The organism is Lysinibacillus sp. RS10 (assembly GCF_041956855.1).
In the GTDB taxonomy this organism is placed as follows: domain Bacteria; phylum Bacillota; class Bacilli; order Bacillales_A; family Planococcaceae; genus Lysinibacillus; species Lysinibacillus xylanilyticus_A.
Genome location: NZ_CP167122.1, coordinates 1725544 through 1840886, shown reverse-complemented (window position 1 = coordinate 1840886; position 115343 = coordinate 1725544). Strand labels below are relative to the sequence as shown.

Genomic DNA, 115343 nt, shown 5'->3' with positions numbered 1-115343 from the left:
TCTTCAGCAGCAACGATATAGAATGCAAGAACTGGTAATACCGCTCCATTCATCGTCATAGAAACCGACATTTGATCTAAAGGAATTTGATCGAATAGGATTTTCATATCTTCTACAGAGTCAATCGCTACCCCAGCTTTACCAACATCCCCTGTTACACGTGGATGATCTGAGTCATAACCACGGTGGGTTGCTAAGTCAAAGGCAACAGAAAGACCTTTTTGACCCATTGCTAAGTTACGCTTGTAGAATGCATTTGATTCTTCAGCTGTTGAGAAACCAGCATATTGGCGAACAGTCCAAGGACGAGCTACATACATCGTAGGGTATGGGCCACGTGTATTTGGTGCAATACCTGCAACATCATTTAAATGTTTTGCATCTTTAACATCTTCTTTTGAATATATATCTTTAATTTCAATACCTTCATTTGTCATGAATTTTTCATCTGACGCTTGAGGTGCTTCAGCTACTAAAACTTTTTCGATTTCAACTGCACTAAAATTTGGCTTGCTCATCGTTGGACCTCCTTCATGCTAGCGAACACTGAATTTAATTTTTCAATGATGTTCTGTCCTGCGAAAATAAAGCCGTTTAAGCCATTTGCTAACCAAGCTTCTTCTTCGTCTCTAAACTTACCTGCAACGTCAACAATTACGTTAGCTGGATTACCTGCTAAAATTGCTGGTACTAACTCTTTAGTATCATCATCGTTACCAGTAATCACCACATACGTTGCTTCTGTTGCGTTTAGCCAAGCTAATGCTTCTTCAGCTGTTGCTACTGGTTCACTTTTTTCTGGTACTAGACCTACCGTGTTTAAGAAACCTGACACAAAATCAGCACGTGGTTTTGAACTTTTCAGTGTACCTAATGCTAAAATTCCTGTTTTCACATTTGCAGCTGTCATTTTCATACGTAATTGCTCGAAAGGTACAGCAACTCGTTTAACTTCTGCAAATTGAGGATTTATTTCGCTTTCAAGCACATCTGCTGGGTTAGCATATATATTTGTACCGATTAATGATTGCTTACGCGTTTGTGCCGCCTTGATACGAGCTAGATAAGATTTTTCTAGTTCCTCCGTAAGCTTTCCTGATGCAGTGTAAGCGTCAATGCCTCCAGCTGCTTCTATTTCTATAAATAAAGCCCAAGCTTCTTTAACAAAATCTGCCGTTAATGACTCAATAAAGTATGAGCCACCAGCTGGGTCTGTAACTTTTAAAACGTTTGTTTCTTCTTTTAAAATTAATGATACATTTCGTGCAATACGAATAGATTGATCTGTTGGTTTCGTTAATGCATCGTGAGGGTGAACTGTAAAGACATCCGCACCACCAATTAAGCCAGAAAGCGCTTCATTTGCTGCACGTAATAAGTTTACATAAACATCCAGCTTAGAGAAGCTTCTTAAAGATGTTTCTGCAACAGTAGGGATTTTTACGTTTTCTGTTACACCGTATGCCGATGAGAACGCTTTCCAAAGTACTTTAAAAGCACGAAGTTTAGCAATTTCTGTAAAGAATTGCGTATCAACAGCAAAGGATACATAAAATTTCTTCGCGAATGCTTCAAAGCTTTCTTCTTGATTTGCGTATTTTGCCGCTAATGCAAGTGCATATGCTAATTCCTGCACAGCGTTAGCTCCTTCATTATGATAAACCGTTGTGTCCGCGCCGATCGAGCGCACGCTCGGGAAATCATTTAAAGTGATAGGGTTTTTCGATACGATGAAACCTTTTACAGTTTCTCGCTGATCAACTGTTATTTTGTCGAATACTGCTAATAATGGGTCATTTGAATTCTCAACCGAAATTTTAAACGAATATTCTGAGAAATAATTCGCTAATTGTGCCAATACTTCTTCAGTCCATTCAAAATTTACACGGCTATCAATTGTTACTACTTCATTGCCTCGAGCTAAACTATCATCAAGCTTTGCAAAAAATGCCTCGCTTGAATCAGCATATATTTGTTGAGCCACTCGAAATGCTTGATTATTTTGTAGGGAACGGATTGTGGAAACTTGTTTATCTAGTTCTTCACCAAGTTTTGCTACTAAACTTTCTTGAGTGTAAAGTGGTTCTAATGTAACACCTTCACTTGTTTTCGTTAAAAGAGACTCGAATGGTTTCCCTTTTAAAGCCTTGATTGCTGCATCTTGCCATTCTGAATAGGACGGCTTTTCAAATTCAATATTTTTCATGTTGTTTGACATGCGGACGCTTAATCAGCTTCCCCCCTTAGTAGTTTCTATTTGTTATTCTACATGACAAATTGCGACTGGAAAAGCAAAAAAAATTCGGAAACCGTTATACAACAGGTTTCCGACAAGTCATCAGTAGACTGACGTTGAAGATTTATTTGTATTTTCGAGTATTTCTTTCACTCTATTTAGGAATTTACCACAAACAAGTCCATCGAGAACTCGATGATCTAAAGATAAACATAAATTCACAATATCTCGTGCAGCGAACATGCCACCAGGTAAAACAACTGGTTTTTTTACAATACTTTCCACCTGAAGAATTGCTGCTTGTGGATAATTAATGATGCCCATCGACTGAACAGAGCCGAATGCACCCGTATTATTTACCGTAAATGTACCACCTTGTATATCATCCATCGTCAGTTTTCCAGCACGCACTTTCGCTGCAAGCTCATGAATTTCCTTCGCAATACCTTTAATCGATTTTTCATCAGCGTGTTTTATAACAGGAACAAATAATGCATCATCTGTCGCGACTGCAATGGAAATATTTATGTCATGCTTTTGAATAATTTTGTCCTCTGCCCACATAGAATTCATCATTGGGAATTCCTTTAGAGCTTGCGCGACAGCTTTTACAAAGAAAGCAAAATACGTAATATTAAAGCCTTCTCTTTGCTTAAACTCCGTCTTCATGCTATCGCGATATGCGACTAAATCAGTAACATCTACTTCCATCATCATCCATGCATGCGGCACTTCATGAACACTTCGCACCATATTATTCGCAATGGCACGGCGCACCTTTGTTACTGGAATTTCAATATCACCTGCTTGAAGAGGCTGTGCCGGTGTGGCTGGTTTAGTATTCTCCAGTGATGCAGGTACAGCAACTGGTGTAGGCTGTTCAACAGCTGTATGGACCGTAGTCAATGTTTCAACTTGAGAAGTTGGTACAGTTCCTGCTTCAATCAGTTTCATGAGGTCTTTTCTTGTAATACGACCTCCTTCACCTGTTCCTGTGACTTGATCAAGTGCAATATCATGCTCTTGTGCAAGTCGAAGAACCGCTGGTGAATAGCGAACTTTATCCTGTCGAACTGTTTTTTGCGATACTACCGTAGCTGTTGTTGGTGGCTGAACCTCTTGTTTCTTTTGTACACCAGCATTTAAAATTGCTGTGCTTACTGCTGATTTTTTCGGTGGAGGCGGAGGAGGTAGCTCGCTGTCACCTGCTATTTCAACGCAACAAACGACTGCTCCAACGGGTAATGTTTGCCCTTCCTCTGCAAGTAGTTCTGTAATAACTCCTTCAAAAGAAGACGGAATTTCAGCATTTACTTTATCAGTTACAACTTCTGCTAGTGGATCATATTTTTTTACTGTATCACCTGGCTTTACAAGCCATTTTTCAATCGTACCTTCTGTTACGCTTTCGCCAAGCTGAGGCATTGTAATATTTTGAATCGCCATCATCTATTCCTCCCATCAATTATGCCTAGGCGTAATTGCACCTGACGCACCGCTATAGCATTGACAACGACACTGTTTCACTTACGCGTAGATAAACAATTGTGCAGATTATGACTTATCATAAACAGCTACTAGTTTCATCTCCTATCGCAATTGCTTAGGTAGGTCATCACAGAAACTAGTGAGCAACTTTCATTCCAGTCAAAATCTATTTATCCGTCCGAGGCTTTAACTGTTTCAATAAGTATCCCTGCCACTAAGTGAATAAAAGTACCTATATACAGAAGTTTGCCCTCTGTATTAAAAAGCAGCTAGTTCTCGCATCGCGCGTTCTACTTTTTCAGGGTTGATCATAAAATACTTTTCCATTGTTGGTGCATACGGCATCGCCGGAACATCTGGTCCTGCTAGGCGTTGAATTGGTGCATCAAGCTCAAATAAACAATGCTCTGCAATGATTGCTGCAACCTCACTCATAATACTGCCCTCTTTATTATCCTCCGTAACTAGTAAAACTTTACCTGTTTTACTTGCCGCCTCAATGATTGCTTCTTTATCGAGTGGATATACCGTACGTAGGTCAAGAATATGCGCGGAAATCCCGTCTGCTGCTAAACGCTCCGCTGCTTGTAATGCAAAATGGACAGCTAAACCATACGTAATGACAGTAACATCTTCCCCTTCACGCTTAACATCTGCCTTACCAATCGGTAATGTGTAATCGTCCACTGGCACTTCACCTTTTATGAGTCGATAAGCACGTTTATGTTCGAAAAATAGTACTGGATCCTCATCACGGATTGCTGCTTTTAACAAGCCTTTTGCATCATACGGTGTGGACGGAATAACAATTTTCAATCCAGGTGTTCCTGCAAAAAGTGCTTCTACAGATTGCGAATGATAGAGTGCTCCGTGAATACCTCCGCCAAATGGTGCACGAATAACCATTGGGCAAGACCAATCATTATTCGAACGATAGCGGATTTTTGCTGCCTCAGAAACGATTTGGTTAACGGCAGGCATGATGAAATCAGCGAATTGCATCTCGGCAATCGGGCGCATACCATACATCGCAGCACCAATACCAACACCTGCAATGGCACTCTCTGCAAGAGGTGTGTCAAGCACACGATATTCACCAAATTGCTCGTAAAGACCTGTTGTTGCTTTGAAAACCCCGCCTTTGCGACCAACGTCCTCTCCTAAAATGAAAACACGCTCATCACGTTCCATCTCTTCCTTCATCGCTAATGTAATCGCATCAATATAAGACATCACTGCCATTACACGTCACCTCCGTCCACTGGTGCATATACGTACTTCAAAGTGTGCTCTGGCATTGCATACGGAGCAGCTTCTGCATAATCTGTAGCTTCATTCACCTCTGCCATGATCCGCTCTTCTATTTCAGCACGTATTTTTTCTGTCATAACTCCAGCATCCATTAGATACTTTTCGAATAACAGTACGGGATCCTTTGCCTTTCCTTCTGCTATATCCTCCGCAGTTCGGTATTGACGATCATCATCATCCGAAGAATGTGCCGTTAAACGATAAGTCACTGTTTCTATTAGACTTGGCCCTTCACCGTTACGTGCACGATCTGCCGCTTCTTTGACAACCTTATACACTTGTAACGGACATTTTCCATCAACAGTAACACCTGGCATCCCATAGCCAATACCACGATCTGACACTTTCGCACAGCCTAATTGACGTTCAACTGGCACAGAAATTGCATATTGATTATTTTCTACCATGATAATTACTGGAAGCTTATGAACCCCTGCGAAATTCGCACCTTCATGAAAATCACCTTGGTTAGAAGAACCTTCACCGAGTGTAACAAAAGTAATAAAATCTTCTTTTTGTAGACGTCCCGCAAGAGCTACCCCCACCGCGTGTGGAACTTGTGTAGTAACTGGCGAAGAGCCTGTTAAAATACGATTTTTCTTTTGTCCGAAATGTCCTGGCATTTGACGGCCACCGGAGTTAGGATCCTCTGCTTTGGCAAACGCTGATAACATCAATTCTCTTGGAGTCATTCCAAAATGTAACACAACACCCATATCACGATAGTATGGTGCAATATAATCTTTGTTATTATCGAGTGCAAAGGCCGCTCCTACTTGTGCTGCCTCCTGTCCCTGACAAGAAATAACAAACGGAATTTTTCCCGAACGGTTTAATAACCACATACGTTCATCTAGTCTTCTTGCCATTAACATCGTTTCGAACATTGCAAGTACATCTTCATTTGATAAACCTAGATCCTCATGCTTGATTTGAACATCTTGCATACGAACACCCCTTTCGTATTAAAAAAATACCTAAAGCATTTAAGATTCCTCATGATAATACTTTAGTGATGAAATGTAGAATTTTAAAAATGAATGGCACGATGATCAACTGCTAAAGCTGATTCTCCTAACACCTCATTAAGTGACGGATGCGGATGAATGGCCTGACTAACTTCCCACGGCGTTGCATCAAGTAATTTGGCAAGTGATGCTTCTCCAATTAACTCTGTCACATGTGGTCCTACCATATGAATACCCAAAATATCATTCGTTTCTTCATCAGCAACAATTTTTACAAAGCCATCTGTCTCTCCATTAACTAACGCTTTTCCAATCGCCTTGAATGGAACCTTACCAACCTTCAATGCATAACCTTGCGCTCGTGCAGCACTTTCTGTTAAGCCAATACTTGCAACCTCAGGGTACGAATAAACGCATTTTGGTACCTTTAGAACATCAAGTGGCTCTGTTTTACCCGTTGCAATATGCTCAATTGCAGATAACCCTTCGTGTGAAGCAACATGTGCTAATTGTAAGCCACCGATCACATCCCCTATGGCATACATATGTGATTCCTTTGTTTGATACGAATCTTTGACTTTAATAAACCCATTTTCAACTTCTATCTCTGTATTTTCTAATCCAATACCTTGTGTATTTGCTTCACGCCCTACACAAAGCAATAATTTGTCTGCTTCAAATAATTCTTCCTTATCATTGACTTTTGCAGAAATGAAAACGTTATCATTTTCGATTTTCAAGGTACTCGTATCTAAGCGAGCATTGGTCACGATGCGAACCCCTCTTTTTTCCAGCTGCTTCGTCACTTCTTTTACAATATCTGTATCCTCCGCAGGTAAAATGGATGGTCCATATTCTATGACCGTTACGTAAACCCCAAAATCACAAAGCATCGAAGCCCACTCAATTCCAATAACTCCTCCGCCCACAATTAACAGTGACTTTGGCAGTTCTTCCATTTGCAGTGCATGATCAGAGTTCATCACATATTGACCGTCAACTGTTAGCCCTGCCATTCCTCTTGGTTTAGAACCTGTTGCAACGACAACATTTGTTGGTACAAGCATTTCATTTTCATCACCATTCGCCATTTCAACTGAAATAGTACCAGGCATCGGTGAGAAAATGGACGGTCCTAAAATTCGCCCTGTTCCCTGATAAACGTCTATCTTGCCTTTTTTCATCAGTGTATTCACACCTTGGCTCAATTGCTCAACAATCGCTTGTTTCCTAGCCTGCACTTTGTCGAATTGCAATGTAACCCCTTCAATATTCACGCCATATTCAGCGGCTGTTTTAGTTGCCGTTCGATACACTTCTGCACTTCGAAGTAAGGCCTTACTCGGTATACAACCTTTATGCAAGCATGTTCCACCTAGACGTTCACGTTCAACAATGGCTGTTTTCAAGCCCAACTGTGCAGCTCGAATCGCTGCAACATAGCCTCCTGTACCTCCGCCTAAAATGACAACATCATAATTTTGAGCCATATTGATTCCCCCTTATGAGAAAAATGCTAAAGCATCCTATTCGCTTCAATCACATTGGACTTCCAGATGTGGTCGAGCTTTAGCTTATCTTCAGTGAAGCTATTCATTTACCATTTTAAAGGTAGAAGAAGTCGACAATGCGACTTCTTTCAACTGATATGCGGTTCTTAACGACCGTTTAAAATATTTTTTTCATTTTTTAGGAATTGGCTACGAGACTTTGATACTCGAGCAATACGTTCTTCTGCTAAACGATTAGCCGCTACATATGTCGGGATGCCGTCACGTTTAGAAATAGTGAAGATCTTTTCGATACTATCATAAATGCCTTCAACACGCTTCATCGCACGCTCACTATTATATCCATATAATTCATCAGCTACATTAATTACACCACCTGCATTGATCACATAATCAGGTGCATAAACTATTCCTAATTCATGTAAATAATCGCCATGACGAGAATCTTGTAATTGGTTATTGGCAGAACCAGCGACAACCTTTGCTTTTAGTTGCGGAATCGTTTCATCATTTAAAATTGCACCTAATGCACAAGGTGAGAAAATATCAACTTCCTGTGAATAGATTTCCTCTGGTGCCACAGCAGTCGCACCAAAATCATTCACAACTCGGTCAATTGCCGCTTGATTTATATCTGTAACAACAAGTTTTGCACCCTCATTATGTAAATACTCGCAAAGCTTGTAGGCAACATTTCCTAGCCCTTGTACAGAAATTGTACGTCCCTCTAGTGAATCAAATCCAAATGCTTCTTTTGCCGCTGCTTTCATACCACGGTAAACTCCATAAGCTGTTACTGGAGATGGGTTTCCTGATGAACCAAATGCCGGAGAAATTCCCGTTACATAATTTGTTTCCTCATGAATTAAATCCATATCTGTCACTGTTGTACCAACGTCTTCTGCTGTAATATAGCGACCATTAAGCCCTTGAATGAAACGTCCTAGTGCACGGAACATTTCTTCATTTTTATCTTTAAATGGGTCACCGATAATGACCGTTTTTCCACCGCCAAGGTTTAAACCAGCTGCAGCATTTTTATAGGTCATCCCTCGTGCTAAACGCAACGCATCCTCAATTGCATTTTCTTCTGATGCATATGTCCACATACGTGCCCCGCCTAGTGCTGGTCCAAGTGTTGTGTCATGGATCGCGATAATCGCTTTTAACCCTGATGCTTCATCTTGGCAAAATACCAATTGTTCATAATCATACTTTTCCATATACTTGAAGATTTCCATGAAAACTCGCCCCTTTGCTTTGGAAAGTGCATCCCCAAATGCCCATTCCATTTAAGTAATTATTAATAATCAAAATTGTTTAACAATGGATAATATTGCTCCATTTAATTTTACAATACTGACAATTTCACAATTTCGCAACTATTATTACACTTTCTTGTTTAAGTAAGAATTTTCTAAACATTCAGTTACAGTTACTAGGTTTATATTTTACTTGCAGTAAGGTTCATCCATTACATAGATTTACTAGCTTCCTTGACATTCCAATATCCACAGGTACAATTAAAGTTAGGTATAAGGAGGGACATGCATGGCTCGTTTTGCTGCATTTATTGTAATGCTTATTCCAGGCCTTATGGCTGCAGGTGGCATTAAATTCATGCGTGATACATTATTTGGTAAGCTCATCTCACCTTTCCCATTTTTATGGCTGCAATTCGTCGTTGGCATTATTTTCTTTGTTATTGGCTTTGGCTTTTTCGCAGGATTTTTACTTCATCGCGATCGAAAAAATGGAAAAGTGGCTCCGCGCTTCCAAAAAAAATAAAAATAGCTATCCAAATAAGTCACGACAGACTTACTGGATAGCTATTTTTTTCTTACATATTTTTTTGTAACGAAAGCACAGCGGCAGCTACAAATGTTTTCTGTGCGAAAGCGTAGTGGCAGCAACAATTACGTCGAGATGAAATGGATTAGCGTTGCTGTTTCACAATTACTTTATCTGGATAATCAGTAATCCAACCTATTACCGCTGGATGCGGATTCGTTAAAAATGCTTCATTACCATCAATCGCATAAAAACGACATGCTTTATTACTTGCTACACACGCCTCTAGAAATCTAGGTTTATAATATCTTTTATGCATATGCACGCTATCAATAGCTTTATAATCACTGAGCAAATCCCATTTTAATTTCTTTGTTGCGATAAGTGCTGTTTCATATTCTGGCTTATATTGCTTCACAATCTCCAGTAGCTCGTAGTGAAACGATGAAAAATGGCTGCCTACAGGCAAAGTAAGATCATGAAGCATTTGAATGAGTGCGCTTTTATTATCAAGGACTGTCGATTTTAATTCGATATTTAGGGGTAGCTGTTGCGAATTTGCCCATGCTAAAACTACTTCAAACGTTGGAATTTTATACGTTGAAAATAATCGCCTCCACGGCTTCCCAAGTTTAAAGCTTAGTAGCTCCTCTATCGTACATTCATTCACAAGCTTATTGATGCCAACCAATCTTGACAGCTGTGGATCATGATACACAACCGGAATGCCTTCTTTCGAAAGCTGGATATCTAATTCAATGCCATCTGCCCCTAGCTCTAATGCCTTTTCAAATGCCTTAAAGCTATTTTCAAGTGCATACGCTGAAGCCCCACGGTGTGCAAATACTGGAATGAACGATTCTTTAGACATTCAACTCACCAAATTCAATTAAGAATTTACCATTTGTCATTTTACTTAAAAAAGATGATTTTTTACCAATTTGAATATAGGTACCAGGATGAGCTTCCTTTTTCACAATAATTTCCTCTTTCCCAGCATGACGCATTTCATCCATCGCTAGTTTAATCTCACGATCATTTGTCGCTGCTTCCGCCTTCAGTTTGGCTAAGCCTTGTTTTGTTTCCTCAAATGTAGCTATCTGTTCCTTAGACATTTGGTTAAGGAATGGTAGTAAGCTTTTAATTTTCGCCTCGTGCTCTGAAATTTCTAATTGCAGTTGCTTAAGATGCGTTGCCTTCCCTTGTATAACGGAATAGCTTTCCTGTTTATTGACGCTTTCGATGATTAATTCAGTTCGACGCTCTAAACGATTCCCAGAGATGGCAGTGACGATTGTATTCTTGGCTACTGCACGACCACCAATTATTTTCCCTTTTCGTTCGTCCACATAGATAGAATGTGCAGAGAGCTGTGATCCCAATGCATAAGATCCTATATGAATACTGTCAGCCGCAACTAAATTCGCCTCATTAACATGCTTGACGAAAATATTGCCGCCTGCCTCTACAAGAGTTGATCCTAGGCCAAAAATTCCTCCTCGAATGTAGACATCACCTTCAATGGATTTAATTAGTTTGGCACCGCTTACACCTTCAGCACCCTCAATGGAAATATCTCCAGTAGCAATGACTGTATAGCCTGATATAACTGTTCCTTTTATGCTAAGAGAGCCATTAAATTCGAGATTCCCTGTTTCAACGCCAACATCTCCATGAATTGGCAAATGTCTATTAACACCAATCATGCCCTTAACATCATCTAATACACCAGCTATTTTCGAACGGATGACAACTTTTCCATCCTCTTCCACTTCATAAGCTGATTTATTATCGTACCGTATAGGAAAATCTCGACCTGGTACAGCATCCATAATTTGGCCTAGTACATTTTGTCCTGGTTTACCTAATGTCGCTGGGATTTTCTCGCCTAGCCATGAACCCTCGGAAATTTCAGAAATAAAGTTCATGTCATAATAATCAGCTTTCCCATCTTCGCTAATTACCGGCTTTCTCTCGGGTTTAGGTAAATATGTAATTTGTGCATCGGTTCCTGTTACAGGATGTGTTCCTTGAGCAATTAAAAATGCTTTTCCTGGCTCAACCTTTGAAATATCGAAATCTAAAATTCCGTGGACAATTCCTTCGTTTTCGAGAGTTTCCAAAATTTGCTGAGTCAAATTTTCTTTATTCTTTAAAATAAAATCATGTGTTTCATTTATAAATATAGAGGCAGACATTTTATCTCGTGCAATTTCTGCTTCTACATTAGGAAGCCAGCGACCAATTTCAACAGCGCATGTATTTGCTGTTGCTAAAACATTCTTTAATATTGAAAAATTAGACAATTTAAGTCGGGGATGACTTCGTAAAACACTATCAAATTCTTTTAATGGGAAACCAGCACTGTATGTAAGTATAAATACCTTGCCATTTTCTTCAGATAATTCGAAGTTATCATTTCGAACTAGTATCAAGCTACCTCCTCCTTCCTTCTAACTGTAAGTATATACAATCTATTTACATTTGTTTAGAGACAATTGTCACTACTGATAAAGAAAATATGCCTACTTTATCAATAAAACACCTACTTACCCATTCCATTTTCCCTACCATTATTAGTCAATATAAACTATAACGAAGGTATATTTTTACTTTTTATTCAAAATTTCACCTTTATCGCTACAGGGAATCATTGTGAATAATAGGGAGATTTACTAAATCATACATTAATTCATACGATATATAATCTTTCTATCATAATTTTTATAACCCTGCATACGTCTTCAATACTAGAAATACACATTATAAACAGACGTTTTAAATGAAAAAACATTAAGGCTACGGGTTATTCCCTCTTGTCGTAGATGTAGTAAGTTTTCACCATCAGTACTCGATGATTCATTATAAACCTGGAGGAAAAAAAGTCTCAATTCGAATATGACCGCCTAGTTGTTCCACATCTAGAAGTTGATCTCGCGTCATATAGTAAATGCTCATGCTTCCGTTAATTCCTAGTCGAACTTCAAATAAATTATTCTCTACCTGCGTTATCTCTAACGAATTGTTTTCGTCAAGTTGAAAGTTTACGCTTTTCATATATTATCACCTCGTTCAATTATAACGGATTACTAATCAATAAAAAGGATCAACAGCTTATATGCAAACTGTTGACCGTTAAAATTTATAACTAACCTAATACATATTCTGCTAATACACTTTGAACTTTATAGATGTTAGTCGATTTATTAAAGTGTTTCTGTATGGGTATCTGACTACTTGAAACCCAAATTTTTAATTCAGCATCTAAATCGAATGTTCCCGCAGTTTCCACTGAAAAATGAAGAATATTCTTATATGGGATTGAATGATATTCCGTTTTCTTGCCTGTTACTCCTTGTTTATCGATTAAAATAAGTCTTTTATCCGTAAAAATAAAGGTATCCCTTATAATTTTATATGCATTTTTAATTGTCTCATTCGGTATTAATAAATCTTTCACTTCTTCCTGTAATTTTTCAAAATTTACTTCGCTTGCATTACCTATTAATCCATCAAATAACCCCATTTCAATTCCCCCTTCAAATGTTCATTCTTTATTTAAAATATGAGATTAATTTCCCATAAATTCAATACGCTACAGATAATCTCCAAATGTTTAAAACTTGATCATAAGCAGGAAACATCGATAAGGAAAATTGAAAGTTCCTTAATACGCTTATTCCTGTAAGTATATTTAAATCGCTGTGATAATAAGTATAAAAGGATTGTATTATTTACGAGGGGGTATTGGAATGAGGGGAGATGAATCCTTTTTACATGCTGATACTGGTGTTACTTCCGAATTATTTGTTGAGCGATCTTTAAATGAAATTCGTTTTTGGTCTAGAATTATGAAAGAGCATTCACTTTTTCTAAAATTAGGATTTAGAGCAGAAGATACTCAACTAATTCAAGAAGCTAATCAATTTTATAAATTATTTGAACAAATTGAGCAAACTGCACATGTATTCACCAATCAAACTGATCCTGAACGAATTAGAAGATTTAACACAGAAGTCCAGCAAGCTACAACTAGTATTTATATGTTTAAACGAAAAGTGCTAGGTCTAATTTTGACTTGTAAAATGCCAGGAGCAAATAATTTTCCGCTACTAGTTGATCATGTAAGTAGGGAAGCTAATTATTTTAGAAAACGATTACTCGAATTAAATGAAGGTAAATTGAACGCACTGCCAGACGCTATTATTAAAGAAAATGTATTCTTCTTAAGGATTATGACAGATCATGCTAAATTTATTGGTCATTTACTGGATCCATCCGAAAGAAAATTAGTTGATATCGCTCGAAATTTTAGTAATGATTTTGATCAATTATTGTTTCAAGCTAAAGATTTAGAATCTATGAGACCACAATCTCAAACAGTTCCTCTTTTGGATCAATTTCTGGATCAAAATCGTGTATCGGTCTCATCTCTTAGAGACTTTAAGAAGACAGCACGTGATTTAATTGAACAATGTAGAATAAAAAGTATCATACATCCCCTATTAGCAGACCATGTTTTTAGAGAAGCTGATAGGTTCCTTGAAATAATTGATATGTTTGATGCACATCTTACTAGTAGTACACCACAACCCGGTAATAGTAATTAAGAATACTATAAAACGTTCACTAATATTGTCAATAAGTTTAGTGACAGGTGGTTGGTGACAAAACTTAATATAGATTAACAGGCGTGTTGTTTTTAGCTTAGTCTCCTTTCTATTCTTTTTTCTTGGTATAGGATGTAAGTTAAAGGATCTATTTTAACCTTTTCGACAATCTGACAATAATCCATCTCACCAACTATAGGACTTGTGCATAAAATTTCACACAAGTCCTTTTGTTATGCTCTCACTTTGACCCGAGAGCAGTCCTGCCATCAAGTATCCTTCAATCCCCTACTCGAATCATCTGAACGCTGATCTGCGGGACTTAACAAAGCACACCAACTCTGACGGAACAATGTCTAACAGCTCACCAATCTGAGAACCCGTATCAAAAATCAAACGTGCTACTATCCAATCTCTGTACTGGTCAAACTTTGTCACATCAAACGATTTAAAGAATTGCTTTTGCTGGTTATCCTCTAGCATGACTTTCATTTTCCGCTCAGGCTTCACATTCTTAATGTTCTTCATTGGATTAGTACGAATCACTTGCTCTTGATACAAGTAAGAAAAAAACACTTTGATATTTTGAGTATAATTCGAAATCGTACTATTCGATATTTTCTTACCAAAATCTTCTCAAGCCTTTGGATTGTTATTTGCTTTGTCATTGCCCGTCATTTCATATTTGCCACGCTCAGATAAACTTCGCAAATAACTTCTCTAATGCTCTGCCTCTACATGCGTAGGTGAATCAATTTCAAATTCATCAAACATCCATTTTGTATATAACTTTAAGGTTTGCTCATATGACTTCATTGTTTTTACATCTTAGCTCTTTTGCCGCAACACAATCAAGCATAAAACGGTCTATTCAATATCGAAATCAGTCATAAAAAAAACACCTCCATGAACGGGATTTTCCCCATAAATGAATGTGTTTCATAGTTTAATTCAATTAATTAACATTAGTTATATAAATTCAGTAGTTAGTTGGTATAAATTCAATGAATTCTCTCTAAATAAGTCCTGTAATCCCTTGTGGCTCTAACGTTTAACTAGCCATCATGTCGATACGAATCTTGTCCGCAATCATGGCGATAAATTCACTATTTGTCGGCTTCGACTTTAAATGATGTACTGTATAACCAAACATCGACGAAATCGATTCATAATTGCCACGATTCCATGCGACCTCAATGGCATGACGTTTTAGATAACTCTTATATAGCGAAAATTTACCGGTCATTCTACCGGAAGCCTTCGCAGTTTTACACGACTTATATTTACCGATTATTTTACGCTAACACTCTGCAATTGTAAACTACTTACTTACGATTTAAATACTCATATTTACCTAACGCCTTGAATAAGGAGACGATACCCTTTTTAACTCTTCCTGTCGCCTCAATAGTACGTAGCATTTCCATATAAGCAGCGGATTCATGGCAAGAAAATATAGTTGTACCATCGTCCCCAAACGCGAATCCATCGTCCAAAAGTCTAATTTCATGTAAATGTTCGTATATTCTAGAAATAGAATAACCCGAAAATGATGACATTTCTTTTACATCCATCTTCAATTTAACTCCTTGTTCTATTACCGGTAAATATTATTTTTAGCGCTGAACCAAACTATACATTTCCCGCGGATAAATTGCAACCCCTAAATTTCACTCAAACCCTTGATACGACTGCGTTGAAAGCGCGTCACCTATCATATGAGTAGTTCCTGTTGCGTTAGTTTTACGTCAGACGATTCGAGACGACCAACTATACGATTCAACGATTCTCGATACGTTTGACAGCGCTGAATATTAACCACCCGAGTTTAAAAAATTATAGCGAAAATTTCTGAAGTCAAAAAATAGCTCGAATATTAAACTAAAGCACCCCGTTAGTTGAAACATCTAAATTTCTGTTCCATTTGAGAGTCTCTTTTTAATAACAAAATAAGTTACTACTCCTAAGCTAATATAGATTATTAACATACTACTACCCAATATCGCAGAGTATTTATATACATCATAAAGACTGTATATACTTAGTAAAATATAGATTGTTAAAAACACAAGTCCTTTCTTTCTGCTTTTCAAAAAAACTGAGGTAAAAATAGCCAAAACTATACTAACGACTGCCAACTGAAATAAAATGAGTATTGTGAACATCAAAATATTATTATCCATTACACCAATCCCCCTACATGACTTCTACAAATGAAAGCAATTTTCCTTGTTCCGCTAAACTGCTCCGTTAGTTGAATAGTAACAATCTTTTAGAAAATTATCCATTATTTTTCCAAAACGAAAAAAAGTTGTATATAATGTCAGAGCAGCAGAAAGCGCCATTCAGAATTAAGGCCTTTGGGGGTCACGCAATTTCGACGCAAAAAAAAACGATCAAGCGCGTTTGCTCAATCGTTAATTAATTCGTTTTCTTTTCGTTTTCTTTTTTCTCTCGCTAAAGTTGCGACTGAAATTCCCGTCCTTGCTTCGACTTCTTTATAACTATTCGATTCCAATAGCTGCATAGCATTGTCTAAGTGTTTCTTGTCGAATTTCTTTGGTCTGCCTTCGCGGAAATCATCGCGCTGCTTTGCGATTGCTTTGCCTTCTTGCGTTCGTTCAATGATTAAATTGCGTTCCATCTCTGCCACCGCTAGTAAGGTAGTGAGGAAGAAGCGCCCCATAGTCGTATTCTCCAGGAGTCCTACGTTAAGTACATGTACGCGCACACCGCGCTCGAATAACGCCTCGACAACATCGATACCTTCTCTAGTGTTACGTGCTAATCGGTCTAGTTTCGTTACTACTAACGTATCACCTTCTGCTAACAACGCCATAACTTCATTAAATACCGGTCGATCCGTCTTAGTACCCGTAAACTTCTCTTTATAGATTTGCGTACAGCCTTCCGATTCTAACAACTGAATTTGCGACTCTAAATCTTGTGCTACCGTTGATACCCGAGCATATCCGTATTTAGCCATTATACCGCCCCTAACTTTTGATAATAAGTTTTGATAACGTTTATAAGGCTATCTTATCGCATCGGTAAAACGTTGTCAATACTGTTAAGTTTTGATAATGCGAGAGTGTCTAGAATCTTTGCGTTAAAATAGCGTCATACTCGACCCCCTCGAGTTTCAGACCGCCCCGTCCAATCCGACTGCCTGCCCGCTGTAATCTGCGTTAACATTACGTCATCTCACTTATGTAAATCGTAATCATTCCGACTTTCTTCTATTATATGCAACGCAAAACTAACGCGCCTTTATAAAGTAATGTGACGGATTATGCCGATTACAAAACGGTGATAATCGTCGAGAATCAAAGTGTTTTAAGAGCGCGTGCATTTCCGTCATCTGCCCGATAAACTAGCGTCGAAAATGCGTTAAAATCGGAACTAATGGGAACTACGAAATTTGAGTTTCTTCTATATAGTGCGTCGATTTTGCGTTACTTCCCATCGCTATCATTTGTAATCGGACATATTCGGCAATGCTAATTTCGAGTTCCTTCTATATAATGCGTCAATTTTGCGTTATGTCCGATTGCGATTATTTGAAATCGGAGTTATTACGCACAATTAGGCATAAAAAAAGACGGCAAGCAACGCTGTATAAGCCGATGCCTGCCAGTTTGTTTATTCGTCTGATAAAGATAATAAAAAGAGTAGCTGTTGACTTTCTACCTCGTAGATTAGCACTCGAGCCCCTACTTTTAGCTTATTGTCATGCTCGATTGTCACACGCTGACCGTTTATAGTGACGGTTTCACTGTACGGCTTTAGTTGCGGGTTGCATATGATAATTTCGTCACCGACGTCGATGGTATCGGCATCAATACGGATTTTAAAGTTAGGGTGTTCGCTAACAACCGTCGCTTGGTGAATAGTGCCTCCTCGGTTATAGCCCATAAATTGAATGACACTTAATAAGCGACTAATTCCATCACCTTCTCTGACTAATTCTGGCTTAAATCCATTCATCAGGACACACCTCGTTTCTGTAAAATACCTGATACTAATTGGTCAGCAATTTTACGAATGTCAGCTTCTTCGCGGATCGTTACTCCGTTCATCGAAATATTAATATCTCCGAAACCACCGTTTCCGCCGTTGCTGTCCGAATACTCTCGGTTCTCCTTCGCAGTCATAACGCGCTCGCCTTTGTGTAGTCGGGCAGAATAACCGTCATATGGCACTGAATCTAACCCGCTGTAATGCGATTTCTTTCCACCTTTTTTGCCCTTTCCTCCACCAGCACCTATAGCGTCGCCTATGAATGAAACTGTCGAGCTGATTCCGTTCGTTATCCAGTCAGGTAGTTTTACGGAACCGATAAATCCGATAAAATCCTTTACATACCCGTAAGCTGTCGAAATCCATCCGCTCAATGTTTCGAACCATCCTTGCACGATAGCTAGCGCGCCAGAGAATCCATCTAACGCATTTTTAACGCCAGTTAGGATAAACTCGACAAATGGCGCTAAAACGTTGTCCCACATCCATTTGATTACTGCAGATACCGTCTCGAATAATATCGCTATTCCGGCTAAAATTGGCTGAGCAATCGACCATAAAGTCGAAAATAGCTGTATCAAAAACGAAATAGCTGGCGATATGATGTTGTTGAATACCATAACCGCGATGTCACCGAGGATTTGTAGCCAGCTCCACAATCCGCTCAGTACCGGGCCTATAATCGTCCAAGCGCTCGTTAGGATGTTCGAAATTGTGGACCACGCTGTAGTAAACGCTGAGACTAGAGTTTCAAACGTCGGCTGTAATTGTGTTACCTTTTCGGAAATCCACGTAAAAACTTCCATTATTTTCGTTTTTACTGCATCAAACGAGCCGTCTCCGAAGATATTATCGAATACCCCACCAACGCCACCAGTTTTAAATGCGTTCATTAGTTCGGAAACTTTCGCTTTAATTCCGTCAACAACTGCATTTATTTTAGTTGCGATATCTGGAGGAAAAAGCGCATTTATTAGTCCAGTTGAACCGCCTGATTTAAATGCGTTCCATAGCTCGGATACTTTCGATACTATGCCATCGATAGCTCCTCGGAAAGCTTCACTATTATCATAGAGCGCCTTGAATCCGACTACTGCTGCGGCTATTCCTGCGGCGATTAGCGATATTGGATTCGCAAGTGCAGAGATAACGCCAACGACTGCTAACGCAGCTACAAAGGTGGCGAGTGCTCCTGCCGCATACATGATCGGTTCTCGCCATTTTACGAATAGATCAAACAGTGCGATTGCTTTGTCGGTCAGTTTGCCGAGCATTCCACCCAACTTGTTACTGAGCGCTTCGGTATCAATTCCATCAAACATCTTATTAAGTCGCCGCAAGAAGTCTCCTAATTTCGTGTTACTTTCCATCCCCATATTTTTGAAGAACGTTTGCGATTTTTCTTGGAGTTGTGACCACAATCCTTTGGTTGTATTCCCCATCTTATTAACCATTTCATCTGTTACACCCATTTTGGTTAATAATTTATCTAAACCAGCTATCTTGGTAGACAAACCGTCCATCTTAGTAATCTTTTGTAATTCTTTTTTATCTAACCCTACTGCCTCATACATCGAGGTATAGTCCCCTTGCATAAGCTCTTTGGTTGAGAATGAGGCTTGCTGTGTATCCACGCCAGAAAAGGCTTGAATACGTTCAACTAGACCCCAAACTTGTTTGAGTTCATCAACATTTTTACTAAGTCCTAAGAATGCCTTTGAGTTTGATAGCATATCTGTGCTGTTTAATACTGGACTTTCTACAGCAGCCTTCTGAACCATTTCGAGATACTTTTTAGCCTGCTTATCATCACCGATCATTCCGCTAATTGCCATTGCGTTTTGCTCATAGTTTGCTGCGGCACCAATCGTTGATTCGAATAGTTTAGCTGCCCCATTTGCTCCAACGTAAGCCCCCGCGATACCAACTAATGCGCCTTGCATACCTCGCAGAGATGCGCTCAATCCGTCTGAGCTTACGCGCAACGACGAAACACGCGTTGAAAAACCTCCCATTTGGTTAGATGCCGAAGATGCCGCGCTTCCTAGTCGTCTAGTAGCCGATTGTGCCTTCGACATACTTTCGCTTGCCGTTCGTCCTGCGCCAGTCATACGATTCATCGCGTTGAGTATTCGGCGCAATTGCGAACTTCCCTGGTCTTTGACGCGGAATATTGCGGTCAAGTTTACTGCCATGTCAGATGCCCCCAAGCGTATTGGAGACTTTTATGATCTCTGCAAACACATCGTCACTTTGTCTAAGAGCCTGTTTTCTGAATCTATCTTTATTTGTCCTTAAATATTTAACTACTATTTCAATGGATTCTTTAACATCGCTTGATAACTCAGTTAGTTCGGCATCTACTACTCCATTAAGTTGTAATTTTAATGATTCAAGCTCCCGAATCCTATCTTTGTGTCCACCGTTTTCTCTGAAAAAGTTTGGTGGCAACGAGTTAATCGCAAGTAAGCCTGCATCTTTTATGATTTCTAGTTGTTGTTCAATTGTGTATTCCATCCCTTATATCCCCCTTGCGGTTTTATATAAAAAAGAGGCGACGCAGCCAGAAGAAGCCACGACGCCCAAATGTTCGGAGTTTGGACACCAGGTTTTCCACGCCTAGTGCCCTATGACAATTTACAGCCTCGTAGGTAAGACACGACTCGCGCCGTATCAAAGGCTTGGTGGCGGAATAAAAAAGAGGCTGCGAAATTAATCGCTAACCTCTTGGAAATTGTTACGCTAAATTCTTGATACGTCCGTGCGCTGATTCTTGTTTGAACTCTAATGTATATTCACCAACGATAAAACCACGACGGTTGTCGCCAGTGATTGCAGTGTCCTGGTGATGGAAACCACGGCTACCTAACGGCTTGATTTTCGTACGGTTAATATCGATGAAGAATAATTCCGTCGGTTTTACGTTATCATTCATGATTACCGGGAACTGACCGAACTCTGTGACGATATGATCCACTACTTGACCTCGGCTCGTTTCAGCTTGAACGATTCGGATTTTATCACTTTGAAGGTCGCTGATTGCACGTTTTTGATTAGTCGAAACAATAAACGCGTATTGGCCGCCGCTCGCTAGTCCGCCTTTTTCAAATACGGCTTGCACCAAGTCTCCTAGCATTTTAACTGTCACTGATGCGCCAGCTGCGTCCGTCACGTTTGTCTTAATTAACTGACGTAAGCCAGCCATATGTCGTACCATTCCGTTATCTAGCTTGATACCGTTGATTAACGCTTTTTCAAGCTGCAGTGCTACCTCTAACTGTTTCTTCGCTTTTTCGTAGTTATAAAGGTCATCTACTCCGTACTGCTCAACCTCTTGCGCTGAACCTGTTACTTCTACTGATTCCATAAAGATTTGCGTTACGTTATTTTGTGGAGTACGTGCCTTGTATCGTGATTTCGGTGCGTCTGCTCCCTCCGGCGTCATATCGTATTGGAACTCGATTTCAGCATCTTTAACGATTGCAGCCGCAGTAGTATCCGCATAGCCGCGCTCAACTGTCAGCTTTTTAGCCGCCACATCAATCGCAGTAACAAGGACTAACTCCTCGTCAATCTGTGCAACTGAATGAATTACGAACGGCTCCACGCTTGCTACTGTTAATTCCGTTGCTGCTGCAGTTGCTGCAGCTGTCACCTTCGTTTTTGTATCAAACATTTTATCTTCGTACCACTGGTGGATTGTGTTTGTTACTGGATTGCTGAAACCAAGCAAACTAATTAAAGGTGTTTGGTTTGGATTAAGTAAAAGTACCTCATCTACTACAGATTCTTTCTTACCTACTAAGTTTGTTGTATTGATTGCGTTTGTCATTATTATCGTCCTCCAAATTGTTTAAATTTATGTTTTAATCCACTGAATGCAGCGATATCTTCTGCTGAGCCCGTTCGTTTGGCTTTAGCTTTCGCTTGATCGAGTACAATCTGTTGAGACGTTTTATCTCCACTGCCAGCGTTGATAGTACGCCCACCGATTGCTCGCGGCTTTGACTTCATGCCTTGCAAGATGCCGAACAGTTCGTCTAGTGCATCGCCTTCTAGCTTTGTAGGATCCAAGAACGGTTGTAATCTATCAAAATCTTTAATACCCGAACGCTCGACTTTCAATGCGAATATCTCGGCTTTCTGAGTTTCCTCTTGCTCTGCTAATTGCGCTTTCAGCGCTTCAAACTCGGCTACCTGTGCTCGTAACTCGTCAATTTCCGTTTGCTCTGTCGGTTGATCGGTTACTTGTTCCTCGATTACTTCTTGTTCCGGCTGTACAGTTGTTTCATTTGTCATAGTCCTTTTCCTCCTAAGTTTTGATGTGAGATACTACGGTGTGTTTATGGAACAATCACCGCCCTTCCAGTCTCGGCGGTCGTGAGTAACGATTTCCGCTGATTCTTTATTTCTAACGCTTTAAAATAAGTTGGTTGATAGTTTATACGTAGGAATCGTCCTCGAGCCGTTTTAGTACGGATTTCAAGCCCCTCCGCAGTCTGACTGGAATTTTGAATTGTATTGCGTGTAATTTACCTTCGCGAGTGTGGTATGTTGCCATGACCGCGTAATCCTTCCTGGCTTTGATACGCTTGATTGCGATAGGGTATCCCGCGCCAACATATAAGGCGTAGAAATCGTCATCCAATCTCCACGCCTCAAATTCTCTATTTATTTTCGTCATACTGCTTCCTGCTTCTGCTTGTCCATAAGACGTCTATACCAAGCATTGCACTCTTCTCGTTGGAACTCATATAACTCGTCATATAGCCCCGCATACTCACGATTACCTCGCGCCGCCAGTAGTTTGACGAGTGGTGCAACATCGTAAGGATTATATTTTGTCTCGATAAATTCGAGGAAACTACGATCATTTTTCATTCGATTCACACTGATATCGACGACAATAATGTTACTTATCGTGTTCGCACCGCCTGCTGACATTGGTATGACATGCTCGAGAGATAAATCGTTGCTAAATCTACCTGTATATGCGCATCGTCCGCCAGCTAACTTAAACAAATACATAACATCGTCGTAAGTTAAATCGTTTGCAACTCCAAATTGCTCAGCTTTTCTGTTTGCATGTCGGAAAGCACCGCGTGCTCTATTTTCAAGCGATGCCATACGATATCGAGCGTCCTTCCGTTCACATTCAATGCAGTGTGGTCGCTTCATGCTGTAAAAATGTTTGGTTTTAGTACCGCATTTTGTGCAAACCTTCATTGTTTTCTTTGTCATAGTCATCATCCTTTTCATCTGTTAATTTTTACTGCACATATTCAACGCTAACGGTCAGACCGTTTCGCGCGATTATCTTGTTTAACTCCATTAATAAGCGAGCATTAGGATTTTGATGTTCGTAGTTGTACTCCCTGGCCAGTGGCTCACTTGTTGTAATGACTGCGATTTCTGTTTTTTTGTAGTGTTGCAAGACCTTACGAAGCGAAACAAATGCAGGGAATACGAGGTTTCCGTTATGATAAACCTCACGGAATATACTTTCGTCAGGCAACTCAATGACAACTTCTACTGTCGCCGGCCCTGTTTCTGTTACTTTTTGTTTAATGGTTAGTGTCATGATCGTTCTCCTTTTCCTTTGTTTAATTGAACTGCACCATAATCGCAGCTAATTGCTCGCCAGTACCCGCAAAGATTGTTCGAGGATTGACTGTAATACGTTTCTCACGTCTGTCTCGCGGATTTTCATAGAAGTTAAATACTACTTGTCCGTCTATCTGAACACGGTTCAATGCGGTTTTTAACTTACCTGCGTTTGCATACCCCAATAGAACCGCGAGTTTCTCTAATCCCATCGGGCGTAGGCGATCTTTGTCCGTTTCGTCTGGATTGAAGCAGATTGTATTTGTTTCGAAATTTAAAAAAGGCATAACTGAGTAGACTAGCGCAAGCTGTCCAACCGTTCTGCCGTTTGTTTTCTCATATAAGTCACGTATCGTTTTCTTGAATAAGCGCGTGTGTTGCATATCTGATACTGCGTGGCTGATTGTCTTTACATTTCCTCGATAAAACACCGTTGGATTCATAAAGATACAATCATCTCGTTCTGCTAAAATCTCCGCCTCTACGTAGCGTTTGAATAGTTCGCGTGAGCGTTTTGTACTTAATCCCATCAACTTTTCAAAGCCTTCACGGTCAATCACTCGACCATTATCGTACTGAATGCGCCCTGTGTTCCATGCGATGTAAGTACCGAGGTACATTAGGCGAGCGATATCGGAATTGTTGAGTGTCGGGAATCGTTCGCTTATCATGCGCGACTGTTTAAAGAAGGTGAATACGAAGCCTCCGTTTTCTACCTCATGCTCTTCCAAGATACGTTTAGATTTGATTACTTTACGTTGACCATCTGTTCGGCGAGGCACTAAATCGTGAACATACTTATCTCCTAAGTATTCGCCAGTTTCTGTAGAGTAAGGCTTTCCGTCAACTACCACGTAATCTAGCTTTTGCGCTACTGCCTTTTGTCTTGCTCCATCGTTTAAACCTCTGTAAACTTCTGCTCCGTAAATTGTCATAGTCATCGTCCTTTTCATCTGTTATTTTTGTAATACGTCGACAAGCGATTGAATTTCTGTGGTTGCTGCCATAACCTTGCGACTTGCTTCGAGCAATGCAGAACCGGCTCTACTTGCTACTGCGTCAGAAAGGCGACGTTCTTCACGTTCTATTGCGCCTAGTGTTGACGACGATATTCCGAGTTTTCTCGATAATTCTCCTTGCGTAATTCCTAGTGCCTCACGGTACTGCTTGATTTGATGTGCGTTTAATTTCACGGTAAGACGCTCCTTTCTGACTTCGTAGTATTTTTAACACCACAATAAAGCCAATTAAAAAAGCCGCCCTGGTGGACGACTGAAAAATACTTCTTCAATATATAAGATACAAACTAAGGTGAAATATACGATAGTTACGACCCTTCCCTTGTATAGGTGTCTAAAACGGTAAAATGCACCCTTGTAAACTGAACTTTTTATTTCCTCACTATATAGGACAGACAATTCGGCAATTATATGGGTTAAGGATAAAATTTTTTACTTCCTCATAAGGTATAGCCATGAAACGGTTAAAAACATGCCATATCTACATAAAATAAAATCGTAAATGCTTATCCATTCCTAACCTTATAGCCAGCTAAACGCTAAAAATATGGCATCAACTCTTAATTATTTAAGAAAGTTTGTTCTCCTCCCAAAAATACCATCCCTTTATGTCCCGAATATCCGGAATTACCATCCCTTTACGTCTACCTTACATTTTAACAAAATACACAATATATAGTTGTTTTTGTATTAAATACACTCGTTTCAGCGTATATCTTGTGTTTCTAAACAAATTTACAGAAGTCTTATCTATCTTATCTTACCGTCCGCATACGAAAAGATTTACGCTAAATATGTATTGATATGCCGATATTGTACGCTAATACCGAAGGTGTCCGAGAAGTTGTTACAACTTCCTTAAACACTTTGCGTCCTCATTTTGCAAAGAACGCAAAATAAGTCCGCGTCTATCTATTACAATGATATTATTACAATCGCTAGATATCATCAATAATGCAATAGCAGATATGGAGCGCTAGCGACATAGAAGATTTATGCGTTAGCATAAAGACTCGTAATATCTTTTATCTTCTTAAACGTTAGTTCTCGTTAGATATAGTTCTTCTTATAGTCAATACGTATGGTGTTGGTAGTTACGGTGTTGATAACCGTTTACATGGCGTAATATTTAAAGATAGTAGTTTAGTTAAAAAGAAAGTAGTATAGTTCGTGTATCCCGTCTGGTACTACTAAAGCGTATCTACTCTGATACCCCTAATAACCGTCAAAATGCCGTTCAGCCTTACTCGCTCTAGTCGCCAAGTCACTTTTGCAATGAACCGTTTTTGTCGTTCAAATATCCGCCTATTAATCTATAATTAAAAAGTCGTCAATTCTCCTTTGTTTTAAGCGTTCTAGCCTCCGCACGATAAATACATCGACTTGCTATTTAAAACCGTTTTTAGCCACGTTTATAAAGGCGAAATGAAGGCGTTATGCTCCACACTTCATTAGTAAAGATTGTTTCAAAAGCCTTGTTAACTAAAATTCCTAATTGCTATTTTTGTTGTTTGGTATAATAAAATAAAAAATTCGTTAGAGGTGATGTAACACGGATACTTTACTATTGTTTTATAAAATATATCAAAATCAGAATGTTAAGGCTGACGATTATATTAATTGGGCTTTCAGTATGTTGGAAAATAATTGTTCATCGTTTTCTTTAAATATCTTATCTTCCCTAAGAGAACCTCTTAATATTTTTGAGGTAGAGGATTACTTTGGAAGAGCGTTAAGTGAGATGGAGTTGCAAGAACCTTCATATGAAGAGTGTGCTAGATATTACATTCTGCATTTATCTGAAAAAATACTGCAAGATAAGAATAACGCTGTTGATATAGTCTATGATATAAATACGGTGATTCGAGATATTGATTACCCAGAAGACCTTGAAGAATGGTTCATCATAAGTGACATGATAGATGAGTTTCATTATGGCGGAAATAATTTTAAATTAACGAAGGATGAGCTAATTGCAACCATTATGAATGAAGCAAAAAGTCAGTTGAAAAATAATAAGAAAAACTAGGCGTTGGCGCACCTAGCTTTCAACGAGCACTGTTGACGCAATGATCTTTCGTATATTTGCTAAAGCCAGTTGGCGCTGACTCTAGCGTGTATATTGCCCGTAATGTTGGCGCAAAACGGACGGCTCAACTCGTTGGCGCGAGAGAGTTTGCTTGTAGTATTTCTCCTCATATATCGTTCAGTCTCAATTAGAAGTCGTTATTACTTCCTCCAATGTTAACGTCATCTTAAAATCTCTTTTCCAGCGGCTGCTGACCTTCTTACGAGTGTTTACTGACGTTTCGATTTCCCCTGTTACATTACGTAATGGATTTAAAACAGCGTCTAATCGAGCCATTTCATCCTTCACTACTCGGCGTTTTTTAAGCGTGTCATGCAATTGCGTAACAAAGCTGAGAGCGAATTCTTCCGACGGATCGATTCCCTCTAAATCGTGATACATACTACTAATATACTTATCTAGACGAGACAGTTCTTTAGTTAATATGCCTCGCTGGTTATTTAATTCCGACAATAATCCGTTAAATTTTGAATGGTACTCGCACATATTAACTCCTCCAATCGTTTATTCAGGTACAAATGATTGTCATCCAAGCAAACTCCGTATAATTTACCGTATCAGATTCCTGTATCGGCAGATGATACCGTAGTTTTCGGCTTGATATTACGTATCACGAAGCTAATCGATCAACTTGCGCCAATGCCAGGAGCAGTTGCTCCGCTGTGTAGTCGTTGAGGTTCCCTATGATACTCGCTAATTCCGTTGTATAAACTAGATTGATATCCTGATCATTAATCATTAACGTAGCCTCACACTCATCTGCGCAAGTAATTAGCTGTACACCTTCCATTAATTGCGTTGTTACCATTGTCACCGAGTAGTTGTCGTCTAATGTTACGTGTTCAATCGTTTGATTCATCTGTAAAACCTCCCGTTAATTTTTAATTTCGGTACGCTTATAAGTACCACTTCTGTTATTATTATATGGTACGCTATTGCGTAACGTCAAGTATAATTTAGGAGGAATTTTATATGGCTAAGCAAGTCGTTGTTAAAATTGATTATCTAATAGAGAAATACGAGGTAAAATCTTTGAGGAAGTTAGCGGAAATGTGCGATATAAGACATGCAGCACTAAGCGAATTGAATAACGGAAAGAGAAGAAATATCAACTTTGGACATATCGAGAGGATCGCTGAGACTTTAGGGATTGATGATATAACGGAGATAATCGATTTTATAGAAGTAGACGAAGAAAAAGACGCCTAGCCTTAGTTGGGCGAGCGTCTTTTCTTGCGTAATAACAGTAAACATCATTCTATTTTAAAACAGTTATTATATAATTGTAGCTTTCTCTTTAATCTTTTTTGATACCAGCTTAAATTCATCTATCAATCTATCTTCATGTTCCGATCCAACAACTGATGTAAACGAATCCAAAAGTGGTTCTAATTCCTCCATAGTTATTCCTTCATCGTAAGTTTCTCTAACTTTATCAACAAATACTTTAGTATCTTCAAACATAATATCATCAACATATATCGACAACTCTAACATTTTATTCAAATTACTTATCACATAACCTATTCTGTCTATTTGGAGTTCATCTGGCTTATATTTGTTATCTGTAAGTCTCATACCTTCATATGCTATATATTTAAGTTCATAAAACTTTGTCATTCTAAAACCCATATTATTTTTATAATTTTCTAGGCTTTGTAGTTCAAAAGATTCCTTAATGTTTTTATTGTTTGATATTATTGTATAACTAACACCTATTAGAGTTAGCATCCCCGAAATAATCCCACCAAAATATGATCCCCAAAAACTTAACCAACCGTTTGCATCTCCTGAAAAAACTTTAAAAATAACCAACTTCATCAATATTGCTATCACTAATGGTAAAAACAAAATTAACAAAATAACTTTATAATACTTCTTAATGAATTCAATCAAATTAAAATCTTCTTTTTCCATATTAAACCTACCTTTGTAACTTTTATCGAAATAATATAACACATTATACCAGATTCCGTAAGAATTTTTATTTGACAACTGCACCCAATTTCAGCAGAATGGCTGCTCGCTCCAGGAAATCGGCGCAAAGTGGTTACCTATTATCGCTAGATACGTAGAAATACGTAAATAGCAACAATAAGTAACAACCGCATATTTCAGCGTCATGGTGACGTCCGAGGTTTTCTCGTATGCTCCTGTTAGATTGGGATATTCCTATCCGTATGTACTCGTCTATTTATCGTCCTAGACGTGCGGTAGTCCTTAATTGAGCGTATTTGTACGCTGATTGTCCGCTTGTACATGCTTACCCTAGCCGTAACTAGCCGATAAACCATGCCCGCGCCCTTAATGGTGGCGCTCACCAATTCGTCGCAACCGTAACAGGAAACGGCTTGACCTGCGATATAGTCGCTTTTCTGCATCGGTACGACAAACCTTTCCAGTGTCTTTAACGTCTGTTATTGGGCCACCAAGACGGAACGAACCTATTTTTGACAATAGGAAACTAGACCTTTGCATTTTACGCTTTTTTCGAGTAAAATGAAGGCATATCATCGCTCATATTCAGTTGTGAGTGAAACACTTATGCTGCCAGGCAAATAGTGTAATCGGTTTATGAGTCGTTAGTGCTGCGAACACTAGCGGCTTTTTTCTGTTTAAATGTTCAAGTTTTCAAGCGGACTATGCTGTCGATACTTCTTCATCACTTCTTTATCAGCAAAATCCAAATAAATTTGAGCAGTTATATCAACGTTGGCATGTCCTAACAAACGAGATAACGTTGCCAAATCACCGCCATTAACCAAATACCTTTTGGCAAAATTATTTCTAAGGAGATGAGGAGTAATTTGCAAGCCAATATCTTTACTACGGAGTCTAAATGAACGCTCGACTCCCTCAATCCGTAATTTTGTTCCTCTATTCGTCGGAAAGACATAAGAGCTATCTGAATAACGATCCTTGTACGCTAACCATGACCTAAGATGTTTGCACGTCTTTTCTGAGTAGTAAACGAAACGTTGCTTACCGTTTTTGGTCTTTCGCAATAACAACGCGTTGCCTCGCAAATCTATATCAGCTACTACAACTTCCAACAATTCTCCTATTCTAGCGCCAGTATCAAAGATTAATCGCGCAATTACCCAGTCGCGGTATTGATCGAATTTAGTAACGTCGAACGAGCGGAAAAACTGTTTTAGTTCATTATCTTCGAGCATAACTTTGATTTTTCGCTCCGGTTTAACATTCTTTAAATCCTTCAAAGGATTGCTGCGAATAAGTTGTTCCGAATATAAATGTGAATAAAATGCTTTTATGTTACGTACATAATTCGCTATTGTCGTTTTACTTACTGGCTTACCAAAATCGCCTCGTCGTTCTGGGTAGTTTACAGGCGTTTCATCAGCACTTACCTCGAACTTTCCTCTTTCTTCGATTGAACGGATATAGGCTCGTACATGCTCCGCTTTGACGCTTTTAACGTCATCTATTTCGAAGTTATCTAAGAGATACCTTGCGAAGAGTCTAAGCGTTTGTTCATACGATTTTAGTGTTTTCGGCGAAAGACCTTTTGCTGAACAATCCAGCATATAACGGTCAATTTCGATTAAAAACGGACTTATAGACATAAAAAATACGCCCCCTCAAACAGTCGGCGCAAACTGTCTAAAAAGGCGTTATAATTATCGCTATATAAGCGTTATCTAATTTAGATTTACCGGTCATTCTCCGCTAAGCCACACGCTACAAACCTTGATATAGCGCGTTTAACTAGCCATCATGTCGATGCGAATCTTGTCCGCAATCATGGCGATAAATTCACTATTTGTCGGCTTCGACTTTAAATGATGTACTGTATAACCAAACATCGACGAAATCGATTCATAATTGCCACGATTCCATGCGACCTCAATGGCATGACGAATCGCGCGTTCAACTCGTGATGGAGTTGTATTGAATTTTTTAGCGATTTCTGGATATAAAATTTTCGTCACAGAGCCTAATAACTCGATATCTTCGAACACCATCTGAATAGCCTCTCGCAAATAAGAGTATCCTTTAATATGCGCAGGAACGCCGATTTCCTTAATAATAGCTGTGATCGTGCTATCCAATTGATGTTGATTTAATTTTTGAGGTGCTGCCGGTTGTAAAACACTTGTCTTTTTCGGAAGTGTTGCCTTCTGTCCTGCACAGTTTAAAATCTTTTGAACCAATTGATCAAATTCAAATGGCTTAAGCATAAAATAGGACGCACCTAAGTCTACAGCTTGTTTCATGACATCTTCTTGACCAAAAGCAGTTAACATGATCACTTGAACAGATGACATTTGTTCATTTTGATACATTGACTCCAATACAGCTAACCCGTCAAGATGCGGCATTATAATATCTAGTAGCAAAATATCCGGTTTAAATTCCTCCAACATTTGCAAACAAACTTTACCATTTGAAGCAGTTGCAATTATTTCAATTTCGGGATGTCCTTGAAAATACTGCTCCATCGTTTTTAATAACTCACGATTATCATCTGCAATCGCTACTTTTACTTTTGTCATTTCAATTCCTCCTTCTGAACTTTGCTTTGAATCACCACAAAGCGTCACACTACCCCTTATGCATTTTTTAGCACACTGTGGAAGTTTCGACATTTTTGTTTTAAAAACCTTTTCTATTTCCAAAAATGAGTATGTAGTCCGATAATTTCTTTTTTTATCGACAAGTTATGATAAATATTAACAAATCGTTGATTGCTACTACTAATTATTGTAGTGAAAAAATTGAGATATAACTACAGTTTTTTTAAAGAATCGCTAATCCCTTCATAAATAAACGAAATACATGGAGAACGAAATAATAAATAGCACTTTCATGAAAGAATGGAGCTGCCATATAATATGGTAGCTCCATTCTTTCATGATGATTTTTTTAACATTTCCGCTACTGTGATTGCTGCGCCTTTTTTAGGTTCCTCCACAAACATATGTGTAACTGCACCTACAAAACGACCGTCTTGAATGATAGGACTGCCACTCATTCCCTGCAAAATACCACCTGTTTTTTTAATGAGCTTTTCATCAGATACTATGAATTCAAGGCGTTCATTTTCGACCTTTGTTATTTCAATTGTAAAAGTTTCCACCTTACTGCCCTCGATCGCTGTGTAAATTTCAGCTTTCCCTTTCTTTATATCCTTTTCATGCATAATTTCAATTGCTTTAGGCAAACTTTGTTGATAACCGTCTTCCCAACGGCCAAAAATTCCATAAACTGTATTTTTATCTATACTCCCTAATCGTTCCTGATGTTTTTTAATGGAGGATATTTTATAGCCGGGTTGACCAGGTATGCTTTTACGAATTTGTTGAATCGAAGCTAAGAAAATGGAACCAGCATGAAAAACAGGGGCTTCTTGTAAGGTTGAATCCACAATTTGATGACCTAATGCACCGTAATTTTTTGTCTCTGGATCAATGTATGTCAATGTTCCTACTCCATCTGTTTCATCTTTTAAAAATGAAATAACATGTTTTGCTTCTTTCTCCTGTAAATCCAGCGTTATTTCTTTTCCTTCACTTTTTATCGTCCACTTCTGTTGTCCCTGCTGAGCAACAGCTTTTTTGGCATCTGCAAGTGTTTTTACAGAAATATCATTTATTTTTTCAATAACAGCGCCTCCCTTCATCCATTGATTAGAAGCTAATAGCACATCATGCGCTACGAAAACATGTGATAACTGAAGTTGAATTCCAATTGCTTCGCCCATCGGAATTAGCTTTTTGGCGGCAAAAGCCTGTACGGGCATGAACAATAAAACGATGAGCATAGGCAAAATGACAAATTGACGCCAACGACGATACATACGACACCTCCTTTTCATTTTTGTCTTGTTACTATGTGTTGTTGTGGCATTCTTATAAGCGGTAAATATTTGTGCAAAAAGAAAAAAACCAGAAACAACGGAGCTGTCTCTGATTTTCTTCGCTATCTCATTTGTTTTTTTCGTTCATTAGCCATATTTAACAGCTCTGTAGCGTGCTGCAATGTTAACTCTGTAATTTCTGCTCCAGATATCATCCGGCTTACTTCTTCAATACGTGCATCTGTATCTATTTCCAGCAATGACGTAAATGTTCGATCATGTTCGACTTCTTTTTTAATAAAATAATGGTGATCTGCCATCGCAGCCACTTGTGGTAAATGCGAAATACACAAAACTTGGGAGTTGATGGATATTGCTGCAATTTTTTCTGCAATCGCTTGCGCTACACGACCGCTTACACCTGTATCTACCTCATCAAAAATAATAGACGTTATGCCATTAGAGGAAGAGAAAATCGTCTTTAGTGCAAGCATCATACGCGATAACTCTCCTCCAGAAGCAATTTTCGGTAAAGATTTTGGTGGCTCTCCTACATTCGTAGAAATATAGAAAATTACTTGGTCTTTACCATTCGCATCAAAATAAGGCAATTCATCAAAATTAACAATAAATTTTGCTTTTTCCATATGTAATTCACGTAGTTCAGCCATAATAGCTTCACTTAAATTATGTGCAGCAGCTTTTCGTACAGTCGAAAGTTCTGCAGCAAGCTCATTTAGCACCGCTTCCATTTTCAGTAATTTTTGTTCTTTTACTTGCAAAATTTCATCGCGATTTAAGAGCTCATTTAGCTCTGTTTTAATTTTATCGTAATACGCTAATATCTCTTCGATTGTTGAACCATATTTGCGCTTCAAATTTTGTAATAAGGCTAAACGTTGCTCCACCTCATTTAAACGTGCAGGATCAAATTCTAATTCGTCTAACACATTTTTAACCTGGTAAGCTGCATCCTGTAACGCATAAAATGCAGTGGTGACAGATTCTGAAGCCTCTTTAAATTGCTCATCAACGTTTGCAGCATCCTCTAAGGCACCCATTGCATTGCCAATCCAGTCAAGGCCTTTTGATTCACCTTGAATAGCTTCATACGCTGCATTTGAACGTTCGAAAATCTTATTGAAATTCATAAGACGGCGACGTTCATCAAGAAGCTCATCTTCCTCGCCAAGCTTTAATTTGGCATCCTCTAGCTCTTTCATTTGGAACTGGTACAAATCAATACGCTGCGCCATTAACTGTTCATCAATCGAAATCGAAGCTAATTCTTTTTTTAGTGAACGATATTCATCATACTGGGAACCGTACGAATCTTGAATTGGTGTAAGTTGTTCCTCGGCAAAGTGGTCAAGCAAATAGATATGCTGTTTCTCATCCATGAGTTCTTGATTTTCATGCTGTCCATGAATATCGATGAGGCTAGCTCCAATATCACGTAATACAGACAATGGCACAAGCTTACCGTTTACACGACAAACACTTTTTCCAGAATCATTTAAATCACGGCGCAAAATAATGGTATCTTCTTCAATTTCAATGCCTGCATCTTCAAGTTTCTTATAAACAGGATGCCCAGAACTCGAAATTTGAAATAAACCACCTAATTCAGCCTTTTTAGCTCCATGACGAATAAATTCAGAATTCCCTCGGCCGCCAGCAAGTAAATGCACTGCATCAATAATAATTGATTTTCCTGCACCTGTTTCACCTGTTAAAACAGTTAAACCACCTGAGAAGCTAACTGTTAAATCCTCAATAATGGCAAAGTTTCGAATACTAAGCTCTCTTAACACAAAATGTCACCTCTGTATCAAATTACCTTGCTATTTTATAGCATGTCTAATAAGCGATTTTTTGTATTTTCACGCTCATTTTCATCACGACAAATAATTAAAATAGTATCATCTCCAGAAATAGTACCTAAAATTTCTGGCCAATCTAAATGGTCAAGCAGTGACGCAATCGCATTGGCATTACCAGGAAGAGCCTTCATTACTAAAAAGTGAGATGCACCATCAATGCTGACAAAAGCATCAGCCAACGCACGATGTAATTTTTGTACAGGATTGAAACGTTGATCTGCCGGCAAACTATATTTATAGCGTCCATCTTGTAATGGCACTTTCACAAGATGAAGTTCTTTTATATCTCGTGATACCGTTGCTTGTGTCACATTATAGCCTGCATCCTTTAAAAAATCGACTAAGTCATCTTGTGTTTCAATTTCATGATTGGCAATAATATCCCGAATTCGTATATGTCTTTGTCCTTTATTCATGTTGGTCACCTCTTATAAATAGTTAGTTATTTGTATATTCACACTACCATTTTAAACAGTAAAGCACAAGAAAAAACACGGCTCTGTAGAAGAGCTCGTGTTATTTTAGTGCACTATGCGCTTCTTCAACGAGTGCATTAAAAGCTGTATATGCAGAAATTTCTTCATGATCAATAGGATTCACTAAATGGAATAAAAATTCAATATTCCCCTCTCCTCCTGTAATTGGAGAAAACGAAGCATCCTTAATGACGAAGCCAACATCCGTTGCCATTGCAGCTGTTTTTTCTAAAACTTCTAGATGTACTTTTTTATCGCGAACAATACCTTTTTTACCGACATTCTCTTTTCCAGCTTCAAACTGAGGCTTTACTAGTGCCATTACATCGCCACCTGGCATTAACAGCGTTTTTAAGACAGGTAAAATCAGCGATAATGAAATAAAGCTGACATCGATTGTTGCAAAGTCTGGTAAGCCTTCTGTTAAATCTGGCGCTGTCGTATAACGGAAATTTGTTTTTTCCATTACGGTTACACGTTCATCAGAGCGAATTTTCCAAGCTAATTGGTTGGAACCAACATCTAATGCATAGCAGTGTCTTGCGCCATGCTGTAAAGCACAGTCTGTAAAACCGCCTGTAGAGGAGCCAATATCGAGCATTAGCTTCCCTTCTACAGACATATCAAAAATTTGTAGTGCCTTTTCTAGCTTTAAGCCACCACGACTAACATATTTTAAATCGGAACCTTTTACTTGCAGTGGTGCATCTATTGCTATTTTCTCCCCCGCCTTATCGATGCGAGTTTCATTAGAAAAAACAAGCCCTGCCATAATAGAGCGCTTTGCTTTTTCACGCGTTTCACATAGCCCACGCTCTACAAGTAAAATGTCTACACGTTCTTTCGGATGTTTTGTCATTATTTATTCAAACCTACTTGCTGTTTTTGTTGAAGTAACACTTGCATACGTGCCACTGTATCTTCAGCCGTCATATGAATTTCAGCGAGTAGCTGATCTACATTGCCATGCTCAATAAATTGATCTGGGATACCCATACGATCGATCAGTGCACCTAAATAGCCATGGTCATGGGCGAATTCTAATACTCCGCTACCAAAGCCACCTTGTAGAACTGCTTCTTCAATCGTTAATATTGGCTTACGACTAGATAATAAACGATGGAGCATATCCTCATCCATCGGTTTAATGAAACGAGCATTAACTACTTCTATCTCCACACCTTGCTGTGCTAGCATATTGGCCGCTTCCATTGCCATTGGAATCGTTGTACCAAAGGTTAAAATCGTTGCATCTTTACCTTCACGTAATACTTCCCAGCTGCCAATCGGTAAAGTTATTAGCTCATCATCTAACGGAACACCTACCCCATTACCTCGTGGATAACGTAACGCAATTGGACCGCCATCATAGTCAATAGCTGTTTTTACCATATGCTGACCTTCATTTTCATCCTTTGGCATCATAATTGTCATATTTGGGATATGACGAAGGAAAGCAATATCAAATACACCTTGATGTGTTTCACCATCTGCGCCAACTAAGCCTGCACGGTCAATCCCGATAAAGACATTCATGTTTGGACGAGCGATATCATGCAGTACTTGATCATAGGCACGTTGAAGGAACGTTGAATAAATGGCTAAAAACGGCTTCATTTTTTGTGTTGCTAGTCCTGCCGCCATCGTTGCTGCATGTTGTTCAGCAATCCCTACATCAAAGAAACGTTCTGGGAAATCCTTTTGAATTCCTTGTAATTTCGAGCCTACTGGCATTGCAGGAGTTATTGTAACTACTCGTTTATCCTCATGTGCAATTTTGCGGACAGTCTCAGCAATCAAACTACTCCATGCAGGACCTTTTGCTTCTGACTTTACAAAGGCACCATTGTCAATTTTATAAGGGCCTGTACCATGCCAATTACCAATTGTATCTTCTTCAGCAGGTTTATAACCTTTGCCTTTTTTCGTAATAACATGAACGAGCACTGGGCCTTTTACTTTTTTAGCTTGTGATAATGATGCCTCAAGAGCATCGAAATCATGTCCGTCAATCGGTCCTAGATATTTAAAACCTAACTCCTCAAAGAACACACCTGATACCACTAAATATTTTAAGCTATCTTTTAAGCGCTCAGCAGTTGAAGCAAGCTTCCCACCAAGTAAAGGAATCTTATTAATTAGTGATTCCAGTTCTTCTTTTGCTTTTGAATATTCCTTGGCTGTACGAAGTCGTCCTAGTACACCGTGTAACGCTCCGACGTTTGGAGCGATTGACATTTCATTATCATTTAAAATGACAATCATATTTGTTTTGGCATGGCCAATATGGTTTAATGCCTCAAGCGCCATACCGCCAGTTAACGCTCCATCTCCAATAATTGGTACCACGAAATTCTTTTCATTTTTAATATCACGTGCTGCCGCCATACCCATGGCTCCTGACAAAGATGTCGAGCTATGACCTGTTTCCCACTCATCATGTTCACTCTCCACAAGCTTTGGAAAACCACAAAGCCCTTTAAACTGACGTAATGTGTCAAATTGACTCGCACGACCTGTCAAAATTTTGTGCACGTAAGCTTGGTGGCCTACATCCCATAAAAACTTATCTTGCGGACTGTCAAACATTTTATGGAGCATAATCGTTAACTCCACAACACCTAGGTTCGGCCCGATATGACCTCCTGTGACAGAACATTTTTCGATTAAGAAAGTACGAATTTCTTGTGCAAGTTGCTCAAGACCCTTCTTATCTAAGTTTTTTAAAAAGGATGGACTAGTAATTTTATTTAAATCCACCTTTCTCACACACCTTTTCAATAAATTATTCACCGTAATTGTGTTTCCACCATTATAACAGTGTTATCAATATGCTAAAAGTACGAACACTTTACTGTTTGCAAATCGGCAAACGCCCTCACCTATTCTAGCATATTCTTTGCCCTAAACGCCTTGATTTTCTCCTAGTTTTTACGATGAACAATATAGGCTGCAAACTCACGTAATAAGCTGACATCTACTTGTAATTTCTCTAACGCGTTAATGGCGTGCTGATAATGCTCAGCAAGCTTTTCTTTTGCTCCATCTAAAGATAACAGTGCGGGATATGTGCTTTTATCACTTGCTACATCCTTACCTGCAGTTTTACCTAGTTCTTCTGTAGTTCCCTCAATATCTAAAATATCGTCTTGAATTTGGAAGGCCAGGCCAATATGATGCGCATATTCCTTTAAAATTGTGCGCTCTTCTTGCGTTACATCAGCTAATACAGCTCCAGCTTCAATACTAAATCGTAATAAAGCACCCGTTTTATTAACATGGACATGCTCTAGTTCAGCTAAGTTTAGCTGACGCTTTTCACCTTCCATATCGAGTACTTGACCACCAACCATACCTTCTGCACCCGCTGCTACACTTAAAAGATTGACAAGCTCAATACGTTTTTCAGCTGACACATCCATGCGTGCTAAAATGCCAAATGCAAGTGTATTCAATGCATCCCCTGCAAGTGTCGCTAGTGCTTCACCATATACTTTATGATTTGTCGGCTTACCTCTACGGAAATCATCATTATCCATGCTAGGTAGATCATCATGAATTAACGAATACGTATGAATCATTTCAATAACTGATCCTACCGTTAACCCTTCCTTCAAATTCTTATTATATAGCTCAAGTACAGCCAATACGAAAAGAGGACGAATACGTTTTCCTCCAGCTTTTAATGAATACAGCATCGATTCTTTTAAATCGGCTGGTGCATCAATTTTCTCAACAAGTGCAAACATTTCAGCTTCAACTTGTGGTATGTTGCTTTCAATAAAATGTTTTAATTGCTCGTTCATTTCTTAGTTCTCTCCCTTTAGTGGATCAAATGCTGTAGTCTCACCTGTCTCTTGGACAATTGAAATTAATTGCTCCTCAGCATGTTGCAGCTTGCTATGGCAAAATTGTGATAGCTCCATTCCTTGTTTATATAAATCAATCGCGTTTTCCAATGGCACATCACCTTGCTCTAGCTGGCGGACAATTTCCTCAAGTGCCGTCATGGCTTCTGCGAATGTTTGTTGTTTCTCTGCCACAATTATTCCCCCTCATTATTTGGCAAAATCTTTACCACATCAGCAATAACCTTCCCATCATGGAAGGAAAGTGTTAATTGATCATGCGGCTTTACATCAGCGGATGATTTTAACATTTCATTATCTTTATAAGCTACCGTAAAGCCCCTTGTTAAAATAGCAAGTGGATTCAACGCTTCTAATGTTCTGACAGTTGCTTCAAATTGTTGTTTTTGCTTCGTTACATAATGTGTTGAAGCACGTGTCAATTGTTGGATGCGTGTTTCTAGCTCCCGTTGATAGAAAGTCAGTGCCTTTTTCGGTGAATGCTGCTCCACCGCACTATGTAATTGTTGGAGCTTTGCAGTTTTCTTCATCACATCAACTTGCATCGCTTTTTGTAACCCCGATTCAAGCTGTGCTAGCTTTTCCGTAAACGGTCGATATAGACGTTCTGGCATCGACAACGGATAAGATTGTTGGAGTTTATTTAGACGCTGCCGTTCAGCCATAAGTTGCGCCCTTACTATTTGATGGAGCTGTGATTTTTGTGTAAGTACACGCTGAAATAAATCCTGTTGATCTGGTACAGCCATTTCAGCGGCGGCTGTTGGTGTCGGTGCACGTAAATCAGCTACGTAATCAGCAATAGTTGTATCGGTTTCATGGCCCACCGCACTAATAATAGGTATTCGACTACCAAAAATAGCTCGCGCGACATTTTCCTCGTTAAAAGCCCATAAATCTTCTATCGATCCACCACCTCGCCCAACGATAAGAACATCACAATTTGCATCAATATTTGCTCGTTCAATATTATGAACAATGTTTGGCGCTGCTTGTGCTCCCTGTACAAGTGTTGGATAAATTACTATTTCAGCAAGTGGATAACGACGCTTTAACGTTGTACAAATATCCCGAATGGCTGCTCCTGTTGTTGATGTTAACACACCAATTTTTTCAGGAAACCTAGGAATCGGTTGTTTCCAGTCTGGTTTAAAAAGTCCTTCTTTTTGTAACTGCTCTTTCAGTTGGTTAAAGGCAACGAACAAGCTACCGATTCCATCTGGCTGCATTTCCTGTACATATAACTGATATGTACCATAGCCTTCGTAAACGTTTACATCTCCACGGATAAATACTTGCATACCTTCCTTTGGTTCAAACGCTAATTTCGTAGCTGCTGTTTTAAACATTGTAGCCGCAATTCGCGCTCCATCATCCTTTAAAGTAAAGTAGATATGCCCTGATTGATGAATCTTGACATTCGAAAGTTCTCCCTTTACGTAGACTTCACGTAAATGTGGATCAGCATCAAATTTTCGTTTAATATATTTCGTTAATGCTTTCACTGTTAAATAAGAAGCGGATGTCATTTTTTCGGCTCCTTTACTAAAATCAAGTTTTTCACAAAACTACAACTATCATAACATTTTTTATTGCACCTGACGTGCCAAAATGCAGTTTTTGCTAGAAAAAACGACTGTCTTTCATACTATTGAAAATCTTACTATAACATATCTATTGAATAGAGGCCTGATTAAAACTTCTTTAAGTTAATATGACTGCTTCTGAAACCAATTTAATTTAAAAATTTTTATATTTTTCGAAATAAGGCTCATCACATAACGTGTGGTATGAGCCCGAAATAAAACAAAGATTCACAAAGTTATGAGACCTTCATGTTGTTATTAATACTATTTTGTCAATGAAATTAAGATGTCATATTAAATAATATATAGATATCTCCGGCAAAATGAGGGGTTGATTTTACTTAACATGTATCTCCTGACATGATGCAAAAGTTCACAAATAGACAAATAAAAAAACCATCTCAATAAAAATTGAGATGGCTATTAGCAAACTTATGAGTCTTTCAAATTATTGCTTAACTTTACTCGCAAGCTTATTTTCTGCTGCTTGAACTGTGTTGAAAAGTAACATAGTAATTGTCATTGGTCCCACACCGCCTGGTACAGGTGTAATATGAGACGCAATTCCATCAACCTCACTATAGTTTACGTCACCGCAAAGCTTGTTGTTTTCGTCGCGATTCATGCCGACATCAATAACAACTGCTCCTTCTTTAACATGCTCTTTCGTAATAAATTTTGCACGTCCAATTGCTACAATTAATAGATCCGCTTGTTTTGTGAATGATGGTAAATCTGGTGTTCTCGAATGCGTATATGTAACCGTTGCATCCTTTTGCAGTAGAAGTTGTCCCATTGGTTTGCCAACGATATGACTACGTCCTACAATGACAGCATGTTTTCCCGAGATATCAATCCCTGAATACTCAAGAAGCTTCATCACTCCAAACGGCGTACAAGGTAAAAATGTTTCTTGACCAAGCATCATTTTCCCAACACTTACTGGTGAGAAGCCATCTACATCTTTTTCAACAGCGATTGTAGCAATAACAGTATCCTCATCAATATGTTTTGGGAGTGGTAATTGTACTAAAATACCATGAATATCTTCGCGATTATTTAATAATTCAATTTGTGCTAATAATTCTTCCTGTGTCGTTTCTTCTGCTAGTTTGATCAGCTCTGAAAACATACCAATGGCTTCACAAGATTTTTGTTTATTTCTCACATATGTAGCTGAGGCTTGGTTGTCTCCTACTAAAACAACCGCTAAGCCTGGTGTTAAGCCTTGCTCTTTTAAACGCGCTACTCGCTCTGCTACTGAATTACGAATTTCTTGACCAATTTCTTTACCATTAATAATTGCACTTGACATAAACCTTAGTTACTCCTTCCAATTCCACACATTTTTATTGTTCTGTAAATTTAGAAAGTACGCCATTAACAAATTTTGACGAACTTTCGTCTCCAAATGTTTTGCATAACTCGATTGCTTCATTAAGTACTACTCTTTTTGGTGTTTCTGGCATGTATAATAGCTCGTATACAGCTAGGCGTAAAACCGTTCTTTCAATTTTAGGTAGACGGGCAAGTGACCACTTTTCAAGATGCTGTTCTAAAGTAGCATCGATTTCCTCCAAATGTTCAGCTGTTCCAGTAACAATCTTTTCGTAGAAGACATTTGTCGGTTGACCTTTAATATGCCCCATTGCTTCTTCGACTGTTAGATCGGTATTGTCTAGCTGAAACAAAACTTGCAACGCTTTTTCGCGTGCCTCATGTCGTTTCATGTAAAGCTCTCCTTCTTAAGTGGCATTAAGGTTTATAATAGCATAAATTCGTACAAGAAACACGAATTCAAGCAAGTTTTCAATAATCTGAAACCTTTTTCAAGCAACTTTGTGCTTATTTTAACACCGAACAATCAACTTTATGAGGTTTAATGTTAAAAATGATCATCCACCAATATTGTTTAAATACCAAAAATGTTATAATGAAGGAAATAAAATTTCATCTTCTGAGGTGTTCATGATGCATTTTGAAGTTCAATGCACAAGCTGTAAAAGAGCATTCAAATTATATGAAGGCGAGGAGCAATAAAAGCAATAGAAAGAGCGTAAATCCCGTCTATTTTATTACGAGAATCGTAAACATAAAATACGCTTTGATGCCATACGAAATTTCTTTAGCCATTACTAGTGGAGGCAATTTATGAAAGAACATTATTATACAATTGGTGAAGTTGCCAAGCTCTCTAATTTATCAGTGCAGACCTTGCGATACTATGACCAAATTGATTTATTTAAACCAGCATATATCGATACTTTGACGAATTATCGATATTATCAAGATAACCAAATCTTTTATTTAGATATTATAAAATCTCTTAAGTATATTGGGATAGCCCTTGAAGATATAAAAAAGGCACTCGGATTAACTTCGGGAGAATTGCTAAGTTTTTTAGAGCAACAGGAACAACGTATAGAGGAAAAAATTTCACGTTTAAATGAAGCAAAATATACTTTGCATAAAACAAAAAATCAACTACAAGAGCAGATTGATATCCCTGTCTTCGGAGAGGTTTACGTTCAAGTAGAAGAAGAAATGTCCATTCTACAAGTGACTACTACAGAACTTACACCTATTTCTAACACGAATACTCACTATGCTACACTAATAAAAATCATTGAAAACGAAGGAAGTGTCTTAAATAGTCGTTACGGTTGTATTTATCCAATAGCCCCGTATTCAGATGTTAGTGACATTATTTATGATGCTATCTTTACACCGCTACTAACTGAGCGTACATTTTCTCAGCTTTCTCCAAATGTTAAGCAAACCATTAAACCGGCAGGCAAATATGCATGTATTGCCTTTATCTATCATCCTGATACATATTTTTCATTTTATGAAAAACTAAGAAAACACGTAGAGGTACAACAAAAAACCTTTGAGTCAAAAGTATATGAACTCTACATGCCAGCGACATTAACTTCTGAGCATGAAAAGAAGTTTATTGTTGAATTAAAAGTTAGACAACAAACTCTCTAATCTAACCGTGCCCTCGCATAAAATTAATTGTATTAACTTGTATAACTGTTCATCGAACCTTCCAAACTGATAAAAAACGAATAAAATTAAAACAAATCTTTTGACCCTATAGTTACTATAGGGTTTATTGTATTACGTGGAAATATTCTAGTAGATTTAAGTGAAGTTTGAAGGAGAAATGTATGAGTAAGAAACAAAATTTAACATTATCTATTTTATTATCTAATCTTTTCATTGCTTTTTTAGGTATTGGATTAGTGATCCCTGTGTTACCAACTATTATGAATGAGCTAAATATTTCAGGCTCTGTTGTTGGTTATATGGTTGCAGCATTTGCCATCACACAACTTATTGTATCCCCAATTGCAGGTAAGCTCGTAGATAAAATCGGCCGCAAAATTATGATTGTTGTTGGTCTTTTTATTTTTGGCCTTTCAGAACTGTTATTTGGTTTTGGTGGCTCTGTTGAAGTACTTTTTATTTCACGTATGCTAGGCGGTGTGAGTGCTGCCTTTATCATGCCAGCAGTGACTGCATATATTGCTGATATTACTACTTTGTCACAACGTCCAAAAGCACTGGGCTATATGAGTGCAGCGATTAGTACTGGTTTTATTATCGGCCCTGGAATCGGTGGATTTTTGGCAGAATTCGGAACACGCATACCATTTTACTCCGCTGGTATACTTGGATTTTTTGCAGCTATCTTTTCAATTGTATTGTTAAAAGAACCGACACGTGCTTCAGATGATGAAGAGTCTGCACCATCAATGTTAGGCAGTATGAAGCGTATTTTCAGCCCACTATACCTTATTCCATTCGTACTTATTTTCGTACTGTCGTTTGGTTTAGCTGCATTTGAGTCGTTATTTAGTCTATTTGTAGATCATAAATTTGCCTTTACGCCTTCAGATATCGCAATTATTATTACTGGAAGTGGAATAGTCGGGGCCCTTGCTCAACTATTGCTATTCGATGGGCTTATTAAGAAAATGGGCGAAATCAATCTGATCCGTGTATCTCTCGTCCTATCTGCTGTTCTAACCTTTGCTATGACATTCGTTAGCCACTATTTCGCGATATTATTTGTCACATTCTTTATTTTCGTCGGCTTCGATTTAATACGTCCAGCCGTTACCTCTTATTTATCAAAAATCGCTGGTAATGAACAAGGATTCGTTGGTGGTATGAACTCTATGTTCACAAGTCTAGGTAATATATTTGGACCTATTTTAGGCGGGATATTGTTTGATATTAATTTAAACTATCCTTACTACTTTGCGACAATCGTTTTAGCACTTGGCGTTATACTTGCTTTGTTCTGGAAAAAGCCAAAGCATATTGAAATCTAATAAAGTAGCGATACTGTTCACTACTGATTAAATAAAAAAACAGGGATTGCCTTTCGATGAATACATCATCATACAGGCAACCCCTTTTTTTTATTCTTGTACTGCTACCTCATCTTTTTCAAAGTGAATACCTGTAATGTGGACATTCACCTCTGCTGTTTCAAGAGCTGACATATTAAAAATAGCTTGGCGGATTTGAGTTTGCACTTCCTTCGCTACTTTTGGAATAGCAAAGCCATATTTCACAGAGCAAAATACATCAATCGAAATTTCACCAGTTTCAGTGACACCAGATTTAATGCCTTTATTGTGTACCTTTTTACCGAAGCGTTCTACTACGCCCGTTGCAATATTACCACGAGTTGCAGCAATTCCTTCCACTTCGTTCACTGCGATTCCCGCAACAACTTCAATTACTTCTGCTGCTACTTCAATTTTCCCAAGTTCTTCTTTTCCAGAAGGTGTTGGTTGTACGAAAGATTGTCCTACTTTCTCTGCCATACAAATATCATCCTTTCCCTTACACATCACAAACAAATGCTGTACTTACGCTTATTATACTATAAAAAGGAAAGTTTGGCTTCGTAAAGCCGCTTTAATTTATTTAGGACAGGTTTATGTCGATAAATATAAAAAGTTGGGCGATAAATCCAAAATTTTATTCGTTACATTATCAAAGTTTATCGATAAAAATAAAAAGCGAAAAAAATTGTAGATAAAATAATAAAAATAAACTATGAAGAAAAATCTTCACAGCTTATTTTTATATTAATTATTTTTTATTGTTCACTAGTTTGTGTGGATGGCTTTAAAAAGAACCAAACAATTACTAAAGTTACTAATGCTAATATAAAAGTACCCATATATATGAAATGTACACTTGAAGCTAATGCCTCTTGTGATTTGGTTACAACGTTTGCTGTAGTTGCTTCATGTCCACCAGAAGATACAAGATCAAGGTTTTTAATACCCTGTGCATGAATCATCGTGTTGAAAATCGCCCCGAAAACTGCAGCTCCTAATGTTTGACTAAACGTATTGATAAATGTATTTAAGCCAATTGCTGTCCCGCGCGTATGAGCAGGAACAGCTGCTTGAATTGTTACCATGTAGATAGGTGTAACAAGCCCCATTCCTAAGCCTAATAATCCAACTGCAACATAAATAAGGAATGCTGGTGAATCTATTGACAATGTAAATAATGAAAAGGCAGCAACTGAATTAACACTAGTTCCAAGTAGAATGATTTGTTTCGTATTTAAGTTACCAATTAATTTACCAGAAAAAATAGTGCCAAATGTCCACATAACAGGAAGTGGCATTAAAATGAGTCCGGCGTCTGTCGCATTTTTTCCTAATACACCTTGGCTCCAAATTGGAAGATACATTGTAATACTAATAAGCATTGCACCAGAAATAAGAGTTAGTATATTTATAATAGATAATGTACGGTTAGAGAAAAGTGCTAGCGGAATTAATGGTTCTGGCGATTTTTTCTCAATGAATAAGAAAATAATGAATGAAACAGCTGCAAAGATGAAGAGGCCTATAATTGTCATGTCCCCCCAGTTGTGCTTACTGCTACCTGTTAATAACGCATAAAGTAAAGCGATTGTACTTAATGAGAATACTGTTGCACCAAGATAGTCGATATGATGCTTAGCAGGCTTAATAGATTCTTTATAATAAATTACAATCATTAAACAAGCGATAATTCCAAATGGAATGTTTAAGAAGAAGATGTAGCGCCAAGAAAGAGAATCAACTAAAAATCCGCCAACTAATGGTCCGATAACACCAGAGACGCCCCAAACAGCACTAATCAAGCCCTGTGCTTTTGCACGGTCTTTCACTTCGCTATATAAGTCACCGATGATTGTCATTGTTATTGGCATAATAGCACCAGCACCTAGACCTTGAAGGGCACGAAAGACAATGAGCTGTTCCATCGATGTAACGACACCGCAAAGTGCAGAGCCGACTAAAAATATTGTAGCTCCGATCAGTAAAACTTTTTTACGACCGAATAAATCAGCCAATTTCCCGTATATTGGAGTCGAAACAGCTGCGGCAAGCATATAAATTGCATATACCCAACTAACAAGTTCGACGCCTGACAAATCACTCGTTATACGGGGGATTGCTGTACTGATAATTGTTCCTTCTACAGCAGAAAGAAATGTCATTAACATTAATGATAAAATAACTTTTTTTCTCATATTTTCCCCTTCACTTTTATCTAGTTAAAATTATAATTTATAACTATGTATTTTTTATTATCTAACAACTATTAACTGTGTATCTTCTAAAACGAGGAACAAGCCATCCATCCCCCATTGGAAGTTCATCATGATACGACCGCATATTTACAAAAATAACCCTCTTGATAATAGTTCAATATAGTACTCCACAAGACAAACATAAATTTTAACACAAATATCCATTAAAAAACCACCTCAAAAATAATTAAAGAGGTGATTTTTATCAAACTTTATTACAAATTATCATTCTTTATTATAAACGATCAATCTTTTTTACAAAGGCCACATCACAAATGTTTAGTGACAAAAAGTCTGGTACTACAATTTTTTGAAAACCGCTTTCTTACGTTATGCAAAAACATTCGCGAAAAAGAAGCTAGTGGTTTAACAGTTGTACTAATACTTATTGAACCTTAAGGATAGATATTTATCTCTGCATAAATCTCCATCTTTTGAAAGTCAAGTTCTACACTTCTCCTTTTTTACGTGCTGCCATTTCATCTTTCATTTCTTCTTTTAATCCTTCAATTGACTTTTGACGTCGCTTATTTTTTTCTTTAATCATTTCACTTTGCATAGGGTCTGCAAATTCCAAACTAATTTCCGCTTCATGGAGTTTTTCTTCAGTGTTCTTAACGATATCACGAATTCGTTCAACGTTATTGGATCTATCATCTGGTTTCGAATGTCTTGAATTAGCCATGGTAACCTCCTAAAATTTCGACGTTAAAATTAGTTTGTATTTTTTTTATGTTTATATGTACACTAATTTTTACTAAGAAAAGTGCTTTTGCCCTTTTAAGCATTGGAGAAAGACTTATTTTGCCTCCTACTTTGTATACCCGAACGAAAAACCAGTTTCGGACATGTTTCGGAAAATTTCTTCCTTTACTATACATAGGGGAGTAAAATTAGAAATCGATATCGCTTTTTATAAAATTTTCGTTCTACTATATACTGCACACTAAAACGATAGATTTTGGGACAACTTTTAGGAAAAATTTATTCCTCCTCATTAAATTGCGTTCATTATTAATTCCATTTCAGACACTGCATAAATAACGTTCTGCACCGTTAAGGCGTCTCCCATGAATACGTACAAAGCGCCTTGACCTTCGCTGTAATATACATCAGTTTTACGTCCAGTCTGCTCGAGTATCTTCCGTTGAATATCTAAGATGCCTATTGTGATGTTCACTTCGTTCAATCCTCCTTATAATTCCGTTTGGTTTAGCGTCAAAACGCTTTAGATGGTAATTACACCAACTTATGATTTAAAACCGTTTTTAGCAACGGCTATAGAGGTGAAATGAAGGCGCTATGCTTTACTCTTCCGAAACCCGACGAGAACTTTTGATAAGGAGATAAAGAAAAACGGCTACGCTGCAAAGTAACCGTTTTATAATCGCAGTTGGCGCTACGATTATGATACTAGTCGCTTGTTGGCGCAAGCTCTAGCGACTATTTGCCGATTCTGTTGGCGAAGGATCAGCATTGTATATGACTCTACTAGTTGAGCGTTTAACTCTTGGCAATGGATCTTTAATTGCGATAGCTGAGCGTCAAAATTAAGATTAATTTCGCCTTTCATATCTTTTAAATCAAATAAGCATGAACGCTGATTAATTTTAGACAAATAAAAAACCTCCTGACTAATAAAAGTCAGAAGGTATAAGAAATAGACGTTAGCGTTCTATTCCGTATTCTATTCCGTTGTTAACGAATACGTCTTACTTGCTTGTCCCCAAAACATCATTCTCTTCAAGGAACTTCGTATTGAATTGCGCTGATTTGAAAACGTCATTGTTCATCAATGCTTGGTGGAATGGAATTGTTGTATTGATACCAGGACCAGATACTTCAAATTCGCTAAGCGCACGATTCATTTTCGCAATCGCTTCTTCACGTGTATTGGCATGAACAATTAGTTTAGCAACCATTGAATCATAGTATGGAGGGATTGTATAGCCTGCGTAAACAGCAGAGTCAATACGTACACCATAGCCACCTGGAGTTACGTAAGTATCTACAGTACCCGCTGATGGCATGAAGTTTTTATAAGCATTTTCTGCGTTAATACGGCATTCAATAGCCCATCCGTTTAATTTAATATCATCTTGAGTGAAAGGAAGTTTTTCACCAGATGCAATTTTTAATTGTTGTTGTACAAGATCTACACCAGAAATCATTTCAGTTACTGGGTGTTCTACTTGGATACGAGTATTCATTTCCATGAAGTAGAATTTATCTTCTCGATAGTCATAAATAAACTCGATTGTTCCAGCACCTTCATAGTTACAAGCTTCTGCAGCTTTAACAGCAGCTGCACCCATTTCAGCACGGCGCTCAGAAGATAGCGCTGGAGATGGAGCTTCCTCTACTAATTTCTGCATACGGCGTTGAACTGTACAGTCACGTTCACCTAAATGTACAACGTTACCATGGCCATCCGCTAATACTTGGATCTCACAGTGACGGAAGTACTCGATGAATTTTTCTAAATATACGCCCGGGTTACCGAATGCTGCAGCAGCCTCTTTTTGCGTAATTTCAATGCCTTTTACAAGGTCTTCTTCTGTACGAGCTACACGGATACCTTTACCGCCACCACCAGCAGTTGCTTTGATGATCACTGGATAACCAATTTTAGCAGCCCATTCTTTACCTGTTTCGATATCTGGAACAATACCAGTACCCGGAACAAGTGGAACACCTGCTGCTTCCATTGTTGTACGTGCAACGTCTTTAATACCCATAATTTTAATAGAATCAGATGAAGGTCCAATGAACTTAATGCCTGCGTTTTCACAAGCCTCAGCGAAGTCAGCGTTTTCAGATACAAAGCCGTAACCAGGGTGGATACCGTCTGCACCAGTTTTTTCTGCTACGCTAAGTAAAGCCGGGAAGCTAAGATATGAATCTTTTGATAGCTTTGGCCCGATGCAGTATGCTTCGTCTGCTAATTTCACATGTAATGCGTCTGCGTCTGCTTCTGAGAATACGGCAACAGATTGAATACCTAACTCTTTACAGGCGCGAATAATACGCACAGCGATTTCGCCGCGGTTTGCAATTAATACTTTTTTCATGGTTTGCACTCCTTACTCAGCTTTTACAAGGAATAATGGTTGACCGTATTCTACTAATTCACCGTCTTTAACAAGTACTTCAACGATTTCCCCTTGAACTTCTGCTTCAATTTCGTTGAATAGTTTCATAGCTTCTACGATACATACAATTGTTTCATTACCAACTTTGTCCCCCATTTTAACGTAAGCTGGTAAATCTGGGCTTGGAGACTGATAAAAAGTACCAACCATCGGCGACACAATTTTATGTAACGATGGGTCGTTATTTGCTGGCGCTGCAGCTGTAGCTGGTGCTTCTTCAGCTTTTGCTGGCGCTGCCACTGGTGCAACAGGTGCTGCTGGTGCAGATTGTTGTACAACAGGTGCTGCTACTTCTTTTTTAGGTGCTACAGTTTCAGTAACAACAACACCATTCTTTTTTAACTTAACTTTTGCGCCATCTACTTCATAAACGAACTCGTCAATTGAAGAAGAATCTACCAATTTAATGATTTCACGAATTTCTTGAATTTTGAACATTTCTAACTCTCCTTATGAAATAAAATCTACTACAAGCACTATTTTATATTTATTTGAAACAATTTGAAATAGTTTAATGAAAATTAAGTAAATATGCACAAAATAAAAGGCTTTCCTTTACTAAACGAAAGCCTTTTCATTACGCTGATATATAACAATGTTATTAAATAAACAGAATCTTCATCTTTTTCTTTATCTTTTAATAGTTATTATTTGCACTGAATTTTACTTGGACGTCATTTGCGCCTTCCATCTCTGTTCTTACCAAATAAATAATTTCATTTGCTTGAGATTTTGATAGCTCCTCCGCCATAACCGTTACGGATACCTTATCGCCATCAGCTTTTACAAAGGCATCTGAGTAACCTAAAGATTTAATAAGCATTTCTAGCATTGCTTCTGCGGATTCTTGTTTAATAAGACTATCCATGTCATTATAGGCCTTATTTTTTTCTTCAGCTGAGGCTTCTTGTGAACCGATTTTCTGCGTTAATTGTTGACGAAGCTGGCTTCTTTCATCACTAACTTGCATGCGCATTTCTTCAAATAAGTGACTTGGAGAAGATACTTCCTTCGTCTCACCCTCTTTTGTTGCTTCTTGATCTGTCACACCCGTTACCGCAGTTTGCTGTAATGTATCATCTGTGAAAATAGTAAGTCCATTAAATTGTTTTGCTGGATCAACCAAATAATACACTGAAATAACCGCTACTAGACTTAATAATGTCATAAACCAAACTGTTCTTCTACGTACGCGCATTTACTTTTCCTCCTTATTTTCCATTGGAACGATAATAATTCGATGAATCGGCAATTGCATTACTTGACTAACGACAGCACGAATTTCATTTTTTACAAAGATATCTGATGCTCCTTCTGAAACAATTAACATCCCTGTTACCTCTTTCGTGCTTTGTTCAGTTCCTCGAAAATATTGACTGAATAGTTTGTTCTCATCCTTTTCTTCTGTCATCTCTCCGTAATAAAAATATACTTTGACCTCCCCAACACCTTGCATAGCCTTAAGTGTCTGCTCAAGTTTCACTTCATTGGTCACCGGTGTTTCTTGCTCATTCATTGAATTCGTTTGATACATTGGTAAAATGATAAAAATTCCCATGGAGGCAGCAATAAGCACTAAGATTAAAAATGACGTTGTTTTTTTTCGTGTCTTTTCCACATCACTTGTACATTGCCTCCTTTCATCTTCTCTTTTTCAAGTGTATGTACGCTTGTTTCCTCCTATGAATTGATAAATGGAATCTTTAATAGCAATTGCAAAAATAGTAACGTAATGACAAGCTTTGTGAGTGAAATTATTTCTTTATCATCTGTTAGAAACACAAATATCTGACAGATAAAGAGCATTGCCACTAAAAGAATCAATTTATCTCCCCCCGGCCATAACTTGTACAAAAACGATGAGGAAAAAACAAGTAAACATAAATGAAAAAGCAATTAGAAATGATACAGCACATAATGTAAATAGAGATTTACTAACATGATCTAGTAGTCTACAAATATCATCGAAGGCAACTGGTTCTAAAATAGCAGCTAACAGTTTCAATGAATACGCACTGACAACAAGCTGAACTGTTGGAATGAACGCCACTGTAATTACAGCTATAAACGCAGTAATACTACTAACAGAAGAAGTAAATTGCGTCATATGCTGAAACATCGAAAAACTATCCACTATAAAGGAACCAACAACCGGAATATTTTCCTCTATTAATTTCTTCACAGGCTCTGCAACAGCTGCGTTGACACTAAAGGCCACAACACCACTTGCTGACATTAAGATGATGTAACAAATAACAGATGCAGAGACGACACTCATAATCGTAAAACGAATCAATTCTGCAATTCTCGTAAACGAAATTTCTTTGACAATAACACTGCAAACATCAAAAACAATGGCAAAAAGCACTCCTGGAATAAGCCACTTACTACTAATAATCGTTAAGACTTGTACGAAGAATAGTAAAAAGGGCTGCCAAGAGGCAATGGCTGTAATACTGCTTGATAAAAGAAAACTTGAGGTAAGAATGGGGTAAAATGCAGTGAATATATGGGCCAGTCCCTGTGCTATTTTGTCAATCAAATTAAATGAATCCACAACGACAGGTCCTATTGTTGCAAGTACAATAAGAAAAAAAAGTAATCTTGTCCCTTTTTCAAATTCTGGTAATATCATATTGACAATCAAAATAATGATGACGTAGCCACATAAAATAAGTGTCATCTTTAGCAATAGAAAGAATGGATCAATTAAAAACGAAAATATTTGCTCTAGCAATGTCTTCGCCCCTTAGTTTAGCCGTTGTAAAATGGCCGACACCTCCTGTAAGACAGCCAAAAATTCCTTAAACCAATATCCCAAAATGACAATCTTGACCCCATCATTGACAATGTTCCCGAGTACTTTATAGTTTTGTTCTATAAGTAACATAGACACCCACTGCCCAATATAAAAAAGGCTGGCACTCACCACAACGGCTTTTGCATAAGGCAGGAAAGCTAACGTCTCAAGCAATTGCTTGATGAATGGCAAGAGGAGTGCCGAGAACAACATACTGAACAGCAAAAACGAAAACATCACACTAATTAGCGCATGGAGTGGCTGTATGACTTCTTTTATAAGCAATAATAAAAGCAGCATGACAACAGCTAAGATGACAATTTCCATTTACACTACCCGGAAGAGGTCAGCCATTGGAAGAATGTAAGGATTTCAGTGAAAAATAGACGCAAAAATCGCAGTAATTCCGCTGTCATATATAAGTAGGCAATGAAAAAAAGGAAAAATGAAAATTCTTTTTTTCCTGTTTGATCAAAGAAAACATGAAGAAGCGCAACTACTAGTCCCACTCCAGCGACCCTTAATACGTCTTGTAATTCCATTCATACGCCCCCTCGTGTACAGCAATATATGTTGCAAGCAAAAAAAAAGACCTCCATACATATGTATAGAGATCTAAGATATTTATGAATTAAAGTAACAGGTGTATTGATTAACCATTTTTATCCACGCTAACAAAATTTGAAGGCTCTGATTTCCGCTACAGGCTACTCGCTTTCCCGCGGGAAGCTTTGCCTGCGACGAAAGCGAAGCGACAGGAGCACTCGAGTAGCCCTACGCTACAATCAGTTAAAAATGGGAATGTACTAGCAAAATAGCAACAATACATCCTTTTATCACTCAATAATAAACCTATTTTTCCTTAATCACGCCTGTTAAAGTAATTTTTCCACGATGCTTTTCACGGAGCCAGTTTGTTTCACTAAATAGCTATTTTCGCCCATCCACATTGATAAAAATTCAGCATTTCCTTGTTTTGCACTTTCTTTACGAATAGTTGTAGTTAAATCATTTTGCAATGGATATGGTGCCACAACAGCATCCTTCATACGTTCCGTAAAAGCATTCGCTAAGCCTCTTGCTGGTTTACCCGAAAAAGCACGAGTAACGGTCGTCTGCTGTGCTTGTGATTGAAGCACGGCATTTTTATAAAGCGGGGAAATTTCACACTCATCTGCCACTAATAAAGCTGTACCAATTTGAACTGCCTGTGCACCTATTGCTAATGCTTGTTCGACAGCTTCTTTTGTGACAATACCTCCTGCTGCGATAATCGGAATGGAAATTTGTCCTATTACCTGCTGCAGTAAATCGTGCAAATGGATGAATTGCATCGGTTCAGTGAAGGAACCACGATGACCACCAGCCTCACCACCCTGAAGGACAACAGCATGCATTCCCGCTTGTTCTACACGCTTCGCTTCCTCTAATGTAGTAGCTGTGCCAATAACATAAACGTCATTGTCCTGTAAGCGCTGAATGACATCTGCTGAAGGAATGCCAAATGTAAAGGAACAAATAGCTACATTTTCATCAAGAACGGCTTGTACTTGTCCTTCAAATACTTCCTTGGACATCACACTTTGCACAGGCGAAAGGCCAAGCTCGTCGTAAAACGGTTGTAAAGCCATTCGAGCCTTCTGAAGAACATCAATATCAATACGTGGCTCTTCCTGTACAAATAAGTTTACTGCAAACGGTTTTTTCGTTAGCTGTTTAACTTCCTGAATAAAGCTTTTCGTTTGTTCCCCATCTAAATAACCCGCTCCAATCGAACCTAAAATACCTGCCTCTGCGCAGGCAGCAACAAATTTTGGCGATGTAACACCAGCCATTGGTGCTTGAATCATTGGGGTTGGTATTTCAAAAATTGTTTGTAGCATAACATTCACTCCTTACTTTTATTGTAAACGTTTCTTCCATATATGACCATCATGCAAATAAAAAAATCTTCTCTTCGTGACTTTCTATCTATCCATTGCTTCGGTAATTCTATCCGTCGCTTTGGCTCTTCTATCATTATATGTATAAAAAAACCTACCCTTTTGTTAGAAAAGAGTAGGTTGCATGTTGTTATTCATTACGCACGAGAAACGTAAGAAGCTTCTTCTGTATTGATGATTAATTTGTCACCTTGGTTAACGAAGAATGGTACTTGTACAATAAGACCTGTTTCAAGAGTTGCAGGTTTTGTACCACCAGAAGCTGTATCACCTTTAATACCAGGCTCAGTTTCTGCTACTTCTAGCTCAACAGTGTTTGGTAATTCAATACCTAGCATTTCACTTTGGTATGATTGAATATGCACTTCCATGTTTTCTTTTAAGAATTTTAATTCATATTCAATTGCAGCTGAAGCAAGTTCAGTTTGCTCATATGATTCTAGATCCATGAAAACATGCTCGTCACCTTGTGCATAAAGGTATTGCATTTTACGGTTATCAATTTGTGCTTTTTCAACTTTCTCACCTGCACGGAAAGTTTTTTCATTTACTGAACCGTTACGTAGATTACGTAATTTAGAACGTACGAACGCAGCACCTTTACCTGGTTTAACGTGTTGGAAATCTAACACGCGGTATAATTGGCCATCAACAATAATTGTTAGACCTGTACGGAAATCGTTTACTGAAATCATTTGTGTTCCTCCATAGATTATAAAATAATGAGTTCTTTTGACGAATGCGTTAGTAGTTCATTACCTGTCTCTGTGATTAAAATATCGTCCTCGATACGTACACCACCGATACCTGGTAAATAAACTCCTGGTTCAATCGTTACGGCCATACCTGGCTCTAGTACCGTATTTGAACGCATCGATAAGCCAGGGCCTTCATGTACTTCAAGACCAATCCCGTGTCCTAACGAATGACCAAATGCCTCGCCATAGCCTTTTTCTTTTAAGTAGTCACGTGCAATCGCATCTGCTTGAACCCCTGTTAATCCAGGACCTACTTTTTCAAGTGCTAGAAGCTGGGAAGCAAGTACTGCGTTGTACATATCCACTAATTTTTCAGATGGTTCGCCAACTGCCACAGTACGTGTAATATCCGAGATATAGCCATTGTACAGCGCTCCAAAGTCTAATGTGACAAAGTCGCCTTTTTCAATCACTTTATTCGTTGCAACGCCATGTGGTAGCGCCGAGCGAAGACCAGACGCAACAATTGTATCAAATGAGGACTGAGTTGCTCCTTGTTTACGCATGAAGAATTCTAATTCATTCGAAACTTCAAGCTCTGTTTTACCTGGCTTGATGAAGTCTAAAATATGTGTAAATGCGTGATCAGCAATTTCACACGCAACCTTAATAATATTAATCTCTTGTTGCGTCTTAATCAAGCGAATTTTTTCAATTAGCCCAGAAATCGGTACTAAATCAGCTTGAATTATATTTTTATAAAGCTCATATGTGCCATAGCTAACAGTATCTTTCTCAAAGCCCAATAATTTGATACCCATGTTATTTACTTGCGTTCCAATTTCTTCAAGGATTGTTGCCTCATGCTGTACAATTCGGAAGTCCTGTACTTGTGCAGCAGCTTGCTCTGTATAACGAAAATCCGTGATAAACACAGCATCATTTTGAGACACAATCGCTACGCCCGCTGTTCCTGTAAAACCAGTCATATAACGACGATTATACCCGTTCGTAATTAAAATGCCATCGATATTTTGTTCTTGAAGTGCCTTACGTAGCTTTTGCAATTTCAACATAATCAATTCTCCCTCTCGATAAATGTGCGTAGTGCCAGTTCATAGCCTTTCGTACCCAGTCCACAGATTTGACCAAGGCATGCCGGAGCAAGATAGGAATGATGACGAAAAGCCTCACGTTTGTGGATATTTGAAATATGTACTTCTATAACCGGCACAGAAATCCCTGCAATCGCGTCATGTAACGCTATGCTTGTATGGGTATATGCACCGGGATTAAAGATAATACCATCATATTTTTCGTCTTCTGCTTCATGCATCCAATCAACAAGTACTCCCTCATGATTAGATTGACGAAACTCGACAGTGGCACCTAAAGACGCCGCAAGATTCTGAACATTTTTTTTCACATCTTCTAATGTTTCATAACCATAAATATGTGGCTCTCGTTTACCTAGTCGATTTAAATTAGGTCCATTCAAACATAATAACTTCACGCATATTCTCCTCTTTCTATGTACTTGCCATTTATTTTATCATACAGGGCAAGGCGCATACAGCAACTAATTTCCTTTTTGTGCTGTATGCTCTTTCTGATGAAAATTCGCTGTTTCAAGCAAGAACCGTAAAAGACAAATAACAACGACCATGAAAGGAATCGATAATTTCTTAAAGGATGAAAGTTGTAAAGGCAAATCAAGAGCAATCCATTCTAATGTGATGGTCAAAAAAAGTCCGAGCAAAAAAGAAGATAAAATAGCTGGAATAATATAAACATATCTCAATGTAATAAATAATAAAAATCCAATGATAAATAAAACTAGAATTAAAAAACTCCATTGAAAAAGTTTTGAGCTACCTTCAAACAGCTCCCACTTTTTATAAAAACCTATTGGATTCCATTTAATAAGATGCAAATATTGAAGACCCTTTAAACACAATGCTAAAAAAAGTGCACTGACGAGCGATGTTATACTAGCCACTTTCAAGCAAACCCCTCCTACCCTTAGTTAATTTTCTACCGTTAATCATTTCCTAACTTGTACGATTAGTGTAGCCATATAGAAATTTTACTATGCGTAACTCTAGAGGTTTTTCACTAAATTTAGTACAATGGTACAGTTGAAATAAATAAAGAGAGTGGTGTTAGCCTTGAGCAATTCACCTGTTTACGGGGGACAAGCACAATTAGAGGGTGTAATGTTCGGAGGAAAGGAACATACGATTACTGCCATTCGCCGTAACGATGATTCCATTGATTATTATCATTATAAAAAGGTTCAAAATCCTATCTTACAAAAGCTAAAAAAAATCCCATTGATTCGAGGCGTTGTCGCACTAATTGAATCTGCTGGTTTAGGCTCACGCCATATGCAATTTTCAGGGGATCGTTACGACATTACACCTGGCGAAGAAGAGGAACATAAAGAAGAAGGTTCGAAACTTCAAATGATGTTAGGAGTTGCAGTTGTAGGTATTCTTTCCTTTTTATTTGGTAAATTTGCCTTTACATTAATTCCAGTATTTATTGCGGATTTTTTCTCTAGTTGGATAGAGAGTAAGACCGGTCAAATTTTACTTGAGAGTGGTATTAAGCTACTTTTATTACTAACCTATTTATATTTTATATCTTTAACACCTATTATTAAACGAGTATTCCAATATCATGGTGCAGAACATAAAGTTATAAATTGCTATGAAGCAGGTATGGAAGTCACAGTGCAAAATGTACAAGCACAATCACGCTTACATTATCGATGCGGAAGTAGTTTTATGCTGTTCACTGTCTTTGTCGGCATGTTTTTATATTTCTTCGTGCCAACGGATCCACTATGGTTACGTCTTTTGGACCGTATTTTATTAATCCCAGTTGTTCTTGGTCTATCTTTTGAAGTACTCCAAGCGACAAATGCGTGTCGTAATATTCCGGTGTTACGATTCCTTGGCTATCCAGGTTTATGGCTACAATTACTGACAACACGTGAACCGAAAGATGACCAAGTGGAAGTTGCCATCGCATCTTTCAATATGTTACTTCAAGTTGAGCAACAACCAGAAATCGCAGCTACTTTGAATCATGACTAAAAAAATCAGCTAGGCTTCGGCATAATTGCGTCCGAAATCGGCTGAAAGAAATTAAAGGGGCAGGTCCAAACAACTGATGAATCATCTGTTTGGACCTGCCCTCATTATTAAACTATTTAAAGTTTTTAGTACTGCCCTCGCATCTTTCGTTTAAATAAGAGAGTAGCAATAATAAAAATAAAGACCGTATAACCTATAACGATAGAGAGTGGTAGGCAAACATCTAAGTACGCTCCACTTAGTGCTGCACGTGCTGCATTAACAGCATGGACAAACGGCAATAATTGAGCAATAGATTGAAATGTACCACCGATCATATCAGGCTCAAACCACGTACCGCTTAACCATGTTGATAAATTGACAAATATCGCAAAGATGCCTCCTACCTGCTTATCCGTAAAAATTGTTCCAAATAATAAACCGAATCCAATATACAACAAGGAAATGACAATAAGTACGCCTACCATTAAAAAAGCAGATATATTGAATGACAAACCTAAAAATAGAGCGGTGAGCAAACAGAAAATAATTTGTAATAATGCAATTGGCAGCAAAGGCAATACATAGCCTAAAATATAATCACCCGCTGACATAGGAGAGGCAAAAATCCGCATTAAAAAGGATGAGCTTTTATCCTTACCTAGTAACATGCCAGAAAAAAGAGTAAGAAACGAAAAACTAAAAACAATCACGCCGGGTGCTAGATTACTAATTTCAAATAATCCAAACGGCATATTTTTTTGCATGACTGAAAATAGAGCCATAATTAGAACCGGTAAGCCCATGCCAAAAATTAGTGTTACTGGATCCCGTACTATTTCCTTATGATTTCTTGTCGCAAATACACTTGCCTTCAAAGTGAATCCTCCTCTGTAAGCTCTAAAAATACTTCTTCTAAAGAATATTTTTTTGTTTCATGCATTAATTGCTGAATTGTACCAAGAGCACGTATTTTCCCACGATGCATAATCCCTACACGATCTGCCAGCATCTCTACCTCTTCTAAATAGTGAGTTGTTAAAACAATCGTTACCTCACCTTTTAACTGGCTCAGTATTTTCCATAAATCACGACGTGCACGTACATCCATCCCTAATGTCGGTTCATCTAGAAAGAGTATTTTCGGATTAGACATCATAGCCATTGCAACACTTAATCGACGCATATACCCACCCGATAACGTTTTAGCTTTACTAGACTGGCGAGGAGTTAAACCAAACAAATTCATCTGTGCATTTGCTCGTTTTTTTGCCTCTATTTTTGAGCAACCATAAATCTGGCCCATAAATAGCAAATTTTCTAATACAGTTAAATTAGGTGCAACAGCCGTTTCCTGTGGAGAAATATTTATTTTCTTTTTAGCAGCGACCTGATGGTGAACAATACTTTCCCCATCCAACATGGCATCTCCATCTGTTGGTGGTAATAGTCCGCAAAGCATTTTAATCGTTGTCGTCTTACCAGCTGCATTTTGACCAAGAAGTGCAAAAAATTCTCCCTTTTCTATACATAAAGATAACTGATCCACTACCACAATTTCCTTATAATGCTTCGTTAAGCCCTTTATTTCAATTGTCATGAAAGTCACCCCTCTCGATTAGCATGGCATTAATCTTTTCAATATCGCGCTTCGAAAGCTTATATTGCAATAGCCATGTCACAACATAAGTTCCTAAGAAACTTGCAAATAAGGAGAAAATATTGGCCATCGTTTTCGGCATCCATAAAACCATGACAATTGGTATCCAAATAATGGCCGTTACAAAAAAGTGCACAATATATTGCTTCAACATACCCCATCTCGCAATTTCAAAGAATAGTGCAGCTAGCGCAAATGTGATCCCAATCAAACCCGTCAACACAACTTGAGTCATAATTGCCATTGTTTCACTTTCAAATAAAGCTTGAAATTCAGGAACTACCCAAACGTAGCTTTCTTGTGATATCCCAAGCGATACAAAGAATTGTACGATTTGTCCAAGTACCGCACCTATAATAAATCCACCTAAAATCCGAATTAGTATGTCTTTTCGCACATCTTTCACCTCATATCCCTAATTGCTTCTTAATTTTTGTTACATAACGCCTTGACGCGTATGTTTTAATCCCACCTGTTAGCTCAACACCGATGGTTCCTGTTCTGCTAATATCCATATGTTTAATCATGTTGCGATTAACAATTTCAGCATTTGAAATACGCACAAACATCTGTGTATTCAGCTTTTCTTCAAGCTCATACAAGCGAAGGCGCGCAATGTAAATATCAACCATTGTTTGCACGAAAACCTTCTTTTGCTCCGTATAAATGCGCACAATGTCCCCACAGCTAATAAACTCGACACCTCTATCTGAGAAGACCGATAATGTATTGACTTCAGCGGAAGCGATACTCTGCATGAGATGCTCTATTTCATCGGTCATCTGATCGGTGTGAATAATAACTTTTGGCTCTTTGCATGTCGGATCAATCGACACTTCTACCTTCATTTCATCACAGTCCTTTCATTCGTTTTCACTATAAAATTTTTAACTAATTATGTAAATGGATTTTAGATGACTGGTCGTTTACGTAGGATAAGTGGTTTAAAAATAAAAAAGTGCCTTTCACGAGATAGTGTTGCTTTGAAATAAAGTTTGATCAAATAGCTACTTATACTATTGATAAATGAACAAAAAGAAAAAGCATGTTTTGAAAAAAGATTGATTCAAACACGCTTTTTCTATTCTCAATTGTTATAAAAAATTTGATGTTTTTTGTGAACCTTGCTTATTTAAATCGCCTTTTTATTGAACAAACATATTGTAATAATCCTTTGATCAGCTCATGCTTCTTAAAGTAACGCACCCTTTCGTTTAGCTAATCTATCTGGTTACTAATTATATTAATAATTTTATGTTGAGCATCTATGGCTTCAGGGATCGGCATCACAACAAACACATGATTCATTTTAGGATAAACTAAGGTATTGATTTCAATCCCTTGTTCCGTTAGTTTTTCATCAAATTTTATTGCATCTGGATATAAACATTCGTGTGTTCCAATAAAATGAGTAATTTTCCCAAGTCCTTTAAAGTCACCGTAAATAGGACTAATCAATGGGTCATTTAAATGTTTATCAGCTGCCCATATCTTTATAATGACTTCCATTCCTTCACTAGCTAACATCGGGTCCTTTTCCTCATATTCAGGTATAAGAGGGTTTTCAAAACCCATATCAACACATGCAGATAATAAAATAATATCTTTCGGTTGAGGCAAATGGTTCATCTTCAAAAGAAGGGCCAGACCAAGTGTTATATTACCGCCTGCCGAATCTCCCATGATCGTTAATTGATTGGAACTGTCAACGGTTCCAAGAATTTCTTTATATAAGTTGAGGATTTTTGGATAGGTATCTTGATAGTTAAAATGAGGTACTTTAGGATAAATGGGCGCAATAATTTTCACATTTAAAGATTGCGCCATTTTATCCATGAACAACCAGTGTAAATTTAAAGGTTGATTCGTCCAAGCACCACCATGTAAATAGAGAATAACTTTTTGTTTCAAAGACTTTTGGTCATTTAAAGTAAAAACCTGCATACCCTCGAATGCCTGCTCCTTCATATCACTTAAAAAATTAACATCATCCCCAATAACATAGGGCTGAATATTTTCAGTTCCCCTCTGCTTAATGAACTGTTTGGTATTTTCAATACTAGAAAAACTCTTTTTATTGCTTTGGGAAATTAACCATTTTTCAAATTGAACACTTTCTTCAGAACGTTCTCCGTTAAAAATTTCTACACTCATTTTTTCTCTCCTTTAAACATTATTATTGTCCATCCTTTTTCAAAACACGAAATGATTTATAATAGCCATGTATCAGAAGTCTTAACAAGCTCGATAGAAGATCTTGAATTGAACGAAGCCTTTCGTTTTCTTTCAATTTTATTATAATACTAAATTTTACAAGATAATCTTCTATATATAAACTATACAGTTAGAACTTCGTTTTAGAAGAGGTAAAATGTTATTTTCTACATAGAAACGAACCTGCATCCTGTTACTTTAAGTGTAAACCTTCACAACTCTTATTTTAACCTTGATATCACGGTGTTGTTCAACAATATGGCCTGATTGTTGAACAAAGAAAGACTCTACTAAATAGATCTTTTTATCAGACTTTTTTATAAATGATCGAACTTTAAATTAATTCCACATTTTGAAGTATACTCCTTCAAAATCCATGACATTTACTGAATGAAATAAAAAATGCCTATCCGCACTTTTGGCGAGATAGACACTTTTTCATTATTTTATAGGCCACATTTTAATTGTGCAGCACAGTTTGTACATGTATTACAGCCGCCGATTTCTTCAACAGTTCCTTTACGGCATACTGGGCAAGTATTCCCTACATCTGAACCAATTACTGTTGTCGATTCTAAAGCTTGAATCGTATCTACTAACACAACAGGACGTTTTGTTGGCTCTTCTACAAATTCTTCTTCAAATGATAATTGATCCATATCATTTTCTTCTGCTTTCAATGTAAGTACTTGTGAATCACGGCTACCATCTACATAGACCGTACCACCTTTAGCGCCACCTTTATATAAACGCTCGTACACTTTTTCAACTTGTTGTACTGTATAACCTTTTGGTGCATTTACAGTTTTTGAAATCGATGAATCAATCCATTTTTGGATGATACATTGTACATCCGCGTGAGCCTCTGGTTTTAACTCCATCGCTGTAACGAACCATTCAGGAAGGTCATTTTCATTTACTTCTGGATAACGTTCTAAATATTCTTGCACGATCTCCGCTTTTACCTCGATGAACTTACCTAGACGACCTGAGCGGTAATATGTGAACGAGAAGTATGGCTCAAGACCCGTTGCTACACCTACCATCGTACCTGTAGAACCAGTTGGAGCTACTGTTAGTAAATGTGAGTTACGGATACCCGTTGCTAAAATTTGTTCTTTAATGTGTGCAGGCATTTTTTGCATAAAGCCTGTTTCAGTAAATGCTTTACGTAAACGTGCAGTCTCTTCCTCAGTTGCTCCTACAAGGAATGGGAAGCTACCGCGTTCTTTCGCAAGTTCTGTTGACGTCTCATACGCAGTTTCAGCAATCGTCTTAAAGATTTCATCAACTAGCTCATTACCAGCTTCTGAGCCATATTCTTTCTCACAATAAATTAGTAAGTCCGCTAAGCCCATTACGCCTAAGCCAACACGACGCTCTCCAAGAGCTTGTACACGGTTTTCTTCTAAGAAGTATGGTGTTGCATCAATTACATTATCCTGCATACGAACACCAACACGAACTGTTTCACGTAGTGCTTCGAAATCAATTGTTTGATCTTCTTTATTTGCAAACTGCGCTAAGTTCACAGCTGCTAAGTTACACACAGAATATGGTGCAAGTGGTTGTTCTCCACACGGATTTGTCGCTACAACGCTTTGACCATAAGCTTTTGCGTTTGTCATTTCATTGGCGTTGTCGATGAAGAAAATACCTGGCTCTGCAGAGTACGTAGCACAAACGTTGATTAAATTCCATAATTCTTTCGCTTTAATCGTACGGTATGTGCGTACTTTATAGCCCATTTTCTCCCATTCACGTACGTCGCCAACTTTATGCCATTCCGTGTTGTAAACGTTCATTTCTTCTTTTGTATATTCTTCAACCGCTGGGAAGCGAAGCTCGAAGTCAGCGTCATTTTCTACAGCTTGCATAAATTCTTTCGTTAATGTTACAGAAATATTTGCACCCGTTAAAAACTCTTGATTGTGAACAGTATAAGTACCACCATCACGAAGCTTGTTTTCCGCTTCACGAATAATAGCCGTATCAAAACCGCCTAAGCCTTCGATACCTTTATAGTTTACAATACCTTGATACATAGCTTCCTCTTGGAATGAAAGAGGTTTAAAGTTTAATTTTTCTTTTGCTAGACGAATAATTGATTCATCTGTTGTATTTTCGATTAGGTATCGTAGAATACGTGGATTTTGCATTTTTGATATAATAAATTCCACGATATCAGGATGCCAATCTGCCAGCATAATCATTTGTGCCCCACGCTTTTTGTTACAAAAAAGTATTTTGAAATACTTTTTTGATGTGGTCATTTCTGCCACATTCTTATGCTTTTACATAAGATCAGACTATATCATCAAAGAAGGATTTGATTTTATCATATTTTCTATTGAGTCGTATGGAACCATGTTCGTATAACTTACGAACAATCTTTAACACATCATCTTTTCGAGTAATGTATAAGTCAACGCATCCTTGTTTTGGGTAAACTTTATGAACCGTTAAAGCTAGTTGTTGATTATGCAAAAATTGAAGTAATGATAAAAGCATTTCGCGATTACCCGTAAAACCTATTCTCCCACGCTTGGAAAAATGGCCATCTGCATCAAAAAAACCTCTTAAATAAGTCCATTGCAAATCCTCATTTTTAAAATCAATCCAACTTTCAAAGCCTGTTTTTCGAGGTTTAATCCCCAACCTCATTAAATCATTGCACATTTCTGTTGAATTAATTATTAAAGAGTATTGATTTTGTTCATTTGGTGCACATCGTTGACGGAGTTTAATCGCTTCTTGCATAGACAATTCTTTTGCAATATCTTCAAGCAATTGTTGGTCCTGCTCAGCAAGTGATAGAATAAGACGTTTCGATTTACCACGGTCAGATAGAGTACCATCACCTGTAATATAACCTACTAAATAAGCCTTATTTGCTGAATCGATATTTTTAAAGTAGTTTTCATCATAATGATACTTCTTATTTTTCAGCTTTCCCGCTTGACCAGGCTCTCTCGCTTTAAAAAGCTCTAGCTCTTTATTCCATCTAAGGATTGTTCCTCTTCCTATGTTAAGTGTTTTTGCAATATCAACTTGGCTCATACCGTTTTCATGCAACTCAATAATTCTTTTAATCAATCGTTCTTTGTCTCGCGCCTCGTAAGGACGTCTCCGTACAATACGATTTACTTCTTCCATGCTCCCACCTCCGATGTGGTTCAAAGTTTAGGAAGGTTCAATAGTCGTTGAACGTTCAACTACGTTTCCATAGATGCTTCGCTGCTGATTGCCCAATCTTTTCTTTTTTCAAGCATTCACGCCTAACTTCACAGTTTACGTTGTAGCAAGAAAAGCTCTAAGGGTGTTCCAGCAATTCACGAGATTTTAATCCCGCCGTTTTTGGTTAACGGGAGCCACCTTGTTCGACAAGATGAGTCAGCTTCGCAATATCATCTAACCATGACACAGAACCAGATGATTTACCATTTACACCACGTGCTAACGTGTTGCGTGGACGCAATGTTGAACCATTCGTCCCTACACCACCACCGCGGCTCATAATTTCCATTACTTGCTTACGGTGATCACTGATTCCTTCACGTGAATCTGCTACAAATGGCATTACATAACAGTTGAAGAAAGTTACATCTGTTTCAGAACCCGCTCCGTATATAACTCGTCCAGCTGGAATGAATTTTAATGATACTAGTTGCTCATAAAACTTCTCAAACCATTCTTGACGTTTCTCTTGTGTTTTTTCAACAGAAGCAAGTCCTGTTGCATTTCGTTTTGCGATTTGTTCATAAAAAATTTCAAGAGGCTTTTCTAGCACGTCGATTGAACGCGTAATCACACCCGTTTCTTGCTCTTTTGGATCATCTAAAGCACTACGATAATCCTCCTCAATCAAAATATCTGCTGTTTTTGTAGACATATCAAGCTTTTGGATTGTCCCTAAACCACGTGCAGGGAATTTTGGATCTGCCTTCACTGTTAATACGACGAAATCACCGGCTTTTAACGTTTTCTTCTCCGTATCCTTAAACGAGTAGCGATCGATCATCACAAGCCTTGATACACCTTTATGCGTAATGTGCATATCAGGCGTTACAGGATGCACCTGTGGAAATTGTTCAATATCTTTGTTTAACTGTTTAAATTTGTTTACTTCGGGTTGATGATTTGTGAGTACCATCGTTTTGCCTCCCTTATTTTCTGCCTTACAAATATAAATACACAATATCATGTGTCGCTAAACACTACATATTGTGTATTAATCTTTAAAAAAGATACTATATATAGTTTTTTAATTCAACTCTTGCAATTTCGAATAGCATCCGAAATGCTCGTCCTCACAAGGTTTGAACGATAAAAAAATATTTTTCTTATACCATTTTTTATTTTTTGAAGTTCCAATCATCACATGCATATTTTTTTTCTTCAAGTGCATGCACATATTCTAATTGCTCCTCAGAAAGTGTAAATGGTTTTAAATCAATTTGCAACGATTTTGCAAAACCATCTCTAAAAGCTGTCACACATTGTTCAATCGTCACTGGTTCTTTCACAAGGTTATTGATAGCAACTGCTTTCTCTGGCATCTTTCTACGCATACGTGCTCTCGCCTCTTCACTTGAAAAATTGAAGACAGACAATAACTTTTCTTGATCTAAATCAAGTAAAATAGCTCCGTGCTGTAAAATAACACCTTTTTGACGAGTTTGTGCACTACCAGCTACTTTTTTACCTTCTACGACAAGCTCATACCAGCTTGGCGCATCGAAGCAAACTGCACTTTTAGGTTTCTTTAAGTCTGCTCTTTGTTCCTCTGTATTAGGCACACTAAAATAAGCATCCATACCTAAATTATGAAAACCTTTCAATATCCCTTCACTTAACACTCGATATGCCTCTGTCACTGACTCAGGCATATCTGGATAGCTTTCTGAAACAATGACGCTATATGTCAACTCATGCTCATGTAAAACGGCTCTACCGCCTGTTGGACGACGAACAAAGCCTAGTCCTTGTTCACGCACCGCTTCTAAATTGATATCTCTTTTCGCCTGCTGAAAATAGCCAATCGAAAGAGTTGCTGGCTCCCACTCATAAAAACGAATAACCGGCGGAATTAAACCTTCACTGTGCCAATCAAGTAATGCTTCGTCTAATGCCATATTAAAAGAAGGACTACATTTCCCTGAATTTAGAAAATACCAAGTTGTCATATATTCATCTCCTACAAGTATTAAATTAAACCTTCGCGAACGTGTACAAAATAAGTCTCATCACTATATATGTCATACGTTTTAACAATGTCATCCAACTATTAATGATAGCCCAAAATAGTGCTTCTCAAAATTTTGACACTCTGCGTTTAGTTCTATTCTTTATTGAAGTAATCCCCCACCCTAATCCAAGAATAGGGTGGAATGATTCTGTGGCCTTTCACTCATAACATTCAATAGATTAATTCTAGCCACAATGTAATTAATTTTATCAAACTCATTGGACTATCGCTAGCGCATCTTTTATAATAATAAAGAAGATAGAAAGGGGTAAGAAAATTTTGGACATACTTATCACAATCGGTATAATGTTAGTAGTCGTAATTGCATATATCGTCATTAATTCTATGCGACTAAAAAAAGCCGTAACAAACCTAACACAAGAACAATTTATTGAAGGCTATCGTAAAGCTCAGCTGATCGATGTACGTGAGCAAAAAGAATTTGAAGCTGGTCACATTCTTGGTGCACGAAATGTTCCTTCAACTACACTACGTCAACGTTACAAAGAAATCCGCCCAGATTTACCAGTATATTTATACTGCCAAAATACAGGCCGTAGCTCTCGAGCTGCACTGTTTCTTAAAAAACGTGGCTACAACCAAATTTACCAACTACAAGGCGGCTTCCGTACTTGGACAGGTAAAATAAAGTCCAAAAAACAGTAATGAAACAAAATAGATAAGACATTAGCGACTTATATAAATAAATTCACTCTTTGAAACTAAGTAAATTTATATATATTTACCTATATCGCTTTGTTTCACACCGAAAGAACCATCTCAAATGACTATGAGATGGTTTCTTTTTTCGCAAAAAATTCTGAGTTTCTACTATATTATATTTATTGTTAACGTCTAACAAGTTACTTCATGTTCACTAAGTACCTAATCATGCATTGGACGAAATAAGGAAAAGCAACGCAAGGTAATGTTCTGCTCGTTTTCATTGAGGATTCTTTGTTGTGGATAGGCGATCGGACAAACTGAGGAAAGCGTCCAGCCGGAATGAAAATCAAACTTACGTTATCATGACAACTTCACTTTATACCAAATATTCAACATCATCCACATATTAACATATGCCTAAAAATACTATTTTTCGTAAAGTATTTCCCTAGACGAACCATAATCTTCTTTTTTTCTGAAAATAGCTGAAATTTACCCTTGAATAATTATGTAAGCACTGATAGGATGTATAATATCTTAAAATAATATCAACAAGCAATACAATACAAGCTATGAATGCTATGGATCACACTATAGCAGGAGCAGTTCTGGAGAGAACGCATTTTGCGTCGCCGAAGGGTTCACTATCTCAGGCAAAAGGACAGAGGAGTAATATCTACTTTCATCATGAAAGCTATACCACATGAATGTTTATTTTTTCATATCCAGCATTCGCAATTGGTATTTGTTATTCTGACGTTTACGAGACTAGTGTCAATACTAGTCTCTTTTTATTTTCCAGTCAAAATTTTTATGCATCTTTGAGGGGGATTAACGTGGAACAACATCAATTAAAACGTGATTTAAAAAATCGCCATGTGCAGCTCATTGCTATTGGCGGAACAATAGGCACTGGATTATTTTTAGGTTCAGGCAAAGCCATTGCTTTAGCAGGACCTTCCATCATCTTAGCCTATTTAATCGTCGGAACTGCCCTATTTTTTGTTATGCGTGCATTAGGTGAATTATTATTATCGAACGCAGGCTATACATCATTTACTGATTTTGCATCAGAATACATAGGTCCTTGGGCAGGCTACGTCACTGGCTGGACTTACTGGTTCTGCTGGGTCATGACCGCTATGGCAGATATTATTGCTGTCGGTGTTTATGCACAATATTGGTTTGATATACCTCAATGGGTACCAGCGATTGGCTGTTTAGTACTGTTATTATTTTTAAACTTATTAACTGTAAAACTATTTGGTGAGTTAGAATTTTGGTTTGCCCTTATCAAGGTCATCACAATTGTTGCGCTGATCGTTATTGGACTAATCATGTTATTTACAGGCTTTCAAACAAGTTCTGGCACAGTTGCAGTTGAAAATCTTTGGGCACATGGCGGGATGTTCCCGAATGGCCTATACGGCTTCCTAATGGCCTTCCAAATGGTTGTTTTCGCTTTTGTAGGTGTCGAATTAGTAGGTGTTTCTGCTGCTGAAACGAACGACCCTAGAAAAAATATTCCGTCTGCCATTAACAAAATTCCATTTCGTATTTTATTATTCTATGTAGGTGCATTATTTGTTATTTTATGCATTAATCCTTGGTATGAAATGTCTGCCGTAAGCAGTCCATTTGTACAAGTATTTACACTAGCTGGTATCCCTATTGCTGCAGGGATTATTAATTTTGTTGTTCTAACATCCGCTGCTTCAGCAGGTAATAGTGGTTTATTCTCTACAAGCCGCATGCTTTATAATCTTGGGAACAATAAGCAAGCTTCACCATCGTTCGCCAAGCTTAATAAAAACAGTGTACCAAGTAACGCACTCGTTGTTTCCGCAATTGTTGTATCTGCAGGAGCATTACTAAGTAAACTGATGCCTGAAAGCGCCTTTAGTGTTGTTACAACGATCAGTGCTATTTGCTTTATTTGGGTGTGGAGTATTATTTTAATTTCTCATATCATTTATAAACGGAAAAATCGTGCACTTCATGAGGCATCAATTTTCAAGGCACCATTTACTCCGTTCGTGAACTATTTAGTACTTGCCTTCTTCGCATTTCTATTAGTTATTATGTTCATTTCAGAGGAAACTCGTACGGCATTACTGTTAACACCAATTTGGTTTATCATACTAATGATGATTTACAAAGTGAAAAGAAAGAAATAACTACGTTAAGAGGCATTAAAAATAACTGTCCTGAATAGTGACACTTCAAAGAAAGTAAATCTATTCAGGATTTTTCTATTTTTCTCAAAGTAATAATCCCTAACAAATTAACGATAGTATGAATAAAAGGGAGTTAAAAAAAGGAGGGTTTTTATTAAAAATAAGATCGTTATTTCTATTACGCTATTGTTTACCATTGTTCTGATTGTAATATTATTGTCTACGAGAAAAATCCAGACAATATAATAGTAGAACGGATTTGCTTTAACAAGGCGAGAGAGAACGGGTTAAGAGTATTACCAACTAACGATCCTACAATGAAAAGGATTCCCGTAAACGGAACTACTTACCATATATACTTATGAACAAAAAAGATGACCTCAGCACAGAAGTCATCTTTTTTTCATTGTTTAAAAAATCGTCATATTCCACTCGGTAGCGATATGCTTTAGTAAATTCACGCCTGCTACACTATTCCCAATGGTATCAATTGCTGGTCCGTAAATGCCAATACCGCAGCCAGCAGGGAAAGGTGAATCTAAGCCTGCATGACTTGGTACAGCCACCAAAATTGCACCAGAGACACCACTTTTAGCGGGTAACCCGATAAATGCAGCAAATTTACCAGAAGCATTATACATACCGCATGTAACCATTAATGCCTTCGCTAATTTAGCCACTTGCTTTGGAAAGAGTTGCGTTTTTAATAGAGGATGATAGCCATCATTGGCGATTACTAAACCAATCATCGCTAAATCCGAAACATTGACTTCAATAGCACATTGTTTCAAATAAACCTCCAATGCCTCCTCTACAGGGCAATCTAAAAAACCAGAATCCATTAAATAGTATGCTAATGATCGATTACGATTAGCTGTTTGCCATTCAGATTGAAAAACCTCTTCATTTACCCTTATTTTTTTGCCAACGATTTGTTCTAAAAAATGTAGGATTTTTGTAACCTTCTCTTGTGGTGAATTTCCGTCAAGCATAGAGGATACTGTAATCGCTCCTGCATTAATCATTGGGTTAAAAGGTTTTCCAGGTTGATGGCTTTCAAGACGAATGATTGAATTGAAGGTATCACCTGTAGGTTCAACATCTACTCGCTCTAAAACATAGGGTAATCCCCGTTCCATACACGCTAAAATAAATGTCACAACTTTTGAAACACTTTGCAGGGTAAACAGTTCAGCTGTCTCTCCTGCTTTGATTTCGTTACGATCTGGTCCGATAATCGAAATAGCTAATTGATTTGGATCTTTTTCTGATAAAGCAGGAATATAGCTTGCGCATTGTCCCTCTTTCGCATAAGGACGAAACTGTTTCAGCCATTCTGATACAAGGTCATGATGATTGTTGATATGATTTGTCGGCAATTTTGTGTTCTCCTTCCAAAAAAATACATCTCCGTTACTCTTCCGTACACTTCACTAAAAAAAATTTAATGCTAGGCAAAAACAGAGCCTCCCTAGTTTACACTATGAAGACTCTATCCGATATAATTTTTTAAAACTTTGGAGGCTTCGTACCTTCTGGAATTAATGATTAACTGTAAATAGTATAGCGAAGATTTGATATTCTACACAAATGAAAAAAATAAATTTATCAAGAGACTTTTTCGCTACAGAAAAACCCCGAATAAATTCGTTATTCGGGGCTAGTACTAATTAAAATATTATGGCTGCATTTGTTTATAAAGAAGTTCAAGTTTTTTCGAAAGCTTGCCATAAGCAGTTTGCCACGTTTTATATGCAGCTGGCTTCTTTTCTTCTGTTGCGGCTTCGTAAGTTTTATATAACTCATATACTTCCGTAACTTTTTTCAAATCACTTTCTGCCTGCGTTAGCTTCGAGTAATTTTTCACTATTTTTTTCTCAGTAGAACTAAGCTTGTCATACGATGTACGAATTTTCGTAACTTCAGTATCTAAATTGGCAATATATTCTCCATTTTTCTCAAGCCCATTGATCATTTCCACCAAATTTAAAGCAGATTCGTTTGCAGCTTGTTGTTTTGCTTCTGCTTCAACAATTTTTTTCCGAACACTTTCATTTATTAAACTCGTCTGTTTTGACGTCAATTTTGAAAATGCTTTAATAACAGTTGCTGGATTTTTTTCGAATGATTTGTCATACTGCTTCATGAATGACTCTACTTTTTTCACATCAGAGACAGCCGTAGTTAAGATAGAAGCATTGGTAACACGTTTTTTATCACTAGAGCTTAACTTATTATATTGAGTGGATAGCTCTTTAATTTTTTCTATAGATACTGTGTACATATCATTGTTTATCATTGCAGCGATTTCATTATCTAATTTTGATACGTCTGGAACATTGCCATCTAATAGTTTAAGTAATTTTTCATACTCATCTTTAGCTAAATGCTGTTGGTTTGCAGGTAACTTTGCATAAGCTGTTTGCACTGATTGAATTTTCTTAACCTGCTTCGTAACATCCGTTTCTTCTTTAGCATCCTGTACTTTTTTAAGGAACGATTTGGCGCCTGAAATATCTTTACTTGCTGCTGTTAGTAGGTCGTAATTCGTCACATATTTACGGGCATCGGATGATAATTTTTTATATTCCGCTGTAGCACTCGCTACTTCTGTTTCTAATTGTTGCAGAGAATAGTTGGTGATGTTTGCAAAAGAATCGATTTTTGTTTTTAAAGCTAGGGCTGCTGCTTTATCTTGTGGTTCCTTACCACCGTTACCAACAGTCACATCTGGTGAATTATTTAAAAATTCTTTTGCATTATACACAAGTGATTGCTGTAAACTTGTTAGCTTATTATAGGCTTTTAGTGAACTGCTATAGCTTGATTTTAACTTACTCTCTGAGACTCCCGATGTTTTCTTAAGTTTTAGATAGGCATCCATATCCTTAATAACTTTTTCAGCCGTCTTAAGATCTTTTTGCAATGTTAAAATGCGATCATAGTCTTTAATTTGGGCCGCTGAAGTCTTCGTTAAGTTTTTATAATCACTGATTATTTTATTGACATTATCTACGTTCTCTTTCCATGTCTCTTTTGTTGGATTAATTGGATACTGCTTGTCCCCAACATACGATTGAATTAATGCGTTTAATTTCATAATTTGAATTTGTTCTGCATTTTCCGCGTTCTGCAATTTTTCTTTATACGTATTTGGAACTAATAGCATTTGCTTGTAAGTAAACTTTTCGTAAGTAGAGCGGATCGATTTCGCAGTAGTCACTTGCTTGCTCGGTGTATCATTTGGCAACAATTTATCAAATGATTTTAAGAACTGCTCAATTTTCTTTATATCTTGCTTCGCTTCTTGTAAAATTGTTTGTTTTTGTACAATTGCTTTGTAATCTTTTGACAGCTTCGACATTCGAGTTTCAATTTTGTTCACTTCAGCTTGTAAAGACTCTAAGCTAGAAGGGACATATTTGATATAAGAATTTTCGTAGGATAATAATGCAGTAATTTGTTTATTAATCTCTCGTACTTCCGTAAGCTCGTCAATATTGGATGGGTTATGCAATGCCATTTTTATCGCATTGTATATTTCATCATTAACATCTAAACTGCGCTGTAAATAGTCTAGCTTATTATAGTCCGCTTCAAGATTTTTCAAAAACTGAGGTAAATCCTTTTTATCAACATTGCCCATTTTATTCAATTTTTCTTTTAATGCTTCGACAGCTGCAATATCTGCAAGTGCTCTTTTCAATACTTCATAATTAGTAACATTCGCTTTAGCAGTAGTTGATAGAGCTTGATATTTTTTATCTAAGTCTTTCGCAAGTGCCTGAAATTCTCCAAAGGTTGTTGTCAAATTATATTTGTTGCCATCCTTCAGTAAACCTTCAATATTCTTCGTTAATGTCTCTGTCGGCTGTTTCGATACTGTAAGTACTTTTGAGGGAAGCGATTCAAGTGTATATGCACCTACTTTCGCAGTTACTTTCACTACAATATCTTTCGGTTCCTTATTTAAGGCATCCGTAGGAATCGTATATGTTGCTCCTGTTGCCCCATTAATAATGGAAAAGACTTCTCCTACTTTATAAAACCATTGATAGCTGTATGTAATTTGGTTACTTTCTAATTTCGTACCATTTGCATCGATTACATTTGCGCCTACCACTTTAACAGTATCACCTGGTGTCACAAAGTTAGTTGATGAGTAACCTTCAAAAACTGGTTCTTCAATGCTTAATTGCAATGGCTTTATCGTACATGTATTACTTTTATAAGTATCACTTGAAGTGATCGCTTTTACGATAATCGTTTTCTTTTCTGCTTCAGCAGGCACTTTAAAGGATATGCCTGTAGCACCAGGAATCAGTTTTTCAGAACCATCCGCTTCAATATAGTACCATTGATAACTGTTTACATATGTATTAGACGGTAAATTTTTCACATCCGCTGTGATTATGTCATTGACCTTCGCATCTGCGTTTATTTTAATAGTTGATGTTTCTTCTGCCCCTACTACTGTTGGTGCAACAATGACTGCAGGTATTGCTGCAACTGATAATAAAAACTTTTTATTCAAGACGTTTGTCCTCCTTTATACCTTCTAAATTTTATATCGGTCTGAATCTAAAAATTTCCCTATAATTTAGCAATCTATCCAAAAAGGTAGATAATACTTATCTTTTTAAATATAAATATTACTTATTTGATATCTCCACTATCATATTTGCGGTTATGTTCATTAAAATATATAATCTATTTAACTATATGATATAAAAAAATAGGTCTAAGTGCTTTTTAATTCAACAGGAAATACAGGAAGAAATAACACCTTCTTAACTCCACTCAACAAACGGTTTCCAGTATTAAGAAATCTATGTATAATACAAATGTTATTAGGAGGTCGATGGTAATATGGAAAATCTTTATAAACCTAGCTTAACAAGCCATGATGTAGACAGGACTAGAAGTTACGAAGTTAGTAATTTATTTTTTGTTGCTATGTTTGGTGGTATTTTTGCCATTGTAGCATTAGGTATCCAAAACGGAAAATGGCTAAAAATTGAGAAAAAATACATACAGCTACTAACGATCATTAGTATTGTACTCATTATTGCGAAACTGGCAATCGTTTATGCAATCGGACAACAAATACTACCAATTGAAGAAAAATATATAAAATTTATTGGACGATTATTTGGGGCGGCTTGTTTTTTCATCTTCTTTACATTTCTAAACGAACCCTATAAAGAGCATTTAGCAGTTGATGGTGAAGCAGAATCATTATGGAGGCCAGGGTTTATCGTTTGTATGATCTCGGGCTTAATTGAGGCTGTTACTACTTTGTTCATACTAGCACTTTAGGGAAGGAGATAAATAGAATATGAGTGAATACGAAGAATATGAAGAACCATCCTTTGAAGTCATAGAGCATTATTTCGATATAGGGAAATATCCCCAAGTAATCGAACTTATTAATGAGGAACTACCTGACCATTTTGAAAACAGCAGGCTTTGGTATATGTTAGGATACTGTAATTATGCAATAAACGAATTTGACGAGGCAGAAGAACAGTTTCACGAAGCAATGAGATTAGGCTATGATGAGGAAATCATATTTTATTTTCTCGGCCATCTTTACATGCAAACCGAGCGATGGCAAGAAGCAGAGGAAGCTTTTCTTGAAGCACTTCGCTTAAATCCAAATGATGCCGAAACACATGCTGCCTATGCTGTTTTAATGAAAAAGACTGGCCATCGTAAAAAAGCAAAGTTATTAATAAATAAAGCATTAGAATTAGATCCAGAAAATTCATATGTGTTACGTATAAACTTTATTTTAGAAGGCGTGCATGGAAATAAAGAGCAACAAATCCTTGCATTAGAACAATATATGAATTCAGCAGATAGTGAAATGGCTAAATTATTGCACCTTGGGATAAATGCCTCATTCCGAAATAATGAAAAAGAAGCGAAAGAATATTACAGACAAGCCTTTCTTTTAAATCCTGAAGATCAAACATTACTCTCTATATTAGAAGAAATGGAAATTACAGCCCACCCGCTGTTAGCACCTAACCGTTTTATCGAGCGTTTAGGAGGTCCCGCTATTATTTGGTTAGTTGGTATTGGGATGACTTTCTTATTACTTGCAATAGGAGTCGACAATATTGCAATGGTATTTTTACAATGCTATGTAGTACTTGCACTATACACATGGATTTCAGTTCCATTAGTAAAAGGACTAAGAAAAATAAGGGGCCATCGATATGGATAAAGTAAAATGGTTACAACAAATGGTAGAACAAAGCCCAGCCGATCCTCAAGCACACTACTGGCTTGGAAAAGAACTTGCAGATAATGGGCGTTGGCTAGAAGCCGTGCAAGCATATTCTACAGGCATTTCTCTCTGTACAGATGATACACTACGTATGGAAATCATAAATGAATTAACAAAAGCGAGTGTTCAAATTCAACAAACAACTTCAACAGATTTCCATTCACCAGTTGTTGAGCATGAAGGTCATGATAATGGTGAGATGATTGAGACTGAGGAAGCCATTGCCGCTTCTGCAGAAGAATTGCTTGAAAGAGAAGTCGAAAGTGACGAAACCGAGTCGGATCAAGACAACGGACAAATAAATCTTGGACCTAAGTTGAAAATTATTAACGGTGAAGTCCCTCAAAAAACCGTAAAAAAAGGTAAGGGACAAATCACTTTTGCGGATGTTGCTGGCCTTGATGACTTAAAAAAGACGATTAATCTTCGGATAATTAGCCCGTTTTACAACAAGGGTTTGTTTGCTAAATTTCGAAAAAAAGTAGGCGGTGGCGTTCTCCTCTATGGTCCGCCTGGATGCGGAAAAACATTTATCGCCAAGGCAACTGCCGGTGAATGCAAGGCAAATTTCTACCCTATTCATATTACAGATATATTAAGAGCTTATACTGGAGAAAGTGAACTAAATTTAAAAAGCTTTTTTGATAAAGCACGCTTTCAAAGACCAAGTATTATGTTCTTTGATGAAGTAGATACAATTGGTTATAGCCGTTCACAGTCTTCAGAGCGTTCTAGAAGCTTAATTAATACATTTCTTACAGAGATGGAAGGAATCGATACAAGTACAGATGAAGTGCTTGTCATGGCCGCTACGAATACCCCATGGGACGTTGATAATGCCTTAAAGCGACCTGGTCGATTCGATCGCCTCATCTTTGTCGCTCCACCAGATAAAAATGCGAGAGAGCAAATTTTTAAGTTGAAGCTAGCGGGAAGATATGCTGAAGAAATAGATGTAGCAACACTTGCCGCTCAAACTGAATTTTTCTCAGGTGCAGACATCGAAAATGTGATTGAATTAGCTACTGAAAATGTCCTTGCAGAAATTTTAACAACTGGTAATGAGCGTCCAATCACGACTACTGATTTATTACACACTTTAGAAGAGTTACAGCCCTCGACATTAGATTGGTTACGTACCGCCAAAAACTACGTAAAATACTCAAACCAATCAGGATTATATAATGATGTTGAAAAATATCTTCGGGCCCACGCTAAGCGCATATAATAAATAAAATCAAAGAGGCATCTCATATTGAGATGCCTCTTTTACATGTATGTTAATTTAGATTTTATGGGTATCTAAATACTGATGCCAGACTTGATCTTCCTCATCTGTCCAACTCTTTTGCTTGCGTGGTCATTTATAACCTCCACGCTACACTTAGATATACTGACATTTTTTCACACATCATCTTGATGCAATTTCCTTGCCTGATGAGTTGCCAAGTCCGCATATCTTGTAGGGATTGGTAATCGGCTATCCTTTTCAATAAAATGCATCGTGATTTTAGTTGCTGTATCTAAATCAATGTCGTTTCCACATGAAACAAAAATTGGTTTAACATCCTTTCTACTCCTCAGAGCACGACCATATACTTCCCCTTCAATGACAATATCAGTAAACGCTCCTGATTTATTTTCCGGCATGATAAAATCCGTATTTTCAATTTTATAATACGTTTTCGCTACACCAATTGTCGGTTTTTCTAAGTAGAATGAAGCATGTGTTGCAACGCCCATATTGCGCTTATGTAAATAACCATTTCCATCAAACATATAAAGGTTTGGATTCGTTTTCAACTTTTTAACAGCTTCTAAAATAAGAGGCAATTCACGAAAAGCTAAAAACCCGGAAATATAAGGAGTTGTAATTTCATCCATGTAATCAACTTGTTCCACTAATTTTTTTGAACAAAAATCAAAAACTTGAATGCAACAAACTCCATATTCTTTATTATTTTCACCCCAATAGGCAATATCCACTCCTGCAACAAGTTTAATTTGATCTTCAGAAAAATTGTTTTGTAGAGATATACGCTTTCTTAATTCATTTTGTTGAGATGTATAGTTTAGGATCATTTTTTCTATTTCCATGAAGATGATCATCTCCCTTCTATATAACTATACACAAATAATGGTATTTGTCATAAAAAAACCAAAGCAAAACCTCCTAATCCATATTAGTATTGTGAAATCTGCACAATACGAAAGGTTAGGAGGTGTGAAATTATTTATCTATTAGCCTCTACTATGAATTGGCCTTCTATTATAGGTGTCTTGGCCAAAGTAATGGGTATGATTTCCTTCATCTACTTTAATTCGAATGGACATGCCTTCTCCTACATTGGTGTTAATAGAAAACTGACCATTAAAGGCGTGTACCCGCTCCTGCATACCCCTTATCCCCATTGAATCAGCTAGAATGATATCATCCTTTTTACATCCTACACCATCATCAGAATAATTGATTTCAAAACCATTTTCTGTTTCTAATAGGTGAATTTCAACAGTATTGGCATAAGAATGCTTCAAGGCATTGTTCAATAACTCTTGGAATAGCCGATAAATCATCAAGTTTAAACGCTCATCCTCTAAGTAAAGACGATCGATTGTGTAAATTAAAACAAAATCCGCACGCTTATGTATTTTTTGAATAAGCTTCTCAAGCGCAGCATTTAATCCCAATGTATCTAGTAAAGGTGGCTTCAAATTTTCACAGTAGCCTCTTAAATCATTCACCGATGTAATCATATGATTATGAATCTTAGTAAGGTTCGATTGAATATCCGCCTTTTTCTTTGCATGTATACATACATCCATTTCTCTAGCAATATGGAGTTGCTCTTGTAAAATCGTATCATGAAGTTCTTGAGCTAACTGGTATTTTTCTTCTTCAAATCGTAACCAAAGTAACTTATTTAGCCAAGGTAGCTGGCTTTTATCAGCTTCCTTCATATGCTTTAACTGTTCGAGAAGCTCCTCCACCATTTTTGTATTTTCAATAAAATTATTTAAATATAAAAGTAATAATTCAAGCCATAATAATTCCTCATCCTTTAGATAAATGGATTTATGATGGTCTACAACTAGTATTCTTTTATAATTAACGTCTTGGTGGATAAAGGCAATATAAAAATGATCCGTTTTCTTGATATCTCCCAAACGGAGTTTCTCAAGGAAGTCTTCGTCAATTTGATTTTGTGTATTTTCTTTTGATTTGCCAGTTGAAATAACTTGATGTGTTTGCAAATCATAGGTTAATACGTAAACATTATTCATTTCAAGATGTAAAGCAACTTCCTGAACAAATTTCTCAAGTAAGTCCTCAATTTTTACGACCCTTCCGATACTTTCAACTGTCTTATACAAGCGATGGATATAATCTCCTTTTGTTGAAAAAAGAATTTTTCGCTTTCGATAATCTACTTTCTCTTTAATATAGAAAAGTGCTATTAATGATAAGAAGGCAAAAAAGAATATTTCCGTCATTTTTGAAATAGATAAATCAGTAATCGAATAAAGGCCCATTAATAGCCAAATCGTAAAAGCAAATGAAAAATTAATATAATGGCGCAAACGCGTAATAAAATATTCCATATCAAATATACGTTCAGTGAGCTGCGTAAATATAAAACTATAAGGTATAAGCATTAAGAATAAGGAGCATACATCTGCTGAAACTATTTCTTTTTGGAAGAATATAAAAGGCAACGCATACAGAAATAGAAATGGTAGAAAAGGAATAATGATACTTGATAATAATACTTTTAATTGCGGTGTTTTGTATTTGAAATAACAAATTATTAATGTGCCAATAATTAAAATAAGCAATACAAAAAATAACCATAAAATTGTATTAGAGATTATTGGTCTTGCAAATGGATAAATAATACTAAAAATACTAAGAATGACCGCAATCAATGGTATTGTATAAAACACTTGAATTTTTTTAAATAAAGCCCACTCTATTTCTAAAAAATTAAAATAATTTCTTAAAAAGTGTATTAAAAACACCAAACATAATAGCAAGCTACCACTATTAACAATTATTCCGATGTTATTTAATTTGCTAGATGCTCCGATGCTAACATATGCCAATGAAACAGTGAGTATAAACATATTAAGCAAGTTCAATAGCACATCTTTTTTTTGTTTGTAATATAAATAAATCGAGATAATTAGAGTTAGGAAATAATAACAAGCAGGGACTATTAACAAATAATATAATTGTTGTGGAATGTCTAAATGATTTATTTGTATTTCAATCGTTCTTCCATCAGCTTTTAGAATCGTTAAAACCTTAGCAGATAGTATAACTGAGTCGTACATTATACTAGGTAAATCATTAATTTGAGTATGATCTACTTCTAAAACAATATCTCCAGCTACTATGTCTTGTTTATTTGCCCACTCTTTATAATAAGGATCTATAATAAGCCATTGCCCATTTTCATCATCTATTTCAATACTTAAAAAAGGCGCGCTATAAGTGACATAGAGCAAATATAACCCTAATAAAAGATAGACACTTATAGCAAGCCAGTAATACTTAAAATTTTTTAACTTTGCCAAATTCGACTTTTCATGCATAAATCTTCATCGAAAGATTCTATAATTGCCTTTTGTTCAAGCTCTGAAACACCAACTAGAGAAGCCTTTTTTTCTTTTAACAATGTTACCAACGACGGATTTTGTTCTAAAAATTGAATCATGTTCATCATTAAAATCTCCTCATTTCATTAGTTATTTTCTTGCGTTTGTTGTAGCCACATATTTCCTAAAGTTTATTTACCAATTATTTACCAAGGAATAAATAACCAAATATGTTGCTACAACTTCATTATACAACCTTATTTTATACATTCAACAATTTTCTCTATAAAATACTAAAAAATAATAGATAATGTAGTATTTTTGCTCAATATATATTTTTCGATTTTAAACTGTCAGATTATTATCACAAATCACTATTTACGCCATCATTACAAAATAAAAAGCTTATTCCTTCTCACCTTTTTGGTTGGAATAAGCCTAAGTAATATATAATTTTTTACTCTTTTTTACTTAAAGGAACTACTTTTAGTGTTTGTCCAATTGCCCCCAATGATTCAATAAGCTTTATAGCCTGATCGTAAGAATAGTCCTTAACAAGTTCACAAGGAAGATTTTTAGAACACTTTAGTAAATCAAAAGCAGCGATCTTTATGTGCAGAACATTTTTTATTTCAACTAAATCTTTTAATCCCCCATTTGGTGAAGCTGTTAACACAATATTACAAGTAACAATAGGTTCACCTAACTCTTCTTCCTCTGACTTACTAAAACAACCACTATCAATCCAACTGTTAAAATCTACGGCAATGATAGATGCATTTTGTGGATTCATATCTCCGCAACCCACTGCGAAAACCGTACCTGCTATATCGAGTCCCATTAAAAAGACAGTACCGCCTCCATCATCACCGATTGCAACATAGCCCTTTGCATATTCATTTACTTCCCAAGTTTCGTTTCGCTCGATTATTTCTTCTGTCCCGTAAATCAACACACCACCTGCAGTAGAGAGACCATTAGTGTATTTGAGGAAAGTTCTATATTCAGCGGGTAGCTTAAGGTTCATCATGTCTTCAATGGCAAGTATTTCTTTTTCGCTTGCTGGTCCATATTTAGTTAAGTCTATAATATTATTTAATTCAAACATTTTTCACCATCCTGTGTATGTACCAAACGAACATATTATCATCCCAAAAATTAATTTATTGATTAATATTTTCAATATACTTAGCATCAATCGAATCCACTAGCCAAACATTATCGTTTCCATAGTAAAATTTAACACCCTGGTCGTAGGCTTCTTTTGCTTTGATCTTCAATATTCGCGGGTCATGATCTCTTCTTTTTCCAACGAGAATAGCTGTCTCCATATCGACTGATAAATGTACATATTGTCGTGCTTGTGGAAGTAGTCCCTCTATCTTGATTTTCTCCAAAAATCTCTTAGCCGTACCATGATACAATACATTTGGTGGTACTCTTTCTTCTTTTACTATCTTAAGGATACTATTTGAATGTCCATATAACGCTCTAATTTTATTGCCGTGTATTTCATGACGCTTCTTCTCTGCCATACTGACCATGTCAATAAAATCATTAACCTCTAACTTGCTCCACTTCGAAGTGGCTAAAAAAGCGTCTCTTAATTGTTCAAGAGAAACCCAGCCTTCATCATCTATTTCTAATTCATATTCCCATGGCGCGTGTCGCAGGGCATATGAAACTTCCTTGCTTAACTCTTCATAAGCCATAATTATTACCTCTCCCTTGTCAATTTAAGACGTTTCAATTCCGGAACTATTCTTTTGTAACCAATGTCTTACCTCTTCGCCTACTAGAATTATTGGATGTTCATGTGTGCCTACATTGATTCTTGGAAAAGTTGGAAAAGCCTTTTCACTAATCAAGACAATCTAGAACTGTTAAGTCCTGCTTCGCTAAATCAAGAGCAACCGATAATTTAATTTGATTTAACTTACTAAGCCCTTGTAAATACTGACGAAGAGTAATATTCTCGACTGTCGCTTCTGTTTTACAATTATTCCGATCTAATTCAATCTCTGCAATAATGCTATCGTTTATTAAAACCTTATAAATGTCCTCGCCTTGTTCAGGTATCCAATGAAGAATGTATGCTGTTTTCATTTCGGGGTATGCATGTTGTATCACTTCAAGAAGCCTTCCATTTTCATCTTTTTTCAAAAGTGACTGATTAGATTTAATAAGAAGTTCTCTTATTTCTTGTTCAGTTTTACTTCCAATAAGTTTTAAATTCTGCAATCCTATTCCTCCAATCCAATACTGAATGAAAGAAAGTATGTTTTTAATTTTTATCCATGTCTAATTCATGATTAATTACATAATACTCAAGTCTATCACTCTATTAAGCGGGCAAACTTCAAACCACTGATGATCTGCTAACGTTAAATGGATCAACGTTCTCTTCTTCTAACAAATCCTCAAATTTCTCTGCCCCATATGTTGCAAAATAATCATATTCGGACTGTGAAATGAAAAATGCTAATAGTAATTTTCCATCTTTTTCGTTAGAGTCTGTACAGGCAATACTATATTCTTCCGGAAATGCATATAACTCAGTAAAATAGACAGCGCTTTTATTATATTTTTGAACAAAAGCAGCATCAATGTTCTCTACACCACTTATCGCTAAGCCTCTCCCAATATGCATTTGATTATGGATACAGTAAAATAACGTATTTGCGAGAATGTAGCCTGAGCTATTAAATGCTCCATCCACTACCATGGAAATCTCAATATAATCGCCCATTATTTCTGTATATTTACTCAAACCAAGTGTGGTATAAACCAAGCATTCTTCAAAAACATTGTCATACTTCAAAATTTGGATACTAGGCATTTCTTCACTATATTTATACACCTCTCGATCGATTGGCTCCCCTAAAAATTTAGTGTAATGATCGAAGTAAAGTGCTCCATAGTTAATCATCTAATTTCTCCTCGAGTTCCTTCTATAATTATTTCTACTTAAATTTCAACTAAAGACAGCACTTCAAAACTAGCACAGTAAAATTTAATAATCCCGTTTTCATAATCTTCTACTAAATATTTATTACTTGATTCAAAACCATTATTACTTAAATTATTTATTGTAAAGCCCATCAATTGATTGTATCTATTTCCAAATCCTAATAAATCAAGGCAAGAAACATCATTAAATTTCATCTTCAACATATACTTTCTTCTATCCACTTCTACTAAAAAATCTACTTCTAGATAGGAAACTTCATTATAAAATGAATTGTATCCTATAAAATAATGGAAACCTGCAATATACTGAACATTCGTTGAATTGAAATTGGGAATCTCTTTTGGAATTACTGTATCTTCATACCACTCTTTTGTCATTGTATTAATACTCCTTCGGCCATTGTTTATGATTAAAGTTTCCTTATATCTTCAATAACAGCACTTTCATCTGAAATAAAGACCGCATTCCCGATTAGCCCCAGGTTTAAATAACATGGTGGAAACAAAATACCAGACAATTCTGTTCCTTCAGCCTTCAAAACTTCAGTTTTATTATGAAATATATCGACTATCACCGTTATTTCAATTTTTTTCGCGAAAAATATCCCTATCTTTTAAATATCTTCGATGCAAAAATTCAGTAAACGAATCAGTAATTTTATAAAATTCTTTTTTCTTATTTGATTCAGAAAATACGTAAACTGGTGGGTTCTCTCCCTCATTCATTTTAAAAAAGCAAAACATACAGCCCTGACACATCCAAAAAACAAATTCATTTTCAGTAAGCTTTAAAGCTATATTATTTTCTTCTAACAGTTCCGCTCCCCAAGTATTCAATTCTAACAATTCATCAATATAACAGGATTCTCCACGAAAAAAAGTGTTCTCAGTGCCTCTCCCCATTGTTTCCAGAAATTCAATGTAAGCAATCGGTAAATAATGATTACCTATGAATTTCTTAACTTCATGAATTTCTTGCGTTGTACAAGGGTGCATCGGTATATTGTCTTTTTGAAATTGTGTAACTAATTCATTCAAGTATTTCATGGTCATTCATTCTCCTTTATTAGGACACAAAATCTATACAATCAATAATAGTCTCTAAAGTAATTGGATTATACTAATAAAAAATGATGAATCAACAGCCTTTTAATAATAAAATTGTATCACTAATGTCGCATTGATTTTAATTGAATTTTCTGTTTTCTATTTCTTCCGTTTTTAAAGAAAATGAAAGATACTTAAATAGAGATAGTAAACATCCATTTTTTTACTATAACCTTTGACTGGGGCAACTGACAGTTCTAAATCCTTATGGTACCGTAGTTCCTTCGATTTCCCGAAGCCAAATACGTGCGGGCTTCCATAGTGTTGCTTTTAAGTACCTACTAATTTGTAAGTACGTCAGTGAACTGTTTGTGTAAAGCTGTGCTAGCACGTTTAAGCAGTAAACGATCATCGCAATGTACACCTGATTATGCACAGCTAGCTCGCTTTGCCCGTAGAACTTTTTAATGTTCAGATGCTGTTTCATCCACTTGAAAAACAGTTCGATTGCCCAGCGTGACTTATACAGTTCAGCGACTTCATCTGCGCTTAAATCAAAACGATTCGTAATCAGATGTAGCTCTTTACCGTTTGGATCTAGTACTTCGATACGGCGAAATACATTTTCAGCACGATTTTGCGTGTTGCCAATCAGAATCATTTCATCCGATAACACCGATGACTGTTCAGGTACTTTAAATGATTCAATCACACGTGTTACGGCGTTTTTTCGTAAGCGTGAGACAAAGAAAAGTCCGTCATCTGTCATGCGGTCAAAGCGCTCATAATCTAAGTAGCCTCGGTCAAACACGTACATGCACTCCTTGTCATCAACGAGAATTTCAAGCTGACCACGATCATGTTCTTTCGCATTCGTCAGCACCGCTTTATCAGGGTACGAACAACCTTTTTCTAGGTAAACAAGGCGCAAATGTAACTTCACACCTGATTTTGTTTTACGGAATTCAGCCCATCTATGGTTGTTTAAGTTCAATGGCAATGTACTAGAATCAATGATTTTTAGTGGTGTTGTGGTTTTTCGGCGCTGCTCAAAATGCGTTTTCTCATGAATTTGCCCGACTAAGTCTAGAAAAATTTGTTGGAAAAACTCAGTTGGCACTTGGTTTAATCGCCGACCTAACTGCGAAAAGCTGATGGACTCTAAATACGTTGCTTTTTGTAAGTCGTCTGATAACAGCGTGTCACTAATGGCACGTAGACTTTCGGTTTCATTCAGTTGCGCAAACAGTAATAATTTCAAGAATGAAGCGATGTGAAGCTTCTTTGTATAGTAATTTAATTGATGAATTTCAACTAATTTCTCCATTTGTGTAGAAGAAATAGGTGAAAACCATTGTTCAAATGAAGTTTTTCGTGTAAACTTATCCATGCTTATGTCCTTTATTTTGGATTTGGATGGTTTACTACCACCCAACCATTATAAAGGCTTTTTTTATGCACGGATAATATTGCGGAAAATTCAGTTTTTTAAAATCCGTTGAATTATTTTAATGCGACGCTAGTGAAATTGTATAAACCTTTCCTTTTGAGGGGTATATTCATCATCAAGCAATTCAACTTGTAGTAATTTTGTTTTATGCTCCAACTTGGCAATGAATAGTTCATAGAAGTCACCAGTAGTTGGATAAGAATATATCCCATATCCTTTAGAAAAGAGGACTTCAGTTAGTGATATTGCTCATACTCCTTAATTTTTAGTAACACTTTGCTAATTCGAACTGCTAATTTTTCTTGTTCATCTTTTGTTAATTGTTCATCACTAACATCCTTTATGCTGAACACTTGCAGCTCATATTTAACATCTTGAAAACCTTTCACTCCTGTTAATCCCTGATTCAATAAGTTTTCAGCAAGTGTAGTATAAACAATGAATTTTTCACTTTGTGTATTCCTACAATCTCTATCAAATCGTTGCAATACAGTAGAAACCAACGAATCTACATTTTTATTTTCTAACTCAAAATTGTTTATAAATTTGTGGACTTCATCTATTAATTCATCATAATACCAACAAACTCTTGAATAATAATCTAGCGGCATTTTTTTCAGCTCTTGTAAAACACGTTTTTGTCTAGAAAACAATTCATTAAATTGTTCCAACGTTAATTTATTTTCTTGTTTAATTACTGTAAAATCCAATTCCGTTAGTGCTTGTTCAATATAATTCTTAAAAGTAAAAAGAACTTTTAGATGAGTAATTATTATTTCTGAAAATACTACAAAAACCATGGCTTTATCTGTTTCACTTTTTTTCGCCAACATATCATAATCATAAAAAGTTCTTGCTATTGCCTCTCCTCTACTCATTTTTTCTTCTTCTACTAATTCATCATAATCTTCGTATATATAATTTTTATATTCTTCGTAACTAAACACCAAATCTAACTCCTCCTACCTCTTTACAAAGCCAGACAATAATTAGATTATAACTTCCAAATAAGTTTTTTTCAGTAAATAAATGATACATAGTCTGTTCCACCGTAATCTTTTAATCCTTCAATCTATTAATACAAAAAAGCACTTGATGCCTAAAATCAAGTACTTAAACTTCAACAATATTTCATAAGCCTATGTTCTCTTCCATTACCAACACCTATTTTAATTGATTTCTTCCGGTATTTTAAATAAACAAAGCGTATCTAATGCTTCAAAAATGTTGTCGCCGAATTTATATAATGCACTTGCATTTTTGCCAAATACCTTACCCGATTGAGCGATCAACATAATTAAATAACCACGATATGCTTCACCAACTATAATAAGAGGCTCATTTATCCGCGCCTCAAATTCCTCAAAGTCTTCTTTTTCATAATAATCCCCTACTGTTTCTTCAGGGCAAAAATGAAATGTTTCTATACTTCCGTCAGGGTGCTTAAATTTATATGTCATCCCACCAAAAACGGTTAATACATCAATCACACAATCATACACTTGATATCCCATCGCTTCCAAAAACATTACGGTTTTTGTTACGTCCATCTTATTATTTGGATCCCAGCCTGCCTGTAGTAGTATATCTCTCGTTTTTACCGACAATTTCTCCATAAGCACTCGTTACCAATACCCTCTCTCAAAATCATCATTATCTATTTCTTTAACAAATACCGATATCCACAATACTGTATGCTCAACTGGATCAGTTTCGATATATATACCCTTTGAACTAACGTAGACTTCTTCAAAATCATCATATTCAAAGCTCGGCTCAACTTGGAGTACCTCATCAATATGCATCCCAATATGTATCTTGTTAGATAATAACCCTTTGTAATCTTTCAATGCCGTTATCTTAAAAAGCTTCCCGTTCATCAAATTAAACCACAAGTCTACAGATTCTTTAATTTCATATCTTATAAAAAACGTTGTAAACAACCTTGACTTCTCATCCATATTAGCAATTAAATCGTAGAACTGGCTTATATGACTATAAAGCTTAACCCCTCCAAGTCCTTCCCAAGGAACAATTGGTGAATTGTTATCAATCACTCTACTCACTTCCTTTACGAATATAGTTCCAAGCCGTCTTGAGATCTTTAAATATCCATCCAATTTTATCGATTGATTCTTTACTATCAATTCCTAATAATAATGTTCTAACCGCTTCCTCACAGCCCAATCCGACAATAACAGCTAATGGTAATGTGTCATCTGTACTAATATTAAAAGCATATTCTAGCATATCTCCCCATTCGTAATGTAAATCTTGTAGATCAATAATAATGGCACCAGGATCCCATGCTTCTATTGCTGCCTTCCCCATAGCATTCATATAAATAGCATCAGTATTTCCAGCAGATCCGAACCCGTATTTACCAGAATACTTTATAACTAATATTTCGTTTTCTTCTGAAGCCCCAAAATAATAGTCAACTTTTATATCACTTAATTGAGAGAGTTCGACTTTTTTTAGATTTTTCATATTAACTCCTTTCTATTAAAATTAATTACATAGGAGCTATTCTATTTCTTCTCCTGGCAGGGCTTGGCACAATAGTTCTAATGCATCGAAAATGTTATCGCCCAATTTCACTAAGAAATAACCCATTTCTCCAAATACTTTCCCCGACCTAGACATAAACATCATCATATAATCGTTTCTTGCTTCGCCGATTGCGATTATTGGTTCATTTAATCTCCTTTCAATTTCTTCAAAATCCTCTTTTTCAAAGTAATCACCATAAGCCTCTTCTGTAATTATATGAAATGAATCTCTATCTCCATTAGGACGTTGGAAATTACATTTTAATCCATCAAATTCACTTAACATTTTAAGAACACAGTGAAATGGTTGGTAACCTTTTGACTCTAAAAAATCTACTGTTTTCTTAATATCAACCACTCTTTCAGGAAACCATCCCGAATTGGTTAAGATTTGTGTTGTAGTTTCAGAAAAGTTATTATGCAATTAAACATCCACCTTATTTATTTTTAACTCGTATAATTCTAGTCTTGATTTTAATGAGACTACATCCTCTTAAAAGTGAGTACGATGCTAAATTAGTTTTGACTTCTTGCATTTTTGAGAAAGTTTGTTGATTTCATCAGTCTTTCAACTATTTATAAAATATCAATTTTTTCTATTTCTAAGTGAGATGATTGTCTCTTTTATGTCATACAAATAATTCTTAGCAAAAGAAAAAAAACTCAATGAAACTTTTATCGAGGCTATCAATATTCATCCATTTAAAAACTGAGGCAAGTTGTTTATCCATTCTTCAAAGCTTGTATTATATTCTTCAATTATAAAATCTTCACTAGAATAGTAATATACAGGTGATATAGAGCCATATTTTGCATTTATACAAAAATAATCACCGTTACCAATCTCGAAGAATGGAATCATATTTGCAATCCAATTGCCATTATTAACCTCATAATCATACACAAACGTAATTAAATCATTCCCATTATTTTTTCCGGTTGATACGTTTAAAATGCCTGGTAATACATATTTAGAAATTAAGATAAAAAGATATGTAAATTCATCCCCAAATTTGCAATTAAATTTTCTTTCTGCTTTTTCCCAATCATTCATAGAAGGTTGATCTAAATCATCCCATTCTGTTTCCAACACTTGAGATAAAACGGCTTCCACTTCATCGTATGTCATATTACATTACCTCTCTTATTTTTATTAGAAAGTTTTGGTTATGCAATAGCTTAATGATAAGTTCACTAGTATTTCATCTCTATCTCCAATAAATATCGCCATCGAGATACACTGTCTTCCAGCTGCTCAATTTGTTAGATTTTCTATCCATTTAAACTTTTACAAGTATTTGTTCTATTAATATCAATAATATCGTTCACATTATATTGATCAAACTTTTCAAGAAGTGCTCTAAATCCATGCATCAAATGATAGTCCATTTCTTCTTTATAAATTGGCATTACCGCTAGAAAGCGAACTGATGTGTCTTTACTGATTTTTAATTCGACAAAACTTTCATCTTCTCGTATAGGTGGTAATAATAACATACAACAAAAGTTAGTATTGTCAGCTATTAACTCCGGTGGGTCTCCGTTCGGGATTGTATCACCATAACAAAACCAAGTATCCATCTCATGTGGGAATTTCCCTAATTTTCTAAGCCATCCGAAAGGCCAATATTCATTAAACTCATGTATATTTTCTTTCATAATAGGCCAAGTTTTCGGAAGATACATTATTAGTTCAGTATATCTCCATTCATTTTCATCTAAAGGAACTTTTGCGGAAATCGAACTCATTCCATGCGTAATAATAGTATGAAAACTTCTTTCTTCATTCGCTTTAAAAGTTATTAAGTTAATATTAATATCTGCTAAAGTTTCAAGATTAATATGACTCGGTTCCCCTAGATATTTTCGAATATGTTGGTAGAATTCACTGTTTCCAATCAATTCATTCATTTCTTTTTTCATAGTAACTCCTTTACCTAGATGGATTATTTTATTATGAATGACTTTAGAAAATAAGTATTGTACCCTCTGGCCATTTCCCTTTCCAGCCGCATGGGATATGTCCGCTTTCATATATTTTTAACAGCTCTGTGTAAAAACCAAACCCAGTGTATGAGCAATAAGAATATTCCATCATAGACGTAAGTAAATCCCATTCAATACTTTCAAATACATTTTCGTCAATTCCTTTGTCATTTAGATATTGGGCTATTTTATGTAATACATCTTCATTAAGAAAAGATTTAGCTTCAGAAGTTATATTATTCCATTCTCTATATTGATCGCGCCAATTTTCGTGAAGAGATGATGTTAATTCATTTCTAATACCTAACTTAAAATTGTCCCAATGATTATTACATTTTTTTGATACTTCACTCCAATTTTTCACAAACCCATAATTCAGATTAGTATTAACAATTGATATCTCACCACATTTTGAAAACCAATCAATTTTAACTATACGTTCTTGAATGTCATGTAAAGACTCCATTAGATCCCCCTAAATTTTTGTTTATATGCTTTATTTTATAAAAATCATTATCTTTTGATTTTTATCCTCAATTCTGACGATATAAGTAAGTGCAAATTTTATGTACTTTGTTTCACCAATTATTCAAATTGCAACATCCTGATACCCTACTAGAACGCTACGATTAATTCATGTCCCCTCTATCCCTCTTCAACAAGAATAACTTCCAATTCTGCTCCACTCACTATATTATATAGTGCATGATAAAAATCATCTCCTAAACAGATAAGAAAATCATCATAGCCTCCATAAAATTTACCTGATGTAGAAATATACCAAGTCATCTCCATTTTTGGAATATCTCCGATGATAACAAATGACTCTCCACAATATCGTTCATAGTTTTCAGATACTTCCCGAAATATCGAACTTACTGCATCAATTGGGTTAATAGTAAGCGCAACATAGCTATCCGATCTTTCAAATTGAATTACCAAATCACCATATTCCTCCAGAAAATCAAATGCTCTTTTAAAGACAATATATTCTTCATTAATTAAAGCAGATACATATTTACTTATATCAACTTTACGCCCCTTAAACCAACCTGCTTTCTGAAGTAAAACCAGAACCTTTTCTTCCAAAATTCCACGTCCTTTGATTAAGGCCTTAGCCCTTATCATAAAGAAACTTCTTAACTTTAGAGTTTAATCACCAAAAATTAAAATGAATTACCTTCATAAACGGAAGAGAAAACTAGTTGTTTATGTATCTATTCTATTTCCTCTCCTTGTTTAAACAAACAAAGATTCTCCAATGCCTCATAAATATTATCCCCGAATTTTTCTAAATAATAGCCAGTTTCCCCATATATTTTACCGGTTTCAGATAAAAACATTATCATATTTCCACGACAAGCTTCACCAATGGGAATTAAAGGCTCATTCACCCTCCTTTCGATCTCTTCAAAATCTTCTTTCTCATAGTAATCTCCTAAAGCCATTTTAGGTATCATATGAAAAGACTCTATTCTACCATTTGAATGATCGAATTTATATTCAATTTCACTAAATTCACTAAGTATCTTTATTAAATGCGGAAATAAAGTGTATCTTTTTGATAGTAAAAAATCGATAGTTTCTTGTATATCAATATTCCTTCCTGGATACCAACCAGACTGTTTTAATATTTTAATTGTTTCTTCAGATAATGGTTTCATAAATAGTTTCCTCTTAAAATCATTAATAAAATCTGTCCTACATCAGAAGCTGGGGTAAAGCACAATAAAGTTTACCTAAACGTTCTGCAGACTAACGCCAAATCCTCCTCGATTTGTTGGCACAAATAATATGGAGGCTTAGCTAATTTTTATACTGGATTATATTTGCCCTACGTATAGCTTTCTAAATAATTATTCATATCCACTCATTCTTGATCTAAACCGAAATTATTTACTAATAAATCCGTAAGAGAAGGCACGATTAACACTGCCTCAACTATATCCAAATTTCCAAAACCAACCATATAAAGACCAAAGCCTCTTTTACCTTCCAAATAAATCAGAACATTTCCCCCTTATCAATTCAATAATTTTTCTTTACTCAATGTTAGCATCTGTCCTTACTTATAAAACTCTTCTACTGAAATGACTTCCATAGAGGTACAATAAAAATCAATAATTTGTGGTAATATTTGCACAGCAGATAACATGTACACTTAACTTATAACATGTAACTATGTTTCAATGCCTCTGCCTTCAGCTTTTACTATATTTGCTCCCCTTTAAATTAAAAACTGTAAATTATCAATTGCGTTGTTTGTTTGTCTTTACCTCAATCTAAAACACACATTGACCTCTTTTTTCCAATTATACATAAATACATTAAGAAAAATTGATTTTTCCATTGGAAATGTTTTATAAAAATTACGATATCCTAGTTTTCCTTATAAAATCTTGATAATTATCATTTAAAGTTTCATTAGTAAAAGTTTTCAGCAATAACCTATTTGTTGAAAGAACAAAATAACAATCAAAAGGATGATGTATATGAAACAAAAGCTTTCACCTATATCGGCCAAAGAGCGGATAGAAACAATCGATGTATTAAGGGGTTTCGCATTATTTGGAATCATACTAGCAAATATTGTTTGGTTTCTTTATCCTGTCTACATGCAGGAAGATCCAAGTTTTAAAAATGAATGGACTTCTTTTTGGAATCAAGCTGATTACACAGTCAAATCTCTTCTTACTATGTTTGTCGATGGTAAATTTATTATGCTCTTTTCCATGCTGTTCGGTTTTGGAATGGTCATCATGCAGGAAAGAGCAGCCGCAAAGCAATTAAACTTCTGGGGAATTTATTCTCGACGACTTATTGCGTTATTTATTTTCGGTTGTCTCCATGCCTATTTCATCTGGTTTGGTGATATTTTAACAGACTACGCAATTTTAGGATTATTACTCCTTCTCATGCATAAGTTAAAACCTAATGCCATGTTAATCATTAGCATTACTTTATATAGCTTACTTTTTGGAGTTTTTACGCTAGGAGCTCTGTCTTCCAATCCTGCTATGACCATGACTATGTCAGAGGAAAGTCGTCAGCTCATGCAAGTTACAATAAATGCCCATCAAAATGGAAGCATTCAAGAATTAATGGATGCCAACCTTATGGAAAGAACTTTTTATACAATGCGTAATGGATTATATATCCTTTTTTTAGGTAACCCTATTTTTTATTTATTCTCAAATCTTCCGTTCTTACTAATGTTCCTATTCGGGGCAGCCGTTGCGAAGAAAAAATGGATTCAGCGTTTTGAAGACTATCGAAAAGGATTTTTCATTACTTGGTTACTGACATTTATTACTGGTGGCACATTGAGCTGGATACTACCTTTCTTTTTAGAAAATGCATCAGCTGCTCAATTAATTCAACATATGAGCTCGCCACTCCTAACAATCTTTTATGCTATTAGCTTGATCTTCATCTATCAAACGGTTAAAGGGAAGAAAGTTTTACAGTGGTTAGCTTTCCCTGGAAGAATGGCATTCACAAACTATATTGGCCAATCAATCATTTGTACATTTTTATTTGGGCCGTTTGCATTTGGCGTATACGGAAAACTACACTTAACGACAGCCATCATCATTGCCATTGTCATTTTTGTGCTACAAATGATTTTTAGTAAGCTATGGTTATCCAAATTCCGCTTCGGACCATTAGAATATGTTTGGAGATCAATCACTTATTTAGGCATTAAACAACAAGACTTTAGGGAAACAAAAAATGACTTACAAAAGGCAAAATCTTTCTAAATCGATTAAGTGATTCACTGAGTCAAAAAAACCTTGAAGGCAATAATTTTGCCTATCAAGGTTTATCTTTCTACTATAATTCAGAAATTTAATCTTGATTATCTAAATTGGCTACATTTAGGATCTCTCTTATTAAAGCAGTTATAGCAAAACAATTTTCTAAATCATCCTCATCCAATAAAGCCCAATAATAAATACTATTCTTATGAATATTAATATCTTCAAGAAGATGATACCTAATGAAACTAGCCCAACTCTTCTCAACTTTTCCTTCTAATATAGCATCATTGTAAGATGAGATAATAATCATCATTAAAGCAAATTTTTCCTCTTTATTTAATTCTATATTTTTATATACATATAAAAACTCGCCTACTTTTGAGGAATCCGATACCTCATACTCCCAATCTTGTGAAAATTCCTCTGGGGCAGGTAATTTGATTTTCTTTACAAGTCCTTCAATAGCACTTTGGGTAACATATTTCGGATATTTATTATCCATTATTTTATTTCTCCGTCTAATTATTGTGGGTGGGCATTGCTTTACATTCTGGCCATAGTCGTCTGCTTCCGATCAAAATCGTACTCATAGTGTTTTAATATTATAACAATCTTAAAACTTGCTCTTTTACTCCTTCATCAAATTTTGCTTCTTCTACATTTGCGCCAGTCCAAATTACATTCTCCAGTTTTGCACCAGTAAAGTCTGCCCCATTAAAATTACCATTCTTGAGTATAGCCCCAGTTAAATCACTATTTGCAAAATTAGTATTGATAGCCTCTACTTCAGTTAAATTTGCATGTAAAAAAGATACTTCTTCAAAATTGCCATCTGTTAAAGTAGCGTAACTAAAATTTGATTCCGAACAAGTAGCTTGTTTTGCGTTTATTCCACAAAAATTGGCATATAGAAAAGTACTATAATTAAAAGAGGAACCCATAATTTCACCGAATGAAAAATCTACTTCATCTAAGCAAGATTCGATAAAAAAACTTACATTCATTCTGGCATAACGCATATTAGTCTGATAAAAATTAGCACTATTAAAGACACAATCTACACTATTGAAGCTTTCTAAATTACAATTACTAAAGTCTGCTGATTCAAAATTACAATCTAAAAAAGATGCTTCCACCAATGACGTAGCTCTTAGTATGGTATTTTTTGCTTCCATACCATCTGCCATCATTTCTGATAAATCTGAAAAAGATAAATCTGCATAACTTATATTCAAATCTTCAATTATCTCATGATCATTATGTGCTTGACTAATAATTTCCATTATATGTTTTCTATCTACACTATTTTCATTCATGATAACTATCATCACCCATCATCTATTATTAACTATTTAAATATTTTATCCAAGCCTGATTAGGAGTAAATGATACACCCATTCTATCCTCATCGAAACTAGGTATTGCCATGACTTGAGCTGAATCTAAATATCCCATTATATTTACCCAACTATTACGTAAACTTTCAATAGATGCTTCAAATGGTTTTTCTAATAAATCTAAACAAATACCTCCCCAATTTAATTCTCTCACAACACCCGGGCTTTTTAACAAAAAGTCTTTTCCAAACATTTCTAGCACATGACCACTCATATAAGTGCGAGTTCCTATTCCTAAAGGACCGTTTGGAAGAAATTTAACTGGAACAGGAGAAGAACAGCCATTTATCCACATCTGTAGTCGTTCTTGCTCAGTATTCCACGGAAACGATAATGGCCAAAAAATATGTGTAACACCAAAACAAGGTTTTACTATTTCTGCCAATTGATTCGACAACTCAAAAAAAACTGGCCACATTTTAGAAGACATGGATTTATGAAATTCAAATTTTAAAAATGAACGATGGCTCCAATTCACATTAAATCGTCCTGAATACTTTACAGCTTTATCACGATAAAAATAAAGTTCAGATACTCTCTTCTCTAAAATAACTTTTTCAAAGATTTCATCACGATTATACTTTACCTTTACTCGCTCGTCGTTCCCCCAATGTGTAGGGATTAATTTCTCATTTGATTCCAATAAATCCATAATACGCCCTAATGTTTCCTCTGTATTTAAAGATACAGTAGGATACATAATAATAGAAAAAAAGTCAGGCTTCATTCAAAAAACTCCCACCATAATTTTTTTAGCCATTTCAACACTTCACTTTCAAAATTACTTACTAATAACTAAATACCCTAGTTTGGCAATTTTTCTTTAATAAAAGAGTGTTCAAGAAAACTAAGCAATCTCTGGGTTAAATATTTTATCTGGTATTGATCTAAATCATTATTGACAATTAACTGACCATTCTCTTTTCTAAGTATTTGATCTGAACCATTTTCTAAAAGCATTAGATTCCCGTCAAATTGTCTCATAAGATGCCCAATAACTTTAAACAAAATTTCTATACCTTGATTAAAAGTGATACCAAATAATTGAACTCTAATGCATACATTAACATCTAAGTCGTAATGCCTTCTTATAAAAGCTATGTCAGAAATATCCTCAATTTCAAGAGCTAGTGAAAAATATTCAATTCCAATAACTATTTCTTCTTCACTATTGTGAACGGTTAACTTTTCGTTCACAAACTTAACTATTATACTTTGAATAATTTCTGCTAGTGATTTACAACTTAAATTTGAACTTAAAAACAATTCGTAATCCATTTTTCCCCTCTTCAAATACTAGCGAAATTTTTCTTTCGTTCACAAAAAGTAATTCTTTTAATTTTTTCAAATCTCCGTTTAGGTTAATGTCAAATATATCTAATGCTAGTACGTAAAGTTTAGTACTATTCGAATACAACACCGAAACTAACATTTTCAAAATTCAAATATGCGTTACTAATATCAGAAATATAGTAAGGTTCAAGTTCTTGGATAAATCTCTTAGTAATAAACAATCCAAACCCAGATACATTGTTACAATCATTTTCAAATAATTGGATTTCCACATCAGTATCATCATTAGCAACAATTATTTCTACATTTTGATCAATTGACAGAATAGCTTTTTCATGAACTTTAATCAACTTATCGATTTCTTTATAAATATTATCCTTTTGAAATTCTATCTCAATTAAATCAAAATCAGTTTCATAATATTTACGATCATCATATTTATAACTATTTACTTCAATTTCTTCAGTATATTGTTTCATAAATAAATTACAAATCACTTCAATCTCTTGTTTCTTTAATTCTTGTTCTGAGAGATAGGTATTAACTAATCTCACTATTTAACAACTCCCATCTCAATTAAATATTTGTACTGTGAATCTCTTAATTTGAAAGCTGTATAATTTGGCTAGCCCGACCGATATAGATTTTTTCTGCAGAACGTAAAATTTCTCCAACTAAAATCAATAATTAACTTCCCACAAACTTTAAACGAATTCACATTCCCAACAACCAATAATTTATCTGATAAAAGTCAATCTGATTTTAGTTTATAACACACTATCCTTTAAATCTTTTCTACTTTAACTAAAAACAGGATAGATACTCATTTTTTCATAATATTCAGAAAAAACAATCGCTATTAATTTCACCTCTTTCTCATCTCCATATTTCTCTTTATATTTCTGAAATACAATTCAAATTCTTTCTCGTTCTGTGGATTTTTCTCAATATATCTCTCACCAGCTATTTTAAGGTAATAATAGAGGAGTTCATAACTAAGAATTACTGACTGAGTTCCAAGTTCAATCTCAATACCGTTAAATTCGTCTTCATAAAAAGTCTTATCATATTCATCTAAATCACTCCAAAATGTAAATCCTCCTATGTCTATACCAAATCCAACTTTATTGCTTAAGTATTTCACTGCATCTTTAAAAACCCCCGCAACATAACAAGCATTAATTAAATCTTTCACTGGTGAGTGTTCAATACTTATTAATTCATTAGAATTTAATAATTTTTCCATTCATCTTCCCCCTGTGATATAGGTGTTGTAGGAAAATACCGATGTAATTTTAATATTCATGATTTATATCTCTAAATCTATATTTAAAATTCTTTATTTTTGTCATTCTCAAAGAAAGAAGCAGTTCAGATTTTTTAGATCCGCTTCCTATGATTATGTATAATAATGGATTTTTATTTAAGTATGCAAATATCTCAATATAGTCCACTAAAATCGAATGAATTATGGCTTCAAACTAAGAAGATATTCAATTCGTGCCTTTGCGCTAAAGCTTGATTCTATAACCTTGTAATCATTACTTTCCATTAACTGCCTACAATTATTTATATCCTGCAATAAATGTTCTATATCTTTTTTATTAGCATCACCTTTAAATTCAATACTATTGATATAAAAATCTAATTTTTCATATATAAAATCTGGTATTTCTTTTAGTTTAATACACTCAATTGCAACACAAATATAGTATGCCGTCTTTGTAAAAACATTATAGTTTAGCTCTCTCCAATCTTCTTCAAATACTTTTGCTGCAGAGTGAGGTGCTGTAAATCCATGATCTTCTACATATTCCTCAAAACTATATACAACAGAATCTTTGATACTTTCATAATCAATATTATTATTCATAGCACACACCTCCCTAAATCTATAGAGTTACTGTAGCCCTTGTGAATATATAACAAACAAGTATTACTTTCACTAAAACTAAATCTGCTAAAGAATTGATTAAATTAAAACTACTACTAGTTTATTTATCCTTAATTTCTTCAACATCTTTTTTTATTCGTTCAATCATCTTATCCATATTATTTTGTTCAAATATCCCCTCTCTTCCCCCTGCTAGATAATACAATTTTAACCAATATGCATTTTCTTCAGTAAACGTTTCAATCGCTTTCCAAATATTCTCTTTGGTCAATGTTCTTACGATGATATCAGGCGGACTTGCAGGAATATAATCTAAACCTTCTTTATCCATATACCAATAGTAATTGTTTGGTGTAGTGATAACCATCGTATAAGTCACCCCATCTTCCATCCTTACAAACACATCTATGTTGTCATTATTTTTATCTATCGTTTCAAAATAAGTTGGAAACTCTATATCTATAATCTTCAATGTGGTTATCTCCTAAGGTTAATTATTGACTAGTACATCAATTATCTATTTCAGATAGCGAATCATCACTTATATCATTCCTCGGAACATCCAAACTCCTCCAATACCTAAGAGGATAAGCTGACTTCCCTACAATCAATTCACCTTGCCGTATCCAAAAAGTACCACCTCTTTCAAAAAATTTAATCATTGGTTCATATAAGTCTATATAATCAATCGCTTCATCTACTCCCTCATCTGCTAGTTGGGAAATTTCTAAATAACAATAACAAATTGCTCGTATGTAAAGGTTATTAATCTTATCAAGTTTTGGACAAATCTTAAAAATGTTACTATCAATAGACTTTCCAAGAGCCTTAGAAATACTGATTATAGGATACTTATCTACATCAATTTCTAAATTATCCAAAAATACATTAACTCTTCTAAGATACTCTCTAATTAATACATGGTGAGATTCTTTTGTTTTATCATCTATATTCTCGAATTGAATTGTTGATAAGCGTTTTAAAGCAATATTTAGTAAATCTCCCATAATCTATACCTCACTTATAAAAAACTACGACAAATAGAGCCAGACAACTTTTAATAAACTTGACACCCAAAAGCTTCAGAGTAACGGAATGTACGTCTTCCATTCTATTCTGTTTTAGTTAATATGTTCGTAGTATAATTTATCTTACTTACATACAATTTTCTATGATCCATCTTTTAGCTTCATCTTCTCTTAAGTTTATTGGTTCCTCTATTGTTCCTATATTTATACTTAAAATTTTAGCATTTTCAAAGCCCAAAACACCTTTGAAATTTGCACCTTTCACTAAAACATTCTCAAAAAAAGAATCTTCAATATTTGCATTTTTTAAATTTGAATTTCTAAAATCCACATAATCAAAATAACATGTATTTAATTGGGAATCTGATAGATCTGAACCAAAAAAAATCGTCTCAGTACTCTCGCAATCTGTAAATTTCGAATTTCTAAGATCAGAATAAGTAAAGTCTGCATATGAAACATACCCTTTATAGAAGTTTGCTCCCTGTAAACAAGCATTCCTAAAAGTTGAAGAATAAAGCCAAGTTAAAATAAAGTTTCCTCTTTCTAAATTCATGCTGTCAAAAGAACATCCTATTAATCTAGCCTCCTTAAAGGAGAAATTGGACAAGTTCAGACTTTCTAAATTTGTTTCGTCAAGTACTAACTTTCCCCCCTTATCCCCTATTGACTCTAGCCATAATTGATGCAATTCAAATAGATGTATTATTCTTTTTTCATTCATCATTTTAATCGTCCTTTTTATGGATACCAGATAACTCTTCTCTTGTTCTTCCTCCAGTATTTTTATCATATTATTGAGCTTTGTATCAGGCTTCTTAGGCGTGTCTATATGTGTTATTTGAAAATAGGCTTACATTGCAAAGCAGATTTTTGGCTTTTATTAAATGGAAGACCAATTCTGTACTGTGTAACCACTACCTTTACATGATTTTCAATTATCTTACTTGTTCAATTTCGTGCATTCAAAAGGCACATTTTTCTTTGAGAAGTAATTTTGTTTTTTAAATAAAATGTACTATTGGAAAAATGGAATAACTAAAATTTGAAACTAGTGGCCTAATCTGTTGTTTCATGAATAAGTTTTAATTCTTTACATTCACATAAGTTATTCACCGCATCATATATGCTATCTCCTAATTTCCAAATGTAATAATCATCGTGAAAACCATATACTTTTCCGACTTCATCCATAAACATAATCGCATTATCTCCATATGCAGTACCAATTACAACTAATTTCTTACCTAATATTACTTCATACCTTTTCAAATGTAATCTTGCTGCATCGCCTAAAGCTTCATGTGGTGCAATAATAAAGCTTCCCTCACTATCATCTTCTAGGTAAACATATGTTAGCCCACCAAATTCCTTTAGAGCATCTTTGGCACAATCAAAGACTTCGTAACCTTTCTTTTCTAAATATTCAACTGTTGAATCTATATCTACACTCCGACCACTGTACCATCCAGCTGCTTCTATTATGCTTTTTGTTTTCTCTGATAATTTTCCCATTTAACTTTCCTCCAATGAAATCTTCAAAGAGTGCATAGCCTATGATATTTTTAAGGAACTCACGACTAAATTCCATGATTCTATTTGTACAATTTAAGTCTTTTCATCAACATCGGAACTATAGTATATGTATTTTCCGAATAATTTTCATTAAGAAGAATTTCATAAAATATATACTAATAAATAAAAATAAGATTTCTTCTCTCTACAAAACAAAAAAGTACGAATAGGCTTTGATGTTTGATTTAAGACAAGTTTATGATAATCTCACAAACTATTTTACAAACAACAAATAGATCCTTAATTGCGTGGAAGTTCACCATTGTATTTTTTTATTAGATACTCTGAAAAAGTATCACTTAATTTAATAAAATCACCTTGAGTGTATACTTCATCATAACTTTCTTCAAAAAAATAAACAGGTGGATTATCCCCATCATTTAAATTGAATAACCAGTACATATATCCTTGGTGCCCCATAAAAACAAATTGGTCATCATTTATTCTTTTCTTAAAATTACATTCTTCTAATACTTCCAATGCTCCTTCCTTTAATTCTTTAAAACTTTCCATATCGCTAATACTATAATCAGAACCTTTGAACATAACGTACCCCCTACCAGCACATTCCATAAATTTCAAATATGCTTCAGGCAATTTTTTATCACCTACCATTATTGTTATCTGCATCATATCATTCGTATCGCAAGCTTTTATTTCGTTACTATATTGTTCCCTCAGAAACATTAAAAATATATCGATATTATCTTCTCCTAAATACTTAATTCTATTAATCATTAAATAAATCTCCCTTTTTGGATTCTTTCTCGACAATTTTTAATTAACTAACACATAAATTACCGCTCAATAGGACGTTTTTGGGTTGGAATCGCCACCCTTTCGTACACTGTGACGAATAAGCGTTGCTTCCTCCCGATCATCTTAAGTTAATTGCTCATCATATATATCTTCTATATTAAACGATTGAACACTTTTTAAAATCTTCAATACCATTGATTTCTGTTAATCCTTGTAATAATCTATTGTTCGTGTATCAATTTAAATTTTTAACATTCACATAGATTATTAATTGCTTCATAGATATCGCTTCCAAATTCCCAAATATAGTAATCATCATATGCTCCGTAAACTTTTCCCGATTCCGACATAAACATTATTGCATTATTTCTAAATACGGAACCAATCACTATCAAATACTCTCCAATTAAGGTATCATACCTTTTGAAATGTATTTTCTGAACACCATCTCCTATTTGCTCTTCTGGAATAATAATGAAATTTTCAAAATCCTCCCCATCAGAAAACTTATATTCCAATCCACCGAATTGCTCTAATGCCTCTTTTACAACAGAACCCACTCGAAAGCCCTTACTCTCTAAAAATAAGACTGTCGAACTTACATCTATTTTTCTATTTTGGTACCATCCTGCCTCATTCAAAATTTTATAAGTTTTTTCCGAAAAGTTATTCATATTTTCCTCCCACTACTTTCATTTAAAAATATCAATAAAAAAGTGTTCAAAAGTTTCCTTACAATTTTTGCATACTTTTTTATACTTATTTGGCAAAACTTCAATGGTACTTAGCAAGATGATCTTCTACTTTAGCACCATCTTTCACTGCTTGATTTACTGCCTGAACTTCAGCACAATTATCTACAGTCCATTTTTCAAAGCTATCCTTGACTTCCCCACCTGCTTGCTTACTGGCCTCTAATGCCCTGTTTTTAGTTTTTTCAACCAACATTACTACCTCGTCATCCAATTCAGAAACAGTCGGATTAAACCTTTCATTACCCGTTCTAAAGTCAACTCCTTTGCCATTATACCCAATATAAACCTTGCCTGTTTTAAGATTAACTGTTGCAGTCATAACATGTGGAATATAAATATCTCCAGTATTTGGATCAATATATTTTCCTTCTAATAATTCATTCCTCTCTTGAGCAATCTTGGTTCTAGCAATGTCCTTAGCTTCATCTATGCTAACCGGTTTAGGTACACCTTTACCCGTCCCCTTAGGCTCTTCACTCTTTACAGGTAGCTTCGAATCTTTCTTTGGCATTGGTAGTGTAACTTTAGATGATCCTGTTTCACTACTGCCTTTGGTAAACTATTTACCTGCGAATTACTTTTTGGTGTATCTTTGTATACAGTTTTTGTTTTTTGAGTATCTTTTTGATTTGGTTTTTTCGGCGGTTCTTTATATACTACTTTTTGTTGAACTGTGTTGTTTGGGTTCGGTTTTTTCGGTGCTGCTGTCGCTACCTTCTGACCACCTGTTGTTGAAGGCGCCTTTTTCGGTGCTGCTGCCGCTGACTTCTTACCTGTTGCTGGTGGTTTTGTTTTACTTCCTTTCTTTCCAGCATTAACAAAACCTTCAACTGCTGCTCCTCCAATTTTCTTTGCACCTTTGACTGCCGGTCCACCTACGATACCTGCTGCAGATATCGCTCGTTCCCATTTATCTAATTTTCGACCAGTAATTGGATCTTTCCCGACAATTGCTTCGTAGGCAGCTTTGGCATTGCCGACGACTGGAATAAAGTCAGCCGCGGTTGATATAGCTTGTATATTGCAAAAATAAACAGCCCATACACATCATTAAAATGATTGTATGAGCTGTTTAAATTGATGGAAAGCTTTTGACCTTCTCAGCGTAACTTTTATTTTAGATCTCTATTCAACTCATTCTAAACTGTTTGTATTTCTCAAAGACTAGTTGTCTTGCTTTGTTACGAGTTTCATCATCAACATCTGAACAATAGTAAAATCCATTATTTTCAACGATAAAGTATTTACTAAACCCTTCATCTTCTTGTACTAAATGAATTAGTCCTTTACACCAAGGATAATTTTCATTAAGTTTAAGAGGTTTTGATGGTATACTTTTTCTACTCCAAATATTAACTCTCTTATATTCTAATCTTAACCAGTTCACAACATCGATCAGTATTTCTCTTAACATTTCACTACCAATCTTCTGTTCAGCTGGTTCTAACAATGAGGATTTTGAACCGTTTTTTAAGTATTGCAACATATCATCTACAAATTTTTCCATTTTCAACACCACCTAGTAAGGATTATATATTTTATTCGGATAATTTATCTGCCAGATAACAAACATAACAAAAAACAGGTCAATCATGGTGGTATCTGACCATAATCGACTTGTTCAATGTGACGCTATCAAGTGAAGTAGGATATAAAATTCAAGCGTTGATGTGCGTACATCTTAATTCGTGAAAACTTCCTACTGTGAGAACAAAGCTAAACTTCGTAATGATGAAATGAAGTGATTCATTCGGCACTGGGTGGGGGCTATTTCATTAACCGCCTCATCTATATCACAGAATGAAAAAGACCACAACACGGGCGGTTAGGTCGCATTGTGACGTTGTTTGTTGTATTGTACGATCTTGTATTAGTATTGTAAGGTGTTTAATAATCCGAACAAATCCATAAATTAATCAACGTGTCCATTGTCAAGTGCATCCAAGGTTTCATCACTTATATCAAGTGGTTCCCTTTTAACTCGATTTGCAAGCGAAAGTAAATCAGTAGCACCAGCTACATTCAAATAACCTGCCCTTATAAAGAAATGGCCACCTCTTTCATATAGCTTTATTGCTGGCTCAAACAAATCTTTATTATCAATAGCAATTTGATTTCCTTCATCAATGAGTGCGTTTAACTCTAAATAACTGGTAGCAATTTCTCTAACATAACTATTGTCAATCTCCTTTAGTATTTGTAATTCATCAACACTCACTTGTGACTTAGTTATCGAATTTGAAATGACAATAAAAGGATGCCTACAAGGTCCTGGATGATATTGGAAAAATATTGAAGCTCTTCTTAAGTATTCTTTACTCAAATGAACATGTGATCTTGCTTGCTTGTTTCCAATACAACTCCAATCTATTGCATAAATACGCTTAATTGCCTGATTAAAATTTCCCATCAATTATTTCGCTCCATCTTCTCTATTTTTATTGCCCAAAAACTTTTTTCGAATAATAGTCAAATGCTCCAGGGAGTTCAAATGAAGGTTGATCAGAAGCTACATCATGTGCACCAGGAGGATCTGAACCAAAATCATCACTATCTTTTTGATACGAACCAGGATTTTTATATGGGTAGCCTTGTTTCATTTTTTCACTTTCAGTTAATTCATGTTTAGCTAACTCTTGAAACCACTTTTTTGTTTTGGATCCAGCTCACCTTTTTTGTGCTTGTTTCCATATAAACCTAACTACTGAATCAGGAGTAAAGATGCCAACTCTATAACTTTGATTATCTAAAGGGATTTTATTTGTATCAAAAAAATCAAAAAACATGTGTTGTTTCAAGCCCTAATTTCTTCTATTGTCATACCAATATTTTTTGCAATTCCTACTGATTTCTTAAATGCCAAGATGAGTGAAAATAGAGATAGAAAAAACAAAACAGATCAATCATGGTGGTACTGACCATAATCGATCTGCTAATGTGTTCATTATTTTAAGGTAAATCATTGTTTTATCTTGTTCATATACATATATTTATACAATTCATTTCTAGAAAAATGCTTGTCAAATACATATAATCCTAAAATACAATTTACAAAACTCTTCTAGGTTAAAGAATCTTATAAAATCTAACTTTTAATATTTTTATATGAAGTACCTAGTTCTTCGAATGGATATTTTGCAAATTCCTCAATATTATTCACAAACAAATCTTCTTTTTCTTTTCTTAAAACCTCAGTAGAACCGTTACTTAATAACAAGGCATCACCTTGAATTTGTGATAACACTGCTCCTATAACTTTTAACATTTTTCTTATTCCTAACCTGTATGTCTTATTGTAAACTTGAAAATCTATACATAAGTTAACATTAACCCCATAACTTTCTTTAATAAAATCCAAGTCTGAAATGTCCTCAATTTCAATATTCATAGAAAATAGCTCGCAACCAAGATAAATTCTTGAACCTTCATAAACCTTCATTTCATACTTTAAAGATTCATCTGAAAGAATTAACCTATTAGCAATATACTCAGCATTATAAGTTGAGTATATAAATAATTCATATTCCATTTAAGTCTACCTCTCAATCAATCTTGTAATTTCTCCATCCTTAACGATAAATAATTCTTGTAAATGTTTTAAATCTCCATTTGGATTCGCTTTTCTTATTAATGTTTCCTTTAATTCATTAACTTTTTCCGCCGGGTAGTCATCCAAATTGAGCACGATTCTCTCCGCTTGATTTTTGGTTTTCTTTGTGATTGTCCTAGAAACATTATTAATACTAGTATTTTCATCTGGTGAATAACAGTCAAATGGTTTTCCTTCTATTAGATAATCAGGATTTGACTCAGTCTTTTTGCCATACCCGTTACCTCCGTCAACTTCATCAAGCATTTCAATATCATATCCGTTTTTAGCAAATAAATCAGCCGTTTCATTTTGTCTTCTTGGACCACGTTCTCCATTACCAGCGTATTCCCCTTTGGGTTCACCACCTTTTTCTAATGAAGGTTCCGTTTTGCCATTACTTATAACCGTATTCTCTTCAGGCTTCTTAGGGTCTTTATTTGGGTTAGGCTGACTTGAATCTGGTATTATACCGTTATTAGAACTCGGAATATCCCCTACATTATTTAATAAACCAGCACCTTTTTTACCATAAAATCCCTTAACTATACCAAGTGTTGTTTTAGTTTCCCAGTATGCTCGTGAATATGCATTACCATTAATATAATCTTTCTCAATAGAGTCTTTTACTGAATCCTTTATCGCAGTAGTGGTTTGAACTGGGTGAAGAACTATATTCATTAGTCCTTCCCCTGTTTCTTCCAATACACCTATCGGGTCTTTCACAAATCCTTTTAAACCTTCGAATGTATCTGTCACTACATCTATAGTAGCATCAATCATTCCTTTTCTTCTTTGAAGTTCTTTTATGCCCATATTCAATCCAGTTAGTAGCAATTTCTCATTCTTGGACATACTCTCACTAGGTTTAAAGGGCTCCATTGTATCTATCGACTTATAGAAATTTACAGCTTCCTTTGAGTACGCTTTTACTTCCTTTACAGCTTGATTATAAGCTTCTTTTACTTTCTGTTTTCCCTTTTGATAATATTTCGGTACCTTCTGAACAAAATTTCTGACCAAAAGGACACCTTTCTTCACGGTTCGTTTACACCATTTCACAAATTTCCTTATGTTAAATCTTATGAATTTACGAGCCATCGTAAAAACATTGCCAATCTTTTTCTTGACTTTCTTTTTTAGTTTTTTCAAAAAATTCCCTAACAGGTTAAATCTGTTTAGAACTTGCTTCCCCAAATACTTTCCTGCATTGATAACATTCTTCGCAACAGGTATACTGCCAAGGAAACTGCCAATTGCTCCGAAGAAGCCCTTGCCCTTCTTCGCCATTAAGCACCACCCCCACCAACAGGGATACTGCCCATGACGTCTAGTGCGGGTCCAAGGTTAGTTTCGTCTTCCGATCTATTAGACACGGACACAGGTGCTTTGATTGAACCTTCCATTTTGACAACCTGTCCCTGTATATCCGTAATACCGTCAAGGACGAAACTGCTGAAACCACATGTCAAGCGCATGGATTCCTTTGCGTTCATAGAGATGCTTTTGCCTGCAAAGGTGATATTGGCGTTGGCCTTTAATGTAAGAGGATGCTTACTATGCACCTCTACTCCACTTCCCTGATGTAGCTTTAGGAAAACGGCGCCTTCTTTTGCAGTAAATGTGACTGATTGTGGGTCTAACTTAATATCCTTGCCCTTTGGTGTGCCCCAATAGGACGTTTTGGGATCGGCTGTTTTTGGGTTGGAATCTCCGCCCTTTCGTACACTGTGGCGAACAACGGCCGCTTCCTCTCGGTTTGTCGGGAATGCAAGGTGAACACTATCGCCTTCCTCTGGCGGGCTGTAAAAGCCGCTATGTCCTTCTGCTGTATATGGTGTTGCCAGCGGAAACCATGTCGCTTCTTCCTTTTTTTGTGCCTCATCAATGGATAGGTGCAGTCGTACTCGATCCTTCTTAACCTCTAATACCTTACCCTCGATTGCTGTACCTGACAGTGACGGAATGTTCAGTCTTTCTTGACGAATGCCATCTCTTACAGCAAATGGAAAATTAGGTCATGTGAGAGTTTGATTCTCCTTAACTTGCTCCTTAAAATATTGCCAAATTGAAAAAGCCTATTCCTTATGTGGAATAAGCTTATGAAACAAAGTAATCTCGAAAGTTCACTTCCCTATTTTTTATAAATAAGAATAATTTGAGTTTATTATTAATTTAGTTTAAATTATTTCATGCAGTAATGTTGCTTCCTCAAGCTGGTCATTAACTATTAAATTACCGCGTTTTCTTTCTAACAAAACACTTCTTTTTTGCTCCCAGTACCCTTGTATTAGCATCAAACGATAATCTCCAGTAAATTTGGTTGTGAACTTTTTAAAAAGACATAACATTTTCTTTAGTCTTGTTTCATCATTGAAAGTAAAAATATGACTACAAGTTATATTTATCGCAGTTCCAACGTTACTAATTTGAAACTGTAAGTCTACCCAATTTATCGAAAACTCGGACAAATAATCTGGATCTTCTATTACTCCAACCATGCTTTCATTTTTATGGTTCTCAACTAATCTTATACTTTCAAGTTTAATCTCTTCTGTAGTAAAGTTACCATAAATCTTTAACCAGAAGCTTTTGTATATCCCTTGAATGTAAGGCAAATTTAACGCTTCAAAATCAGAATAAAAAAAGTGACTGTCTACAATTAAAAAATTCTCTTTTCTTTCCAATACTCTATATTCAGAGTTTTTTAAAAGCAAAGCATGCCCTATATTACTTTTTAAAAAATTTCCTAGAAACTCAATGAATTTCCTAGTTCCATTTTCATAAATATTACATTCTAATCCATAATTTATTTTAAGATCATAATCTCGAGATACACTCTTCACATCAAACAATGTGGTAGTGAAACTAAAAAAATCACATTCAACATATAATGTATCTCCTTCACCTTCCTCACTTTCTTCTTGTTTTGTATAACTTAGATTATTTTCATTTCCAGTTATATTTTTTACTTGATCCAGAAGAAAGTCTTCAATCCCCTCTCTACTATGGAAATGGTTATAAAAATAATATGTTATCTCCATATTAATCTCCTTTCTCATACCATCCAGTAATTTCACCATCTAGGCTTCTTAGGATCTTTATTTGGGTTTGGCTGTCTTGAATCTGGTACTATTAGAATTCGGAATATCCCCTACATTCGTTAATAGACCAGCACCTTTTTTACCATAGAAATTCTTGCCAATGTTTAATATGGTACTAGTTGTATAGTATGTTCGAGAATATTCGTTACTATTAATAAAATTTTTATCAATAGAGTCTATTGCTGAATCTTTTATCGCAGTAGTTGTTTGAACTGGGTGGAATTTGACATATCCATATTACTTAGGTTCATCCCGTTTAATTTACACGCTGTCAAAAATGCTTGATTTAAAGGATATCCTGTTAAATTGAAGCCTCGAAAATCTATCTCATCGCTTGTTGGTTGTATTGTAGAATCTTGTTGTCACTTTGTAAACCTACCTATTTTTCATGTATTTTTGGTTGATTGATAAGTTTACTCAACTCAGTGTGAAATTTTCACAAATTTAAAACGGCCTTTATCTTGTCCAAAAGTAAATGCACTCGGTCTTTCTGTTCCGGATTTTCACCAACAAATTCCATACACGTTTCTTTCAAACAACCATAGAAATCTGAACTGTTCATAATGATTTCGTTATATGATGCAGTGTTACTAAATATCATTATGCCTTCTTTAAATTCAATCTCCTCAGAATGCTCTGGAAGTTCATATCCCATCATATGATCTTGCCACGGCTCTCCATTGGATATACACTCTAGTACATTGAGTAAATCACTCTTCAAAAAAGAAAAAAAATCTTGAATGACTGGCTGTCTGTCTATTAACATGAAAACCCTCCTAATTACCATAATTTATCCGTTCTAATACTGGATATACGCTTTCTATTTCACTTGTAGTTTTATTTTTCCATCCTTCAAAATTTAATCCATTCGATGTGGTGCCTTGTATTACCTGTTGCCCATCTCTAGTTAAATATTCAATACCGTTATCCATTGCCTCTTGACAATATTTATACATTTGTTAATTTTTCTCTTCACCTTTTTAAAGGCTTTCTAGCTTTATTGCTTCGATGATCGTGATGAACCTTCTCCCCAGAGACCCGTGATTACCCCTACTTCAAATTAAGGAAAAAAATCCATCACATAACGATTTAAATAACAAAGAGTAGCAATATAATCCAATTTCTAAAGGATTTTGCTACTCTTTAAAGTTGGTAAAAATTCACAAGGACCGACACTGATTTTATTTTATTTCTTACCTTACTAAGCTATCTCAAACTAGAATTTTCTTGATTATCCTATAATAACATCCAGACACTGTTAGGATTTATTTTTTCGTATACTATCAGGTTACCAACTGAAACTTGAAGAGAAAATTTTTCAAACACAGTATCTATATCTGATATTTTGCAGTCATTTACTATTTGAATTTCATCTTGTAAAAAAAGAATGATTAGCGAACGGAATCCATCAATATCAGATAAATAAATTCCTAATAACTCATTATAATCAGGATTAAAGTATAGTCTGATACATTCTGTTTTAAAAAGCTTAAAATTTTTCTCTTCATATTCAATTAATTCATCATAAGTTGCATATAGATTAAAATCATCCAAACTATATACTTTATTTACAGAAATCAATGGATTATTTCCTCTGATGTAAAAACCTACGACATCTTCGTTATTCTTTTTTAAAAAAATAACTTGGTCTAAACGTTCATTGTCTTCCTTATCATGTAAATAGATTATATTTGTAAATTCCTCTCTCCATAGTAATTTATCCATTTTTTTCGTAAAAGATTTTATATAATTATTCACTTCCATCACCTCAGTAAATCTAATTCCTCTAGTAATTTACTCGATAGTCGGTCTCCTCTTTTATTTAAGAACGTAAAAATTTCATTTGATTGTACATTTACTAAAACAACAGCATCCTCTTTAACATATGCATTTACAGATTCAATTGCCCACCCCCTTTAAAACTTGAAAGGCATATTGCCAATTAAGGTTATTAAAGGATAACTTTCAATTAATCATTAGTGATTATATAGCATACATTAAACAATATTTTTTTATTTTTTAAATGGTGAATAAAATTACTACGTGATATAGTTCCTTGAATAATCTCATAATCAGCACCTTGATATCTAGCTAAGAGCATTAAGGTATTAGTTGGAGATTGTTTAATTAAAAATTCTAATATTGCTTCAAACTCTTCCAAATATTCTTTATGAATAACTAATGGAGTTAAGTTATAAATAACATCCTCATCGTCAATCCAAAAAGGAATAGGTAATTTTTCTGACTCTATTTCAAAATCTGAAGTACAAAGTAAAAATGCATTTTTAATCCCATCATCTTCTTTAACTAATGAGTACCAAATCCCTTTTGTTTGACTCATAAATTTCCATGTACAATTCAATCTTAAAACCATTTTATCGTCCACTTCATTTATTACTTCTATAAAAGAGGGAAATGGAATTGGTAATGGTTTATTTTGATTAACCACTAATATATTTAATTCAAATGACATAGCTATCACCTTTCTTACGGTAGAAAATCTTTTATAGGCCAATTAGTATCAAACGAAGTCTTTCCATCTCTAGACATTACTCTGATTGTACCATCTAAACTTAGATGAATATCAGGATTATTACCCACCTTTTTCATAGAGTCTTTGTTCTTGCTTTTAGAGAGTAAATTATAAGTAAATTCCCCTCCTTCTCCGCTACTTTAGCAATACCACCACCAAAGATACCTGCTGCTACTGCAATTCCTCGATCACTGCACTCAATTTATTCATTGCAATTGGATCGAATCCAAAGGCAGCTTCAAAAGTTGCTTTGGCATTTCCGACGCCTGGAATGAATCAGCTACGGTTGATATAGCTTGTCTAACATTAACAGTGTCGATTTTTTATCCTTTGTTTTTTGTTTTGTTTGTTTTAAGTTAATTTTGTACTTTTCGATGAATTTACAGCTGATTCGCTGCCTTTTGTTAAAGCTTTCTTTGTATGCAAAAAAGGCTTTTTCCTAACTCATAGTTCAAGTAGGATTAGCCTTTGAAAGTTTATCAAGCGTGATTGTAAGTTTTTTTAAGTGTTCTGAGTGCATTCCTTAAATTCTACTCATGGTTCAAACTGTTATTTTGTAACCATTTCTTTGCTTCTTCACTCGTTAAAATTATTGGCTTTTCTGGAGTTCCAATATTAATACTTCTTATAAAAGCCTCTTCTATCCCATGAATTCCAGTTAAAATAGCCCCATTTAACAATACTCTTTCAAACGTTGCTAATCGTATATTAGCATTTAATAAAACTGCATTACGAAAATCCGTCTCGTCAAAAAGTCCAGCTACTAAATTAGCGTCTGATAAATCAGCTTTAACAAACACTGTTTCGATACATTCACTATCAGCAAATCTAGCAACTTTAATATTGGCATTTGTGAAGTCTACATATGAGACATTAGATTTACAAAAATCTGCTCCTTCTAAATTTGCAGATATAAAAGTTGATGAACATAGTAAAGATGACGAAATATCCTTGTAATTTAGATCCATGCCATCAAAGGTACAAGCAGTTATATACGCTTGGTCTAGTGGATACTGGGACAAATCCATATTTCGCAAATCAAACTCATCTATACCCAGTTTTTCTCCTTGTTCGCCAATAGTTTCGATCCAAAGACGGTGCGACTCTAATTGAACGATAATTTCTCTGATATCAGTTGTCATACCTAACGCCCCTTAACGTTCGCCATGATAAAGTGCCCAAGATTCTTGCCTATGTAATTGTTGCCGAATCAATCACTAGTAGTTCTTTTTCCAAAGAAAGAAAGTGTTTGGCAGTACATCGACATACACTGTCCTTCTTTTAAAATGGTCATTTAGTTTTCTAGGAAAACAAACATATAGTCATTATAAACAACTCCCAAAACATTATCATAACAAGAAAATATTAGATGTTTATAGGGAGAGTGGCCAGATGTATCAATGGTTGCAGCTTGTTTTACCGTAAAGTGTGCCTTGAAAACTATCAAACTTACCTAAAATATGGTAATCTGATATAGAAAAACAATACGTTTCCATCGATGCTGAATAGCTAGCATTGGGGAACAAATTTTTACGCGTTTCCCTTTTACTTGATGTTGAGAATAGTATGATCGACTAAGGAAACCGCGAAATTGGCGGGTTACATCGTCAATATAGGCATAAAGCGGATCAGACGCCCACAACATGGAAGAGGTTTGCCGTTTTGGTTTATGAATAAAATGATAGAAAATAAAGGAGCGGATACACGATGGGAATCATGGCTTGTTACTTATCATTAAACGATGCTTTAGCGGATGAAATTGCCCAGTTAGACAATTCCCATATCGTTGAGAAGATTGAGGAGCTTATGGAAAAACTACGCTGTCCCGTATATGAAATGGATAAATTATGGGACGGATTGCATTGTTTGCTAACAGGGATCTCTGCCTCGCAGCCGATTGAGGACCACCCATTAAGCGAGGCCATTGTCGGAGTCCACGTGCTGGATACTGAAGAGTTCGTCAGCGTCATTGGCTCTGAAGAGCTTCCCCGCATTTTAGAAGCTCTTCATTCTATGGATAGGACCGTCTTGCAGCAACAATTCAAGCCAGCCGATTTTAGAGCGAAACAGATTTATCCGGATATTTGGGCAGACGATGAAGCTGAGGAACTTTTCGCAGAACTTATAGCGGAACTCGATCAGTTAATCGATTTTTATGAACAAAGCCTTACCCGGGGTCATGACATATTAATCAGCATTTATTAAAACTGCATCAAT

The 115343-nt window shown here is 35.9% G+C and carries 126 protein-coding genes, 3 pseudogenes and 1 riboswitch (1 of these 130 running past the window's edge); of the genes and pseudogenes, 14 read left to right on the top strand and 115 right to left on the bottom strand.

Annotated elements, in window-relative coordinates; genetic code table 11:
* From scpA to ACB089_RS09395, 7 genes are all read right to left on the bottom strand, one after another.
* Window positions 1-518 carry the beginning of a methylmalonyl-CoA mutase gene (gene scpA, locus ACB089_RS09425; RefSeq protein ID WP_374966174.1) on the bottom strand. 1636 nt of this gene lie to the left of the window's left edge, so only the first 518 of its 2154 coding nucleotides appear in the window; its start codon is at window positions 516-518; its stop codon lies off the left edge, out of view.
* Window positions 515-2218 (bottom strand): methylmalonyl-CoA mutase family protein, encoded by a 1704-nt coding sequence (locus ACB089_RS09420; RefSeq protein ID WP_374966173.1) that lies wholly within the window; start codon window positions 2216-2218, stop codon window positions 515-517. Before ACB089_RS09420 ends, scpA begins: the two co-directional genes overlap by 4 nt.
* Before the next feature lie 120 nt (window positions 2219-2338).
* Window positions 2339-3682, bottom strand: a complete 1344-nt coding sequence (locus tag ACB089_RS09415) for a dihydrolipoamide acetyltransferase family protein (RefSeq protein WP_374967534.1) — start codon at window positions 3680-3682, stop codon at window positions 2339-2341.
* A 300-nt stretch (window positions 3683-3982) separates the two neighbouring features.
* A complete protein-coding gene (locus ACB089_RS09410) occupies window positions 3983-4966 on the bottom strand; it encodes an alpha-ketoacid dehydrogenase subunit beta (protein ID WP_368636675.1) in 984 nt (327 codons plus the stop codon).
* On the bottom strand, window positions 4966-5982 hold the full coding sequence (locus ACB089_RS09405) for a thiamine pyrophosphate-dependent dehydrogenase E1 component subunit alpha (RefSeq protein WP_368636674.1): 1017 nt from the start codon (window positions 5980-5982) through the stop codon (window positions 4966-4968). Before ACB089_RS09405 ends, ACB089_RS09410 begins: the two co-directional genes overlap by 1 nt.
* 83 nt (window positions 5983-6065) lie before the next feature.
* Entirely contained in the window at window positions 6066-7493 is a 1428-nt protein-coding gene (lpdA, locus tag ACB089_RS09400) for a dihydrolipoyl dehydrogenase (RefSeq protein ID WP_374966172.1), read from the bottom strand.
* Window positions 7494-7660: 167 nt separating this feature from the next.
* The gene (locus ACB089_RS09395; protein ID WP_368636672.1) at window positions 7661-8755 is read right to left on the bottom strand and encodes a Leu/Phe/Val dehydrogenase; all 1095 of its coding nucleotides are present in this window, start codon (window positions 8753-8755) and stop codon (window positions 7661-7663) included.
* Between the two features lie 310 nt (window positions 8756-9065).
* Here ACB089_RS09395 and ACB089_RS09390 point away from each other — a divergent pair, with 310 nt between their 5' ends.
* Window positions 9066-9302 (top strand): DUF2627 domain-containing protein, encoded by a 237-nt coding sequence (locus ACB089_RS09390; RefSeq protein ID WP_068984752.1) that lies wholly within the window; start codon window positions 9066-9068, stop codon window positions 9300-9302.
* Window positions 9303-9450: 148 nt separating this feature from the next.
* Here ACB089_RS09390 and ACB089_RS09385 read toward each other — a convergent pair whose 3' ends face one another.
* From ACB089_RS09385 to ACB089_RS09370, 4 genes are all read right to left on the bottom strand, one after another.
* A complete protein-coding gene (locus ACB089_RS09385) occupies window positions 9451-10176 on the bottom strand; it encodes a glycerophosphodiester phosphodiesterase (RefSeq protein ID WP_374966171.1) in 726 nt (241 codons plus the stop codon).
* Window positions 10169-11740: a DUF342 domain-containing protein gene (locus tag ACB089_RS09380; protein WP_374966170.1), complete on the bottom strand. Its 1572-nt coding sequence runs from the start codon at window positions 11738-11740 to the stop codon at window positions 10169-10171. Before ACB089_RS09380 ends, ACB089_RS09385 begins: the two co-directional genes overlap by 8 nt.
* Before the next feature lie 427 nt (window positions 11741-12167).
* On the bottom strand, window positions 12168-12362 hold the full coding sequence (locus ACB089_RS09375; protein WP_368636669.1) for a hypothetical protein: 195 nt from the start codon (window positions 12360-12362) through the stop codon (window positions 12168-12170).
* A gap of 91 nt (window positions 12363-12453) precedes the next feature.
* A complete protein-coding gene (locus tag ACB089_RS09370) occupies window positions 12454-12831 on the bottom strand; it encodes a PH domain-containing protein (protein WP_368636668.1) in 378 nt (125 codons plus the stop codon).
* 226 nt (window positions 12832-13057) lie between these two features.
* Here ACB089_RS09370 and ACB089_RS09365 point away from each other — a divergent pair, with 226 nt between their 5' ends.
* Window positions 13058-13915, top strand: a complete 858-nt coding sequence (locus tag ACB089_RS09365) for a DUF2935 domain-containing protein (protein WP_374966169.1) — start codon at window positions 13058-13060, stop codon at window positions 13913-13915.
* 1051 nt (window positions 13916-14966) lie between these two features.
* On the opposite strand, the pseudogene ACB089_RS09360 reads toward ACB089_RS09365, so the two are convergent.
* The 12 genes and pseudogenes from ACB089_RS09360 to ACB089_RS09305 all read right to left on the bottom strand — a co-directional run.
* Window positions 14967-15122: pseudogene (locus ACB089_RS09360) on the bottom strand (sporulation initiation factor Spo0A C-terminal domain-containing protein); the annotation flags it as partial.
* Window positions 15123-15240: 118 nt separating this feature from the next.
* Window positions 15241-15489 carry a hypothetical protein gene (locus ACB089_RS09355; RefSeq protein WP_374966168.1) on the bottom strand — a complete coding sequence of 83 codons (249 nt, stop codon included), beginning with the start codon at window positions 15487-15489 and terminating at the stop codon, window positions 15241-15243.
* A gap of 836 nt (window positions 15490-16325) precedes the next feature.
* Window positions 16326-16901 carry a recombinase family protein gene (locus tag ACB089_RS09350; protein WP_374966167.1) on the bottom strand — a complete coding sequence of 192 codons (576 nt, stop codon included), beginning with the start codon at window positions 16899-16901 and terminating at the stop codon, window positions 16326-16328.
* Window positions 16902-17557: 656 nt separating this feature from the next.
* Window positions 17558-17902 (bottom strand): DUF2577 family protein, encoded by a 345-nt coding sequence (locus tag ACB089_RS09345; protein WP_374966166.1) that lies wholly within the window; start codon window positions 17900-17902, stop codon window positions 17558-17560.
* Window positions 17902-20076, bottom strand: coding sequence for a phage tail tape measure protein (locus ACB089_RS09340; RefSeq protein ID WP_374966165.1), 2175 nt, complete (start codon window positions 20074-20076; stop codon window positions 17902-17904). Before ACB089_RS09340 ends, ACB089_RS09345 begins: the two co-directional genes overlap by 1 nt.
* A gap of 55 nt (window positions 20077-20131) precedes the next feature.
* A complete protein-coding gene (locus ACB089_RS09335) occupies window positions 20132-20452 on the bottom strand; it encodes a hypothetical protein (protein ID WP_374966164.1) in 321 nt (106 codons plus the stop codon).
* 220 nt (window positions 20453-20672) lie between these two features.
* Window positions 20673-21767: a DUF5309 family protein gene (locus ACB089_RS09330; RefSeq protein WP_374966163.1), complete on the bottom strand. Its 1095-nt coding sequence runs from the start codon at window positions 21765-21767 to the stop codon at window positions 20673-20675.
* Window positions 21768-21769: 2 nt separating this feature from the next.
* The gene (locus tag ACB089_RS09325) at window positions 21770-22234 is read right to left on the bottom strand and encodes a hypothetical protein (RefSeq protein WP_374966162.1); all 465 of its coding nucleotides are present in this window, start codon (window positions 22232-22234) and stop codon (window positions 21770-21772) included.
* A 381-nt stretch (window positions 22235-22615) separates the two neighbouring features.
* On the bottom strand, window positions 22616-23176 hold the full coding sequence (locus ACB089_RS09320; protein WP_374966161.1) for an HNH endonuclease: 561 nt from the start codon (window positions 23174-23176) through the stop codon (window positions 22616-22618).
* Between the two features lie 28 nt (window positions 23177-23204).
* Window positions 23205-23516: a hypothetical protein gene (locus tag ACB089_RS09315; protein WP_374966160.1), complete on the bottom strand. Its 312-nt coding sequence runs from the start codon at window positions 23514-23516 to the stop codon at window positions 23205-23207.
* A gap of 22 nt (window positions 23517-23538) precedes the next feature.
* Window positions 23539-24474 carry a hypothetical protein gene (locus ACB089_RS09310; RefSeq protein WP_374966159.1) on the bottom strand — a complete coding sequence of 312 codons (936 nt, stop codon included), beginning with the start codon at window positions 24472-24474 and terminating at the stop codon, window positions 23539-23541.
* Between the two features lie 21 nt (window positions 24475-24495).
* On the bottom strand, window positions 24496-24732 hold the full coding sequence (locus ACB089_RS09305) for a helix-turn-helix transcriptional regulator (RefSeq protein WP_053485963.1): 237 nt from the start codon (window positions 24730-24732) through the stop codon (window positions 24496-24498).
* 1393 nt (window positions 24733-26125) lie between these two features.
* On the opposite strand from ACB089_RS09305, the gene ACB089_RS09300 reads away from it, so the two are divergent.
* Window positions 26126-26587: a hypothetical protein gene (locus ACB089_RS09300; RefSeq protein WP_374966158.1), complete on the top strand. Its 462-nt coding sequence runs from the start codon at window positions 26126-26128 to the stop codon at window positions 26585-26587.
* Window positions 26588-26770: 183 nt separating this feature from the next.
* Here ACB089_RS09300 and ACB089_RS09295 read toward each other — a convergent pair whose 3' ends face one another.
* Both ACB089_RS09295 and ACB089_RS09290 read right to left on the bottom strand, forming a co-directional pair.
* The gene (locus tag ACB089_RS09295; RefSeq protein WP_374966157.1) at window positions 26771-27133 is read right to left on the bottom strand and encodes a hypothetical protein; all 363 of its coding nucleotides are present in this window, start codon (window positions 27131-27133) and stop codon (window positions 26771-26773) included.
* Between the two features lie 124 nt (window positions 27134-27257).
* Complete coding sequence (locus tag ACB089_RS09290; protein ID WP_374966156.1) at window positions 27258-27506, bottom strand: hypothetical protein; 249 nt, start codon at window positions 27504-27506, stop codon at window positions 27258-27260.
* A 113-nt stretch (window positions 27507-27619) separates the two neighbouring features.
* Here ACB089_RS09290 and ACB089_RS09285 point away from each other — a divergent pair, with 113 nt between their 5' ends.
* The gene (locus ACB089_RS09285) at window positions 27620-27856 is read left to right on the top strand and encodes a helix-turn-helix domain-containing protein (protein ID WP_374966155.1); all 237 of its coding nucleotides are present in this window, start codon (window positions 27620-27622) and stop codon (window positions 27854-27856) included.
* Window positions 27857-27922: 66 nt separating this feature from the next.
* On the opposite strand, the gene ACB089_RS09280 is transcribed toward ACB089_RS09285, so the two are convergent.
* The 13 genes from ACB089_RS09280 to nusB all read right to left on the bottom strand — a co-directional run bounded on the left by ACB089_RS09280 (window position 27923) and on the right by nusB (window position 42012).
* A complete protein-coding gene (locus tag ACB089_RS09280) occupies window positions 27923-28564 on the bottom strand; it encodes a hypothetical protein (RefSeq protein WP_374966154.1) in 642 nt (213 codons plus the stop codon).
* A 698-nt stretch (window positions 28565-29262) separates the two neighbouring features.
* Window positions 29263-30234: a tyrosine-type recombinase/integrase gene (locus ACB089_RS09275; RefSeq protein WP_374966153.1), complete on the bottom strand. Its 972-nt coding sequence runs from the start codon at window positions 30232-30234 to the stop codon at window positions 29263-29265.
* Between the two features lie 138 nt (window positions 30235-30372).
* Complete coding sequence (spo0A, locus tag ACB089_RS09270) at window positions 30373-31164, bottom strand: sporulation transcription factor Spo0A (RefSeq protein WP_068984758.1); 792 nt, start codon at window positions 31162-31164, stop codon at window positions 30373-30375.
* Window positions 31165-31520: 356 nt separating this feature from the next.
* Window positions 31521-32468: a SpoIVB peptidase S55 domain-containing protein gene (locus tag ACB089_RS09265; RefSeq protein WP_374966152.1), complete on the bottom strand. Its 948-nt coding sequence runs from the start codon at window positions 32466-32468 to the stop codon at window positions 31521-31523.
* 122 nt (window positions 32469-32590) lie between these two features.
* Entirely contained in the window at window positions 32591-34282 is a 1692-nt protein-coding gene (gene recN, locus ACB089_RS09260; RefSeq protein ID WP_374966151.1) for a DNA repair protein RecN, read from the bottom strand.
* Between the two features lie 35 nt (window positions 34283-34317).
* Window positions 34318-34767 (bottom strand): transcriptional regulator AhrC/ArgR, encoded by a 450-nt coding sequence (ahrC, locus tag ACB089_RS09255; protein WP_054612951.1) that lies wholly within the window; start codon window positions 34765-34767, stop codon window positions 34318-34320.
* A gap of 100 nt (window positions 34768-34867) precedes the next feature.
* Complete coding sequence (locus ACB089_RS09250; protein WP_374966150.1) at window positions 34868-35686, bottom strand: TlyA family RNA methyltransferase; 819 nt, start codon at window positions 35684-35686, stop codon at window positions 34868-34870.
* On the bottom strand, window positions 35686-37587 hold the full coding sequence (gene dxs / locus ACB089_RS09245) for a 1-deoxy-D-xylulose-5-phosphate synthase (RefSeq protein ID WP_374966149.1): 1902 nt from the start codon (window positions 37585-37587) through the stop codon (window positions 35686-35688). Before dxs ends, ACB089_RS09250 begins: the two co-directional genes overlap by 1 nt.
* 164 nt (window positions 37588-37751) lie before the next feature.
* Window positions 37752-38633: a polyprenyl synthetase family protein gene (locus ACB089_RS09240; protein WP_374966148.1), complete on the bottom strand. Its 882-nt coding sequence runs from the start codon at window positions 38631-38633 to the stop codon at window positions 37752-37754.
* A gap of 3 nt (window positions 38634-38636) precedes the next feature.
* Complete coding sequence (xseB, locus tag ACB089_RS09235; protein WP_053597070.1) at window positions 38637-38870, bottom strand: exodeoxyribonuclease VII small subunit; 234 nt, start codon at window positions 38868-38870, stop codon at window positions 38637-38639.
* A gap of 2 nt (window positions 38871-38872) precedes the next feature.
* Window positions 38873-40225 (bottom strand): exodeoxyribonuclease VII large subunit, encoded by a 1353-nt coding sequence (gene xseA / locus ACB089_RS09230; RefSeq protein WP_374966147.1) that lies wholly within the window; start codon window positions 40223-40225, stop codon window positions 38873-38875.
* Between the two features lie 505 nt (window positions 40226-40730).
* Complete coding sequence (gene folD / locus ACB089_RS09225; RefSeq protein WP_374966146.1) at window positions 40731-41597, bottom strand: bifunctional methylenetetrahydrofolate dehydrogenase/methenyltetrahydrofolate cyclohydrolase FolD; 867 nt, start codon at window positions 41595-41597, stop codon at window positions 40731-40733.
* 34 nt (window positions 41598-41631) lie between these two features.
* Window positions 41632-42012, bottom strand: coding sequence for a transcription antitermination factor NusB (gene nusB / locus ACB089_RS09220; protein ID WP_068984766.1), 381 nt, complete (start codon window positions 42010-42012; stop codon window positions 41632-41634).
* A 421-nt stretch (window positions 42013-42433) separates the two neighbouring features.
* On the opposite strand from nusB, the gene ACB089_RS09215 reads away from it, so the two are divergent.
* Entirely contained in the window at window positions 42434-43273 is an 840-nt protein-coding gene (locus ACB089_RS09215) for a MerR family transcriptional regulator (RefSeq protein WP_374966145.1), read from the top strand.
* Window positions 43274-43455: 182 nt separating this feature from the next.
* Complete coding sequence (locus tag ACB089_RS09210) at window positions 43456-44625, top strand: MFS transporter (protein WP_374966144.1); 1170 nt, start codon at window positions 43456-43458, stop codon at window positions 44623-44625.
* Between the two features lie 90 nt (window positions 44626-44715).
* On the opposite strand, the gene ACB089_RS09205 is transcribed toward ACB089_RS09210, so the two are convergent.
* The 18 genes from ACB089_RS09205 to ACB089_RS09120 form a co-directional block, all read right to left on the bottom strand.
* A complete protein-coding gene (locus ACB089_RS09205) occupies window positions 44716-45126 on the bottom strand; it encodes an Asp23/Gls24 family envelope stress response protein (RefSeq protein ID WP_068984769.1) in 411 nt (136 codons plus the stop codon).
* 278 nt (window positions 45127-45404) lie between these two features.
* Window positions 45405-46844 carry an MDR family MFS transporter gene (locus tag ACB089_RS09200; protein ID WP_374966143.1) on the bottom strand — a complete coding sequence of 480 codons (1440 nt, stop codon included), beginning with the start codon at window positions 46842-46844 and terminating at the stop codon, window positions 45405-45407.
* A gap of 508 nt (window positions 46845-47352) precedes the next feature.
* A complete protein-coding gene (gene tlp / locus ACB089_RS09195) occupies window positions 47353-47589 on the bottom strand; it encodes a small acid-soluble spore protein Tlp (RefSeq protein WP_053595505.1) in 237 nt (78 codons plus the stop codon).
* A 312-nt stretch (window positions 47590-47901) separates the two neighbouring features.
* Window positions 47902-48084 (bottom strand): hypothetical protein, encoded by a 183-nt coding sequence (locus ACB089_RS09190; RefSeq protein WP_068984771.1) that lies wholly within the window; start codon window positions 48082-48084, stop codon window positions 47902-47904.
* A gap of 225 nt (window positions 48085-48309) precedes the next feature.
* On the bottom strand, window positions 48310-48522 hold the full coding sequence (locus ACB089_RS09185) for a hypothetical protein (RefSeq protein WP_374966142.1): 213 nt from the start codon (window positions 48520-48522) through the stop codon (window positions 48310-48312).
* Window positions 48523-48616: 94 nt separating this feature from the next.
* On the bottom strand, window positions 48617-49975 hold the full coding sequence (accC, locus tag ACB089_RS09180; protein ID WP_374966141.1) for an acetyl-CoA carboxylase biotin carboxylase subunit: 1359 nt from the start codon (window positions 49973-49975) through the stop codon (window positions 48617-48619).
* A 12-nt stretch (window positions 49976-49987) separates the two neighbouring features.
* Window positions 49988-50494, bottom strand: coding sequence for an acetyl-CoA carboxylase biotin carboxyl carrier protein (gene accB, locus ACB089_RS09175; RefSeq protein ID WP_374966140.1), 507 nt, complete (start codon window positions 50492-50494; stop codon window positions 49988-49990).
* A gap of 199 nt (window positions 50495-50693) precedes the next feature.
* Window positions 50694-51254 carry a SpoIIIAH-like family protein gene (locus ACB089_RS09170; protein ID WP_068984775.1) on the bottom strand — a complete coding sequence of 187 codons (561 nt, stop codon included), beginning with the start codon at window positions 51252-51254 and terminating at the stop codon, window positions 50694-50696.
* Window positions 51255-51674 (bottom strand): hypothetical protein, encoded by a 420-nt coding sequence (locus ACB089_RS09165; RefSeq protein ID WP_368636652.1) that lies wholly within the window; start codon window positions 51672-51674, stop codon window positions 51255-51257.
* A 62-nt stretch (window positions 51675-51736) separates the two neighbouring features.
* Window positions 51737-51880 (bottom strand): hypothetical protein, encoded by a 144-nt coding sequence (locus ACB089_RS09160; RefSeq protein ID WP_368636651.1) that lies wholly within the window; start codon window positions 51878-51880, stop codon window positions 51737-51739.
* A gap of 1 nt (window position 51881) precedes the next feature.
* The gene (locus tag ACB089_RS09155) at window positions 51882-52793 is read right to left on the bottom strand and encodes a stage III sporulation protein AE (RefSeq protein ID WP_368636650.1); all 912 of its coding nucleotides are present in this window, start codon (window positions 52791-52793) and stop codon (window positions 51882-51884) included.
* A gap of 12 nt (window positions 52794-52805) precedes the next feature.
* Complete coding sequence (locus ACB089_RS09150) at window positions 52806-53183, bottom strand: hypothetical protein (protein WP_368636649.1); 378 nt, start codon at window positions 53181-53183, stop codon at window positions 52806-52808.
* A gap of 5 nt (window positions 53184-53188) precedes the next feature.
* Window positions 53189-53398 (bottom strand): hypothetical protein, encoded by a 210-nt coding sequence (locus ACB089_RS09145; protein WP_008179863.1) that lies wholly within the window; start codon window positions 53396-53398, stop codon window positions 53189-53191.
* Window positions 53399-53731: 333 nt separating this feature from the next.
* Entirely contained in the window at window positions 53732-54739 is a 1008-nt protein-coding gene (locus tag ACB089_RS09140; protein WP_374966139.1) for an NAD(P)H-dependent flavin oxidoreductase, read from the bottom strand.
* 197 nt (window positions 54740-54936) lie between these two features.
* The gene (efp, locus tag ACB089_RS09135) at window positions 54937-55494 is read right to left on the bottom strand and encodes an elongation factor P (RefSeq protein WP_068984780.1); all 558 of its coding nucleotides are present in this window, start codon (window positions 55492-55494) and stop codon (window positions 54937-54939) included.
* A gap of 17 nt (window positions 55495-55511) precedes the next feature.
* Window positions 55512-56573 (bottom strand): Xaa-Pro peptidase family protein, encoded by a 1062-nt coding sequence (locus tag ACB089_RS09130; protein WP_068984781.1) that lies wholly within the window; start codon window positions 56571-56573, stop codon window positions 55512-55514.
* 2 nt (window positions 56574-56575) lie between these two features.
* The gene (gene aroQ / locus ACB089_RS09125; RefSeq protein ID WP_368636646.1) at window positions 56576-57010 is read right to left on the bottom strand and encodes a type II 3-dehydroquinate dehydratase; all 435 of its coding nucleotides are present in this window, start codon (window positions 57008-57010) and stop codon (window positions 56576-56578) included.
* 66 nt (window positions 57011-57076) lie between these two features.
* Window positions 57077-57496 (bottom strand): hypothetical protein, encoded by a 420-nt coding sequence (locus ACB089_RS09120; RefSeq protein WP_374967533.1) that lies wholly within the window; start codon window positions 57494-57496, stop codon window positions 57077-57079.
* A 169-nt stretch (window positions 57497-57665) separates the two neighbouring features.
* On the opposite strand from ACB089_RS09120, the gene ACB089_RS09115 reads away from it, so the two are divergent.
* Window positions 57666-58598 (top strand): DUF1385 domain-containing protein, encoded by a 933-nt coding sequence (locus tag ACB089_RS09115; protein ID WP_374966138.1) that lies wholly within the window; start codon window positions 57666-57668, stop codon window positions 58596-58598.
* Window positions 58599-58723: 125 nt separating this feature from the next.
* Here ACB089_RS09115 and ACB089_RS09110 read toward each other — a convergent pair whose 3' ends face one another.
* From ACB089_RS09110 to ACB089_RS09070, 9 genes and pseudogenes are all read right to left on the bottom strand, one after another.
* Window positions 58724-59455, bottom strand: a complete 732-nt coding sequence (locus ACB089_RS09110) for an ABC transporter permease (protein ID WP_374966137.1) — start codon at window positions 59453-59455, stop codon at window positions 58724-58726.
* Window positions 59452-60177: an ABC transporter ATP-binding protein gene (locus ACB089_RS09105; protein ID WP_374966136.1), complete on the bottom strand. Its 726-nt coding sequence runs from the start codon at window positions 60175-60177 to the stop codon at window positions 59452-59454. The genes ACB089_RS09110 and ACB089_RS09105 overlap by 4 nt, the downstream gene beginning before the upstream one ends.
* Window positions 60167-60634 carry a DUF3021 domain-containing protein gene (locus ACB089_RS09100; RefSeq protein ID WP_374966135.1) on the bottom strand — a complete coding sequence of 156 codons (468 nt, stop codon included), beginning with the start codon at window positions 60632-60634 and terminating at the stop codon, window positions 60167-60169. Before ACB089_RS09100 ends, ACB089_RS09105 begins: the two co-directional genes overlap by 11 nt.
* A gap of 10 nt (window positions 60635-60644) precedes the next feature.
* Entirely contained in the window at window positions 60645-61085 is a 441-nt protein-coding gene (locus ACB089_RS09095; protein ID WP_374966134.1) for a LytTR family DNA-binding domain-containing protein, read from the bottom strand.
* Between the two features lie 370 nt (window positions 61086-61455).
* Window positions 61456-62391: an alpha/beta hydrolase fold domain-containing protein gene (locus tag ACB089_RS09090; protein ID WP_374966133.1), complete on the bottom strand. Its 936-nt coding sequence runs from the start codon at window positions 62389-62391 to the stop codon at window positions 61456-61458.
* Between the two features lie 506 nt (window positions 62392-62897).
* A pseudogene (locus ACB089_RS09085) lies at window positions 62898-64679 on the bottom strand (vitamin B12-dependent ribonucleotide reductase); the annotation flags it as partial.
* 76 nt (window positions 64680-64755) lie between these two features.
* The gene (locus ACB089_RS09080) at window positions 64756-65607 is read right to left on the bottom strand and encodes an LAGLIDADG family homing endonuclease (protein ID WP_374966132.1); all 852 of its coding nucleotides are present in this window, start codon (window positions 65605-65607) and stop codon (window positions 64756-64758) included.
* A 208-nt stretch (window positions 65608-65815) separates the two neighbouring features.
* Window positions 65816-66604 (bottom strand): annotated as a pseudogene (locus ACB089_RS09075) (ribonucleotide reductase N-terminal alpha domain-containing protein); the annotation flags it as partial.
* 202 nt (window positions 66605-66806) lie between these two features.
* Complete coding sequence (locus ACB089_RS09070; RefSeq protein ID WP_374966131.1) at window positions 66807-67637, bottom strand: biotin/lipoate A/B protein ligase family protein; 831 nt, start codon at window positions 67635-67637, stop codon at window positions 66807-66809.
* A gap of 341 nt (window positions 67638-67978) precedes the next feature.
* Here ACB089_RS09070 and ACB089_RS09065 point away from each other — a divergent pair, with 341 nt between their 5' ends.
* Together ACB089_RS09065 and ACB089_RS09060 are read left to right on the top strand one after the other, a co-directional pair.
* Complete coding sequence (locus ACB089_RS09065) at window positions 67979-68365, top strand: rhodanese-like domain-containing protein (RefSeq protein ID WP_068984792.1); 387 nt, start codon at window positions 67979-67981, stop codon at window positions 68363-68365.
* A 598-nt stretch (window positions 68366-68963) separates the two neighbouring features.
* Window positions 68964-69040, top strand: a riboswitch (glycine riboswitch).
* A gap of 161 nt (window positions 69041-69201) precedes the next feature.
* Window positions 69202-70542 carry an amino acid permease gene (locus ACB089_RS09060; RefSeq protein ID WP_374966130.1) on the top strand — a complete coding sequence of 447 codons (1341 nt, stop codon included), beginning with the start codon at window positions 69202-69204 and terminating at the stop codon, window positions 70540-70542.
* Window positions 70543-70952: 410 nt separating this feature from the next.
* Here the strand turns inward: ACB089_RS09060 and ACB089_RS09055 are convergent, their stop codons facing one another.
* A complete protein-coding gene (locus tag ACB089_RS09055) occupies window positions 70953-71921 on the bottom strand; it encodes a glutaminase (protein ID WP_374966129.1) in 969 nt (322 codons plus the stop codon).
* Between the two features lie 299 nt (window positions 71922-72220).
* Complete coding sequence (locus ACB089_RS09050; protein ID WP_374966128.1) at window positions 72221-75076, bottom strand: hypothetical protein; 2856 nt, start codon at window positions 75074-75076, stop codon at window positions 72221-72223.
* A gap of 335 nt (window positions 75077-75411) precedes the next feature.
* Here ACB089_RS09050 and ACB089_RS09045 point away from each other — a divergent pair, with 335 nt between their 5' ends.
* Genes ACB089_RS09045 through ACB089_RS09035 form a run of 3 tightly spaced genes read left to right on the top strand, consistent with a single transcriptional unit; the run spans window position 75412 to window position 78065 of the window.
* Window positions 75412-75861: a hypothetical protein gene (locus ACB089_RS09045; RefSeq protein ID WP_374966127.1), complete on the top strand. Its 450-nt coding sequence runs from the start codon at window positions 75412-75414 to the stop codon at window positions 75859-75861.
* A 19-nt stretch (window positions 75862-75880) separates the two neighbouring features.
* On the top strand, window positions 75881-76774 hold the full coding sequence (locus tag ACB089_RS09040; RefSeq protein ID WP_374966126.1) for a tetratricopeptide repeat protein: 894 nt from the start codon (window positions 75881-75883) through the stop codon (window positions 76772-76774).
* Window positions 76767-78065 carry an AAA family ATPase gene (locus ACB089_RS09035; protein ID WP_374966125.1) on the top strand — a complete coding sequence of 433 codons (1299 nt, stop codon included), beginning with the start codon at window positions 76767-76769 and terminating at the stop codon, window positions 78063-78065. The genes ACB089_RS09040 and ACB089_RS09035 overlap by 8 nt, the downstream gene beginning before the upstream one ends.
* A gap of 176 nt (window positions 78066-78241) precedes the next feature.
* On the opposite strand, the gene ACB089_RS09030 is transcribed toward ACB089_RS09035, so the two are convergent.
* The 20 genes from ACB089_RS09030 to ACB089_RS08935 form a co-directional block, all read right to left on the bottom strand.
* Entirely contained in the window at window positions 78242-78934 is a 693-nt protein-coding gene (locus ACB089_RS09030) for an endonuclease V (RefSeq protein WP_374966124.1), read from the bottom strand.
* 144 nt (window positions 78935-79078) lie between these two features.
* Window positions 79079-81412, bottom strand: a complete 2334-nt coding sequence (locus ACB089_RS09025; RefSeq protein ID WP_374966123.1) for an ATP-binding protein — start codon at window positions 81410-81412, stop codon at window positions 79079-79081.
* Complete coding sequence (comX, locus tag ACB089_RS09020) at window positions 81400-81561, bottom strand: competence pheromone ComX (RefSeq protein WP_374966122.1); 162 nt, start codon at window positions 81559-81561, stop codon at window positions 81400-81402. Before comX ends, ACB089_RS09025 begins: the two co-directional genes overlap by 13 nt.
* Before the next feature lie 329 nt (window positions 81562-81890).
* Window positions 81891-82541 carry an SMI1/KNR4 family protein gene (locus tag ACB089_RS09015; RefSeq protein WP_374966121.1) on the bottom strand — a complete coding sequence of 217 codons (651 nt, stop codon included), beginning with the start codon at window positions 82539-82541 and terminating at the stop codon, window positions 81891-81893.
* A 55-nt stretch (window positions 82542-82596) separates the two neighbouring features.
* Window positions 82597-83145: an RNA 2'-phosphotransferase gene (locus tag ACB089_RS09010; RefSeq protein ID WP_374966120.1), complete on the bottom strand. Its 549-nt coding sequence runs from the start codon at window positions 83143-83145 to the stop codon at window positions 82597-82599.
* Between the two features lie 148 nt (window positions 83146-83293).
* Complete coding sequence (locus tag ACB089_RS09005) at window positions 83294-83674, bottom strand: hypothetical protein (RefSeq protein WP_374966119.1); 381 nt, start codon at window positions 83672-83674, stop codon at window positions 83294-83296.
* Window positions 83675-83792: 118 nt separating this feature from the next.
* Complete coding sequence (locus tag ACB089_RS09000) at window positions 83793-84362, bottom strand: suppressor of fused domain protein (protein ID WP_068984804.1); 570 nt, start codon at window positions 84360-84362, stop codon at window positions 83793-83795.
* A gap of 38 nt (window positions 84363-84400) precedes the next feature.
* Window positions 84401-84781, bottom strand: a complete 381-nt coding sequence (locus ACB089_RS08995; protein WP_374966118.1) for a hypothetical protein — start codon at window positions 84779-84781, stop codon at window positions 84401-84403.
* 204 nt (window positions 84782-84985) lie between these two features.
* Complete coding sequence (locus tag ACB089_RS08990) at window positions 84986-85456, bottom strand: SMI1/KNR4 family protein (RefSeq protein WP_374966117.1); 471 nt, start codon at window positions 85454-85456, stop codon at window positions 84986-84988.
* 259 nt (window positions 85457-85715) lie between these two features.
* Window positions 85716-86840, bottom strand: coding sequence for an IS4 family transposase (locus tag ACB089_RS08985; RefSeq protein WP_374963085.1), 1125 nt, complete (start codon window positions 86838-86840; stop codon window positions 85716-85718).
* A gap of 296 nt (window positions 86841-87136) precedes the next feature.
* Complete coding sequence (locus ACB089_RS08980) at window positions 87137-87847, bottom strand: Imm3 family immunity protein (RefSeq protein WP_374967532.1); 711 nt, start codon at window positions 87845-87847, stop codon at window positions 87137-87139.
* A 222-nt stretch (window positions 87848-88069) separates the two neighbouring features.
* Window positions 88070-88516 (bottom strand): SUKH-3 domain-containing protein, encoded by a 447-nt coding sequence (locus ACB089_RS08975; RefSeq protein ID WP_374966116.1) that lies wholly within the window; start codon window positions 88514-88516, stop codon window positions 88070-88072.
* A gap of 9 nt (window positions 88517-88525) precedes the next feature.
* Window positions 88526-88957 carry a hypothetical protein gene (locus ACB089_RS08970; protein WP_374966115.1) on the bottom strand — a complete coding sequence of 144 codons (432 nt, stop codon included), beginning with the start codon at window positions 88955-88957 and terminating at the stop codon, window positions 88526-88528.
* Window position 88958: 1 nt separating this feature from the next.
* Window positions 88959-89390, bottom strand: a complete 432-nt coding sequence (locus ACB089_RS08965) for a hypothetical protein (protein WP_374966114.1) — start codon at window positions 89388-89390, stop codon at window positions 88959-88961.
* Between the two features lie 36 nt (window positions 89391-89426).
* Complete coding sequence (locus tag ACB089_RS08960; RefSeq protein WP_374966113.1) at window positions 89427-89876, bottom strand: SUKH-3 domain-containing protein; 450 nt, start codon at window positions 89874-89876, stop codon at window positions 89427-89429.
* Window positions 89877-90146: 270 nt separating this feature from the next.
* The gene (locus ACB089_RS08955) at window positions 90147-90581 is read right to left on the bottom strand and encodes an SMI1/KNR4 family protein (protein ID WP_374966112.1); all 435 of its coding nucleotides are present in this window, start codon (window positions 90579-90581) and stop codon (window positions 90147-90149) included.
* 143 nt (window positions 90582-90724) lie between these two features.
* On the bottom strand, window positions 90725-91375 hold the full coding sequence (locus ACB089_RS08950; protein WP_374966111.1) for a suppressor of fused domain protein: 651 nt from the start codon (window positions 91373-91375) through the stop codon (window positions 90725-90727).
* A gap of 43 nt (window positions 91376-91418) precedes the next feature.
* Window positions 91419-91904, bottom strand: a complete 486-nt coding sequence (locus ACB089_RS08945) for a hypothetical protein (RefSeq protein ID WP_374966110.1) — start codon at window positions 91902-91904, stop codon at window positions 91419-91421.
* A 179-nt stretch (window positions 91905-92083) separates the two neighbouring features.
* On the bottom strand, window positions 92084-92527 hold the full coding sequence (locus ACB089_RS08940; protein ID WP_374966109.1) for an SUKH-3 domain-containing protein: 444 nt from the start codon (window positions 92525-92527) through the stop codon (window positions 92084-92086).
* 128 nt (window positions 92528-92655) lie between these two features.
* Entirely contained in the window at window positions 92656-93102 is a 447-nt protein-coding gene (locus tag ACB089_RS08935; RefSeq protein ID WP_374966108.1) for an SUKH-3 domain-containing protein, read from the bottom strand.
* Between the two features lie 828 nt (window positions 93103-93930).
* Between ACB089_RS08935 and ACB089_RS08930 the strand changes: the two genes are divergently transcribed.
* Complete coding sequence (locus ACB089_RS08930) at window positions 93931-95199, top strand: DUF418 domain-containing protein (RefSeq protein ID WP_374966107.1); 1269 nt, start codon at window positions 93931-93933, stop codon at window positions 95197-95199.
* An 88-nt stretch (window positions 95200-95287) separates the two neighbouring features.
* On the opposite strand, the gene ACB089_RS08925 is transcribed toward ACB089_RS08930, so the two are convergent.
* The 28 genes from ACB089_RS08925 to ACB089_RS08790 form a co-directional block, all read right to left on the bottom strand.
* A complete protein-coding gene (locus ACB089_RS08925) occupies window positions 95288-95701 on the bottom strand; it encodes a hypothetical protein (RefSeq protein WP_374966106.1) in 414 nt (137 codons plus the stop codon).
* A gap of 100 nt (window positions 95702-95801) precedes the next feature.
* Window positions 95802-96515 (bottom strand): pentapeptide repeat-containing protein, encoded by a 714-nt coding sequence (locus ACB089_RS08920; RefSeq protein WP_374966105.1) that lies wholly within the window; start codon window positions 96513-96515, stop codon window positions 95802-95804.
* A gap of 28 nt (window positions 96516-96543) precedes the next feature.
* The gene (locus ACB089_RS08915; protein ID WP_374966104.1) at window positions 96544-97323 is read right to left on the bottom strand and encodes a hypothetical protein; all 780 of its coding nucleotides are present in this window, start codon (window positions 97321-97323) and stop codon (window positions 96544-96546) included.
* 77 nt (window positions 97324-97400) lie between these two features.
* On the bottom strand, window positions 97401-97874 hold the full coding sequence (locus ACB089_RS08910; RefSeq protein WP_374966103.1) for a hypothetical protein: 474 nt from the start codon (window positions 97872-97874) through the stop codon (window positions 97401-97403).
* 125 nt (window positions 97875-97999) lie between these two features.
* The gene (locus tag ACB089_RS08905; protein ID WP_374966102.1) at window positions 98000-98443 is read right to left on the bottom strand and encodes a hypothetical protein; all 444 of its coding nucleotides are present in this window, start codon (window positions 98441-98443) and stop codon (window positions 98000-98002) included.
* Window positions 98444-98754: 311 nt separating this feature from the next.
* Window positions 98755-99135, bottom strand: a complete 381-nt coding sequence (gene cdiI, locus ACB089_RS08900) for a ribonuclease toxin immunity protein CdiI (RefSeq protein WP_374966101.1) — start codon at window positions 99133-99135, stop codon at window positions 98755-98757.
* 222 nt (window positions 99136-99357) lie between these two features.
* Window positions 99358-99762, bottom strand: a complete 405-nt coding sequence (locus tag ACB089_RS08895) for a hypothetical protein (RefSeq protein WP_223556311.1) — start codon at window positions 99760-99762, stop codon at window positions 99358-99360.
* A gap of 121 nt (window positions 99763-99883) precedes the next feature.
* Window positions 99884-100255 (bottom strand): hypothetical protein, encoded by a 372-nt coding sequence (locus ACB089_RS08890; RefSeq protein WP_374966100.1) that lies wholly within the window; start codon window positions 100253-100255, stop codon window positions 99884-99886.
* A 37-nt stretch (window positions 100256-100292) separates the two neighbouring features.
* Complete coding sequence (locus tag ACB089_RS08885; protein ID WP_374966099.1) at window positions 100293-100790, bottom strand: hypothetical protein; 498 nt, start codon at window positions 100788-100790, stop codon at window positions 100293-100295.
* 148 nt (window positions 100791-100938) lie between these two features.
* Window positions 100939-101538, bottom strand: a complete 600-nt coding sequence (locus ACB089_RS08880) for a pentapeptide repeat-containing protein (protein ID WP_374966098.1) — start codon at window positions 101536-101538, stop codon at window positions 100939-100941.
* A 332-nt stretch (window positions 101539-101870) separates the two neighbouring features.
* Window positions 101871-102326, bottom strand: coding sequence for an SUKH-3 domain-containing protein (locus tag ACB089_RS08875; protein ID WP_374966097.1), 456 nt, complete (start codon window positions 102324-102326; stop codon window positions 101871-101873).
* A gap of 300 nt (window positions 102327-102626) precedes the next feature.
* On the bottom strand, window positions 102627-103124 hold the full coding sequence (locus ACB089_RS08870) for an SMI1/KNR4 family protein (protein ID WP_374966096.1): 498 nt from the start codon (window positions 103122-103124) through the stop codon (window positions 102627-102629).
* 269 nt (window positions 103125-103393) lie between these two features.
* The gene (locus tag ACB089_RS08865) at window positions 103394-103819 is read right to left on the bottom strand and encodes an SUKH-3 domain-containing protein (protein WP_374966095.1); all 426 of its coding nucleotides are present in this window, start codon (window positions 103817-103819) and stop codon (window positions 103394-103396) included.
* Window positions 103820-103919: 100 nt separating this feature from the next.
* The gene (locus ACB089_RS08860; protein WP_374966094.1) at window positions 103920-104411 is read right to left on the bottom strand and encodes a hypothetical protein; all 492 of its coding nucleotides are present in this window, start codon (window positions 104409-104411) and stop codon (window positions 103920-103922) included.
* Complete coding sequence (locus tag ACB089_RS08855; protein WP_374967531.1) at window positions 104381-104911, bottom strand: pre-toxin TG domain-containing protein; 531 nt, start codon at window positions 104909-104911, stop codon at window positions 104381-104383. The genes ACB089_RS08860 and ACB089_RS08855 overlap by 31 nt, the downstream gene beginning before the upstream one ends.
* Window positions 104912-105029: 118 nt before the next feature.
* On the bottom strand, window positions 105030-105407 hold the full coding sequence (locus ACB089_RS08850) for a hypothetical protein (RefSeq protein ID WP_374966093.1): 378 nt from the start codon (window positions 105405-105407) through the stop codon (window positions 105030-105032).
* A 405-nt stretch (window positions 105408-105812) separates the two neighbouring features.
* Window positions 105813-106310 (bottom strand): hypothetical protein, encoded by a 498-nt coding sequence (locus ACB089_RS08845; RefSeq protein ID WP_374966092.1) that lies wholly within the window; start codon window positions 106308-106310, stop codon window positions 105813-105815.
* A 28-nt stretch (window positions 106311-106338) separates the two neighbouring features.
* Window positions 106339-106500, bottom strand: coding sequence for a hypothetical protein (locus ACB089_RS08840; protein WP_374966091.1), 162 nt, complete (start codon window positions 106498-106500; stop codon window positions 106339-106341).
* Between the two features lie 485 nt (window positions 106501-106985).
* Window positions 106986-107429: a hypothetical protein gene (locus ACB089_RS08835; RefSeq protein WP_374966090.1), complete on the bottom strand. Its 444-nt coding sequence runs from the start codon at window positions 107427-107429 to the stop codon at window positions 106986-106988.
* A 6-nt stretch (window positions 107430-107435) separates the two neighbouring features.
* The gene (locus ACB089_RS08830) at window positions 107436-108779 is read right to left on the bottom strand and encodes a hypothetical protein (RefSeq protein ID WP_374966089.1); all 1344 of its coding nucleotides are present in this window, start codon (window positions 108777-108779) and stop codon (window positions 107436-107438) included.
* Complete coding sequence (locus ACB089_RS08825; protein WP_374967530.1) at window positions 108779-109432, bottom strand: phage baseplate assembly protein V; 654 nt, start codon at window positions 109430-109432, stop codon at window positions 108779-108781. Before ACB089_RS08825 ends, ACB089_RS08830 begins: the two co-directional genes overlap by 1 nt.
* Window positions 109433-109669: 237 nt before the next feature.
* Window positions 109670-110533, bottom strand: a complete 864-nt coding sequence (locus ACB089_RS08820; RefSeq protein ID WP_374966088.1) for a hypothetical protein — start codon at window positions 110531-110533, stop codon at window positions 109670-109672.
* 496 nt (window positions 110534-111029) lie between these two features.
* Entirely contained in the window at window positions 111030-111359 is a 330-nt protein-coding gene (locus ACB089_RS08815) for a hypothetical protein (RefSeq protein WP_374966087.1), read from the bottom strand.
* 10 nt (window positions 111360-111369) lie between these two features.
* The gene (locus tag ACB089_RS08810; RefSeq protein ID WP_368636599.1) at window positions 111370-111525 is read right to left on the bottom strand and encodes a hypothetical protein; all 156 of its coding nucleotides are present in this window, start codon (window positions 111523-111525) and stop codon (window positions 111370-111372) included.
* Between the two features lie 304 nt (window positions 111526-111829).
* Window positions 111830-112351 carry a hypothetical protein gene (locus tag ACB089_RS08805; protein ID WP_374966086.1) on the bottom strand — a complete coding sequence of 174 codons (522 nt, stop codon included), beginning with the start codon at window positions 112349-112351 and terminating at the stop codon, window positions 111830-111832.
* Between the two features lie 211 nt (window positions 112352-112562).
* Window positions 112563-113066, bottom strand: a complete 504-nt coding sequence (locus ACB089_RS08800; protein WP_374966085.1) for a hypothetical protein — start codon at window positions 113064-113066, stop codon at window positions 112563-112565.
* Window positions 113067-113297: 231 nt separating this feature from the next.
* Window positions 113298-113399, bottom strand: coding sequence for a hypothetical protein (locus ACB089_RS08795; RefSeq protein WP_374967529.1), 102 nt, complete (start codon window positions 113397-113399; stop codon window positions 113298-113300).
* 257 nt (window positions 113400-113656) lie between these two features.
* Window positions 113657-114268, bottom strand: coding sequence for a pentapeptide repeat-containing protein (locus tag ACB089_RS08790; RefSeq protein ID WP_374966084.1), 612 nt, complete (start codon window positions 114266-114268; stop codon window positions 113657-113659).
* A 565-nt stretch (window positions 114269-114833) separates the two neighbouring features.
* Here ACB089_RS08790 and ACB089_RS08785 point away from each other — a divergent pair.
* Complete coding sequence (locus ACB089_RS08785; protein ID WP_374966083.1) at window positions 114834-115331, top strand: YfbM family protein; 498 nt, start codon at window positions 114834-114836, stop codon at window positions 115329-115331.
* The last annotated feature ends 12 nt before the right edge of the window (window positions 115332-115343 follow it).

What these genes read in the sequence shown, in the direction of transcription:
- ACB089_RS09420 (WP_374966173.1), bottom strand. Translation starts at nt 2,218, where the DNA reads ATGTCAAACAACATGAAAAATATTGAATTTGAAAAGCCGTCCTATTCA.
- ACB089_RS09415 (WP_374967534.1), bottom strand. Translation starts at nt 3,682, where the DNA reads ATGGCGATTCAAAATATTACAATGCCTCAGCTTGGCGAAAGCGTAACA.
- ACB089_RS09410 (WP_368636675.1), bottom strand. Translation starts at nt 4,966, where the DNA reads ATGGCAGTGATGTCTTATATTGATGCGATTACATTAGCGATGAAGGAA.
- ACB089_RS09405 (WP_368636674.1), bottom strand. Translation starts at nt 5,982, where the DNA reads ATGCAAGATGTTCAAATCAAGCATGAGGATCTAGGTTTATCAAATGAA.
- lpdA (WP_374966172.1), bottom strand. Translation starts at nt 7,493, where the DNA reads ATGGCTCAAAATTATGATGTTGTCATTTTAGGCGGAGGTACAGGAGGC.
- ACB089_RS09395 (WP_368636672.1), bottom strand. Translation starts at nt 8,755, where the DNA reads ATGGAAATCTTCAAGTATATGGAAAAGTATGATTATGAACAATTGGTA.
- ACB089_RS09390 (WP_068984752.1), top strand. Translation starts at nt 9,066, where the DNA reads ATGGCTCGTTTTGCTGCATTTATTGTAATGCTTATTCCAGGCCTTATG.
- ACB089_RS09385 (WP_374966171.1), bottom strand. Translation starts at nt 10,176, where the DNA reads ATGTCTAAAGAATCGTTCATTCCAGTATTTGCACACCGTGGGGCTTCA.
- ACB089_RS09375 (WP_368636669.1), bottom strand. Translation starts at nt 12,362, where the DNA reads ATGAAAAGCGTAAACTTTCAACTTGACGAAAACAATTCGTTAGAGATA.
- ACB089_RS09370 (WP_368636668.1), bottom strand. Translation starts at nt 12,831, where the DNA reads ATGGGGTTATTTGATGGATTAATAGGTAATGCAAGCGAAGTAAATTTT.
- ACB089_RS09365 (WP_374966169.1), top strand. Translation starts at nt 13,058, where the DNA reads ATGAGGGGAGATGAATCCTTTTTACATGCTGATACTGGTGTTACTTCC.
- ACB089_RS09355 (WP_374966168.1), bottom strand. Translation starts at nt 15,489, where the DNA reads ATGGATGTAAAAGAAATGTCATCATTTTCGGGTTATTCTATTTCTAGA.
- ACB089_RS09350 (WP_374966167.1), bottom strand. Translation starts at nt 16,901, where the DNA reads ATGGCTAAATACGGATATGCTCGGGTATCAACGGTAGCACAAGATTTA.
- ACB089_RS09345 (WP_374966166.1), bottom strand. Translation starts at nt 17,902, where the DNA reads ATGAATGGATTTAAGCCAGAATTAGTCAGAGAAGGTGATGGAATTAGT.
- ACB089_RS09335 (WP_374966164.1), bottom strand. Translation starts at nt 20,452, where the DNA reads ATGGAATACACAATTGAACAACAACTAGAAATCATAAAAGATGCAGGC.
- ACB089_RS09330 (WP_374966163.1), bottom strand. Translation starts at nt 21,767, where the DNA reads ATGACAAACGCAATCAATACAACAAACTTAGTAGGTAAGAAAGAATCT.
- ACB089_RS09325 (WP_374966162.1), bottom strand. Translation starts at nt 22,234, where the DNA reads ATGACAAATGAAACAACTGTACAGCCGGAACAAGAAGTAATCGAGGAA.
- ACB089_RS09320 (WP_374966161.1), bottom strand. Translation starts at nt 23,176, where the DNA reads ATGACAAAGAAAACAATGAAGGTTTGCACAAAATGCGGTACTAAAACC.
- ACB089_RS09315 (WP_374966160.1), bottom strand. Translation starts at nt 23,516, where the DNA reads ATGACACTAACCATTAAACAAAAAGTAACAGAAACAGGGCCGGCGACA.
- ACB089_RS09310 (WP_374966159.1), bottom strand. Translation starts at nt 24,474, where the DNA reads ATGACAATTTACGGAGCAGAAGTTTACAGAGGTTTAAACGATGGAGCA.
- ACB089_RS09295 (WP_374966157.1), bottom strand. Translation starts at nt 27,133, where the DNA reads ATGTGCGAGTACCATTCAAAATTTAACGGATTATTGTCGGAATTAAAT.
- ACB089_RS09290 (WP_374966156.1), bottom strand. Translation starts at nt 27,506, where the DNA reads ATGAATCAAACGATTGAACACGTAACATTAGACGACAACTACTCGGTG.
- ACB089_RS09285 (WP_374966155.1), top strand. Translation starts at nt 27,620, where the DNA reads ATGGCTAAGCAAGTCGTTGTTAAAATTGATTATCTAATAGAGAAATAC.
- ACB089_RS09280 (WP_374966154.1), bottom strand. Translation starts at nt 28,564, where the DNA reads ATGGAAAAAGAAGATTTTAATTTGATTGAATTCATTAAGAAGTATTAT.
- ACB089_RS09275 (WP_374966153.1), bottom strand. Translation starts at nt 30,234, where the DNA reads ATGTCTATAAGTCCGTTTTTAATCGAAATTGACCGTTATATGCTGGAT.
- spo0A (WP_068984758.1), bottom strand. Translation starts at nt 31,164, where the DNA reads ATGACAAAAGTAAAAGTAGCGATTGCAGATGATAATCGTGAGTTATTA.
- ACB089_RS09265 (WP_374966152.1), bottom strand. Translation starts at nt 32,468, where the DNA reads ATGTATCGTCGTTGGCGTCAATTTGTCATTTTGCCTATGCTCATCGTT.
- ahrC (WP_054612951.1), bottom strand. Translation starts at nt 34,767, where the DNA reads ATGAATAAAGGACAAAGACATATACGAATTCGGGATATTATTGCCAAT.
- ACB089_RS09250 (WP_374966150.1), bottom strand. Translation starts at nt 35,686, where the DNA reads ATGACAAAACATCCGAAAGAACGTGTAGACATTTTACTTGTAGAGCGT.
- ACB089_RS09240 (WP_374966148.1), bottom strand. Translation starts at nt 38,633, where the DNA reads ATGAACGAGCAATTAAAACATTTTATTGAAAGCAACATACCACAAGTT.
- xseA (WP_374966147.1), bottom strand. Translation starts at nt 40,225, where the DNA reads ATGACATCCGCTTCTTATTTAACAGTGAAAGCATTAACGAAATATATT.
- folD (WP_374966146.1), bottom strand. Translation starts at nt 41,597, where the DNA reads ATGTCAAGTGCAATTATTAATGGTAAAGAAATTGGTCAAGAAATTCGT.
- nusB (WP_068984766.1), bottom strand. Translation starts at nt 42,012, where the DNA reads ATGAAACGACATGAGGCACGCGAAAAAGCGTTGCAAGTTTTGTTTCAG.
- ACB089_RS09215 (WP_374966145.1), top strand. Translation starts at nt 42,434, where the DNA reads ATGAAAGAACATTATTATACAATTGGTGAAGTTGCCAAGCTCTCTAAT.
- ACB089_RS09210 (WP_374966144.1), top strand. Translation starts at nt 43,456, where the DNA reads ATGAGTAAGAAACAAAATTTAACATTATCTATTTTATTATCTAATCTT.
- ACB089_RS09205 (WP_068984769.1), bottom strand. Translation starts at nt 45,126, where the DNA reads ATGGCAGAGAAAGTAGGACAATCTTTCGTACAACCAACACCTTCTGGA.
- ACB089_RS09200 (WP_374966143.1), bottom strand. Translation starts at nt 46,844, where the DNA reads ATGAGAAAAAAAGTTATTTTATCATTAATGTTAATGACATTTCTTTCT.
- tlp (WP_053595505.1), bottom strand. Translation starts at nt 47,589, where the DNA reads ATGGCTAATTCAAGACATTCGAAACCAGATGATAGATCCAATAACGTT.
- accC (WP_374966141.1), bottom strand. Translation starts at nt 49,975, where the DNA reads ATGAAAAAAGTATTAATTGCAAACCGCGGCGAAATCGCTGTGCGTATT.
- accB (WP_374966140.1), bottom strand. Translation starts at nt 50,494, where the DNA reads ATGTTCAAAATTCAAGAAATTCGTGAAATCATTAAATTGGTAGATTCT.
- ACB089_RS09170 (WP_068984775.1), bottom strand. Translation starts at nt 51,254, where the DNA reads ATGCGCGTACGTAGAAGAACAGTTTGGTTTATGACATTATTAAGTCTA.
- ACB089_RS09150 (WP_368636649.1), bottom strand. Translation starts at nt 53,183, where the DNA reads ATGGAAATTGTCATCTTAGCTGTTGTCATGCTGCTTTTATTATTGCTT.
- ACB089_RS09145 (WP_008179863.1), bottom strand. Translation starts at nt 53,398, where the DNA reads ATGGAATTACAAGACGTATTAAGGGTCGCTGGAGTGGGACTAGTAGTT.
- ACB089_RS09140 (WP_374966139.1), bottom strand. Translation starts at nt 54,739, where the DNA reads ATGCTACAAACAATTTTTGAAATACCAACCCCAATGATTCAAGCACCA.
- efp (WP_068984780.1), bottom strand. Translation starts at nt 55,494, where the DNA reads ATGATTTCAGTAAACGATTTCCGTACAGGTCTAACAATTATTGTTGAT.
- ACB089_RS09130 (WP_068984781.1), bottom strand. Translation starts at nt 56,573, where the DNA reads ATGTTGAAATTGCAAAAGCTACGTAAGGCACTTCAAGAACAAAATATC.
- ACB089_RS09105 (WP_374966136.1), bottom strand. Translation starts at nt 60,177, where the DNA reads ATGACAATTGAAATAAAGGGCTTAACGAAGCATTATAAGGAAATTGTG.
- ACB089_RS09095 (WP_374966134.1), bottom strand. Translation starts at nt 61,085, where the DNA reads ATGAAGGTAGAAGTGTCGATTGATCCGACATGCAAAGAGCCAAAAGTT.
- ACB089_RS09090 (WP_374966133.1), bottom strand. Translation starts at nt 62,391, where the DNA reads ATGAGTGTAGAAATTTTTAACGGAGAACGTTCTGAAGAAAGTGTTCAA.
- ACB089_RS09080 (WP_374966132.1), bottom strand. Translation starts at nt 65,607, where the DNA reads ATGGAAGAAGTAAATCGTATTGTACGGAGACGTCCTTACGAGGCGCGA.
- ACB089_RS09070 (WP_374966131.1), bottom strand. Translation starts at nt 67,637, where the DNA reads ATGACAACTTGGTATTTTCTAAATTCAGGGAAATGTAGTCCTTCTTTT.
- ACB089_RS09045 (WP_374966127.1), top strand. Translation starts at nt 75,412, where the DNA reads ATGGAAAATCTTTATAAACCTAGCTTAACAAGCCATGATGTAGACAGG.
- ACB089_RS09040 (WP_374966126.1), top strand. Translation starts at nt 75,881, where the DNA reads ATGAGTGAATACGAAGAATATGAAGAACCATCCTTTGAAGTCATAGAG.
- ACB089_RS09035 (WP_374966125.1), top strand. Translation starts at nt 76,767, where the DNA reads ATGGATAAAGTAAAATGGTTACAACAAATGGTAGAACAAAGCCCAGCC.
- ACB089_RS09030 (WP_374966124.1), bottom strand. Translation starts at nt 78,934, where the DNA reads ATGGAAATAGAAAAAATGATCCTAAACTATACATCTCAACAAAATGAA.
- comX (WP_374966122.1), bottom strand. Translation starts at nt 81,561, where the DNA reads ATGATGAACATGATTCAATTTTTAGAACAAAATCCGTCGTTGGTAACA.
- ACB089_RS09015 (WP_374966121.1), bottom strand. Translation starts at nt 82,541, where the DNA reads ATGTTTGAATTAAATAATATTATAGACTTAACTAAATATGGACCAGCA.
- ACB089_RS09010 (WP_374966120.1), bottom strand. Translation starts at nt 83,145, where the DNA reads ATGGCTTATGAAGAGTTAAGCAAGGAAGTTTCATATGCCCTGCGACAC.
- ACB089_RS09000 (WP_068984804.1), bottom strand. Translation starts at nt 84,362, where the DNA reads ATGATTAACTATGGAGCACTTTACTTCGATCATTACACTAAATTTTTA.
- ACB089_RS08995 (WP_374966118.1), bottom strand. Translation starts at nt 84,781, where the DNA reads ATGACAAAAGAGTGGTATGAAGATACAGTAATTCCAAAAGAGATTCCC.
- ACB089_RS08990 (WP_374966117.1), bottom strand. Translation starts at nt 85,456, where the DNA reads ATGACCATGAAATACTTGAATGAATTAGTTACACAATTTCAAAAAGAC.
- ACB089_RS08985 (WP_374963085.1), bottom strand. Translation starts at nt 86,840, where the DNA reads ATGGATAAGTTTACACGAAAAACTTCATTTGAACAATGGTTTTCACCT.
- ACB089_RS08975 (WP_374966116.1), bottom strand. Translation starts at nt 88,516, where the DNA reads ATGGAGAAATTGTCGGTAAAAACGAGAGATATACTACTACAGGCAGGC.
- ACB089_RS08965 (WP_374966114.1), bottom strand. Translation starts at nt 89,390, where the DNA reads ATGAAAAATCTAAAAAAAGTCGAACTCTCTCAATTAAGTGATATAAAA.
- ACB089_RS08955 (WP_374966112.1), bottom strand. Translation starts at nt 90,581, where the DNA reads ATGACATACGATGAAGTGGAAGCCGTTTTATCTCAAGTGTTGGAAACA.
- ACB089_RS08950 (WP_374966111.1), bottom strand. Translation starts at nt 91,375, where the DNA reads ATGAAAAAAGAAATGAATGAATTGATTGGAAACAGTGAATTCTACCAA.
- ACB089_RS08945 (WP_374966110.1), bottom strand. Translation starts at nt 91,904, where the DNA reads ATGGAGTCTTTACATGACATTCAAGAACGTATAGTTAAAATTGATTGG.
- ACB089_RS08935 (WP_374966108.1), bottom strand. Translation starts at nt 93,102, where the DNA reads ATGAAACCATTATCTGAAGAAACAATTAAAATATTAAAACAGTCTGGT.
- ACB089_RS08930 (WP_374966107.1), top strand. Translation starts at nt 93,931, where the DNA reads ATGAAACAAAAGCTTTCACCTATATCGGCCAAAGAGCGGATAGAAACA.
- ACB089_RS08925 (WP_374966106.1), bottom strand. Translation starts at nt 95,701, where the DNA reads ATGGATAATAAATATCCGAAATATGTTACCCAAAGTGCTATTGAAGGA.
- ACB089_RS08920 (WP_374966105.1), bottom strand. Translation starts at nt 96,515, where the DNA reads ATGAATGAAAATAGTGTAGATAGAAAACATATAATGGAAATTATTAGT.
- ACB089_RS08915 (WP_374966104.1), bottom strand. Translation starts at nt 97,323, where the DNA reads ATGAAGCCTGACTTTTTTTCTATTATTATGTATCCTACTGTATCTTTA.
- ACB089_RS08910 (WP_374966103.1), bottom strand. Translation starts at nt 97,874, where the DNA reads ATGGATTACGAATTGTTTTTAAGTTCAAATTTAAGTTGTAAATCACTA.
- cdiI (WP_374966101.1), bottom strand. Translation starts at nt 99,135, where the DNA reads ATGGAAAAATTATTAAATTCTAATGAATTAATAAGTATTGAACACTCA.
- ACB089_RS08895 (WP_223556311.1), bottom strand. Translation starts at nt 99,762, where the DNA reads ATGAATAATAATATTGATTATGAAAGTATCAAAGATTCTGTTGTATAT.
- ACB089_RS08885 (WP_374966099.1), bottom strand. Translation starts at nt 100,790, where the DNA reads ATGGGAGATTTACTAAATATTGCTTTAAAACGCTTATCAACAATTCAA.
- ACB089_RS08880 (WP_374966098.1), bottom strand. Translation starts at nt 101,538, where the DNA reads ATGATGAATGAAAAAAGAATAATACATCTATTTGAATTGCATCAATTA.
- ACB089_RS08875 (WP_374966097.1), bottom strand. Translation starts at nt 102,326, where the DNA reads ATGGGAAAATTATCAGAGAAAACAAAAAGCATAATAGAAGCAGCTGGA.
- ACB089_RS08870 (WP_374966096.1), bottom strand. Translation starts at nt 103,124, where the DNA reads ATGATTAATAGAATTAAGTATTTAGGAGAAGATAATATCGATATATTT.
- ACB089_RS08865 (WP_374966095.1), bottom strand. Translation starts at nt 103,819, where the DNA reads ATGAATAACTTTTCGGAAAAAACTTATAAAATTTTGAATGAGGCAGGA.
- ACB089_RS08860 (WP_374966094.1), bottom strand. Translation starts at nt 104,411, where the DNA reads ATGCCAAAGAAAGATTCGAAGCTACCTGTAAAGAGTGAAGAGCCTAAG.
- ACB089_RS08850 (WP_374966093.1), bottom strand. Translation starts at nt 105,407, where the DNA reads ATGGAAAAATTTGTAGATGATATGTTGCAATACTTAAAAAACGGTTCA.
- ACB089_RS08845 (WP_374966092.1), bottom strand. Translation starts at nt 106,310, where the DNA reads ATGGGAAATTTTAATCAGGCAATTAAGCGTATTTATGCAATAGATTGG.
- ACB089_RS08840 (WP_374966091.1), bottom strand. Translation starts at nt 106,500, where the DNA reads ATGAAACAAGGCTACCCATATAAAAATCCTGGTTCGTATCAAAAAGAT.
- ACB089_RS08835 (WP_374966090.1), bottom strand. Translation starts at nt 107,429, where the DNA reads ATGGAATATGAATTATTTATATACTCAACTTATAATGCTGAGTATATT.
- ACB089_RS08830 (WP_374966089.1), bottom strand. Translation starts at nt 108,779, where the DNA reads ATGGCGAAGAAGGGCAAGGGCTTCTTCGGAGCAATTGGCAGTTTCCTT.
- ACB089_RS08820 (WP_374966088.1), bottom strand. Translation starts at nt 110,533, where the DNA reads ATGGAGATAACATATTATTTTTATAACCATTTCCATAGTAGAGAGGGG.
- ACB089_RS08815 (WP_374966087.1), bottom strand. Translation starts at nt 111,359, where the DNA reads ATGTTAATAGACAGACAGCCAGTCATTCAAGATTTTTTTTCTTTTTTG.
- ACB089_RS08810 (WP_368636599.1), bottom strand. Translation starts at nt 111,525, where the DNA reads ATGGATAACGGTATTGAATATTTAACTAGAGATGGGCAACAGGTAATA.
- ACB089_RS08800 (WP_374966085.1), bottom strand. Translation starts at nt 113,066, where the DNA reads ATGTCATTTGAATTAAATATATTAGTGGTTAATCAAAATAAACCATTA.
- ACB089_RS08790 (WP_374966084.1), bottom strand. Translation starts at nt 114,268, where the DNA reads ATGACAACTGATATCAGAGAAATTATCGTTCAATTAGAGTCGCACCGT.
- ACB089_RS08785 (WP_374966083.1), top strand. Translation starts at nt 114,834, where the DNA reads ATGGGAATCATGGCTTGTTACTTATCATTAAACGATGCTTTAGCGGAT.